The sequence below is a fragment of the Paraburkholderia lycopersici genome (assembly GCF_900096975.1).
In the GTDB taxonomy this organism is placed as follows: domain Bacteria; phylum Pseudomonadota; class Gammaproteobacteria; order Burkholderiales; family Burkholderiaceae; genus Paraburkholderia; species Paraburkholderia lycopersici.
The window spans coordinates 115,344-230,686 of the sequence record NZ_FMYQ01000002.1; the positions used below are offsets into that span (position 1 = coordinate 115,344).

A 115,343-nucleotide genomic window follows, 5' to 3' on the forward strand; every position below is an offset into this window, starting at 1 on the left:
GGTCCTGCGGTGCAAGAAAATGCGCGAGCAACTCTGCGCGCAATGCGCCGTAGCGGGCGTCCTCGCGGCGCCTCGGCCGCTCCAGATCGACAGTCGCGATCTGGGCCACCCGGCCCGGCTGGCTGTCGAGCACGACGACGCGGTCGGCCAGATAGATCGCCTCGTCGATATCGTGCGTGACGATGACAATCGTGGTCCGTTCCTGCTGCCATAGATGCAGCAGTTCCCGCTGCATCTTGAGCCGCGTAAGGGCGTCCAGCGCGCCGAACGGCTCATCGAGCAGCAATACGTCCGGCCGGCCCACCAGCGCGCGGGCGATGGCCGCGCGCTGCGACATACCGCCCGACACCTGCTGCGGATACGCATTCTGATACGCATGCAGGCCGACTCGGTCCAACTGCGAAGTGGCCCGCCGGCGTCGTTCGTCGCGGCTCAAGCCGGTCCGCGTCAACGCCAGTTCTACGTTCTCAAGCAGAGTCAGCCACGGAAACAGCCGGTGGTCCTGAAACACCAGCGAACAGCTCGAACGCGTGCCGCGCACCGGCATGTCATCGTGCAACACCTCGCCGTCGTAGTCGGGATCGAGTCCGGCCAGCAGACGCAGCAAGGTCGACTTGCCGCAACCGCTCGCGCCGACTATAGCGACGAACTCGCCCGCTGCGATATTCAGGCTGACGCCTTCAATCGCAGTAACGGGCCGCCCCTCCAGCGCGAAGCGCTTACCGACACCATGCAGGTCAAGCCGCCCGCTCTGTGGCCCACCGTCCCGCGGGGCGCCGCGAGCGGCGATCAATCCGGGATCTGCAATGCCATTCATTTCACCCGCCATTGGCCGTCAGTACAGAGAGCTTCGATACCCCCGAGCGCTCGATTGCCGCCATAGCTTTCGCGACGGTGCCGTACGGGACCCCCTCGTCGGCCTGCAGGTTGAGCGCAAGGTCCTTGTTCACGGCAACGCGCGCGCGCAGTTCCGCTTCGAGCAGCGCAAGCGGCAACTCTCGTTTATCGACGAACACCTTGCCCTGCGCATCGACGCTCACCGTCACCGCCTTGACCTGCTGCGGCGGCGCCGTGGTCGCGGTTTTAGGCAGGTTAACGTGTACGGCGTTGTTCAGCAGCGGCGCGGTGACGATAAACGCGACGAGCAACACCAGCATGACGTCTACAAGTGGCGTGATGTTGATTTCGCCGAGGACTTCGTCGTTATCGGAAGAGGTCGAGAAGGCCATTATGCGAACACCTTCTCACCAGACTTCGCGCCCGTTGCCGTGTCAGACTGAGCCTTTCCGCCCGGCGTGCGTGCGGACGGCGCGAGTGAGACGAGCCGGAAGTCGCTGCGCTGTGTCAGGTTGATCAAATCGGTTGCATAGTCATCGAGCTCGGCATTCACAACCTTCAGGCGACGCAAGAAGAAGTTGTACGCAAGCACGGCGGGCACCGCTACCGCGATACCGATGCCGGTCGCGACGAGCGCCTCGCCAATCGGACCTGCGACCACGTCGATGCTGGCCGACGCACGGTGTGTAATCGCAGTGAGCGCGTGAATGATCCCGAACACGGTTCCGAACAGTCCAACGAACGGCGCGGTGCTTCCGATCGACGCCAGCACGGCGAGTCCGCTTTCCAGCGAACGCCGTTCTTTCTGTATCTGCTGGCGCAGATGCCGCTCGAGCAGTTCCTGACGGTCCCAACTGTGTTCGAGATCATGTGCGGCGACCTGCGCGCCACCCGGGCCAGCGGCCGAACCCGACAGCGCACCGAATCCCGCCTGCGCCAGACGCGCCTTTGGTCCAGGCTGCGCATCCTGCAGCGCGGCCGCAGCCGCAAGGTCGGGAGCGCTCCAGAACCGACGGCTGAACACGCGATCGCGACGTGCAACATAGATGTGCTGGATCGCCTTGACGACGATGAGTACCCAAGTGACCACGGAAAATGCGACAAGGGTCCAGAGCGCGCCCTGGACGATGTATGTAGTCGAAAAGTCGTTCATTGAAACCTCTGGTACGTAAAGACGTGAATGTGGACGGATATTGATGCTCGACGCTAGCCGAGCCGGAAATCGATGGGCACCTTGACCCAGCCGTCGGTTGCGGTCGCGCCGCGCCTGGCCGGGACAAACGACCAGTTGGAAACCGCCTTGAGCGCGGCTTCATCGAGCATCTTCCGGCCACTGCTGACAGCGACACTGACGCTATCGGGACGGCCGCTTGCGAGCACATGCACTCTCAGCACGACGTGCCCTTCCCAACCTTGGTCCTGCGCAACGGGCGGATAGACGGGAGCAGGGTTGTGCAGATAATCGGCGTCGCCGCTCGGCTCTGTCACCGGCTCGGGTGATGCGGGCGCTACCACAGGGGCCGGGGTTGTCGGCGCGACCGCGACGGCGTTCGGTGCCGGCGCGTTTTGCGCGGGCTGCGCGACGACGGGCGTCGAAGGAGCCGGCGCGGGGCGCGGCGCAACGGTGGGTCTAACCGGCGCTGCGCGTGGCCTCGCCGGCGGCGCTGCCTTCTGTGGCAACGGCTTTTGCGGCAACGGCTTCGGCGGCGTAACGGTCTCCGGAAGCGGCTTGGGCGGCGTTACCTGCAGGATCACCTCGACAGGTCGCAGGACTGCGGGCTGCGCATGCGCCAGAGGAGTGTGCGTCACGCGCCACGCGATAGCAGCGTGCAGCGCGATCGCGAGCAGGGCAACACCGCTCACCACACGCCAGTCAGGGCGCGCGAAGTCAACGCGTGTCGGCTGCCACATCGATATGGATGTCGAAGCAACGGGCGCGATCTGCGACACCTGGCGCAGCGCCAACGCTCGGCGTCTCATGACACGTGCGGCAGCTCTGCCATCGCCCTGCCCGAAGGTCAATGTGCTCATCGGAAAATCCTTTCTGCCCAATCGCATAAGTCGGTAAAGAGAGAGACCCGCCGCCTTGACGACAAGCGGCAGACCGGCCACATTGAGCAGGTTCCATGCCATTCTTTCCGCAGTGCGCCATAACCGCGTTGCCAGCCCCGATTCGCACGACGACCGCGTCACACGGCCCTTGCATGAATGACGCACGACACTGCCGCGCCCTGCTGCAAGCACAACAGTGAATGCTTGGCGCTGTTGCCAATTGACCACCGCCACACGCTACGCAGCCCAGTCGTTCAGCAGGCTGAGTACGCGTCGATGCCCGGAAAGGCCGACGCAATCCACACGCGGTGACGGCACTGCCCACCTGGCGCGGACCTTGCTCAAAATAGATCTGATGACCCTCCGACTGATTCCATGACCGACACACGCCCTTCAGCCGCACCCGCCTCGTCCACTCCGCTGACGTACGCACGTTCACCCGTCCCGACGCCGCTCGGTATCGCCATCCATCTTGGCTGGCTCAACGGCGACTGGTCGGAGAATGGTGTCGCAATCAGATCGGCGCAAAGCGGCGTCGCCCTTGCCGATCGCGTGTCGCAGAACGAGCACATGCTTGCGAACTCTTTCTTCCAGGGCGGCAGCATTCCTGCGATGTGGGCGCGCTCACGCGGTGCCGATACCCGCGTGATAGGCCTGTCCTGGATCGACGAAACGCAGCAGATCGTCACGCTCGCGTCGTCCGGAATTCAGGGTGTGAAGCAACTGCGCAGTCGGCGGCTCGGCTTGCCGCTGCGTCAGCACGACACCATCGATGTGAATCGGGCAACCGCATTGCGCGGCTTTCTGAACGCACTCAGTCTGGAAGGGCTGACGGCACGCGATGTCGAGTTCGTCGATATCGACGCCCACGCAGTGCCGAATGCGACGCCATATCTGCGCGATATCGAAGCCTTGCGCGCCGGCACGGTGGACGCCATTTATGTGAAGGGCGCGCATGGCGAGCTGGCGGTACGCGGCAGCGCGTACCGCTGCGTTATCGATCTCGGTTTCCATCCCGATCCTCTCGTGCGCAACAACAACGGCACACCACGACCGCTCACAGTCAACGGCGCGGTGCTGAAAAACTTTCCCGATCTCGTAGATGGCTTTCTACGCCTCATTGCCGCCGCAGGCGACTGGGCCCGCGTCCACCAGCGCGAGACTCTGGAATTCGTCAGCCGCGAAGCGGGTGCGCCGGTGACCGCAGTCCAATCGGCGTACGGCAACCGGCTGCATTTGCACCTCGGTATCGATCTCGCGCAGGGCTCGATCGAAGCACTCGGTACGTTCGGGCACTTCCTGTTCGAGCACGGCTACCTGCCGACGGCCTTCAGCGTCGCCGACTGGATACATCCCGGACCGCTTGCTCGCGTCGACGCCCTGCGCAACGCGCGCAGCGCCTGATTGCCGCCTTCACACCGACAGGACATCCGTCGCCTTATGAGCTCTATCCATTCGTTGAATCATGTCGTTGTCAAACGCGACGCCGCGATTCATCGCGCCCGCGTCATCTGGCGCCGCCTGTCGGCGCACGCCACGTATGCGATCTCGCCAATGCTGCTGCTCTCGCTGTGGGCATGGGTCGCGCAATCCGGACTATTTCCGCCGCAGATTCTCTCCTCGCCGCTCGACGTGTGGCGCGACTTCCTCATGTTGCTCGAATCCGGCGAACTGCAGGACAACCTGGGTATCAGTATGGTGCGTCTGCTAGCCGGGTTCGTGGTCGGCGCGCTACCCGGCATTGCCTTCGGTATTGCGCTCGCGCTATCGCGATCAGTCGAGGCCTATTGCGGATGGACTTTCGCCACATTGAGACAGATGCCGACGCTGGTGATGATTCCGATGTTCGTCCTTGTCTTCGGGGTCGGTGAAACGCTCAAGATCGTGATCGTCGCAAAGGCCACGTTTTTCCCGGTAGCGCTCGCGACGTGCGAAGCCGTGCGCGCTCTGCCGCGTGCTCAACTCGAAGTCGCGCAGTTGCTGAAACTGCGCGGCTGGGTGCTGTATCGCCGGGTCGTCCTGCCGGCGGTGGCGCCGGGCATTGTCACCGGCATTCGCATCGCTCTCAGCCGCTCATGGCTCGTGCTTATATCAGCGGAACTGCTCGCCGCCGATAGCGGCGTCGGAGAAATGATGCAACTCGCACGCCAGTCGCTACAGACGGATACGGTGATGGTCTGCATCTTCATAGCGGGTGCGGTCGGCTTTTTGTTCGATCGCATCCTGCGCGGCATCGAACGAAGCGTGCTGCGCTGGCAGCGCGCCTGAACGCACAGGCCCTACACGATGAATCCACTCGACCTCGCAAACGACCATCCTTCCGCCGCGCGCGCGACGGCTCCGCACAGATGGCAACGCGGCCGCGCCCTGTTGCTGCCCGCGCTGCTGCTACTCGCCTGGGAATGGGCATCGCACCGCGACGCCGCCATGGCCTACGCGTTCACACCGATCGAAACTGTGCTCGCAACGCTCTGGGGCCTGTTGCGCGGCGCGGACCTCTGGATCAACGTGGAGGCGAGTCTCGCCCGCACGCTCGCGGGGTTCGTCGCCGGAGTGGCGGGCGGCATCGCGTGCGGCGCGCTGATGGCGCGGTCGCGGCTCGCCGCCCGCGCCATCGGTCCGATCTATCACTTGTTACGGCAAGTGCCGTTGCTCGGCCTCATCCCGCTCATCAGCCTGTGGTTCGGCACAGGTGAGTTGGCGAAAACACTGGTGATCGTGCTCGCGAGTTTCTACCCGGTCGTACTCAATACGTTCGAAGGGTTGAGCGGAGTCGATCCGCGTCACCTCGAAGTCGCGGCGCTCCTGGATCTGGGTCCATGGCGCCGTCTGACGCGGGTCCTGCTGCCGGCAGCGCTGCCGTCGATTCTCACCGGCGTGCTGCAGGCGCTGCCTTTCGCATGGGTCAGCGCGGTCGCGAGCGAATTGCTTTTCACTGCGGGTGCGGGGCTCGGCGGCATGATATTGAATGCCCAAGCGGGTGCGCGGATGGACGTGATCGTCGTCGCCGTCCTCGCGGTAACCGCGCTAGCCGCTCTGATGAACGCCCTTTGCATTCGCATCAGCCGCCGCTTCGCGCGCCCTTCGTCGCGCTAGACGCAGGAAAGCGCCCGGTCTTGCGGAAAATTCGCTTGCGCTCGCTGCGCAGCCCGGTACTCCGCGCGCGGGCGTTCAGTTCGCGCCCGCGACGGTGAGCAGTCCAAACTGGACCAGCTTCGCACGGACAACATTGCGGCTCAATCCGATCACCCGCGCCGTGTGGACCTGATTGCCGCGGCAATGCTCGTAGGCAGACCTGTACAGACGTTCCTCGATCTGCTCGAGCAGACCGGTCGTGCCGGCGCGTACCAACGCGTCGATCGCCTCCCCTAGACGGTCGACACACGGCGCCGCCTCCACCTGTGCGGTGACGGGCGGCACCCACACTGCAAGTCGTAGATCCGCTGCCTCAATGCGCGGCTTCGGATTAATCAGCAGCGCGTGGTGGATCACGTTCTCGAGTTCACGGATATTGCCCGGCCACGGATGCGCGCGCAGCCGATGCAGCGCATCGTCGGTCAGGTCCGGTGCCGCGATGCCAAGACGCCGCGACAGCACATCGACAAAATGCCGCGCGAGAGGCGCGATATCGTCGAGCCGCTCGCGCAACGGCGGCAGGTTGAGCGGCGCAACATTCAGACGGTAGTACAGGTCCTCGCGAAACCGGCCGGCACGGACCGCTGCTGGCAGATCGACATTGGATGCAGCGATTACGCGTACATCAACGCGCACGGGATGGCGCGCGCCGACCCGCACGATCTCGCGCTCCTGCAACACGCGCAGAAGCTTGATCTGGATACGCGGCGCGAGATCCCCGATCTCGTCGAGCAGCAGCGTGCCGCCCTGCGCGGCCTCGAACCAACCCGCACGCGCATCGGTGGCGCCGCTGAACGCGCCGCGTTCGTGACCGAAGAGTTCGCTCTCGATCAGCGTTTCAGAAAACGCCCCGCAGTTAACAGCAACAAATGGCTTGTCACGCCTGTCGCTGAATGCGTGGACGAGCCGCGCGACCCGCTCCTTGCCCGTGCCGCTTTCTCCCGAGATCAACGCAGTGGCGTCGCTAGGTGCGATCAGCAGCAAACGATCGAATAGCAGCCGCGAACGTACGTCGACAAACGCAAATTCCTCCGCGAGCGCCGTCGCAGAATCGGGCGCGCAACGATCCCTATCCGAAGAGCGATTGACTGACATGAGCGAAGAAAGACGGCATACGTATGATCGAATCGCGACGCTACCACACCGTTCGCACAACGGGAACGAAAGTAAGCCGCTAACGATATTCCACTCGTGCGTGCATGACGCGCGGTCTTCATCGCGACCACCCGCAAGTGTTCCACTTCCAACACCGCAGTGCGTCGCTGCACAGAATTCACCAGCGCGCGATGCCGCTTCGAAGGCGCTACGCGCGCCGAGTTCGTGTAACACACCCTTCAGCCGCGCATCCGCGCTCAACATACGCAACTGGCATGGAAGCTGCTCTTCAGGGCCGCGCGAAAGACAGGCGAACAACACCGCTTGTATCCGCCGCTCCATTTCTCTCAAACCGACAAAGGACCTTCATGTCGACCGATACCATCCACGCCGCGGAACTCGGCGAGCCCATCACAACCTTCGTTCAGCACGCGCGTCGCGACTTCGACAAGGCCGCGCGCGTGTTGAAGGAAACACGCTCCCTGTCCGCGACCAACACGTTCCAGGCCTATGTACGCGTGCCTGGGGAAGCGCTCGTTGTGAGCCTGCACGCAGCCAGCCCGTGGGCCGACGACCAGCAAGTAAAACCCGTTGTTGCAAGCTTCGACGGGGAAGTGATTTACGGCGACCCGACGTCCGGTGGCCATGGCAAGCGATATGCCGACGTGTTTCGTCAGCAGGCGGACGTCGGCGTCGTGATTCACGTGCACGGACCGTATCTCGGCGCCTGGGCAAGCGCCCATCGCAGCTTGCCGATCCAGTATGCGCCGGCGCAACGCTATACGCGCGCGCGAGAGATTCCCATCTATATCGACCGCCGCCCGGGCGAACCCGCCTTCATCAACGAACAGATCAACCGTGACCCGAACATTCCGGCGATTCTCGAAGCAAACGGAGGCTCCACGTTCTGGGGCAAGGACATCCTCTCGGTGTCGAAATACATCCTGATTCTCGAAGAAGGCGCGTATTTCCAGGCCGTCGCCGAGACACTCGGTGGATCGAAGGAATTCGGCCCGGGCGTCCTCGAACAGCAATGGCGAATGACAGGCCTCGCAGGTTAGGCCGCTTCGTCTGCACGTCCATCGCGGTGCCTCCGCCGTTCGCAGAGCGGTCCAGCTATCTTCGGCGCGCATGCGCCGAACTCCATTCAATGACACCATGTTCCACTCACGCTCAATGCATGCGCTTACCACTGCTCTTCGCGGGTTTGTCCTCACCGCGTTGTTGGCATCCGGCGCGCTTCACGCCACCATTGCCCGCGCCGATGAGGCAAAGGCAGTTCGCATCGCCGTGATCGCCAGCTTCGATTCCGGCAAGCCCACCTTCAATGGCGCGTCGGAAATCGTCCGCCGCGAAGGCTGGCTTGAGAGCGAGCTGAAAAAGCGTGGTGTCGCGCTCGAATACGTCACCGTTTCGAGTTCGGCGGTGGCCACGCAGGTCAACGAAGCACTCGCCAACCACGGCGTCGATTTCGCGGCCTATGGCGACTTGCCCTCGATCGTCGTCAACGCGGGCGGAATCAAGACGCGCATCATCGTGCCGGGCGGCGCCGGCATGAACACGTACCTCATTGTGCCCGCCGGTTCCGGCGCGAAGTCGATTCGCGACCTGGTCGGCAAACGCGTCGCGATCAATCGCGGACGCCCGTGGGAGTATCAGTTTCGAAAGTTGATCGATCAGAACGGATTGAAGTTCTCCGATTTCCGCATCATCAATCTGAACCCGCAGGCGGGTGCTGCCGCGATCGCCGCGGGCAAGGTCGATGCCGAGTTCACGCTCAGCGAATCGTTCCTGCTCGAAGACAGGAAGCTCGCAAAAATCATTTGGTCGAGCCGCAACGAACCGGCGGACTGGCGCATGCGTGCCGAATTGTGGGGTACCGAAGATTTTGTTTCGCGCAACCCGGCACTGACGCAGGTGGTAGCGACCGCTTTCGTCAAAGCGCAGTACTGGATCTCGCAGGCCGCGAATCAGGACGACTTCTACAAGACCGCGGCGCGCGCCGGCACACCGGAAAGCGCACTGCGCCGTCAATACGGCGAAGACAATGTCGCGTGGAAGGACCAGTGGTCCCCGCTCTTCACGCCCGGATTGCGCCAGCATTACATCGCCGAAGCGGATTACGCAAAGCAGGTCGGCATCATTTCGACGCCTGTCGACGCGACGCGCTTCTTCGATTCGACATACGTCGACGCCGCGCTGAAGGAACTGAAGCTCGACGGCTACTGGAACGCGGCGCCGATCGTCTCCGCTGTGTCGGCGAAATGAAACAAGCGTCTTCACGTTTTTCCGAAGCGCCGCTGCTCCGCTGTCTCGCCATCTATGGCCAGATGCCCTGGCGCTTCGGGCTGACCGCGCTCCTGTTTGCGGTCGTCAATGGCAGCGTGGCGTGGCAACAATGGCTGGTCGGGCGCGCGGTCAACGAAGTCAATCACGGACACGTCGTTGTGCGTCTTGCCGACGGCGCGCTCGATTTGCACCGTGCGTGGTACTGGCTGGCCCTGCTGATCGGTGTCGCGTCGATCCGCGCACTGCTGCAATATGCTGCCGGCGTGATGTCGATGATCGTCGGGCAGGAACTGCTGCTCGTCATCCGCGAACGCATCCTGATCCAGATCCAGCGTCTCGATCTCAGCTACCACTGGCGGCACGGCATCGGCGAGCTTGTCACGCGCACCACGCGTGACGCCGACAAGGTGCGCGATGCGCTGATCAACTTCTGGCGCCAGGTGTTCGAAACCGCGATGCTCGTGATTGCATCGATCGGTATGCTGTGCTGGTACGCGCCGTGGCTTGGCATCGTCCCACTGTTGCTGACATTCACCGGACTTGCGCTCCTTGTCATGCAGATGGACCGTCTCGTCACGCTAGACCGCGCGGTCGGCACCGCCTACGACCGTGTCAATCAGGATCTGACAGAAGGGGTCAGCGGCGTACGCGTGATCAAGGCGTTCGGACTGGAATCGGCGCGGATCGCGAGCTTCAATGCGCAGGTTGCGGGGTTCAGCCATGTGTCGCGCGAAGCACTCGCGTATGCGGCACGGCGCATTCCGCTGCCGCAGGTGATCGTTGCATTCAGCCATGTGTGGGTACTCGCGTATGGCGCGCAGCTGATTGGCGCGGGGCGATTGAACGTCGGCGAACTGGTGGCGTCGCTGCTGCTCGCGAATACACTCGTGCTGCGGGTCGAAGGCATCGGCCGGGTCATGCAAATCTTCGCGGACGCGCGCGCCTCCGCGCGCCGGATCTGGGCGTTGCTGGACGCGGACCCGCAGTTTGAATCCGGCGCCGAAGCGCCGCCGTCCGGCGCGCTCGGTATCAAGCTCGACCGCGTGCAGGTATGCACCCCAGGCGGCGGTAACGACGTCCTGAGCGACGTCAGCTTCACGATCGAGCCCGGCGAAGTGGTCGCGCTGGTCGGCACGACGGGTTCAGGGAAGAGCACGCTGATGGGTCTACTGCCCCGTCTCGTCGACGCCCAGACAGGCACCGTATCAGTCGGCTCGACGCTGCAGGGCTGGTCCGGTGTTCAAGCGCTCGACACGCGGGCATTGCGTGAGCGGGTTCATGTCGTGCCGCAGGAAAGCTTCCTGTTCTCCGACACGCTGATAGCGAACCTGCGTCTGGCCGCCCCCGACGCCAGTGACGAACGTATTCGCGCGGCGTTGAGACTGGCATCCGCCGAAGAAGTCGTCGACGGACTACGCGAGGGCTTCGCCACGCGTCTCGGGGATCGCGGCATGACGCTTTCGGGCGGGCAGCGCCAACGCCTGTGCCTCGCGCGCGCGCTGCTGGCGCGCCCCGCAGTCCTGGGACTCGACGACGCGACGAGCGCGCTTGACGCAACGACCGAACGCACAATCCTGAACAACATCCGCGCATTGCGCGAGCGCACGAGCGAAGGCATCACCGTGCTGATCGTATCGAGCAAGCTGTCCACCGTTCTGCTGGCCGACCGCGTGCTCCTGCTCGCCAACGGCCGCATCGCGGCGCAAGGCACTCACGCGGAACTGGCGCAAAGCCATGCCGCCTATCGCGACCTGATGGGGCTCTGAATGACCAGTATGCGCGGCAAGTCGGCCATGTCCGACATCGAACTCGAAGAACATCTCGCCCGGCAAGCGCTAAACCGCAGCATGTTCGCACGGATGCTGCCCTTGCTTGCGCCCGCATGGCGGCTCGTCGTCGCGGTCGTCGGGATCGAACTCCTGCTGGTCGCGACCGTCTTTCTGCGGCCGGTGTTGATCGGTATTGTGATCGACCGCGGTTTCATCCGTGGCGCTTCGCACTGGACAGTCCGCCCAGACGTGATCGTCTGGTGCTGCATCGCGCTAGCGCTTAGCTGGACTATGCGTTTCGCGATGGGCGGCGCATCGCAGTATCTCGCCGGCAACGCCGCGATCCGCGTGCTCAGCGGCCTACGGGCACGCGTATTCGCGCACGTGCAGAGTCTCAGCGTGGGCTACTTCGACCGCACCAAGGCGGGCCGTATCATTTCCCGCGCCGACCGGGACGTCGATACGCTCGAACCGCTGCTGATCCAGGGACCGCCCGAACTGCTGTCGGCAGTATTGCGCTGCGTGGTGGCCGGGGTGATGTTGTGGCATATCGCGCCGAGCCTGCTTTTCAGCCTCGCCACGACAGTACCCGTGCTCTTCGCCGCCACTGCGATATTCAAGCGCGTGTCGCAGGAAAACTGGGCGCGGGTGGCCGAGTATCGCAGTCGTTTCACCGCACACCTGATCGAGACAGTCGCCGGCGTAAGGATGCTTCAGCAGACCGTGCGCGAGTCCGACAACCTCACCCGCTATCGCGGGCTGTTGAATGACTTCAACCAGGCACTCGTGCGTGGGAGCATCCGGGCAAACTGGTTCGCACCGTTCACGACAGTGCTCACGAGCACAGGCATGGCGCTATTGCTGGTGATCGGTGCACGCGGTATCGCTCTGCACGAGATGACGATCGGACAGGTAGCGCAGACTCTCTTCTACGTGTTCCTGTTTCTCGGGCCGCTGCAGGAGTTGACCGACCTGTTCGAACGTTATGCGAACGGAAGCGCGTGCGCACAACGCATCTTCCTGCTGCTAGATACCGAGCCGCAAGTCGTCGACGCGCCCGGCGCAGCGGGATTGCCTGTCGTGCGCGGCGACGTGCGATTTCGGGACGTGAGTTTCAGCTATGACGAACGCAACTACAGGCCAGTGATTGACGGGCTCAATCTGCATATCGCCGCAGGCGAGGTACTTGCCATCGTGGGGCCGACAGGACATGGCAAGAGCACGTTGGTGCAAATCCTGACGCGGTTCTATGACGTGACCCATGGCGCGATAGAACTGGACGGCGTGGATATCCGCACGATCACGCAACAGAGCCTGAGGCGACACGTCGGCGTAGTTTTGCAGGATAACGTACTGTTCGGCGGCACGATTCTCGACAACCTGCGGCTCGCCCGGCCCGACGCGACGGACGAGGTGCTCGTGCAGGCCGTCCGCGCGTTGGGCGCGGACGAAGTGCTCGAAAGCCTGCCGGCCGGCTACCACACCCATGTCGGCCCTTCAGGCTCTCATCTGAGTCATGGCCAGCGTCAGCTTGTCTGTCTCGCGCGCGCGTACCTCGCCGATCCCCAAGTGCTCGTGCTGGACGAGGCAACGTCGGCTGTAGACGTGCATACCGAAAGACGCATCCAGCGAGCGTTGCGGACGCTATGTGAAGGACGCACCGCTATTATCATCGCCCATCGGCTCGCGACCATCCGGGACGCGCACCGCATTGCCGTGATTCGCCACGGACGCGTTGTAGAGCTGGGACCACATGCGGCGTTGATGCACGCCAGAGGAGTTTATGCGGCGTTATATCAGGCCTATGCCGAAAATTCGACAGGCGTTGGGCCCGCAATCGACGCGTACGCACCGTCGTGACGACCGGTTGAGTCCTGATTGAGCCCTGATCGAAGCGCCGGGAAAAGCGTCTTTTCAGGCGCTCACTGAAACGATATATCGCGCGGCATCGCGATCGGGCCATCGCCGATGTCGACGGGCCTGCTTCGCATCACATCGGAGAGCGGCTTCGGATCGATCCATTGATCGATGCCGAAATCATCCGGCAGAAAACCTTCGCCGTGCAGAAACGCCTTGAGTCGCTTGATGCCGTCGATCGATTGCGGATCGAGTTCGAGGCGCAGCGCACGATGCACCTGGTTGCCGTACGCGTAGCGGATCCAGCTGGGCGTCCAACCCGTCTCGCGACCGATCATCTCGATTGCCTGTACGGGATTGCGCGCAGCCCACTCGCCCGCGGCCACTACCCTGTCCAGCAAACGTCCGACGAGTTCGGGATGACGGTCCAGAAGACGCTGATTAACCGTTAGCGGACGCGGCGTTCCATTGCCGATCCGCATCATGGGATCGGGATGAAAGCCGATGTTGACGATGAGTTGAGCGCCGATCAGGTGTGCCGTCTCGGCGCCGCGAACGTCCTTCAGATAAATGACGTCTACCTGCCCCGTGACCAGTGCGCGCGCCTCGTTAGCAAACGTGTGCCGACCGCGTCTGCCTGTGTCGACGGAGCGCACGATATCATCGCTGATCGTCGCCGGCAGCGCGTGGTCCTCAAGATCGACCCATTCGACTTCATTGCGGCCAATGCCCTCCGCGTCAAGCACGGCGGTAATCACGCGCAGTGCGGCAGCACGATTGTGATCGACTTTCAGCGCGTGTTTCGGCAACCCTATCCGACGGCCGCGCAGGTCCTTCGGCGTGCGGATGCCGGCGGTCGGCAATACTGCCAGCGCCTGGAACTCGTCCGTCCAGGTGAGGCCAATCAGGCGGCTCGCCTGGCCTGCCGACCGTCCATAGAGCGCAGGAACGCTACCGCCCTGCCGTAACGAATCGGGTAAATCGCTTTGCACGTGCGGCGAAAACCGCTGTGGATCACGACTGTCTTCCTGCAGCGACCGCAGCGCAACGCCCATGCCACGCATTGCATCCTGCAGCCAGCCGAGATGCCATGCAATCGACAGCGGCGTCGGCACAGGCGGCCGGATACACCAGATTTCTTCGGAATGGTCGGCCATAGGTAACTCGCCAGAATGAAAGATACCGACGCGGCCAAGTAGAAATGACAGAGAGGGTGCCGCATGTGCAGGCACCCCCGTCATTTCTTTCCCGCGTCAGCGGGTGCCGGCACTCCGCAAGCTTACCAGCGGAATGTCCCGTTGACGCCCACATAACGCGGCTCGCCGAGCGCGGTGGGATACGCGCCGTTCGCGGCGACCTGTGACAGGATCACGTACGACTTGTTCAGCACGTTATTCACATAGACCGTCACGTCCCACTTTTTGCTCGGCGCCGAATACGTCAAGCTCACGTTGCCCAACGTATAGCCCCCTTCCTTCTGCACTGGATCGTTCTGTATCACCGCGTTGTAGTAGATTCCGCTGCGATAGCTCCAGTCAGTGCTGAACAGCAGACTGCCTCCGACGGGCTCAGGCACCGGCACGCGGTAGTCGAGACCTGCCGTAATCGTCGTATGCGGCGTACGGTAGAACGAATTGCCACTCGCGTCGACTTGTTGCGTGCCCTGGTAGGTCACGAAATTCGTATAGTGCGCATTGAGGAAACCGAGGCCCGCCCATAACCGGAGGTTGTTTGTCGGAAGCGCCTGCAGTTCGAATTCGAGACCCTGGATCTTGCCGTTTGCGGCGTTCTGCAACGTACTCGTGGTCTGGTTCGGTATGCCTGCCGGGTTCGGCGTCTGCACGTTCAATTGCAGGTTTTTCAACTGGTAGTCGAATATGGCCGCATTCAGGATCAGCCGCTTGTCGAACCATGCGGTCTTGATGCCCAGTTCGTAGTCGGTCAATGTTTCGGGCTGCGCTACCGGAATCGACGCGACGCCGTTGGCCACCACGATCGACGGATTGAAGCCGCCCGAACGGAAGCCCGTTGCAAAGCGCCCATACACCAGCGCGTCCTCGCTGAGCTTGTACTGAGGCGTCAGATCGAACGTGGTCTGACTCCAGCTGTCGGATGCGCCAAGCGACGTGCTGCTGAGCGTAGAAGACCCGACTGCCGATAACGGCCACCATGTTCCAGGATTATTGAACACGACGGAGCCCGCAGCGCCGCTCGCGAGGCGTGACTCCTGCACGGTCTTGGTTTCGCGCGTGTAACGGACGCCGCCTGTCAACGCAGCGCGGTTCGTGAGATTGAACGTTGCGCTACCAAAGAACGCATTGCTCTGGTCCGCCTGGTGCAACGGCTGACTCAAATACGCGGTACGTGTTGAAGGCGCAATCGTCGCTGACACGGACTGGTAATCCAGGCTCGAATCAAAATACATGTAGCCGATAAGCCAGTTCAGGCGGTCCGTCTGCGGCGACGCGAGGCGCAGTTCCTGCGAGAGTTGCCGGAAGTCGGTATGCGAATACGTGCCACTCTGGTTCGGTACGCGTGGCGACGGCGGAGTACCTGGCTGCTGGAGAATATCGTCGTGCGCGGTCTCGATCGCCGAGATCGACGTAAGCTTCAGCCGACCGATCTGATAGTTCAGGGTCACACTGGCGCCAGCCGTGTCATTCGTCACGTTGCTGTAGCCAGCGTAGAACGGATCGCCAATCTGCGGATTCGCTCCGTACGACGGAATGAAGCCATAGTTGTCAGCGCCACCCGCGTTGATCCCGATGGGATAGCTAGGTGATGCCGTGCCGCTGTAGCGCGCGAAGTGCGCATTGACGAGTGCACTGAAGTTGCTCGACACGAGCGCCAGCAACTGTACGCGACCGCCGCAATCGCTATAGTCCGGCTGGTTTTTACCGGTGTAGTTGTTGTGCGCATAACCGCTTGTCTCGTCACAGCGGAACGCGACGCGGCCGGCCAGCGCATCCTCCTTGATCGGGCCGCCGACAGCGGCCTCGATCTGGCGCGTCCCGTAATTGGCGATGCCGAGTTTCGCGTAGCCGTCGTAATCGAAAGTAGGTTTCTGCGAAATGAAGTTGACCGCACCGCCCGTCGTATTCTTGCCCCACAGAGTACCCTGGGGGCCACGTAGCACTTCGACGCGCTGCTGATCGTAGATCGGGAACACCTGGCTCGAAGCGAGCGCAATGAATACATCGTCCTGGTAAATGCCGATCGGACCTTCGAGATTCACCGATGGATCGTTCGAACCGATGCCGCGCAGGAACCACCGGGGTTTCGACGTAAGGCCGCCGCTCGATTGCGCGGAGAAGTTCGGCACCAGGCGAGCGATGTCGTTCGAGTTATGGATGTTCCCCTGCTCCATGTAGTCCCCGCTGATCACGGTAATCGGCACCGGAACATCCTGAATCTTCTGTTCGCGCCGCTGCGCGGTCACGGTGACAGCCCCGAGCTGCTTTGGCGCGGTATCCGCTTTCGCGGTTGCGCGAGCAGCACGTTTGGGCGCGGTCGCCGCGGGTGCGGACTTCACGTCCGCATTCTCGCCGGATGGCACCGTCGCCGCCTGCGCGCCCGTCTGCGCATGACCCACGAGTGAGTACGCGAACAGGAGTGTGACGAGTGCGATATGAGTCAGACGATGTGTCGGCCGAAGCCCAGTCGCCGCGTCCACGGGCCAGTTTTTCAGCCTGCTGCCTGGTTGAAGGTCGTATTTCACTTGCACTAATTTCCCCAAAAAATTGTCGTTGTCGGACTCGTTGCCCATTGGGCGCGGGGTCGTGCAGAGCAGCAAATATGCCAATCAACACATCATCGCGAGCAGGCCCTTCATGGCCGGGTGTTTGCGGGGAGATTCATGCTCTATTCGCCTATCGGTCAGACGCGCGAGCCCATAAGCGTTGTGCGTCGAATGCAACATTCGCTGTCGGATTCGGCACAGGCGCAAGTCGAAAGCGCAGCAGGCGTGCGAGGCACAGGCGCATTGCACGCACGCGCATATCCAACGCACATGAACATGGTTGTCCTGCAATGCGGTAGGTCATAAATTGACTGCTTCAGGCGTTGCGCCCGGTCGCCATCCGTTGCGTCCCGGCAGCGCGAGGTAAAACGTATGGCGTCGAATAACATCCCACCCACTACGCTGCTTGCACTCGACGATTCGCAACCGCTATCGATCCGGGCCAAAGCAATGGTCTTCGCCGACCCGGCATCGCGGGCGCTACTCGACTATCTCGAGCGCATGGCGCCAAGCGATGTGCCCATCCTCATCAATGGCGAAACAGGTACTGGCAAGGAACTCGTCGCGCGGCACGTCCACCGCTTGAGTCATCGCACTGGGCCGTTCCTTGCCGTGAACTGCGGCGCGATAACCGAACAGCTCGCGGAAAGCGAGCTATTCGGCCACGAAGCCGGATCGTTCACCGGCGCTGCGGGCCGCCGCGAGGGATGGTTCGAAGCGGCAGACGGGGGAACGCTGTTTCTCGACGAAATCGGCGATCTGCCACTTCCGCTCCAGGTCAAGCTGCTGCGCGTTCTGCAGGAACGCGAGGTCGTAAGATTAGGTTCACGCAGGCCGATTCCCGTGAACGTGCGCCTCGTTGCGGCTACGAATGTCGACCTGAATCACGCGGTGCAAGCAGGTCGCTTCCGTCTCGATCTGCTGTTCCGGCTGAACATCGCGCAGATCCGTGTTCCTCCGCTGCGCGAGCGGCCCGGCGACATCGAACCGCTGGCTCAGCACTTTCTCTCGCAATATGCACAGCGCCTTGGCCGAACGACCGCCCGGCTTTCCGCAAGTGCACTCGCGATGCTGCTTCGCTATCCGTGGCCGGGTAACATTCGCGAACTCGAGAACGCAATTCACTTCGCATTGCTGGTAGCGGACGGGTCGGACCTGCAGCCCGAGCATCTGAAGATGGCCGGCAACTGGAACGAGCACGCGTGGGACAGCACCTGGAGCGTCGGCGACGAGGCCCTCGGCACCATGCCCGGAGCTGGCCTGGCGGGCGGGCCTTCACCGCTTGCTGTAATCGGCGAGCAGTTGGAGCGGCTCTTCGATGATCCGCCAGCCGACCTCTTCAATCAGCTGGATCTGCTGATCGTGAGCACAGCATTTCGCGCAAGCGGTGAAAACCAGGTACGTGCGGCGGCACTGCTCGGCGTGACGCGTAACGTCGTGAGAACCATGCTGCGACGTCACGGATTTGTCGGCGCGGGCGATTCATCGCCGCCAGCCTCCGACGACGCCGGCTTCACGCAAGGCGCTCCAGCGCGCTATGGATCATCGCCAAGCGTCTGAGGATCGCGCGCGATATGCATCGCACTCACGGCGAAACGCCGCATGTCGTGAATCGCGGCACTTGCTTAACTGGTGATTTTCGCGCAGCAGCAAACGGCGCACTGCATGCGATTTGCTGAACTTGCAGCACGCGATGCACATCGTACGCCGTCTGACAATGACTTTCGCGATGGCACAGACGTTGCGTTAGAGCACTCCCGTCGGGCAGCGCAACGGCTGCCGATATTTCTGACGAGGAGTCTTATGAAAACGGAATTTTTCTGGCGCCTGCCGCTTGGAAGCGATGGCCCTTACCTTGCATCCGATAAGAACACGCGCGGGCCGCAACCCTGGAAACCCGGCAACATCGCGCCCGGTCGCCTGCCTGACGGCGGTGCCGATGGTTTCACCTACATTGACTACATCGCGCAGGTGGCCAAGGCCGCTGAGCTTGCAGGCTTCGAAGGTGCGCTGCTGCCAACGGGCCCTGAGCCATGGATCGCCGCCGCGGCGCTCGCGCGCGAGACTCGGCGCATCAAGTTCCTGATTGCCTTCCAGGCCACATGGACCTTGCCCGCGTATGCGGCGCAACAGGCCGGCATCCTGCAGAATCTGTCGCACGACCGGCTTGAATGGAACATCATCACCGGCGGCGTTCCCGCACAACAACGCGCCAATGGCGACTTCCTCGAACACGACTTGCGCTATAAGCGCACGGGCGAATTTCTCGATGTCGTGCGGGGGCTGTGGGAAAACGAGCGATTCTCCTACAACGGCGAAATCTACAAGATCGAGGACGGCGCCCTTCACCCTGCATTGCGCCGCGAACGTCGGCCTGGCATCTATTTTTCGGGCTTTTCCGAACCGGCGCTCGAAGTGGCATCACGTCACGCCGATGTCTATCTGAACTGGGCCGAACCCATCGACAAATTGAAGCCGCATATTGCCCGCGTGCGCGATCTCGCCGCGCAAAATGGACGTGCCATACGCTTCGGCATCCGAATCGATCTGCTCGCCCGCGAAACGGAGGAGGCCGCGTGGGCGGAAGCACGTCGCCAGTATGGCTTTATCGATGGCAACACCGCCAATGCTCTCAAGCGTGTCAACGGTGGCTCCGATTCTGTCGGCGCCGCGCGCCAGACCGCCTATCACGCGAAAGCGCATCGCTTCGAAGACCTGATTCTCGGGCCGAACCTGTGGGCCGGCTTCGGACTTGCCAAACCAGGCCCCGCCGTTGGTCTCGTGGGCAATTACCAGAATGTCGCCGAGCGCCTTTCGGAGTTTCGTGACGCCGGCATCTCGACATTCATCCTCGCCGGGAATCCGCACCTGGAAGAAGCCTTGCGTATCGGACAGGAGGTGCTACCGCTTATCCGCACGGCCCCCGCGAAACCCACTGGCACGCAGTCCACCAACAGCCCGCAAACAGCTTCCGTGGTCGCCTGAAGACCGCGCAGACACCAAATAGAGATGCATGACGCTGTATCCGAATGACCTTCTGAACTTCATTGGAGCAAGCATGAGCAAGGCGCTCGACACGCTGTGGTACACCCGCTGTCCCGTCCCGACCGGACTCGGAATCGCCTTTCAGCGAGGCTGGCTGGAAGACAGCTTTCGCGACCAACATACTGAGCTGAAGTCGCTACGTGAGTCGAATGAAAGGGCGGTTCGCGAATCGCATTTCGATCACACGCTGCAAAATTCCGTACGTCACGGCGGCAATATCCCGGCCATATGGGCGCGCTCGGCAGGCCGCGCGACACGCGTAATCGGCCTCTCATGGGCGGACGAAATTCAATTGATCTTAACGCTACCGGACTCCGGCATCAAGACGGTGCGGGATTTGAAGGGCCGCCGGTTCGGCCTGCCGAAATGGGAGAAAGTCCAGATCGACTTCACGCGCGCCCAAGCTATTCGCGGCCTGGAAAATGCGCTGAAGCTCGATGGACTCACTGTGTCCGATGTCGAACTCGTCGATTTCACAATCGACGGTGGATACAGTGATGAGCCGGCGCAGCGAATCGCAGGTACACAACTGTTTTCGGGGCGTCGAGCGGGCAGCCGCAGTTCGGAACTTGTGGGGCTGTTGCGGAATGAAGTCGACGCAATCTTTCTAAAGGGCGCGCAGGCCGCGTTGGTAGCCAACCAGTTCGGGCTGCATACGGTGATCGATACTGGATCGCATCCCGACCCGCTAATCCGCTCGAACAACGGCACACCGCGCACGCTGACGGTGGACGTCAATTTGCTTGACCAGCATTTCGACTCGGCTGTGCGCATTGTCGAGCAGGTCCTGCGCGCCGAACAATGGGCGCATCAACATCAGGACGAAACGCGCCGCTTTCTCGCGCGCGAGACCAATAGCAGCGAGTTCTACGTGACCGCGGCGTATAGCGAGAATGCGCATCTACGGTTGCGCACGGACTTTGCGGAACAGTCAGTGCTGGCGTTGCAGGATTTTAGCGACTTCCTGCTGCGCTGGAAATTCATTCCGGAACGCGTTGACGTGCACTCGTGGCTCGATCAACGGCCATTCGAGAAGGCGCTGGAAAGACTGCACACAGATGAGAAGCTCAAGGCAGCGTAACAATGTCGCCCCACTAATGGTTGCCGAGGTGGTCGTTCCTTCTGGATCCGGGTAATCTGGAGAAAAGACCAGTCGACACCTTGAATCGCGCGCAGTGTTCCGCGTGGCGCTCTCGCAAGGCACGTTATCTGTAGCACGGCCGTTGGCGTAAATCCGGAGCACACAAATCAGTTTCACGTTGCGCCTGACTCGAAGATAGGGACATCGACCGGCAGTAAAGTTCGCACATGAAGCAGGTCTGACAAACGTCAGGACGGGCGCACACAATCATAGGCTGCCCGTCCTGCCACTCGCCCATGATGCTAAAGATCCATATCTACGGGCATTTGGACCGAATACCTCCCAGCCAACGTCTTGAGCACGAATACCTGCGCAAAATCGAGAGGCGCAGTTCTACTCGACAGCCCAACCAACCCGTACTACACGGCATACGGTTCGATGCATGGCTTGGGGCGTAAAAAACATACCCCGGTTTCAAATACAAGCCAAATAGCAATCTGTTTGACACTGCCGATGTATCGGTTGAGGACAACCGGCATCAATATATTGATGCCGTTGGAAGCGTTGTGGGAACGGTCGCTGGTGCGCTAGTCGGTGATGGAGTTCCGCCTCACGATAAGACGGCAAAAACCTCAGGTTTCCCAACGAAATCGAAGAACGGCGGTGCCAAGATGGCTGCGACCGGGACGTAACGCCAGCTTACGTGCGGCGCCGCTCGCGGTTTGAATGAAGCAACGAAGCACAGTTGGTACGACACGCCACTCTGGAAACCAGTCGGCTTCATGCAGAACCTGTGCCAGCCGAAGCAAGTCCCACGGGAACTTTTAAGAGTCCAACAAAGGAGAGAGTGCAGCAAATAACGGCGGGAGTTTAAGGGTGCTAACGACCCGAAGCTCTGCTGGCTATCAGAGCCTCATCAATTTGGTGCCGACGGCGAGACTCGAACTCGCACAGCTTTCGCCACTACCCCCTCAAGATAGCGTGTCTACCAATTTCACCACGTCGGCACTACGTGCAATCGGGGACGCACGGGACCCCGTATCGCGGACAACCCTGTCAGCCAAGGCTCAGACAGCACTCTGCGGTGTGCACCAACAGCATGTTTAGATAAGAACCCACATGCCTTTCAGCGCCACCCCTCAGGATAGTGCGTCTACCAATTTCGCCACCTGGGCTTGAAGGGTCGCCATTGTATCGAGTCCCTCCGCATTTTTGAAGGCCCCGCGCGAAGAATTTTCAGGCCCAAGGTCCGCCCCAAGCCGGCGCTTCCTTGCGGGCGCGCACTGCATCGGCGTGCTCGCGTGTCATCTCGATCAACGCGCGCAATCCGGCCGGCACATGCCGTCGAGCGTCGGCGTCCAGTGCTCCAGCACGTGAACGAGCGCCCCAGCCTTCAGGTCCGCACACATTCCACTCAGTCAGGAACGCGAGACCGAGACCAGCACATGCCGCGGCGAGCATCAAGCCAGCTTCATCGAGCGTCACCGCGCCTTCGCCGTTCACGCGCACGGTCCGGCCACGCCGCGCGAACTCCCATGGGAAGATCTGCTCGCCCGGCATGCGGCAGCGGCGCGCGGCGGCTTGCATCCCGCAAAGTATTCCGGACTCCAAATCACTGCCAGGCACTGCCCGCCGCCGAACGGCACCGCGATCATGTCCTGCGACACCAACACCGTGAGGCGGATGCCGGGTGCCGTACCCTTCGATCACGATGCCAATGAGCCCCCGTTCCGTCACGATATCGAATTTCATGCGGCTCGCCACGTATCGGACGCCACAGGTAAGGCACGTTCGGGCTCGCAGTATTCCCGAGCCGAAGTCACGCGCCGGATTAGCGTCGCCTGCCTGGACCGCGCCCTAAATAGTCGCGACCACCGCCCCCACTTTCGCGATCGCCCCGTCGCGCTGCGCCGGACTCGCGCGCGTCGCGCCCGTCAGATAGGTCGCGACGAGGATAGGCGCGCGCCCCACAGGCCAGACGATGGCGATGTCGTTCGCAGTGCCGTGGTCGCCCGTGCCGGTCTTGTCGCCTGTGCGCCAGTCTTTCGGCAAACCCGCGCGCAAGCGCGCATCGCCGGTCTGGTTGGCGACGAGCCACGCAATGAGCTGCTCGCGCGAGGCCGCCGAAAGACGCTCGCCGACCAGCAACTCGCGCATGTCCGCCAGCATCGCGGCGGGCGTGGTCGTATCGCGAGGGTCGCCTGCTATCGCTTCGTTGAGCGTGGTCTCGTTGCGGTCCAGCCGCGTGACCGGATCGCCGATGCTGCGCGCAAAAGCCGTAACCGCCGCCGGCCCGCCTATGCTCTCCAGCAGCAGGTTGGCCGCCGTATTGTCGCTGCGCGTGAGCGCGGCTTCGCAAAGCTCGGCGACGGTCATGCCTTCGCCGCCCGCGCGCGGCCCGCTCACGGGCGAATACGAGACGACCTGGGCATGCGAATACACGATCTTGCGCGCGAGGTCTTCGCCGCCATGATCCTTACGCGTCAGTACCGCCGAAGCCAGCAGCAGCTTGAACGTGCTGCACATGGGAAAGCGCTCGTGCATGCGCCAGCCTTGGGCGCGACCGCTGGCCGTATCGAGCATCGCCACGCCGAGCCGGCCGCCTGTTTGCGCCTCGATTGCGGCGAGCTGCTTCTCGAGCGCGCCGTGACGCGCCGCGTGCTCTCGTGCCGATACGGCCACGCCAAACGCCTGAGATGCAAACCCAGCTATTGCCCCAGCCAATACCGTCATCGAAAACCTGCGTCGCGTAATCATCGCCTCTCCCTGAAGAGCCGACACTATCGCGCGTCCGCTACGAGGTGGCAAACGATGATAAATTGTCCGACACCCAAGAAAAACTAATGGCTCGATCATGCGACCGAATCTGCCCTTCAATGCGTTGCGCGCGTTCGAATCGTCGGCGCGGCACTTGAGCTTCACTCGCGCGGCGACCGAGCTGAACGTCACCCAGGCGGCCGTGAGCCAGCAGGTCAGGATGCTCGAGGAGCGCCTTGGCGCGACGCTGTTCAAGCGCCTGCCGCGCGGGCTCGCGATCACCGACGAAGGTCTCGCGCTGCGCCCGGTCCTCACCGACGCATTCGATCGCATCGAAGCCGTGTTGCGGCAGTTCGAAGGCGGCCATTTTCACGAGGTGCTGACCGTGGGCGCCGTGGGGACATTCGCGGTGGGGTGGCTCATGCCGCGCCTGAAGTCGTTTCACGAAACGCATCCGTTCGTGGAACTGCGCATCATGACGAACAACAATCTGGTCGATCTCGCGGCGGAAGGTCTCGACTTCGCCATCCGTTTTGGCGACGGCACGTGGCCCGGCTCGCGCGCCGTCAGGCTGTTCGACGCGCCGCTCTGCGCGCTCTGCGCGCCCGATATCGCCGATCGTCTGCGCACGCCCCTCGATCTCGCCGGCGAAAAACTGTTGCGCTCGTATCGCACCGACGACTGGACGCTCTGGTTCAAAGCGGCGGGGATCGCGCCGCGCCCGGTGCGCGGGCCCGTGTTCGACTCGTCGCGCCTCATGGTGGAAGCGGCGATGCAAGGCGCGGGAATCGCGCTCGCCCCCGCTTCGATGTTCGAACGCGATCTCACTGCGGGCCGGCTCGTGCGGCCCTTCGATATCGAGGTGCAGGCGGGCAGCTACTGGCTCATTTCGCAAAAGGGCAAGACGGCCACGCCGGCCATGCGCGCGTTCAACCAGTGGATCGTGAAGGAAGCCGGCGGTCGCGAAGCGTCATGATGCTTTCGCAACGACGGCCAAGCGCCTTGCACGTTGCGCGGGTTACGCGCCGCGGGTTCGAGTGCGTGGCTGCACGGATTTCACATCGTCATCGCCAGCCGCGTCGCGTGATCGATGGCGCGCAGCGCGTCCAGTTCGGCGGCGACGTCGGCGCCGCCGGTCAGCAACGGCCTCGCGCCGCGCGCAATCAGTTCGTCGTAGAGCGTACGGTTCGAAAGCTGGCCCGCGCACAGCACGACATGATCGACGGCAAGCACGTGCGGTTTTCCGTCGACGCGATAGTGCAGGCCTTCGTCATCGATCGCCTTGTAGGTCGCGCCCGAAGTCATCGTCACGCCCGCCTTGCGCAGGCTCGCCTTGAGGATCCATCCCGTCGACTTGCCGAGCCCCTTGCCGAGCGGCTCCGCCTTGCGCTGGAACATGTGAACGCGGCGGCGCGGCGCGCCATGACTGTCGAGTCGCGCGAGCCCGCCCTCGCTCGTCTTCGCGAGATCGACGCCCCACGCACGGAAAAACGCGCCACGGTCGAGCGATTCCCGCGCGTCGCCCAGCAGATACACGGCTACATCGAAACCAATGCCGCCCGCCCCGATGATGGCCACGCGCTCGCCCGCTTCGACGTTGCCCGTGAGCACGTCGATGTACGACACCACCTTCGGATGATCGATGCCCGCGATATCGGGCATGCGCGGCGTGACGCCGGTCGCGATGACGATTTCGTCGAATCCCGCGCCGGCGACTTCGTCGGCCGTGGCAGGTCGGCCAAGCCGCAGCGTCACGCCAAGCTTCTTCAGCCGAACCTCGAAGTAGCGCAGCATCTCGTGAAACTCGGCCTTGCCGGGCACGGCCTTCGCGAGGTTCAACTGGCCGCCAAGGCGCGCGCCGGCTTCGAACAGCGTGACGGCGTGGCCGTGTTCGGCCGCGTTGACAGCGCACGCCATGCCGGCCGGGCCGCCGCCCACCACGGCGATCCGCTTGCGTTGCAAGGCCTTGCCCGCGGCGAATTCGATCTCCCGCCCCGCGCGCGGATTGACGAGGCAAGTCGCCGTGCGCTCCGTAAAGATGCGGTCGAGACAGGCCTGATTGCAGCCGATGCAGGTATTGATCTCGTCGGCGATGCCAAGCCGCGTCTTCTTCGCGAAGTCGGGATCGGCCAGCAAAGGACGCGCCATCGAAACGAGATCGGCCACGCCGGAGTCGATCAGCGCCTGCGCCACCTCGGGCGTATTGATGCGGTTCGACGCCATCACGGGAATCGACACCGCCTCTTTGACGTTGCGAATCGCGTCGCGCCACGCCGCGCGCGGCACGCAGGCCGCGATGGTCGGCACCGCCGATTCGTGCCAGCCCACACCCGTGTTGATGAGGTCCGCGCCCGCCGCTTCGATCTCCTTCGCGAACGCCGCAATTTCGGCGCCGCTCATGCCGCCTTCCACAAGGTCGATGGAGGAGACGCGGTAGATCAGCATGGGCTCGCGGCCAATCGTTGCGCGCACCGCGCGCACGATGTCGAGCGCAAAGCGAATGCGGCCTGCGAAGCTGCCGCCGTATTCGTCGTCGCGCTGGTTGGTCGCGGCAGCCGTGAACTCGTTGATGAGGTAGCCCTCCGAGCCCATGATCTCGACGCCGTCGTAGCCGGCCTGAACCGCCAGCGCCGCCGTGTTCGCGAAATCGGCGACGGTCGCGCGCACTTCCTGCGTGCTCAGCGCGCGCGGCGCGTACGCGTTGATTCTCGCCTTGGCGGCCGAAGGCCCCACGCATTCCGGCACCTTCGCATAGCGCCCCGCGTGCAGGATCTGCAGCACGATCTTCCCGCCCGCGTCGTGAACGGCGCGCGTGACGACACGATGCTCGGCGCACTGCTCGGCGCGGTTGAACAGCGGGCCGCCCGCCTCCATCACGCCTTCGGGATTCGGCGCGAACCCGCCGCTCAGGATCAGGCCGATTTCCCCCGCCGCACGCGCCGCATAGAACGCCGCGAGACGCTCATGCGGACGGTCGAGCGTCTCGAGCCGCGTGTGCATCGCGCCCATCACCATGCGGTTGGGAAGCACCGTCGCGCCGACGGTGAGCGGGGTCAGAAGACGGTCGTAGGTCGCCATGGGGATGTCTCTCGATGTTCTCAGCGTCGTTTCCGCACTCTAGGCGAGCCCGGTATTTACGTCAACATCATGATATATATGAGCGACCATCGAAGGAATATTGTCCGTATGGACGGCTCGTTGACTTCGAGCCAATATTTTCGTATCAGCTATTTGTCTCATTGCCCGCCGCGCAAACGCGACGACCGAAGCAGGCGCCCATGACCCAGAACGATCCTTCGTACGACCAGTCCGTCTCCTCCGTCCACAACCGGCTGTTCTTCCGGCTCTTCCAGGCCGGCAACACGCTCGACAGGCAAACGGCCAAGGCGCTCGGCATCACGACCGTGCAGTGGTCGGTGCTCGGTGCGCTCTCGCGCCCGCAGGCTGCGCAGGGCATGTCGTTCTCCGAGCTTGCCGACTATCTCGTGGTGAGCCGCCAGAGCCTGGATGGGGTGCTCAAGCGGCTGGAACGCGACGAGCATGTGCTGCGCGTGGCCGATACCGTCGACCGGCGCGCGAAAAAAGTCGTCCTCACCGACAAGGGAAAAGTGTTCTGGGAGAGCCTTCAGCCCAGGATCTACGAGTTCTATCGCCAGGCGCTCGCGAACTTTCGTTTCGACGACAAGGTGTCGCTCGTTCACTTCCTGAATCAGCTCAACAAGGGCATGGACGAGATCGACATGGGCGCCCCCGCAACGCGGGCCGTGGAGTAAACACAACGCTGGGGCGAGCCGCCGTTCAGCGAAATCCGTTCTTGCCCAAGTTGCGCCCCGCAACTAATATCGATTGCGATGCGCAACTTTCTTTGGGCCGACCATGGATATCATCGACGTTCCCGCCAAGAGTCGTGACGCAACCATCCTCGAGCTTCGCGATTTTTCCCGCAAACTGGTTCGCGAACTGGGTTTCATGCGCGCCACTTTGGCCAATAGCGATCTGGCGCCTTCGGCTGTTCACGCAGTCCTCGAAATCGGAATGGGGCCGGGCATCAGCGCGAAGGATCTGGCCGGCATCCTGCGGCTGGACAAATCGAACACGAGCAGGCAGCTTTCGCGGCTCGAAGCGGGCGGCCTGATCGAGCGACGAATCTCGAGCGACGACGCACGCGCCACTGAGCTGTACCTGACCGACGAAGGGGAAAACCTCCGGAAAAAGATCGACCAGTTCGCGACCGATCAGGTATCGAACGCCTTGCGCCGCATGGTGCCCGCCGATCAGCAAACGTTGCTCCGTTCTCTCGCGCTTTATGCCGATGCGCTCGCGAAAGACAACGATCCCGAAGCGGCCGCAGCGAAAGAGAACATCGCGCCGGTTTGCGAAGGCTACCGGCCGGGCTGCATTGGCGACATCGCGAGCCTCCACGCGCGCTTCTATTCAGAGCACTGGGGGTTCGGCGCTTTTTTCGAAAAGAAGGTCGCGAGCGAACTCGCCGAATTCGCGAACGCATTACCCGCCGACGGCAAGGCGCTTTGGCTCCGTATCGAAAATGGCCGCTCGCTCGCCTCTCTCGCGATCGATGGAGACAAGGCCACGGGAATCGCCCATCTGCGATGGTTCATCGTCGACGATGCATTGCGCGGCTCCGGCATCGGTCGGCAACTCATGACGTGTGCCATGCGCTTCGTCGACGAACAGCAATTCCGTGAAACGTACCTTTGGACCTTCAGCGGGCTCGATTCGGCGCGCCACCTGTACGAATCGTTTGGCTTCGCGCTGGACGAGCAATCGGAGGGAACGCAGTGGGGGACACGTGTCGTCGAGCAGCGCTTTAGCCGGCGGCGGTCAGGCAACCGGAAGCCCGAGCTCGTCGAGCCGTGAAAGAAAGAGCCGCAACGTAGGCGAGGTGTTGGCGCGGTTGTAGCCCACCACGAGATCGACCGTGGGCGCCTCGCCCGCCAGCGGCCGGCTCACGACGGACCACGGCAACAGGTTGTTCGCATACTCGGGCATGAGCGCGAGGCCACGCGTGGACGCCACGAGCGACATGGCCATCGCGAGGTTGTCCACGCCGTGCTCGGCCGTCACCGTCACGCGGTGCGCCTGCAGATAGCCCACGATCACTTCGTGCAGCACGCGCGCCTTGTTGGACGCCATGACGAACGGTTCGCCGGCGATGTCCTCCGGACCAATGGCGCGCTTCGCCGTGAGCCGGTGATCGCTCGGCATCAGCACGACGAGCCGCTCGCGGCTCACCACGCGGTATTCAAGGTCGAAGCCGGGCTCGGCGCGCAGAAAGCCGAGATCGAGCTTGCCGCGCGCGAGCGCGTCCGCCACGTCGGGCGAGTAGTAGCTCGACACCGTCACGTCGATATTGGGCAGTTCGTCGCGCAGCACATTCATCGCGCGTGGTAGCCAGGTCATTTCCTGGCCCGTGAGGAAACCCAGCGCGAATACCTTGCGTTCGGGCAGCGCCGCGCGGCGCGCGGCCTCGCCGGCGGCGTCCACCTGGGCGAGCGCGAGCCGCGCATGGTCGAGAAAAGCCTTGCCCGCCGCGGTCAACTCCACGCCGCGGGCGCTGCGGATAAACAGTTCCACGCCCACCTGGTCCTCCAGGTCGCGGATCTGGCGGCTCAGCGACGGCTGCGACGTGAAAAGCCGCTGCTCCGCCGCCACGGTCAGGCTGCCCGTTTCGGCCACGGCCACGAAATACCGCAGATGCCGCAATTCCATTGCTCTCTCCAGGCCGGCCATGCCTCGCAGGTATGCCGGCAAGCCTACAAAGTCTTTTTCCGCAGCGCAAGCGCCCTCTAGAGTACGGCACATGGCAACGCGAACGGCAAATGGCAGCAACGCCTGCCGCTACCGTCCGAGCCATGCCATCGCTCGCGGGCATGACAAGTCCGCCCGGCACATCGACAGGAGATTCGCATGTCCCAGCTCACCGGCAAGACCGCGCTCGTTACGGGCGCCTCGCGCGGCATCGGCCGTGCCATTGCGCTTTCGCTCGCCCGCGCCGGCGCGCAGGTGCTCGTGCACTACGGCAGCGCCGAAGACGCCGCCGACGCGGTCGTCGCCGAAATTCGCGCAGCGGGCGGCAAGGCCCAGAAAGTGGGCGCGAACCTGCGCGACGCCGAAGGCCCGCGTCAGTTGGCCAAACGCGTGCGGACGATCGTCGGCGACCGGCTCGACGTCCTCGTCGCCAACGCCGGCATCTCGAAGCCGGCACGGCTCGAAGATACAACTGTCGAGGACTTCGACGACCTCGTCGCCGTGAACGTGCGCGCCCCATACTTTCTGGTCCAGCAACTTTTGCCCACGATGTGCAAAGGCAGCAGCATCGTGCTGCTTTCCTCGCTCGCCGTTCGCAACGCCGTTGGCACGATCCCGGCGTACGCGGCCAGCAAGGGCGCGGTCGACACGCTCGTCGCCCACTTCGCCTCGACGCTCGGCCCGCGCGGCATACGCGTAAACGCCGTCGCCCCGGGCGTGGTCGCGACCGACATGTCGAGCTTTACGAAAACCGAAACGGGCCGCGCGACGGCGTTGGGCATGCAGGCATTCAAGCGCATCGCCCAGCCGGAGGACATTGCGGACGCCGTCGCTTTCCTCGCCTCCGACGCGGCCCGCTGGGTAACCGGCGACACGCTGCGCATCGACGGCGGATCGCGACTCTGAAGCCGGAATCGCGCTGAGCATTGCACACCATCCGCCCTATTACTTCGCATTCCATACTGATACACGGAGAATCGTCATGCCTTCCCTCTTTTCACCGGCTCAAGTCGGCCCCTACACTCTCTCGCATCGCATCGCGCTCGCGCCCCTCACGCGCATGCGCGCGCAAGCGGGCGACGTGCCGGGCAGCCTGATGGCCGAGTACTACACGCAGCGTGCAACCGAAGGTGGCTTGCTGATCGCCGAAGCGACGTCCGTCTCGGTGCGCGGCAATGGCTACCTGGGCGCGCCAGGCATTTACGCCGATGACCAGATCGCCGGATGGAAGCGCGTGGTCGATGCGGTGCATGCGAAAGGCGCACGTATCTTTCTGCAGCTTTATCACGCGGGCCGCCAGTCGCATCGCGACCTGCAGCCCGGCGGCGCCGCGCCGCTCGCGCCTTCGGCCGTCGGCTTCGAAGGCATGGCCCACACGAAGGACGGCTGGCAAAGCGCCACGCCGCCGCGCGAAATGACGCTCGAGGACATCGAGGCGGCCATCGAGGAATTCCGCGCTGGCGCTGCGCGCGCGCTGGCGGCGGGTTTCGACGGCGTCGAGATTCATGGCGCGAACGGCTACCTCGTCGACCAGTTCCTGCAGGACGGCTCGAACCGGCGCACCGACGCATACGGCGGCTCGCGCGAAAACCGCGCGCGCTTCCTGCTGGACGTGACCGCGGCTGCGGCCGCGGTGTTCGGCGGCGAGCGCGTGGGCGTGCGCATCGCGCCGGGCGGAACGTTCGGCGGCATGTCGGACAGCGACCCGGCCGCGACCTTTAGTCATGCCGCGCGCGAACTGAATGGATTCGGCCTCGCCTGGCTGCACGTGATCGAGCCGCGCGTGGCAGGCAACCAGGAAGTGGAGGAAGGGGCAAACGCCATCGCGGCACGCGATCTTCGCGCGCACTTCGACGGCCCAATCATCGCGGCCGGCGGCTTTTCGCCGGAAACGGCGGCCGCCATCGTCGAGGCGGGCGACGCCGACCTCGTCGCATTCGGTCGCCACTTCATCGCCAACCCGGACCTGCCGCACCGCATCCGCCACGGTCTGCCGCTCAACGCCTACGACCGCGGCACGTTCTATGGCGGCGACCATCGCGGCTATACCGACTATCCGAGAGCATCGAAAACCATCACCGCGTAATAGCGCTTTTTATTGAGGATTGCAGACATGACAACCGAATCTCCGTTGCTGTATGAATCGAAGGCCTCGCCCAATGCACGGCGCGTACGGATCTTCATCGCCGAAAAGGGCATCGGGATCCCGATGCGCGCCGTGGACCTGGGCGCGAAGGAGCAGTTTTCCGACGCGTACAAGGCGATCAACCCGCGCAGTCAGGTCCCCGCGCTCGTCCTGCCCGACGGCGCGACGATCACGGAAGTGACGGCGATCTGGCGCTACCTCGAAGAGACGTACCCCGAGAGGCCGCTGCTCGGGGGCGACGCCAGAACGAAGGCGCTCGTCGCGATGTGGGAGCGACGCGCGGAGCTCGACGGCTTTGCGCCCGTGATGGAGGGCGTGCGCAACGCGGCGGCGAGCCTGAAGGGCCGCGCGCTGTCCGGCCCGCATGCCTATGAGCAAATCCCCGAAATCGTGGCGCGCAGCCGCAAGCGCGTCGAAAACTTCTACGACGACTTCGAGGCGCGGCTCGCTTCGGAGCGCTTCGTGGCCGGCGAAACGTACTCGGCCGCCGACATCACGACGCTCGCGGCGGTGGACTTCGCTACGAAAGCGTTCAGCATGCCGATTCCCGAACGCCACCTGGCGCTGCGCCGCTGGTATGAGGAGGTCGCGGCGCGGCCCTCGGCCGGCGCGTAAATCACGGCGCTCCGATGCTGCAAAGGCCGCCATGCCCGCACAGGAAAGTGGCTTTTGCATCTCTGGGCGCAATGCCCGGCCCGCGCGGAGGCGGCAACATCGGACCATCGCTGACTCATGCTTCCGAGGCATGGCCACCCGCCTGGAAAGTCTTTTTCCTGCGTGCGCCGGGCCGCTAAATTGGTTTCCAGCAGCACCTCTTTACCGGCCCCTGCGCCACCCCAAACTCTCAGGAGAACGATCATGTCGAAGCTCAACGGAAAGACCGCCCTCGTCACCGGCGCCTCGCGCGGTATCGGACGCGCCAGCGCCCTGGCCCTCGCGCACCAGGGCGCGCATGTCCTGGTTCACTACAACAGCGGCGCAGCGGCCGCCGACGAAGTCGTCGAAGCGATCCGCGCCGCCGGCGGCCGCGCCGACAAGGTACAGGCCGACATGGGCGCCGCCGACGGCCCGCATACGCTCGCCGCCCGCGTGCGCGAGATCGTGGGCGAACGGCTCGACGTCGTGGTCGCCAACGCCGGCATTGCGAAGGAACTGGGCATCCAGGACATCACCGTGGCCGACTTCGACGAGCTCTTCGCCGTCAACGTCCGTGCGCCGTACTTCCTCGTGCAGCAACTGCTGCCCGTGCTCGGCGAAGGCAGCAGCGTCGTGCTGCTCTCGTCGCTGGCTGCCCGCTCCGCCGTCGGACAGCTCAGCGCCTACGCCGCGACCAAGGGCGCCATCGACACGCTCGTGCTGCATTTCGCGGCCGCGCTCGGCGAACGCGGCATCCGCGTGAACGCGGTCGCACCGGGCATCGTCGCCACCGACATGTCCGCGTTCGCCCGCACCGATGCCGGACGCGATTTCACGCTCGGGCTGCAGGCGCTGCAACGCGTGGCCGGAGCCGAGGACATCGCCGACGCCGTTGCCTTCCTCGCCTCCGACGACGCCCGCTGGATCACCGGCGACACGCTGCGCGTGGACGGCGGCTCGAAGCTCTGAATCCGAACCCGGGCACCAGGGCATCGAATCCTTTCCAGATAATAAGGCATCCAAAATGAACGCGAACGAACTCGGGCTACCCTCGCCCGTGCGAGCACGGCTCGCTACAACTCGCACACCGCGTCGTGCCGGCGCCTTCGATCATGCGGGCGCCGAGGCGGTCCTGCGAAGCGGACAACTCGGACCGCCGCCGTCGCCGCGATCAAAGATCATCTCGCTTTCTATCCCGACCGCGCGGACTCTATAGAAGTCCCGAAAGACTGAGCGCACCTCCATTCTGAACATGCGCCGAACCCGTGCAACACTCACCGGAGCAACAACATGAGCACCCAACCTGTCGTTTTGATTACCGGCGCGTTGACCGGCATCGGCCGCGCCACCGCCCTCGCCTACGGACGCGACAATGCACGCGTGGTGGTTTCCGGCCGCCGCGACGAGGCTGGCCGCGCACTGGCGGACGACATCCGCGCACTCGGCGCGCAGGCCGAATACATTCGCGCCGACGTCAGCAAGGAAGACGACGTGCGCGTGCTGGTCGAGCGCACGATCGAGCGTTTCGGCCGCCTCGACATCGCCGTCAACGCGGCCGGCGCCGAAGGCGAGCCCGGTCCCGTCACCGGGCAGACGCCCGAGCGCTACATGGCCGTGTTCGATGCGAACGTGCTCGGCACACTGCTCGCGATGAAGCACGAACTGCGCGCCATGACGGCGCAGGGCAACGGCAGCATCGTTAACATTTCGTCGACGATGGGCTCGCGCGGCGCGCCCAACGTTTCTCTGTACGTGGCGAGCAAACACGCCGTGGAGGGCCTGACGAAATCGGCCGCGCTCGAGGCGGCGCCGTTCGGCGTGCGCGTGAATGCAGTGGCGCCGGGGCCCGTCCAGACCGCCATGCTCGACCGCTTCACGCTCAACCCCGAACGCAAGGCCGCCATGCTCGCGGGCGTGCCGCTCAAGCGCGCAGGCAACCCCGAGGAAATCGCGGACGCGATCCGCTTCGTCGGCTCGGCGGCGGCCAGCTTCATGACGGGCGAAATTCTACGCGTGAACGGCGGGCGCACGGCGGCGTAATGCGACGTTCCCGCGCAAGCCATTCGAACGGACGACGCGGCTCGACGCGCAACGAGCAAACATCAGCCGAAATACGCGGCAATACGATCGCGCAGCAAATCGCACAGCGCGTTGACGGTCGGCGAGAGCATCGTGCGATGGGCGCAGACGAGATGCAGCGGCGCATCCTCGCCCTGGAACGCATCGAGCGCGGTTTCGAGGCGGCCTGCCCTGATGTCCGCGAGCACATCCAGACGCGATTTGTACGCGAGCCCGTGCCCCGCCACCGCCCAGCGGCGCACGAGTTCGCCGTCGTCACTGCTGCGGTCGCCATGCACGCGCACCACGGCCGCATCGCCGCCGCCGAAAAAGGTCCAGCGATCGTGCAGCACGCCGCTCAGCGCGAAGCGCAGGCAGTTGTGGCGAGAGAGATCGGCAGGTGACACAGGCTTGCCATGGCGCGCGAAATACGCCGGCGCGCCGCACAGCACGCGCCGGTTCGCGGGCGCGAGCGGCAGCGCCACGAGCGCGGAATCCTCGGGCACGCCGTAGCGAATCGCCACGGCAACCGGCGAGCGGAACATATCGGTCACATGGTCGCCGATGTGCACCTGAAACGACACTGCCGGATGCTGAGCCTGAAATTCGTCGAGCCAGAGCATGAGCACGCTGCGCCCGAGGTCGGAGGGAATCGACAGCGACACCGTGCCGCCGATCGTCATGCGTCCGCGCACCACGGCGTTCTGGCCGGCTTCCACCTGTTCCATGACGTTGCGCGCATAGTCGAGGTAACGCTCGCCATCCGGCGTGAGCCGCAGGCTACGCGTGGAGCGCGCGAGCAGGCGGGTGCCGAGTTCGGCTTCGAGCCGCTTGAGCCCGACGCTCGCCACGGCGGGCGTGAGATCCAGTTGGCGCGCGGCAGCCGAAAGGCTTCCATTGTCCGCCGCGCTGATGAAGATGACGAGGTCTTCCAGTCTGATCATGTACCGTCGCGTGTCGATGGATGGCGGGGCGCGATGCCGGCGCGCCGCTGTCATGGGGTAGGCGAACTGTACACGAACGCAACGCGATGAGATCGCGGGACCGACGGCGCGAACTCGCCGCAGGCTCGACCCGGGGTCCGGCCGACATCACAGGTGAACTCTGCATTGCTCGCGGCCCGGCGGTTTCTATACTGCTTCGTACGCCCCCGCGAACCCACAGGTCCGTCTCACCCATGTCTAGCCAGGCCGCCCGTGGGCTTCGTTCTGCCGACGATCCGCGCATCGCCGCCACAACGGCGAGCGGAATTTGACAAGGAGTACGATGCAATGCTGAATTATCCCGCCGCTTACCAGTCCACGAAAGGCTCCGCGCTCGAGGTAAACGAGCCCTTCTACCGTCACATCGCCGAGGAGCGCGACCAGCGCGAACTGATCGAATCGATCGTCGTGCCGATACGCTCGGGGCAGGCCTGGAGCGTGCCTGCCGGGCACGTGTTCCGCATCGTGACAATAGAAGGGCCGCAGGTGGCCGACCTCAATCTCTGGAACCGGCACGATCCGCGCGAACGCATGTGGGCCTCACGCACGCGCCAGTTGCAGCAGGCGCACGTGAGCACGCTCGACCGCCTGTGGTCCACGCTGCCCTTCCTGCGCCCGATGGTCACGATCACGGACGACAGCCTGGCCGGCTACGGCGTCGATGAGCACGGCGGGCGTGTCCACGATCTGCTTGGCACGCGCTGCGACCCCTACGTCAACCGCATGCTGACCGGAGAGGACTTCCACTTTCACTGCCACTCGAATCTCACGCGCGCCATCGCGCCCTATGGACTCACCGAATACGACGTGCACGACGTGCTCAACGTGTTTCAGTGCACCGGCCTGAATCTGGAGGACAAGTACTTCATGAAGGCCTGCCCGGCGAAGAAAGGCGACTACCTCGAATTCTTCGCGGAGATCGACCTGTTGTGCGCACTCTCGACCTGCCCCGGCGGAGATCTTTCGCTGCCGATGTGGGGTCCGGATGCGCGCGACCCTCTCGATGTATGCCGCCCGCTCGGCGTCGAAATCTACCGGCTCGCGCCCGCGTTGCTCGCGGGTTGGTCGCCGCCGCCCGTCGCCGAATATCGCGGCTTGCACGGCATGACATTACCGCAGCCCGACTGGAAGTATGGCTGCTGAAGCGCACGCCCGAAACCGCATGATCGCTGCGCCGGCAAGGACCGGGGCCGACTGGTTGCGATGCGCAAAAAGCCGTCGGGCCATGCGCCCACATCATGTGTTCGCATGGCCCGACGGTTTGCTGCACTCGAATGCTTACTGCTGCTTTACGACCTTCTTCGGCTTCGGCGGCGACTCCACTTTTGCGTACTGGAACGCGGGGGTCGCCTTCAGCGCTTCCTTGGTCGCGCCGGGCAAATAGAGATTGCCCTGATGCACGTCGAGCGAAGCGATCGGCACCGCGACGTCGTGCGAGCCGACGCCGAGGAAACCGCCCGCCGCAACGATTGCCGCTGAAACAGAGCCGTCCGGCGCCACGATCAGATCGCGCACCGTGCCGATTTTCACGTTGTCGTCGTTGTAGACGGGCTTGCCGAGCACGCTCTTCTTCACGCTCCAGCCTTCGAGCAGCGCCTGCGACTGCTCGACCGAAACGCTCAAGGGCTGTGCGCCCGCGATCTGGGCATTTGCGCTCGCGCTGGCTACCACGGCGCCGAATGCGGCCACGGCCAACATCGTCTTGCGGAAAGACATTTTGCTTTACTCCTATATTCTGGTGTGGTTTCGCCGCACAAATTACTGCGTGTCTGCAGGCGCAACGCCATGGTAGCGGGTATGGCGACGGCGTGCGTTCAAGGTGCTTGCAAGGTATGCAGCAAAGCCCACCAGCGCGAGAATCCGGCGGATCGCCGTGGCGCAGTGCTATCCGAAATCGACCGAGCCGGTCGGCAAGATCGTCGTGGCGCTCTGATTCTTCGAGCCATGGGCGGCCAGGGTCAACGTCCGCTCGCCCGCAAGCACATCGGCCGCACGTGCACGAACGAAGAAAGAGCGGAAACTCACGCGGCTGGAGCGCATTGGGCGCAAAGCCCGAAAATGACGAGGCTGGAACGCGTATAGCGAAAGTGCTTCGCCGCCGCGATGGCGGCATGCTGCTCCTGCAAAGCGGGCTCGTCGATGTCATGCACACTCTTGCAGTTCTCGCAAACGAGATGCGCATGCGGCACGCCACGGCCCAGTTCGTACACCACGCGCGTTTCGCCTACCCACGTGCTCGCGAGCACGGCCGCTTCCACCAACTGCGCGAGCGCGCGATACACACTCGCAAGGCTGCACTGCTCCGCGTCCTTCGCAATCCGGCGGAACACCTGGTCGGCGGTCATATGCTCATGGGGTGCATCATGAAACACGTTCAGCACGGCCACGCGGCTGGACGTGGGGCGCAGGCGCGCTCTCTTCAGATCGGAGTAGACCGTTCTCATTCGTGGAAAAACACATCGGCAAAGCGGACAGTTTCCCCGACGGTTGCTTAAGGCTTCCTTATGACTACACTATGGACGGCACCGCGGCCGGCCTCGGCACGCAAAACGATGCAAAGCGCCCGAGCGCGGCACAAAAACCGTTGCCGCTCAACGGGCGGCACGTGCGGGACAATCCGGGGATGCTACAGGGCACGCCGCCTTACAGATTGAAAAAAACACACGACTGGCGGATATTGGGCAAAAGTGACTTAGTCCGATCTAGAGATAAGGACTTCTGATGAAGCAGGACGCGTTCTCGTCGCGCGATGTGGTCGTTGCCGAAGGCTCGTCGGCGGCGCGGCTCGTGGCACCGGCGCTCGTCGAACGCTACACCGTCGAGCTGATCCGGCCAAGTCCAGGCGTTCGAACGCCGGCAATCTCCGTCGCGATGCGCAAGGACACCGAGAACCGCCGTGCCTCTCGGGCGGTGCGCGATTTGAGGCTGGCATGACGCACACGCCCACCGTACTCTTCGGCGCGTTCGACCGGCACAATTTCGGCGACCTGTTGATCGCACAGGTGGCCGCGCGCATGTTGCCGCGCCGCGAGCTGCTCTTCGCCGGACTTGCCTCCAGAGATCCGCACGGCGACGGCGGACCGGTCACCGTCGCGCTCGCGCGTATCGTCGCGTTTGCGCGCGGCCGCGCCGTGAACGTGATTCACGCGGGCGGCGAAGTGTTGACCTGCGACGCGTGGGAAGCCGCCGTCATGCTCGCCCCGCCGCGGCGTGCGCAGGCACTCATTGCGGCAGAAAGCGAATGGCTGCGCGACAAGCGCATATGGGCGCGCGAGCAACTCGGCGTTGCCTCGCTCGCGCCCTATGTACTCTCGAAATCCGCGCTGCCCGGCGTACGCGTGAAGCACCTCGCGTTCAACGCCGTGGGCGGCGTCGATCTCGACGCACGCGATCCGCAATTGTGCGCCGACGTGCTGGCTGCCTTGCAATCCGCAGACACGGTAAGCGTGCGCGATCGGCAAACGCAGGCGCGGCTGGCAGAACGAGGCATCGACGCCCGCCTGATACCGGACCCCGCCGCGATGACCGCCGCCTTGTTCGGCGCGAACATACGCCGCCACGCCATGAACGCCGCGCTACGCGAGGTGACGGAAACGTTCCCCCACGGCTACGCAGCAGTGCAGTTCAGCGCCGACTTCGGCGACGATGCGACGCTCGACGTGCTGGCCACCCAGCTTGAACGCGTCACGCAGAGGCACGGCATGGGCCTCGTGCTGTTTCGTGCGGGCGCCGCGCCCTGGCACGACGACCTTGGCGTGTACGAGCGGCTAGCGGCGCGCCTGAGTGCGAAAGCGGTTCGTGTGTTCGTTTCGCTGAACGTATGGGACATCTGCGCACTGATCGCACGGAGCCGCATATTCTGCGGCAGCAGCCTGCACGGACGCATCGTGGCGATGGCTTATGGGCTTCCACGCGTCAACTTCAGGCATCCTGATCATTCCGCTTCCTCGGGAAAACACGCGGCTTACGCGGCAACGTGGGATGCGGAGGGTGTCGCCGGCACGGTGCCTCTGGCGGGCCTTTTCGGTGCCGTTGTCGGCGCGTTGGCCGCCCGGCGCGAGCCGCTGCGCAATATCGCAGCCACACTCGCGCGACAGTATCGCAGCGAATTCGAAACCTTGGCTATGCGTTGAAAAAGCACGACATGCCCCATCTCGCGCCTGCCCGGCTTCGGAGCCCCCGGCCGGATACACGCCTCCGACGCGAGCGCCGTCTGAATGGCTGCCAGGAGCGTCGCCTGAAAAACGTTGCCACAAGCACAACGCATTTGGGTTTCAACCAGGTGTCTCCCCGTCGCGGCATCAATAAAGTGCGTGCTATGACCTGTATCGGCATCGGCATACGTCGCGCGCACTACGCATGCCATTTCATCGATGCACGCGCAACTTGTCCCCTACACGCTTTCAAAATGTAAAGAGGTCGCGATGTCTATTGAAAAGTCGGCGGAAATTGCCGCCCGCCTCGACCGGCTGCCGCCATCACGCACGGTCTGGTCGATGGTAATTCTGCTTTCGCTCGGCGGAGTATTCGAGTTCTACGACCTGTTTTTCACCGGCTATGTCGCGCCCGGCATGGTGCATTCGGGGCTCTTCACGCCGGAGTCGCTCGGCTTCTTTTCGGCGCTCGGGCCGCTCAAGGTAGCCGGCTTCGGCACCTTCGTGTTCTCGACGTTCGCCGGCCTGTGGGTCGGCGCGCTCGCGTTCGGTCAGGTGGCCGACCGCTTCGGGCGGCGCATCATCTTCACCTGGTCGCTGATCTGGTACATCGTCTGCACGGCCATCATGGCATTCCAGACCAGCGGGCAGACTCTCAATATCTGGCGCTTCGTCGCTGGAATCGGCATCGGCATCGAGCTCGTGACCATCGACACATATATCTCCGAGCTGATTCCGGGCTGCGAGCGCGGGCGCGCCTATGCGGTCAACCAGTTCATCACGTTCAGCGTCGTGCCCGTGGTCGCGTTTCTCGCTTATATACTCAAGGATACGCATCCTGTCGGCCTCGACTACTGGCGCGTGGTGATCCTCATCGGCTCGATCGGCGCGATCGTGGTGTGGTTCCTGCGCCGTAGCATTCCGGAGAGCCCGCGCTGGCTCGCGCGCAACGGGCGCGTGGACGAAGCGGAACGAATCGTGGCCGATATCGAGCGCCGCGTAGCCGCTGAAACGGGCACGCCCTTGCCGCCGCTCGGCCCGCTCGCGCTGGAAAAAGGCGGGCGCGGGTCGCTTGGCGAAGTGCTGCGTCCGCCTTATTTGCGGCGCACGGTCATTCTGTCGATTTTCAACATGGCGCAGGTCATCGGCTTTTACGGCTTCGCCGCATGGGTGCCGACGCTGCTGATCGCCCGCGGCGTTCACATCACACAGAGTCTCGCCTACGCCTTCGTGATTGCGATCGCCAATCCGTTCGGGCCGCTGCTCGGCGTCTGGTTCGCGGACAAAGTCGAACGCAAGACGCAGATCGTCGGCGGCCTGCTGATCATGGCCATCGTCATCACGCTATTCGCGCAGGCTTCGCAGCCATGGCTCCTGATCGCGCTGGGCGTGCTCTTCACGCTTGCTTCCAACGTGATGTCGTATGCCTATCACGGCTATCAGGCCGAACTCTATCCCACGCGCGTCCGGGCGCGGGCAGTGGGATTCGTGTATTCGTGGAGCCGCATTGCCGCCGCGTTTGCGGGGCTCGCGATCGGCATCCTGCTACATCATTACGGTGTGCCTGGCGTTGCGGTATTCATCGGCGCCTCGATGCTCGTGGGCATCGTGATGATCCTGCTCGGACCTGTCACGCGCGGGCTGCCGCTCGAGACCATCAGCCATTGAGCGCGGGCGTGCGGCGCGACCGTCAGAACAGCACGTGTGACTTGACAATCATCTGTGCTGCCGCGGCCAGCACGCACACGAGCACGACAACACGAAACGCAAGCGGATGCAGGTTGTCGCGCAGCGGGCGAATGAGCAGCATGCCCACAATCGCGGGTACGCTCGCGGCCCCCGAAATCGCGAGGTCGATGAGGTTGGCGTGCGCGCCGTGGCTGAACGTCGTGATGAGCGTGACGACCGACACGACGAGTATGATCGCGATCTGCTTGGTAAAGGCGCGGCCCGTCGCGCCCGATGCAATCAGATACATGGCGAGCAACGGCCCGGGCACCGCGGCGATGCTTTCCATGAGCGCCGCGCCGAAGCCGAGCGCGAAGCCCACGGGCCTCGCGAGTGCCGGCGAGAGCGTGAAGCGCGGAGAAACGAGCAGCAGCACAGCCGCCACGATCAACGCCACGCCCGAAGCCGCCTGGGCGTGATGCGGCTCCAGCGCGAGCAGCACCGACACTCCGAGCACGTTGCCAATTACCGTGCCGATTAACGGCGCGGCGATATTGCGCAAGGTAGGCAGCATTTCGCCGCCTTCCAGCGCTTGCGGAATATTGCCGAGAATGATCGGCATGGAGAGCAGCAGCACCGCTTCCTTGACCGGCAGGAAATGCGTAACGATAGGCATCGCCACAAGCGGCACGCCGATGCCGGTCACGCCCTTCACCATGCCGCCCAATACGAGCGCAAGCGCAATGCCGAATAGTTGAAGCGCGTCGAGCGACTGTAAATGGGGCGCGAGAAGGCCCGAGGAAAGGGAGAGGCCGGACATCGTAGGGAAATAGGGAAATGGGCGCGAGTATTTTCGCGCCGCGCATGTAAAAGTGGCCGCGGGCGTCTAAGCGCCGGCGCGGCCACCTGTTCGCGAGTAATGCCCGCTTAAACGATTCTTTTAAGCAGGTGCTGCGGCTTGTGGCTGCTTTGCGGCGACGTTTCGACCAGCCGATCTGCGTGCCGCTTTTTTTGCGGGCGCGGCTTTCTTCGCGGGCGCTGCCTTCGCCCGCTTCGTTGCGGCCTTGTTCACCGCTGCCGAATTGGCGCGCGTTTTCCGTGCCGCCTTCGCTGCGACCTTGCGGCCTGCGGTTTTAGCACCTGCCGAACCATTCGCCGCGCTGCCGTCGACCAGGAATTTCGAACGGTCTTTCACGTCGCGAATCCAGGCCGGCGCACGGCCGCGGCCGGTCCACGTCGCGCCCGTTTTCGGGTCGGCGTATTTCGCTACAACCGCGCGCTTCGTTGCGGTCCTGGCACCCGCGCCCGGCTTGCGGCCACGTTTCTTGCCGATAAAGCGCTCGATGTCGGCCAGGCTCAGACCATGCCTTGCCATCAGATCGCGAATTTTCGTGAGTCCGACCGACGTCTGTTTTTCCACGATCGATTCGGCCTGCTTTTGCAGCTTTGCGATCTTCGATTGAATTGCATCCAGAGTGACCATTCAAATCTCCTTATTCACGGTTTTTTACGGACGCCCTTCAAACATCGTTGGGAGATCGAAATGCGATCTCGTCCGTGCGGGCGTCGCGAAAGATAGGGCAATTATGAAGTCAAATCACACACGCTGGCAATTTTAAACGATTGAATTGCGCTGAAAAGTACGTTTGCGGACCAAAAGGTGGATTGCAGTCCAAACATCGCCTTCAAATTTACATTACGCAACATTCGCACCGGACATTTCCGCACTATGCCGGTGCCTGCGCGCGCTGCAATTCGACGACATTGACCTGTGTGCCAAATACCTCGCGAATCAGCGGCAAAAGGTGATCGTGGTGCGTGAGAAACAAGACCTGGGTTTTCACGGAGAGGTCACGTAACGCGAAGAAACCGGCCCTGGCGCGTTCGTCGTCGAAATTGATGAACAGGTCGTCGGCGACGAATGGCAACGCCGCCTTGCTCGCCAGTTGCAATTCGAGCGCCGCGATGCGCAGCGCGAGAAAAAGCTGGTCGCGCGTGCCTTCGCTCAGTCCGCTCACTTCCACCGTTTTTCCGTTGCCGCGACGCGCATGCAACGCGGGCGGATTGCGCTCCGTATCGACCACGAGGCGCGCAAATTCGCCAAGCGTAAGTCCACTGAATATTTCTCCCGCGCGACGCAGCATCGGCCCCTGCTTCTGGTCGCGATAGCGGTCCGTTGCCCATTTGAGCAGGCGGCTTGCGGTCGCGGCTTCGAGATACTGTTCCGCGGCTTCGCCCATTGCGCTCAGCGCTTCCTGGCGCTTCGCCTCCGCAAGCGCCGCGTTGGCCTGGCCGTTAACCGCGTCGAACGACTGGGCGGCGCTGACCTGTTGCTGCAATTTTTCGCTCAGCGCTCGGCCGTGCGCCTCGAGTTGCTGCTTCACGGTTTCGAGCAGTGCCGGCACCTCGGTAATAGGCTGCTCCGCGATTTCCGCCGCGATGGCTTCCTGCGAAAGGCCGTCGCCTTCGCGCACGAGCGTGTCGCGCGCCGCCGAAATCGCGTTCGACAACGCGCGGCGCGCATCGGAGCGCTCGGCAAGCGGCAACGCCGCATCGATGTCATTCACGCCCGCAAGCTTCAGGATGGGTTCGATGCGCGCCTGCGCGCCCGCCACTGCGGCAACCGCATCCGCCACGCGCGTACGCGCGACCTGCAAGTCGGCCTCGGCCTGGGCGAACGATTTCGCCGTTTCGCGTGCGCGAGCAAGCCGCTCCGTGAGTTGGCGTGCCACGTCGATCCCGTCGCTCGACGCGAGGTATTCGGGTGCCAGCGCCTCGGCGAGGCGCCGCGCGTCAGCTTCGAGCGCCTGCAATTGCGCGTGGATCGCACGCATGCGATTGCGCGGCGCTTCGGCGTCCGCGAACGCAGCCGCAATGGAATTGGCCAGTTCCACGGCACCTTCCGCCGCCGCGAGCGTTGCGGCGCGCGCGCCGAGATTCGCTTGCGCGAGCGCATCGCGCCACTGCGTCTGCCACTTTTCGTAGGCCTCCTGCTCAATCGCCAACCTGGATTGAGCGGATTCGTGCGCGCGTTCGGCGTCGCGCAATTGCGACTGCAAACTTTCGCGTTGCACGGCGCTTTTCTGCGCCGACAGCTCGAAGTTTTCGGCCGCGCCGATCAGCGTCATCAATACGTCGCCTTCATTTGCACTGGAAACCGCACGCAATGCTTCGAGCAGCGCCGCGTGCGCGGCGGTGCGTGCGGCACGGCGCTCGTCGAGCTCGCCCGCGCGCCGGTCGCGCTCGCTCTGCGCCGCAAGCACGGCTTCGCGACCCGCGAGCCACGCGCCCATGTCCGCGAAAGGCATGCCTGGCAACTGCGCGGCGTTGGCGGTGTGCGTCCATGCCGCCTGAAAATTTTCGCGCTCCTGCTCACGCTCGTTCAGCGCGGCAAGCTTGCGCCGAGCGTTCGCCCGCGCCGCTTCGAGTTGCTGACGCAGGTTCTGCAATGTGGCCGCGGCCTGCGAGGTGCCGAGTTGCGCGTCGACTAGCTCGTCGGCAAGGCGGATCGCATCGTCGACGAGGGGCGCACCGTCCGCGAGGCTCACGCGCGCCTGCTTGACTTCATCCCACGCGCTATCGCGGCGCGTACGCGCTGCCTGAACCTGTGCGGTAGTGACGACTTTGTTGCCCTGCGTGAAATGCCTTTCCTGCAGTTCGAGGCGCCCGGCTTCCTCTTGCGCCGCGGCGGCCGCTTCGCGCGCCGCGGTCAACGCGCTTGCGCATGCGTTCTCTTCTTTTTGAAGCGCGGCAAGGCGCGTCGCGGAAGGCACGTCGAGCGCGCGCAACACGTGCACCGGCTTGCGCCATTGCCCTAGCTGTTCGAGCTTTTCTTCGAGCGCGCGTTGCGCGTCCGCAAGTTCGCGTTCCAGCGCGCTTTCCTTCGCCGCGCTGTTACGGAACTCGCGCGCATTGTCGAGCGCCCCATGCAGAGCATGCGGCACCTCGATGCCGGGCAAGCGCGTCAACTCGTCCCGCAGTTGGGCGAGCCGGCGCGCCTGTTCGTCGCGCGCTTCGCGTGCGCTCGTCAGCGCCTGCTCGCGCACGCCGTGATCGCGCAGCAGATTCGTCACGGTCTTTAGTGCCAGCGCGCCGGGCAGCGCCGCGCGCAATTCCGTCTCCTCTGTGGGCCAGCCTAGCTGGGCGGCCGCCGCAAACGCCGCGTCGAGATGACTCCGGATCTCCGTTTCCCGCACCAGCAGTTCGCGCGGATGATTGATGCACTCCCCACGCAAATCAGCGAGCACGTCGATTTCGGCGGCGAGCGCGAGCGCCGCGCAATCAGGCTCGATCGCATCGCGTGATGCTTCCCTGGCGGCAAGATCGGCTTGGCGCGCTTCCTGCACCTTGCGCTCGGCGGCGATGTCGGCTTGCGCCTTCAGCAGATCGGCATATGCGGTGGGCGGCAAATCGACGACATCGCCAAGCGCGGCCAGTGCGTTTTGCTTGAACGACAGCTCCTCGAGATACGGCGCCAGCCGACGCACCCGCTCCAGCTTCGAGCGTTGCGATTCGAGACCCCGCTGTTCGGCACGCAGGCGCGCGATCGCCTGCTCGACCGATTCGAGCGCTTCCTTTTTTTCGACCCAGTCGCGCGTGCGCACTTGCGCCGCCTTGAGTTCGGCCGTCGCCTCCGTGAACGCGGTTTCTGCTTGTGCATACGCACTACCGCTGCGCCGGGGCGCCCAGAGTTCGGTCGCGCGATTTTCCAGTTCTTCTCGCACGGGCCCGAGACTGCCTACGCCTGCGGCCGATTCGAACAGCACCTGGCCGAGCTTGTCCGACGCGTCGAGAATGCTGCGGCCGCCTTCGACGAGCCGCGCGTGATCGAGGCCGAACATCTGTTCGAAGAACTCTTTGCTCGCGCCATCGAGGAATGCGGCGAGAAAGTCGTCGGGCAGTTTGCCGTCCTGCGGCGTGCGCAGTGAATTGCGGCCCCGCGCGCGGTGAAACCGCAACTCGTTCACGCCGTTTTCCAGCACGCCGCCAATGCGCAATTCAGGCGTGCCGTGCAGAAAATCGAGCGGCGTTTGCAGGCGCATGCCGAACAACAGCTCCGACACGGCGGTACGCACCGTGGACTTGCCCGCTTCGTTCGGTCCCACGATCACGTGAAAGTCATGCTCCGCACTGGCAAACGGCAAGGTCGCATCCGTGAACTTGCCGTATTTGATCAAATCGAGTTGCTTGAGACGCACGAATCATTCTCCCGTGGAAAGGCGCGCAAGCAGCGCGGGACCGACCTGCTCCACCAGCGTCGCGAGTTTGCCTTCGCGGGCAAGTTCGAGCAGCGGCGCGTCTTCTTTCACTTCGCTGCGTACCTTGCCGACGAAGGCGCGCAAATCGCGTTCGAGCAGCGTGAGGAATTCGGGGTCCTGCGTCGCTGCTTCGAGAATCTGCCTGAGATCGGCAAGCGCTTCGAGCTGTTCGTTTTGCGCGGCGGCCGTATCGGCGGCGGCGGTCTCGAGCTTGACCTTTTCCAGCCAGAGCCTGTCGTTGCCGATGATGCCGATCTGGTTGAGCACCTCCGCGCGCAATTGCGTGGCGCGCCCGAAAAAGAGTCCATGCGCCGGCGACTTGCCGGTCACCGTCACGCGCACTGCGCGCGGCACATGCGGATCGACGGAAAGCAGCGCTTCGAGCGACGCCCCGATCTTGCGCGATAGATCCGCAACGCTCAGGCAGTCGCTCGCATCGACGCGCACCGACTCCCAGCGCAGCACATCGAAGTAGAGACGCTCGACCTCGGTGCGTGCGCCTTCCACCGTCACGAGCACTGCGCCACGGCGGCCGGTTTCCCGTATGTGCCGCCCCTGAAGATTGCCCGGAAACACGATAGTCGACTGTTCCGACCACTGCTGGAATTCGTGCACGTGGCCGAGCGCCCAGTAGTCGTAGCCTTTCGCGTACAACTCGGCGCGCGTACACGGCGCGTAGCTCGCGTGCGCGGCATAGCCTTCGAGCGCGGTGTGCAGCACGCCGACGTTGTAGTAACCGGAAACCGGCGGCGGGTAACCGACGGCGAGATTCTCGACTACGGCCTTGTCCTTGAAGCTCTGTCCGTGCAACGCCACCTTGAGGTGGTCCAGCCTGTGCGTTTCGGGCTTGCGATGGCTGAATACCACCACGTTATCCGGCAACGTGAGCTTCTTCGTCATTTCGCTTTCCGCGTCGTGGTTGCCCCACAGCGCAAAGACCCGAATTCCTGCCTTGCGCAAACGCCCCATCTGCTGACCGAAGAAAATGCCGGTGTTGTGATCCTTCCAGTCGCCATCGTAAAGGTCGCCGGCAATGACGACGAACGCCACGTCTTCTTCGATCGCGCGATCGACGAGCAGACGCAACGCGTCGCGCGTGGCATTGCGCAACTGCACGGCAGGCGCGTCGGGATAGGCGCTCAGGCCATGTAACGGGCTGTCGAGGTGAATGTCTGCCGCGTGGATGAACTTCACGACGTGTCCTTTCTTGTATGGCCAGGCGCTCGGGAGATAGGGCGATAGGGCGATTACCGCATCGCGCAACGCGCCTGCCGGTTGGGGGCCCAATAGTGCGGAACAACAATGCGGCTCAATTTTAATCGACGCACATCGATTCGATGAGATGGGCACGGAAGGCGCAATGCCTTCGCTGCCGGGCACGACGCGAGGCACGGAGCGCCAGCCTGCTTTGACACGGTCGCCTGGCACGCTGTGGAATTAATTTATCGGCTATTGCTATTGATATCCGCCGCAGGATTCTCGGGCGCGGCAACGCGCCCTCAACTCGCAATACGCCCCCTTTCGCGCATCACGCAAGAGACGGCACATTGCCCCCGGAAGCGACAAGCATTGGATGGACAAACCGGGCAGCATGAGAATGTTCGTGAGCGTTGCGCAAGCGGGGGGATTTGCCACGACCGCCACGCGTGCATCGCTGAGCACCGCCGCTGGATCGCGCGCGATCATGGAGCCCGAAGCCAATTTGCAGACGCGGCTGTTCAATCGCACCACGCGCCAGATTTCGTTGACCGACGCAGGCCGGCGCTATCTCGCCCATTGCGAGCCCATTCTCAACCAGGTCGAACTGGCCGACGCCGGGACAATGGGCGCGAGCGCGCAGCCCGCAGGGAGGCTGCGCATTCACGCCACAGCTAGCTTTGGCCAGCATTACCTCACGCCGCTGCTCGCGCAATACACGGCGCAATTCGACGACGTCTGCGTCGACCTCGTACTCTCGCAGCGTACGCCCGACCTGCTCGAAGAAAAGCTCGACGTGGCGATCGTCTGCGTGCAGAACCTGAAGGATTCGTCGCTCGTTTCGCAGCGCGTCGGATTCACGCGCTCTGTGCTGTGCGCGTCGCCAGGCTATCTGATGCGGCACGGCACCCCGCGCGCACTCGCGGATCTCGAGCACCACACCTGCCTCCAGTTCAATCTGCAAGACATGTCCGCGGCACAATGGCTGTTCGATGACACCGCTTCGGAATCGTTTCGGACAACGAAGGCTGCGCCGCTTACGGTCAACATGGCGGAGGCGCTTGCGCAGGCCGCCCGGACGGGCATGGTTATCGGCTTGCTGCCGGTATCGACCGCGTTGCAAGGCATTCCGAAGACAGCCTGGTTCACGTCCTCCCCGACGGGCACACGGTACCGCACAATATTTGCGCGCTCTACGCCTCGCTTCAGTATCTGGACGCGAAAATCAAAGCGCTCTTCGCATTCCTGCGTGAGGCGGTGCCGCAGAAAATCGCCGAACACGAGTCGGCGCTCGACGCGACGCGTGCGCGGCGCGATTGTGCAATGACTTGTGTCGAGTGAGAGCGCGAGTTGCACTCCACCAGCCCTTCTCCGCCTTCCGATCTGTTGACGCGCACAAAAAGCGCTGCCGCTCCGCACACGGCGCCTGCGACGAAGCGCGCGGACGGCCAGCACAAGGCGCCTCGGTGGGTCCCGAAAAGCTGTTGCGCAACGCGCGCAAAATGTTCGCGAAGCGCGGCTATGACGCCACGAGCGTGCGCGAGATCGCTCGATAGTCCGGCGTCGATGCGGCGCTGCTCGCGCATCATTTCGGCTCCAAGGAGACGCTATGGGAAGCGGTGGTTGAGCAGATCACGGAACGCATTGCGCCAATGATCGAGGCGACGGCGGCATCACGTAGGTCACCCCTCGGGGCGCGTGATCGCGTGGAACACGCGCTCGAAATCGACATCGACAGCGTATTCGACGAGCCGGGCGTCGGTCTTTTCTTCGCGACGGCGGCAACGGAGGAAGGCGCACGCTCGAATCTGCTCGTCGAGCGGATGGTCCGGCCGTATCACAAACGTGCAGGTTCCGCTTCTCGCCAATACCGACCGGCGCAACGCACTTGAGGTGGTCGACGCGAACGTGCTGTTCTTCATGCCGCTTAACAGGATCAGCGAGATTCGTTGCGTACAAACATCTCACGCAGGTGTTCCCTGCGCTGCTGGAGCATAAGGCCGGGTACACACGTGCGTGCAGTACTGGCGAAGGCGCTGAACACGTTGGGGTGATGCGAGCGACGCTCCGATTTCATGGCTCGCGCTGGAGTTCGCGTCCGGAAAACAAAAACTACAAAATACGTATCGAAATATACGGATGATATTGGTTGAGGTGCTTTAGCTCGTTGAGGATAGTTCGAGGAGCACTTCGGGGTCGGAGACGGGATAGGTCCGTGAAACAACTACTAGAATTGAGTTTGCTTTCGGCTTCAAGGCACTGTTGGATAAGGCTTTCGTGAGTTTCTCCAAGGTGAGAGAAATGTTTCACGGACAGTCGAGAGTATTCTTAGAGCCGATTTGGGTATGCACGGTAATTTTTTCGATTGCGCAGCCCTTTTACCGGTATGGGAATCGAGCGTTAGGACGAGCACCAACATTCTGTTAGTTGCATTCATACCGATTGCCGCAGATTGATTAAAACACTAAAGCCATGCGCGACGGTCATCGGCAAGCAGGCGGCTAAGCCAGGCCGGTCCGTATAAGAACTGCCGCTGCCTCCTACTCTTCGCAGCCCAAGGGGCAACTCTGATTCCGGACGGTTCATCAATCGTCTTCCAGAAGACTACGTCTTTCGCATATGACATAGCATCAGGCAGCCACGGCCAGCACGCGCTGCACTTGCAATGACGTTCGGACGATGCGGGAGGCAACACGCCAATGACGCTGGCGGAGATACGAGGGGTTTGTACGGAGGCGAGTGTGGGCCGCATATCCAATCGGACTTCGGCACTGCGGAACAGCACGCGAGGTTTAACGGTAAATCGCATGAACGCAGACACTGCCGCATATGACTGGCAGCGCGGAAGACTGCATGACGCGCAGCCATATTTATGCTCCCGGTGGCGTGGGAAATCAAACTCCGCGCTGGTGGCCCTGGATCAGACGAGGCTCGATCGCCGGACCCCGGCTCGGGATCGAGCGCACCCATTGCTGCGGCGGTAGTCCCGGGAATCCGAAGGTCAACAACTTTTCTCGGGTAACCCAAAATGGGCGAGCGAACCAGCAAGTTCGTCGAGAAGCGATACGTTCAACGTGAGTTAGTGATAGCGGAGAGTTCGACGTTGGTGTGTCGACTCGACACACCAACTAGCGATATGAAACAGGACTCAGAGTTCTCCAAGCCGCCCCACTCCAATCTTCGTACCCGTTGCTAGTAGAACCCGCTTACCAAAATCAAGCGCGCTCGGCAAAGGACTACGTAGTCTTCGAACCAGCGGTCGTGGCTAAACGGACTTCGCCTGTGCCGCGACTAGCGGTAGCTGGCTATCGTGTGTCGAATCGACACACAGACAACTTCGCGCAATCGCATCCGCAGCACCCGGTGTGTCGACTCGACACACCGCAAAGGCACGACACATAGAAAGAAAAAGCCCGCCGAAGCGGGCTCTCCTCCCAGTCCAACACCTCACGACAGCCTCAACCGGGCTTCACGTTGAACAGTTGACTTATCAGTTCCCGAATCTGCGTCTCCTGGGCATCCGATAGCACGCCTGTCTTGAGCTTGACGGTGAAACTGTGGGTATCTTTCGTGATACTCCCGGCGTGACTCTTGCCCGAAAAGATTTTCTCAATACTGCGCTCCGAAACGCTCTCGGTCGATTCGCCCCGGCTCGCTTGCGCTCCGATTGCCGCTGCCAGTTTCCCCTGATCCAGCGTTCGGTCCACAACAGCCGGCCACAATTCGCGCGCCGCCGAAAGACCCGTCGAACCGTACTTTTTGATCGCGGAGACCACTTCGTCGGCCGCAGAGCCGCCGAGCAACCGCGGATTCAGATCGAGGTCTCTCCGGATGAAATCGGGAAGATTTTCGAAGGCCAGAAAGCGGTACAGACCTTTGCGCGACATACCGAGCGCCTCCGCCATGCGCTTGCGCGTAGGAAACTCGCGCTCGGCACGACGCAGCGACTGTCCAATCTCGTAATCGGTCAGGTCTTCGCGGCCGACGTTTTCCACCAACGCCAGGACCGCCATGTCTTGATCAGAGCATTCAATGACGGACGCGCGAATTTCCTTGGCCTGAATCAGAGCGTGCGCGCGTAGACGTCGTTCACCCGCGATCAGCTGATAGCCGTTCTCCGCCCGCCGAACGACGATCGGTTCGACAAGTCCGACCTCCCGGATCGATTCAGCCAGAGAGGCAAGACCCTCGTCACTGAAAATCTTGCGCGGTTGCCACGGGTTGGGCTGAATCGCGCTTACTGGCAACATGAGTTTGTCGCTCGTATTCTCCAGTTCTTGAATGCGCTGTTGCGCAACCGCCAACGCACCCAGCATTCCCGGTCCGGTCTTGAACGCACTGCTGCGGCGCGGTTCGGCCGGAGCGACGGCAGCAGGCCGCTCGGGTGCCGGCCGCTCGGACGAGGAGCCTAGCTCGGCAGTCTTCGCCGCCATTTTGTCGCGGAATGAACTCACTTGCCGGCCCTCCATTGCTCCACGTAGAGATCGTCGATCCATCGCACATAGTCGGTCAGCGGCTGCCGTACGCGCGCGACCGTCTTGTCGGCGAGATCGCCTTTGCTGATATCGAATACGGTCGCCATCGCCAGCGCGCCGTTACTCATTGCGGAACTCGCCGGCACTTCGAGAGCATTCACCCAGTCCTTGTAGGTCCGCTGAACCCAGGAGCGAACAACAGGCGCTGACGACGTCTTCCCGTAGTCCACCTTCGACAGCAAAACGGATACGAAGTCGTAGGTCTTTTCGTCACCGCGTTCCATGATCGTGTGCGCGAGATCCGAGAAGAGGCTCCAAAACGAAACCGAACTGATGAAATCCAGGCTCTCGGGCACAAGCGGCATGACCATCGCGTCGGCGGCCATGAGGGCGTTGATGGTGAGATAAGAAAGCGAAGGGGCCGTGTCGAGGATGATGTAATCGTATTGCTTACGCAACGTCTCTACACCCTGGCGCAGCAGATCCCAGAACTTGAATCCCGGGTTTTTTATTACAGTGCCCGGAATATGGAACTCCGCAGAGAACAGCGTGGGGTGCGCCGGAATGACATCGAGCCCGTCCCAGTACGTTTCCTGCACAAAATTCAGCAGACCGCCTTCCATATGAGGGTCATAGATGAACGGCAAGACCGTGCTGTCCTCGGTCACTTCCTTTTCGGCATACAGCCCGCAGAGCTCCGTCAATGACGCCTGCGGATCGAGGTCGATAAGCAGGACCTTGCGACCACGCAAAGTCAGGCCCTGTGCGAGACACATCGTCGTGGTCGTTTTCGTCGAACCACCCTTGAAATTCGCGACAAGAATGACCTTGCCGTCCGCGTCGCGCACGCCCGTGTGGAGGGGCGTCTGATAGATATCGGAAACCTGCTGGACCCACGTTCTCGCTTCCGGCAGCGTGAAAACACGGCTTCGCCCGGATCCCTGTGCCACGCCTTGCGGCAAACCTTCGCGGGTGGCGAGCAGGTTGTTCAATTTGATGCGGTCAATGCCGCAAAGCTCTGCGACCTGCGCAGACGTAAATGTGGGCGCCATCTTTCGCGGCCGCGGCGCCAGCATCATTTCCCGAAGCTCTTCGGACAAACGGCCAGCCTCTTCGGCAAATTGAGTGATCGCGGAAAGATCCACACGTCGATCGATCGACGGCAATTCGATAGTTTTCGCCATTAATACGCTTTTTATCAGAATTTGGATAAAGCGTAGAGTACAGCAAAAGTGTATGAAAACCCACTCGTTGAGGACGTTCTGCGAAAAATTGCTCGCCAAAATGGCCTATATCAGCTTCGTGGATCACTTCCTATGCCGAAATGCCAGTAAAAGCAGCAAGACCGCTGGAGCCGTTGGAGGCACATCCTGTCGGGATACTCATTTTTTTTGCACTTGCTCGTGGCCGCGCAATCCGTCGCACGCTTATACATCGAGTATTTTGTGCAGACCGCATTATCCGGCCGTTAGTACCGACTGCGCGACGTGCGCCAGACTCGCAAGGTCACGGTTTTTGTGCAATCCCGGCGTGAGATATTCCTGCGAAAGCACTCGCAGTGGGTGGAGTAACGATTTTTGTGCTTCTAACCTTTCCGCCTTATCTACGAGCTCGCGCTACCAGCACAAAAACCGTTACCGTGCGCAGGTATAGAAAGCGGTATCGCCCATTCACCACGCGCATTGCACAAAAACCGTTACCTTGAGCGCCACCGACACGCCAGACCCCGCCTTTTCTCCTCCGGCACTGGAGGTGCGCTCCTCTCTATAGCATCCGAACGGCCCAGCGGCACAAATTTCGTTACCTCGTTCTGCACGGCAAAAGTCAGCGTGGCAAGCAGTGCTGCACAATAACCGTTACCTTGAAGCGTCCCACGACGTTGATGCACAAAAAACGTTGCTATTGCGGTAGCGCCGATATCTGCACATAAACCGTTGCCTCGCGCTTCGCCCACTCTGGAGAGCACTGAAAGCGACATCATGGCGCCTACCTTCAATGCAGCGGGCGCAATCGAGGCGATTTCGGGCGCCCTGCACATAAACCACTTCCTTAGACCGCTGGTTCTGCACAGAAATCGTTACCTGTGACGAGCTTTATCCCGCGGCCCGTTCGTTCCGCTCGGGTAGTTCATAGCGCTGAGCCTTTAAATCCGGGGCACTGCGATTCTTTCACTGTCTTGCGAGACACATCACAGTGAAACTCTGGTTCAGCGTATGTTCGTCGAGCGGTTTGTTTGTTTACTTTAAACATAAAAACCTACCGACCAACTAACAAGGCCGCCCATATCCTTTTGATTCAACGACTTGCCGGAAAAAAGCACCGTTATATGTGCTCGATGCACCGTTTTATGTGCTTCGAGGTGCCGGATTATGTGTTGCCGGTGTAGAGATATTTGTGCGACCCGGCACGTTTTATGTGCGCAAGCCAAACCAGGGCGTTGTTTGAGGTAACGTTTATTGTGTTGACTTGTGTTTGCGGAGTGATAGAGTGCCCGCCAATGTCGACGGGGAGAACGGGTGTATGTCGGAGGAGAGCGGGCGGAGGACGACCACACAGCAGATGTCGCTGGGCCTCTTTGAGGAGATGTCCGGTCAGCCGATCAATGAAAGCACGCGCGAGATCGGCTTTCAGCGCAACAACGTCTTCGTCGCCATCAATGGGCTTGGGCTCTCTTCACGCCGTTTTATCGATGCCGCGTATTTCATCGCTGCCCAGGAGCCGGCGCCGCGCGATATTTACGACGTCGACCTGAATTACTTCAAATGGCTCATGCGCTATGAAAGCCGCAACGTGCGCCATTTGCAGAGCGTCATCAAGGAAGCGCAGCGCGTGCTGATCGAAGTGACCGACACGCCGCCCGATCGTGCTCCCAACGAAGACGACCAGTGGATTTCCGAGCAACTGATGGGCAGCGTCAAGATCGGCAAGGGGCGCATTCAGTTCCGTATCCCGCCGCTGATGCTGCGGCACATCACGGGCCCTGACAAGCATCACTGGCTGAATCTGTGTATCACGGCGTCGTTTTCGCAGACCTATGCCCGAGCAATCTACGACTACGTGCAACCCTACGTGGCGGCAGGCCTCACCGACTGGATCGAGCTCGACGTCATGCGGCGCTGGCCCGGCAAGCTAGGTACGAGCGCGTCGGAGTTCAAGCATTTCCGGCCCAAGTACCTTGACCCCGCGGTACGCCAGATCAACGAGCTTTCGGACCTCGATCTCAGCTACGAAACCCGGGCCGACTCGGAAACCTCGCGCAAGATCAACAAGATCCGCTTTCGGATGAAGCGCAAGGATACGGTCGCGGCGCTGTTGACCCGGCAACCCGACGCGCACGACCTGTTGCTTACGCTCAAGCAGGAGTTCGGCCTCAGCAACAAACAGTTCGACGTAATTGCCGAGCACCGCATGAGCTGGACCGACGAGCGCATCCGGCAGGCTATCGAGTACACGCGTTTCCGGCTCAACCAGGGCAAGGTGACCAAGAGCCCCGCGGGCTATCTGATGAAGGCGCTAAGCCACAACTGGCAGGTCTCGGAGGCCGAGCGCAAAATGGTGGCGATCCAGAGCGAGCTGGCCGTGGCGGCGACCGCGCAGGAAACCGCGAAGACGGCGACCACCACGGCGGTGAAGCAGAGCATCGCGGCGCGCGATGAAGAGGCGAGGTCGAAGCGCAACGAGGAGGTCGCACGGGGCCGGGAGCACTTCGAATCGGCCGACGAGAAGACCCGCAAGGAACTGGTGCGGCTCTATATTGCCTCACAGGCTGGCAAACTCATGCTGCGGCGCCTGAAGCTCGAAGCGGGCGCGCTGTCCGACGCGAACATCCTCAACCACTCCGACTTGTCGTGGTATTTCGGACAATTCGTCTACGGGAAAATGAAGCAACTTGCCGCCCAGTGAGCGTCTGCCAATACGCCTGACGGTTGAAGTCATGGCAAGCGTGTTGGGGCTTCGGGCCGCACGTTGCCCGGTACGATCCCGCGAGTGGAAAAATCCATGAGATCAACGGCTTGGGGGCCTCGTCCGGGGCGTTCTCCACAAGCTTGCCCACTGAATCTGTGGGTAACTCGACTACCCCAACCCGCGAAGCAATAAAAAAGGAAGGCCAAAGCCTTCCCTTTTTCCCAAAAACCGACGACGCGTTACTTCTTCTCGTCGTTCAGTTGCGGCAGCGTATAAGCGGCGCCCGGCGCGAGCAGACCGACCTTCGAGTAGACGCGCAGTTTCTCGCGCGTGTCGGTGATGTCGAGGTTGCGCATCGTGAGCTGGCCGATACGGTCTCGCGGCGAGAACGTCGAGGCGACTTTCTCCATCGACAGACGCTCCGGCTGATATGTGAGATTGTCCGACTTCGTGCTGAGAATCGAGTAGTCGTTGCCGCGGCGCAGTTCGATCTTCACCTCACCGGTGACGGCGCGCGCAACCCAGTGCTGGGCCGTTTCGCGCAGCATGATCGCCTGCGGATCGAACCAGCGGCCCTGGTACAGCAGACGGCCGAGGCGGCGCCCGTTCTCGCGGTACTGCTCGATCGTGTCTTCGTTGTGGATGCCCGTCACGAGGCGCTCGTATGCGATATAGAGCAGCGCGAGGCCCGGGGCTTCATAGATGCCGCGGCTCTTCGCCTCGATAATGCGGTTTTCGATCTGGTCGCTCATGCCAAGACCATGACGGCCACCGATGCGGTTCGCTTCCAGCAGCAGTTCGACGGCATTCGGGAAGGCCTGGCCGTTCAGCGCGACCGGCTGGCCTTCCTCGAAGCGGATCGTCACTTCTTCCTTGTCGATCTTGACGTCGTCGCGCCAGAACGCCACGCCCATGATGGGGTTCACGATCTTGATGCCGCTCTCGAGGCTTTCGAGGTCTTTCGCTTCGTGCGTCGCACCGAGCAGGTTCGAGTCGGTCGAATAGGCCTTCTCCGCCGACATCTTGTATTCGAAGCCCGACTGGCGCATGAATTCCGACATTTCCGAGCGGCCGCCCAGCTCGTCGATGAACTGCTGGTCAAGCCACGGCTTGTAGATCTTCAGGTCCGGGTTGACGAGCAGGCCGTAGCGGTAGAAGCGCTCGATGTCGTTGCCCTTGTAGGTCGACCCGTCGCCCCAGATGTTGACGCCGTCTTCCTTCATTGCGGCCACGAGCATCGTGCCGGTCACGGCGCGGCCAATCGGAGTCGTATTGAAGTACGTGACCCCAGCCGTCGAGATGTGGAACGCGCCGCATTGCAGGGCGGCAATGCCTTCGGCCACGAGTTGCGCGCGGCAGTCGATCAGGCGGGCGCCCGCGGCGCCGTATTCGGTCGCGCGGCGCGGGATCGAATCGTAGTCGTCTTCGTCGGGCTGGCCAAGGTTCGCGGTGTAGGCGTAGGGTACGGCGCCCTTCAGCTTCATCCAGTGCAGCGCGGCGCTGGTGTCGAGGCCGCCGGAGAACGCAATGCCGACTTTTTGGCCGGTCGGAAGGCTTTCAAGAATTGTGCTCATGAGAAAGAACCCGGTAGAACGGAGAATGCGGAGGGAATTCGGTCGAATCGTCAAGTATCTGGCATCGCCGGCCTTTCGGCAAGCCTGGCCGGGGAGGGCTTTACGCCTTCTCCGGCGCGACATCCGCGTAAATAAAAGGGTACGGCCTCGATGCTCCGGCCTGGAGCGAGCACGGCTGCGCTGCGCGGCGGCATCGCGCGTTCAGTGCAGGTTTTCCCAAGCCGCTTCGATTGCGCGTAGCGCGCCGATCACAATCGAACGGTTCAGCGCCGCAGCAAGCACGCCGTTGCGCTCGGCATAGGCCTCGCACAGCCGCTCATGATCGGCGCGGGAGCGCTGCAAACGGCCAGGCAACGACGTGCTCAGGTGGCGCAGCCGGTTGGTACGCATGCGCATGGAGTCCAGCACTTCCTTGAAGATGCCGTTGCGGCTCACGCGCAACTCCAGGTCGCGAAACGCGACGTTGGCCCGGAAGTAGCCGTCCACATCGCCTTCGGACGCGATATCGGCGAGTTTGCGACAGGCGCGCCAGAGCGATTCGATGTCCTCGTCCGTGGCGTGCTCGACGATTGCCAGCGAGACCTGCGCGTAGAGCAACGCACGCAGTTCGTAGATTTCGCGCACTTCCTTGAGCTGCATGGCGGCCACACGCGGGCGACGGCGCGGCGACCAGTCGACGAGCCTCTCGCGCGAGAGCGCAAAGAGCGCCTCGCGCACCGGCGTGCGGCTCACACCGAAGCGCTTCGCGAGATCGACCGAATTGAGGTCGTCGCCGGGATGCAGCCGGCCTTCGATAATCCCGCGCGCCACCCACTCGACGATTTCGGCTACCGGCGTCTGCTCGTCCGCTTCCGAGGCGGCCAGCACGCCGACGTCTTCATCCATGCGTTTTCCCCCCGAGGCGCCGCGACCGTGCGCGGCGCCGGAGATTGTAACAAACCCCCCGCCGGGTTTGTCTTTGAAGCCGCAGGCCGATGCTTAAGGTGTGTACATTCGTGTGCTATATACCGGAAAAGATGCGAATAAAAGCGGTATATAAGCTATAAATGTCGACAATGACGCAAATGCAGCCGACCGCCCATCAGGCAAGGAGAACGCCATGTACAGCGGAACGGAGACTGTGATGCGACCGATTTTCGGCTTCGGCGTATTTCTGCGGATTTCGCCGGCCATGCTCGTGATCGCGGTGGCGGTTTGCGCGCGGGGCCAAAAACCAGCGGCATACGGCTCGAAGCGTCTGCTACGGCATGCGCGTTCTCGAAGTATCGACCGGTTGCTCGTCGGGCATGCCCAGTAAGGCAACGGACTCGCCGCGGGAGAGGCGTGCGGCTTTCCAGATCATCAGCAGGTGATAGTAGAACCGCGCGCTGAAGCCGAACCGATAGGCGTAGAGATTGCCGAGCGCGAGCTGCAAACCGGCGCGTGCCTCGTGATTGCGCGCGAGCAGCGACACTACGATCGGCACGAGCCGGCGCAGCGCGAGCTTGCGCGCCGGTTCGAGCTCGGCCGGCAGCGAGAGGCCTTTGAGAAAATGCCAGGCGGAAATCGACGACGCATTGACCGAGCACCGCGTTGCCTGGGATACCGAAACATCGGTAATACGATAACAGGAGACGTGCTCGTTCACGTAGCATACGCGCCGCGCGGCAAGGCAGAGCCGCGTCCCGAACACGTAATCGCAGCAGGTGCCGTAGTGGTCGTCGTAGCCGATCTGCTTGACGAGTGCCGCATTCGCGAGCCAGCCGTTGTTGGGAAACATCTGCACGATGCCGGCCCGGCCCGGCGGCGTTTGCAGCCCGGCTGCGCTGGCCGTCCGGCGATACGCGGCGTTCATGCGCCGGCTCGCGGCGTGATTGATGCGCCCGTGATGGTCGGTTTCGTATTGATCGCCGAACGCCACGTCGAGATCCGGATAACGCTCCCACTGCGCAAGCAATCGCTCAATGCAGTGCACGAGCAGGTAATCGTCGTCGTGGATCAGGAGGATCTTGTCGCCGCTCGCGCGCGCAAAAAGGCTCGCGACGTTGCGTGCCTGGCCGAGCGCGGGCAGGTTGCGCCGGTAGTCGATGCGCGGATCGTCGCGATAACGCGAGGCGATCAGGCGCTCCGTGCGATCGTCGGAGGAGTCGTCGCCAATCACGATCTCGATGTTCGCATGCGTTTGCATGAGGCACGATTCGATGCACCGGACAAGCAGATCTGGCCGGTTGCACGTTGGCAGACAAATGGAGACTTTCGTCGTTTTTATCGTCATGGGCGGACCCCGGTGCTTGAGGGAGGCGAACAGGTTCGCAATGCGAACTTCATTCGTTGCCGATGACGGTAAATGAAAAAAACGCGAAAGAAATTGAAAATAATTCGCAAGGAACGGCGCTTGCGCACGACGGCCTCCCAACTCCCGGCGCCACGGGCGTTCGCGAGTGCGTTCACCTTTCATCTGATGATTCGGAAAGAAAATTCAAGGATGCCAAAATATTCGCGATCACCCAGGACGGGCTTGCTGAGTGCCGGAATATCTTCGCCAATCACGTTAATCTCGCGCGTTCCAGCGCAGCAAAGACGCGATGCCGGCGACGCGTGCGGCGCGGTCGATCAGCGAATACTTGAGCCGCATGTCCGGCGCGACGATTTCGTCGGCGACGCAGATATATCGACCAGTTCGATTCCCTGCGGTATTCGTTTCTTGTCGTGACATTCTCCCGGTATTCACGGGGTATTTGCGCAATCGCGCGCGTCGAATTACACAGCAAGATCCGGATCGGAACGCAAGGCCAGCTAGCGTACTGTGATCATCGGGACGGTGGCGCAGGGCTTGCGCACGTGATCGACGGAATACGCGTTGCGGGAACAACGGAAGGGCATGATGAAAGCCACGGGCATGAGGACAGACAAGCCGGATTCGGTGCCGTACGACTGGGCGGAGATCGAGCGATCGCTCGACGCGCACGGCAACGTCGTGTTGCCCCGCGTGCTCAGACCGGAGCAGTGCGCACACCTCGCCGCATTGTATGCGAGGGACGATTGCTTTCGCTCGCGCATCGTGATGGCGCGCCACAATTTCGGCCGCGGCGAATACAAGTACTTTGCGTATCCGCTGCCGCCGCTGTTACACCGGTTACGGCATGCGCTGTATCCTCACCTCGCGCCGATCGCCAATCGCTGGAACCGGCAACTGGGTATCGACGTGCAGTACCCGGACGAACTCGACGTCTTTCTCGACCACTGCCATCGTGCGGGACAGACGCGCCCGACCCCGCTCATCCTGCAGTACGGTCCGGGCGACTACAACTGCCTGCATCAGGACCTTTACGGCGAACACGTGTTTCCGCTGCAGGTGGCGATGTTGCTCTCCAGACCCGGCGCCGATTTCGAAGGCGGCGAGTTCGTGATGACGGAGAGCGCATCGAACGGTCAGCATGCCGAAGTGATTCCGCTGGAGCAGGGCGATGCCGTGCTGTTTGCCGTCAATCAGCGCCCGGCGACGAGCAAACGTGGCGGCACGCGCAAGGTGGCCATGCGGCATGGCGTGAGCGTGCTGCGCAGTGGAATGCGCCACACCGTTGGCCTGATTTTTCATGATTCACGTTAGCACGCACCGGATGCCTGCTTTCGACGGCCAATGACCATAAGGACCGCATCATGCAATTATTTCTCAGCCATCTCCAGTCACCGCTCGGCGATCTCCTGCTGGTGAGCGACGCCCGGCAGTATCTGCACGCGCTCGAATTCACGGATCATCGAGCCCGCCTGCATCGCGGCGTGCGCGAGCGTTACGGTACTGCCGAATTGATCGAGGCGCTGGCGCCCGCTCCCATCGCCGAGGCTATGGCCGGCTATTTCTCCGGCGAACTGAATGCGCTCGATTCTCTGTCGGTCGCCGTGTCGGGTTCCGATCTGCAACAGAAGGTCTGGGCCGCGCTGCGCCGCATTCCGGCCGGGAGCACGACGAGCTACGGCAAGCTCGCGAGAGAGCTGGGTTTCGAAGATCCGCGCGCGGCAATCGATATTGGCGCCGCAAATGGAGCGAATCCCGTCGCCATCGTCGTGCCGTGTCATCGCGTGATCGCCAGTACCGGCGACCTCAAGGGCTACGCGTGGGGCTTGCATCGCAAACGCTGGCTGCTCGAACATGAGAAGGCGGTTCCGGCTAGACGCGAGGGGCCACGCAGCGCGATGCTTCCCGGTTTTTAGCGCAAGCGGAATTTCGCCCATGACCACCTTGGCCAACCGGATCGGGGAGCTGGATTGGACCGCGATCGCCGCGCAACTGGACAGCGAAGGCTATGCGGTGCTGCCTCGCCTGATCGGCGCAGACCAGGCTTGCCAACTCGCACGCGAGGCCTGCAAGTCGAATGCACGGTGCCGAAAGCCCCTTGAGGCCGTCGATGCCGGGCGGGGCGAACTGCTGTATTTCAGCGCCGGTCTGTCGCAGCCGTGGGCGCAATGGCGAACGGACTTCTATCGCCAGCTGGCGCCTGTCGCCAACCGTTGGAACGAAATGCTCAACGTCGCGTACCGGTATCCGGCGGAACTGTCTGCGTTTCTGGAGCGCAACGGCCAGGCGGGGCAGACGAAGGCGCAATCGCATGTGAACCTTCTGCGTGCCGGCGACTATCTGGCGTTGCATCGGCGCAGCGATGGACAACATGTATTTCCTTTACAGGTCGTCGCTTTGCTCACGCAGCCGCGAAAAGATTTCACGGGCGGCGAACTGGTGATGACGGAGCAGCGCCCGCGCATGCAATCGCGGCCGATGGTCGTGCCGCTCGGTGCCGGCGACGCGGCGATCATCACGACGGCGCAGCGGCCATGCAAAGGCGCGTCCGGCCATTACCGCGCGAATCTCAGGCATGCGATCAGCCGGGTGCGGAGCGGCGAGCGTATCGGCGTGGAATTGTCGTTCCACAATGCCCCCGGAAACGACGAAGAACAACGCGCATTTGATCTGCATATCTAATCAATCGCCGAGAAGTAGCGCGCCGACGACCCGTTATAAGTCGCGCCGCGATGCAACTAACCGCCAATTCCGGCGCTCTCCCACGAGTCCGCCTGCTTTGCGGCGCAGTCGAACCCGCATTGGTCCATTGCACCGAGCCCAGGGACTACCCTTAAAAGTAATCTATCGACTTTTTATCGATAAATTACCGTGATAGATTTCCAGGCTGCATCGAGCGCCACGGGAAGGGTGCGCTCGCGCGCCCGGTTCCGCGGGCCGGCCGGAACACACGCGGTCACAGGACATACCCAAGGCGGAGGAGAGATGCTGGTTTTGATAGGGGTGCCGATCGTCGTGATCGGCTTTGCATTGCGCCTGAACGCGCTGCTCGTCGTGACCGCCGCGGGCATCGCGACAGGGCTCGCGGGCGGTCTGCACACGGTCGAGATCGTCAGTGCCTTTGGCAAGGCGTTCGCCGATAACCGCTACATGGGCCTCGTCTGGCTCACGCTGCCCGTCATCGCGCTGCTGGAACGCAACGGCCTGCGCGAGCAGGCAAAGCAGCTCATTTCGCGCGTGCACGCGGCCACCACCGGCCGCGTGCTGATGCTCTACTTCGTCGTCCGCCAGATCACGGCCGCGCTCGGCCTGACGTCGCTGGGCGGCCACGCGCAGATGGTGCGTCCGCTCATTGCGCCCATGGCCGAGGCGGCCGCGATCCGTCGCCATGGCAATGTGCCCGACACCGTGCGCCAGCAAATCCGCGCCAACGCCTCGGCGGTCGACAATATCGCCGTGTTCTTCGGCGAGGACATTTTCATCGCAATCCAGTCGATCCTGCTCATCAAGGGCTTCCTCGAGCAGAACGGCATCGTCGTGCAACCGCTGCAAGTCTCCGTCTGGGCAATTCCCACTGCCTTTGCCGCGCTCATCATCCATTGCGTGCGCCTCAAGCTGCTCGATCACGATCTCTCGCGCCGCTTGAAAACACCGCGCGCGCAGGGAGCGGCGAGCCGCCAGGGAGCCGCATCGTGATCAAGCTCGAATCGCTGTATGTCGTCGCGGGCCTGATGTTCGCGTCGTTCGCCGTTTTCAATCTGCTCGACCGTGCGAATCCGCGACGCGTCATCAACTTCGTGTTTTGGGGCGTCTATGCCGTGACGTTCGTCTTTGGCGGCGAGCTTCCGCATTTCGTGACGGGGTGTCTCGCCATCGCGCTCGCCTTGATCGCGGGCTCGGGCAAGCTGGGCCGCAGCCCCTCGGGCGGCGACCGCGCCGAGGCCGCGGCGCGCCGCGAGCAGAGCGCGCGCCGCTTCGGCAGCAAGCTCTTCATTCCCGCGCTGCTCATTCCCGTCGTCACGCTGGTCGGCACGCTCACGCTCAAGTACGCGCCCTTCGTCGAGGCGAAGAACGTCACGCTCATCTCGCTTGTGCTCGCCACGCTCGTCGCGTTCGGCGCCGCGCTCGTCATGCTGCGCGATTCGCCCGTGCACGCGCTCAAGGGCGCACGGCACACCATGGACGCCGTCGGCTGGGCCGCCATCCTGCCGCAGATGCTCGCGGCGCTCGGCGCGCTGTTCGCAGCAGCCGGCGTGGGCCAGGTGGTGTCCGGGCTCGTCACGAACTGGATTCCGCAAAACTCGGCATTCGCCGTCGTGGCCGCCTACACTTTCGGCATGGCGTTCTTCACGATGATCATGGGCAACGCATTCGCCGCCTTTCCGGTGATGACCGCGGGCATCGGCCTGCCTTTGATCGTGCATCAGTTCCACGGCAACCCGGCCATTCTGGGCGCAATCGGCATGCTCTCGGGTTTCTGCGGCACGCTCATGACGCCGATGGCCGCCAACTTCAACATCGTTCCGGCCGCGCTGCTCGAACTGAGCGACAAGAACGGTGTGATCAAGGCGCAATGGCCCACGGCCGTGCTGCTTCTTGTCGTCAATACGCTGCTGATGTATTGCTTCGTTTTCCGGTTCTGATGAGCTCACGATGACCACACACCTCACCGCCGCCCACGCCTCGAAGTTCGCCTCGCTCGCGCTCGCGCACCTCACGCGCGAGTACCCGAACAAGCTGACGCACTCGCTCGAAGGCCCGCAGGACGTGCAGGGCCCGCGCGCGCTGCATCCGGTCTTCTATGGCAGCTACGACTGGCATTCGTGCGTGCACGGCTACTGGCTCGTGCTGCATTTGCTGGCGCGCTTTCCCGACCTGCCCGAGGCGCCCCGGATCATCGGCGTGGCGGACGACCATTTCACCGAAGAGAAGATGGCCGGCGAAATGGCCTACCTCACGCTCGCACACAATCGCGGCTTCGAGCGGCCCTATGGCTGGGCATGGCTGCTCGCGCTGGCCGCGCAGGTGGACGCGCTGAAGCTGCCGCAGGCCGCGCGCTGGAAGGCAGCGCTCGCTCCGCTCACGATGTGGTTCGTCGAGCGTTTCGAGGACTTTCTGCCGAAGGCGACCTATCCGCTGCGCGTGGGCACGCACTTCAACACGGCGTTCGCGCTCACGCTCGCCCACGACTTCGCGAAAGCCACGTCGCGCCCGGCGCTGGCCACGCTGATCGCGGATACCGCCACGCGCTGGCATGCGAACGACGCCGACTGCCAGGCGTGGGAGCCCGGCGGCGACGAATTCCTTTCGCCGGCGCTGAGCGTGGCCTTGCTGATGAGCCGCGTGCTGCCGGCGCGCGACTTCGAACCGTGGTTCACGCGCTTCTTGCCCAACCTGGCGGTGCGCGAGCCCGCCACGCTTTTCACGCCGGCCACCGTAACCGACCGCAGCGACGGCAAGATCGCCCACCTCGACGGGCTCAATTTGAGCCGCGCGTGGTGCCAGCGCGCGCTCGCGCGTGCGTTGCCCGAGGGCGACGCGCGCGTGGCGGTGTTGAACGCTGCCGCCGAAACGCATCTGGCCAGCGCCCTCGACCATGTGGCCGGAGACTATATGGGCGAGCACTGGCTCGCCACTTTCGCGACGCTCGCGCTCGAAGCGTAGAAGCACGGGCGCGCATTTGCGTGCTTCCAGACTGAAGATTTGACTGCCCGCGGTCGTTATAACGGGCTTGAAGTCCGCGCCGCGCGACCAGACGCCCCGGTCGCGCGGCGCGGGAGGTCGAGTCAATTCAGGTCTGGAAGGCTATGCAAGTAGAAAAATTCATGACGAGACGTATCGTCATCGTTGGTTTCGACGATACGCTGGAGACGGTTCGCGATATCTTCGCGAAGGCGAACTTTCACCATCTGCTCGTCGTCGAGGACGGCAGGCTGCAGGGCGTCGTCTCCGATCGCGACCTGCTGCGCGCGGTCAGCCCCTTCATCGACAGCGTGGTCGAATCCGCGCGCGATCTCGGCACGCTCAACAAGCGCGTGCACCAGATCATGAGCCGCAAGCCGCTCACGCTGCGGCCCGAGTCGAGCCTTTCCGAGGCCGTGGCTCTCTTTCTCACCAACAAGGTTTCTTGCATTCCCATCGTGGACGCCGATTTCCGCCCGGTCGGCATCGTGAGCTGGCGCGACGTGCTGCGCTATCTCGTGCCGATGGACGAAGCGGGCGCAACCGGTGCCGGCGCGCAGCCGGAAAGCGTGTGACGCCAACGCGGCACGGTGCGACATCCGTCGACCCGTATGACGAAGCTTCACTGACGACCGTACTTCTTTCCTGCGGACCATAAAGTTCGCGGCCTCTCCTGCCGTTGTCATGGACAGGGCGCTTAAACAGCCTGACCGCCTTGGGCTGTACTGGGTGAGCGCACCGGGACAACCGTGAAAACGACTGGGACACGCGCGGCCTCCAGAGCCGCGCGCCCCACGGAGAGAGACCAGGAATGCTTCACAAGCTGTCAATACGCGCGAGCCTGACCCTGATGATCGCGTTCTTCGGGATCGTGCTGATTCTCGGAGCCGCGATGGGCTTGCTGTCCATGCGAGCGGGCAACGAATCGCAGCGCATCATGTACACCGTCGATACGCCGGCCGTGGCGGATCTCGAAGGCAGCGCCGGCCAGTTGCTGCGCCTGCGCCTTGCGCTCGCCACCTACGCATCGCTTTCCGAACTCGGCGATCACGACGCCGCCGACGCCGTGCTCAAGCGCTTCGACCAGTATCTGAAGAACTCGAACGAGCGTCTCGAGCACTATCTGTCGATTGCGAGCGGCGAAGGCGAGGCGCAGGATCTCGTCGCCGACATGCAGGCCAAGCGCAACAGCTTCCTGCACGATGGCGTCGATCCGGCGCTGGCGGCGCTCAAGGCAGGCGACAAGGCGGCGTTCCACGAACTGCAGGGCCACAAGCTGCCGGCGCTCTACGGCAACTTCGAAAAGGCGATGCTCGTGCTCGAGAAGCGCCAGCTCGATCTCGGCGCGAAGCGCTATCAGGAAGGGCAGGACCGCTTCAGCTTGGTAAGCATCGCGGTGGCCGTGGGCATGGTGTTGTCGCTCGTGTGCGCATGGATCGGCCGCACCGCGCTCATGCGCGCGATCGTGCATCCCGTCGATGCGGCCATCGCCCAGTTCCAGCGCATTGCTGCCGGCGACCTGAGCGGCGCGGTCGAGGCGACGAGCGACAATGAAATGGGCCGCCTCCAGGCCGCGCTGCGGCAGATGCAGGACGCGCTCATCAAGACGGTCAGCAGCGTGCGCGAAGGCGCGCAATCGATCGACAAAGGCGTGAGCGAGATCGCCGCGGGTAACACGGATTTGTCGCAACGCACCGAGCAGCAGGCCGCCTCGCTCGAGGAAACGGCTGCGAGCATCGAAGAGCTCACCTCCACCGTCAAGCAGACCGCCGACAACGCGCGCCAGGCCAGCGCGCTCGCGGAAGGCGCCTCGGGTCTCGCCGCGCAGGGCGGCGCACTCTCGCGCGAAGTGGTCGGCACCATGCAGGACATCGTGGGCGACTCGCGGCGCGTGGGCGAGATCGTCGGCGTAATCGAGGCGATCGCGTTCCAGACCAATATCCTGGCGCTCAACGCAGCCGTGGAAGCGGCCCGCGCGGGCGAGGAGGGCCGTGGTTTCGCCGTGGTCGCGAGCGAGGTGCGCTCGCTCGCGCAGCGCAGCGCCGCGGCGGCCAAGGAGATCAAGGAGCTGATCGAGTCGTCGACCTCGCGCGTGGAAACCGGCGCGGGCCTCGTCGAGCGCTCGGGCTCGACCATGGGCGAGATCGTCGAGGCCATCGCGCGCGTGAGCGCGATCATGAACGAGATCGCGTCGGCGGCGGCCGAGCAGAGCACGGGCATCGAACAGGTGAACGTCGCCGTGGGCCAGATGGATCTCGTGACCCAGCAGAATGCGGCGCTCGTGGAGCAGGCTTCGGCCGCGGCTTCGTCGCTCGAAAACGAGGCGCACCAGCTGAACGCCGTGGTTTCGGTGTTCCGCACCGGACGAGGAGCGTAGCGCGCACGCCGCATCGCGCGGTCGGCCCGCTGCCGTTCCCCGGGTATAGTCGTGGATCACGACCATGGACTGGAGACAACGATGCAGCTTGTCGATCATGTGTCGATCGGCGTTCCCGATCTCGACGCGGCGCGACCCTTCTATGACGCGATCATGAGCGCGCTGGGCGCGGCCAAGGTGTATGACCGCCCCGACGCGCTCGGCTATGGCGAGCGTTGCAGCGCCGCCGATACGCAATCATCCTGTCTCGCCGTCTATCTGGACACCAGCCACATCGGCCCGAACAGGCGGCACTGGTGTTTCAAGGCGGCCTCGCGCGCGCAGGTCGATGCGTTCCATGCAGCCGGCCTCGCCGCTGGTGGCCGAACGGACGGCGATCCCGGCTTGCGGCCGCATTATCACGCGAGCTACTACGGCGCATTTCTCGTCGATCCGGCTGGCAATCGCGTCGAGGCGGTGTGCCACTGCGCTGCGGAGTGAGCACCGTCCCGGTTGCCCGCGTGTCGCCGGACCCTTGAAGCGGACCCCTCGGTCCATTCCGGCGGTCCCCGTGCGCCGTGCGCCAGCCGGGCCCATGCCGGCGGCCATCGGCGGCACGCGAGACGCCAGCGTCGTCAGGGCTGCGGCGCTGGCTCCGCTTCTGCCTCGGGTTCGGACTCCGCCATATGCACGTCATGCAGCCAGCGCGTGGCCTTGGCGATGGCGCGCGAGAGCCGCGCCACTTCGTTGAGCTGCTCGATCATGTCGTTGGCGAGGCGGAAAATAAAGGCTTCCTCTTCGTTGCGAAGATGCACGGCCGACATGATGTGCCGTCGCGCGAGGTCGGACTGCGCCTCGATCTGAGCCTTGGCGCCGACGATGTGCGTGACGACGTCGGCATCCGGGTGCGTGATCGTCTTCACCGCAAGCGTGAAGTGGTCGATCACGCCCTTGGCGAATTGCACCGCCGGGGGGCTTCTCAGCAGCGACACGTCCGCGCTTTGCGCGAGGCGCCGCTGGCCGATTGCGAGCATGCTCGTCGTGGCCACTTCGCGAATGGCGTCAAGGCAGGTCGCGATGCGCGCGAGATCCACCAGTTGCCGGCCTTCGTCGTCGTTGTGGACTGCTTCGGATAACGTACCAATATAGGTCAGAATGGCGGTGCTCAGCGAATCGGCGGCCTTGTCTTCGCTCGTCACCGTGGAGAGCGCCTGCGCGGTGCTCGACGCAACGAGCGCGGCGCTATGCCGGAGCAGCGTCTGGACCTGCTCGCCGAGCGCGGTCAGCTCGAGCTGCACGCGGGCAATGGCGAGTGCCGGCATTTCGATCAGCGTGTCGTCGAGGTAGCGTGGCACGCCGGGGTCCTGCCACGCTTCGCGCCCCGCAGGGGCGAGGCGCTCGGCCAGCGTGGCGATGGGACCCGTGAACCAGATCAGCACGAAGGTGCTGAACACGCTGAATACCGTGTGCGCATTGGCGGCCTGTCGCGGCGTTTCGGCGGCAAGGCGTGCCGCGCCGCTCAGTTCGGGCGCGGAAGGCGAGATCATGCGCACGAAATCGGCGAACTGCGGAATGACGAAAGCGAAGAACAGCACGCCAAGCACGTTGAAAAGCAGGTGCACAATGCCTACCTGCGCGGCTTCCGCAGACTTGCCTATCGACGCGAGCAGCGCCGTGCCGCAGGTCCCCACGTTGGCGCCGAGTATCAGCGCGATGCCCGATTCGAGCGGAATGAGCCCCTGGCTGCCGAGCGCGATCACGATAGCCAAGGTGGCCGCCGAGCTTTGCACGATGGCCGTGAACACCGCGCCGATCACGATGCCGATCAGCGGATTGCGCATGTCCTGCATGGCGTCGATGAATGGCTGGTAATCGCGCAGCGGCCGCGTGGCGTTGCCCATCATCTCGATGCCGAGAAACAGCAGGCCGAGGCCGAGCAGCGCCCCGCCCAGCTCGCGCAGCATTTCGCGTTTCGCGAAGCCGTATAGCAGGAAGCCGCCCCCGAGCATGAACGGCGTGAGCGCCGAGATATTGAACGCGATGATCTGCGCGGTGAGCGTCGAGCCGATATTGGCGCCCATGATCATCGGTATGGCCTGCCGCAGCGTCATGAGCCGCGCGGAAACGAAACCCACGAGCAGGACCGTGGTGATGGTCGACGAATTGAGCAGCGCCGTGATGCCTGCGCCGGCAAGCACGCCGCGAAACCGGTTGGCGGTGAGCGAGCCCAGCAGCGATTGCAGGCGCGCCCCGGCGATGGTCTTGAGCGCGCCCGTCATGAGGTCCAGCCCGAACAGAAAGAGGGCGAGGCCGCCGACCAGCAATCCGGTAATCTCGATCAGATTCAGGTTCGCACCGGTCAGCATGACGATCAGCCCTCCCTTTCGAGCCAAGACACCAATGATAATTTAGTTCGACTAAGCGATTTTATGCATCATGGTATGTCCTCGTATCCAGGCGTCGCTGCTGGGGCGTGACCGACGCTCTCAGCGCGGGTATCGAGCGGATGACGAGCTTCTCGATCTCCACGACGAGGAAGAACAGGACCGCCCCGACCACGAGCCAAAGCCAGGCCGACAACGGCAGGGCGTCGGTCTGGAACACGGCGTGAAAGGGCGGGGTATAAGTGAACAGGAGCTGCAGCACCACGACCGCGGCGATGCCATACCAGAGATACGGATTGCCCATGTGCGCGCGCACGGAGAGTGACGAGTTGATCAGCGACCGGCTGTTGAGGAGATAGAACACCTGGCCCAGCGTGATCGCGTTGACGGCGGCCGTGCGCGCCATCGGGTCCGACGCGCCCTGCGCCTTCATCCAGAAGAAGGCCGCGAGCGTATAGAGCACGAGCGCCGCGCCGACGAAGAGAATGCGCCAGATGCCGAAGGGCGTGACGATGGGTCTGTCGATCGAACGGGGAGGTCGGCGCATCACGTCCGCTTCGTGGGGCTCGAAGGAAATGACGAGACCGAGCGCGACCGACGTGACCATGTTCACCCACAGTACCTGTGGCGCCGTGATTGGCAGCGTAAAGGCGAAGAGGATCGCCACGGCGATCACGGTGCCCTGGGCGATGTTCGTGGGCAGCAGGAAGAGCATGGCTTTCTCGATGTTGTTGTAGACCGTGCGTCCCTCCTTCACTGCGGCTGAGATCGAGGCGAAGTTGTCGTCGGCGAGAATCATGCCCGCGGCTTCTTTGGTCACCTCGGTGCCCTTGATGCCCATCGCCACGCCGATGTCGGCTTTCTTGAGCGCAGGTGCGTCGTTTACGCCGTCGCCTGTCATGGCGACGACCTGGCGGTTGGCCTGGATCGCCTTCACGAGCCGCAGCTTGTGCTCGGGGCTCGCGCGCGCGAACACATCCACGTCGCGAACGCATTCCTGCAGCGCCGCGTCGTTCATGGCCTCGATTTCGGTTCCGGCCACGGCCGTCCTGCCGTCGCCTATGCCTAGCATGCCCGCTATCGCGGCGGCCGTGACCTTGTGGTCGCCCGTAATCATCGTGACGCGAATGCCGCCGCCGTGGCATTCGCGCACGGCGTCGATCGCTTCCTTGCGCGGCGGGTCCATGAGGCCGACGAGGCCGAGAAGCACGAGCGTCTTCGGCAAATCCTGCGGGCCGAGATTGCCGGATTCGACGCCGGGGTCCGGCAGCCACGCGAGCGCGAGCACGCGTTCGCCCTGCGAGGCGAGCCGCTCGCCCTCGCGCGCGAAGCGCTCGCCATCGAGCGGGGCGGGGCCGCTCGCCGTTTGCTGGCGGTCGCAGTGCTCGATGATGACTTCCGGCGCGCCTTTCACCAGCAGCATCTCGCCTTGTGCCGAGCGGTTCAGCGTCGCCATGAACTTGTGCTCGGACTCGAACGGAATGGCGTCGATGCGCGGGGCGGCCGCCGTTTCCGCGGCACGGTCCATGCCGAGCTTGCCCGCGAACGGATAGAGGGCACCCTCGGTCGGGTCGCCTTCCACCTTCCACTTGCCTTCTTCCTGGAACAGCCCGGCGTCGTTGCAGAGCAGGCAAACGCGGCCCATGAGCGTGAGGACGTCGGGCGCGGCGTCGAGCGGCTTGCCGCCCGATTTGACCTCGCCCTCGGGGGCGTAGCCGTCGCCGGTCACTTCGTAGGGCGCCTCCGCCGTCACCACGGAGGTCACCATCATCTCCATGAGCGTGAGCGTGCCCGTCTTGTCCGAGCAGATGCGCGACACGGAGCCCAGCGTCTCGACGGCCGGCAGGCGGCGGATGATGGCGTTGCGCTTCGCCATGCGCTGCACGCCGATGGCGAGCGTGATGGTGATGAGCGCAGGCAGGCCCTCGGGGATGACCGACACCGCAATGCCCACGACGGCCTGGAACAGCTGGATGAACGTCATGTGGCCGAGCCAGTGGCCCCAGGCGAAGAGCAGCACGCTGATGATCCCGATGGCCGCCGTGATGACGTATCCAAACTTCTTGATCTGCCGCAGGAGCGGGGTTTCCAGCGCGCTGACCTCGGCGAGCATCTGGTTGATGCGGCCGAGCTCGGTCTGGCTGCCCGTCGCCACGACGATGCCGGTCGCGCGCCCGGAGAGGACCATCGTCCCGGAAAACGCCATGTTTTCGCGGTCTCCGACGGTAGCCTGCGCGGGCATGACGCCCGTGTTCTTCTCCGCCGGCACGGATTCGCCCGTGAGCGCCGCCTCTTCCGTGCGCAGGTTCCGCGCTTCCACGAGACGAATATCCGCCGGGATTCTGTCGCCCGATTCCAGCAGCACGACGTCGCCGGGAACGATCTCTTCGGCGGGAACGAGGCGAACTTCCCCGGAGCGCAGCACGCGCGCTTCCGCGGAGAGCATGTTGCGAATCGAGTCGAGCGCCTTTTCGGCGCGGCCTTCCTGCAGAAAGCCCAGCAGCGAGTTGAGGATGACGACCGCGAAGATGATGGAGGCATCGAGCCACAGGCTCAGCATCAGCTTGATGAAGCCGGCCGCGAGCAGCACATAGATGAGCACGTTGTTGAACTGGGCAAGAAGGCGCGCCAGCGGTCCGCTTTTCTTGCCTTGCGGCAGCAGGTTCGGCCCGTAGGCACCGAGACGTTTTGCGGCGTCCGCCGGCTCGAGCCCTTGCGATGGATCGACGTCGAGCTGACGCTCGATCTCCTCGGCCGGCGTGGCGTGCCACGGCGCCGCGCTCGCACCCGAAGACGTACTCTTGGCTGAATTCATCTTCGCCTCTCATGGTTGCCCGGAGATTCAACGCCAATAGTAGGTTTTTTTTGCCTGCGGCACGTGCAAGCTGGTTGGCCCGCCCGGTTTCGCCTGGGTCGTTGCGCAGGCAGCGCGGGGACGTATGGCAACATCAGCGCGGCACGATCCGCGCCTGTTTCATTCCATGCGCATCGCGCGTTTGCCGGCCCGCGCCGACGAACTGAGGAAAGCTGAACAATCGGGCGCTCTTGCCATGGCCGGTCGCGATGACCGTGGTTCCATCGATCGCGCTGCACGTGGACCTTTTCGCAGAACCACGACATACGGTAACGTATTGCGGATACGGCGCACGTGCCGCGCAACAGGAGTTTGTCACGCATGACAGCAAGACTGAACGAATACCAGCAGCCTGTCGGCGAACCCGTCACCGGCTGGCAACCACGCGAGCGGCCCGCGCGCGTGACGATAGAGGGGCGGTTCTGCCGCATCGAGCCGATCGATCCCGAGCGCCACGCAGCCGATCTTTTCGAGGCCTATGGCGCGGCGGCCGACGGACGCGACTGGACCTACCTGTTCGCCGAGCCATTCGCGGATTTCGCCGCGTTTCGCGCGTACCTCGCGAAAGCCGCCGCGTCGAGCGATCCGTTCCACTTTGCCGTGATCGACCGCGCGAGCGGCAAGGCGGTCGGCACGTTCGCGCTGATGCGCATCGAACCGGTGCACGGCGTGATCGAAGTCGGCAGCGTGACGTTTTCGCCGCGCCTGAAACAAACGCCGCTTTCCACCGAGGCGCAGTACCTGCTGATGCGCCACGTCTTCGACGATCTCGGCTACCGGCGCTACGAATGGAAATGCGACAGCCTCAACGCGCCCTCGCGCAAGACAGCACTGCGCCTGGGTTTCCAGTTCGAAGGAATTTTCCGCCAGGCGATCGTGTACAAGGGGCGTAATCGCGACACCGCGTGGTTCGCGATCATCGACAAGGACTGGCCGCTCGTAAAACGTGCGTTCGAGATGTGGCTCTCGAAAGAGAACTTCGACACCAGCGGCAAGCAGCGCGCGTCGCTCGCAAGCCTCCGGCAAGCGGCGGCATCCTGAATGTCCGGCGCGCTCCTCATTCGCGACGTGACGCCGGCCGACCGCGACGCGTGGTTCCGTCTCTGGGCGGCCTACAACGCGTTCTATGAAGCGAGCGTCGCGCCGCAAGTCAGCGAGCGAACCTGGCAGCGCATGCTCGACGAGAATGCGCCGCTCTTCGGGCGCGTCGCCGAAGTGGAGGGCCGCGTGGTGGGCTTTTGCCTCTGCGTGCTCCACGAAGGCACCTGGGTCGAGACGCCGATCTGCTATCTGGAAGACCTGTTCGTCGATCCGGCGTACAGGGGGCGAGGTATCGGCAGGCGGCTCATCGAAGACCTCATCGCGCTGGCGCGTTCGCGCGGCTGGTCGCGCCTTTACTGGCACACGCGCGAGAGCAACCCGGCGCGCAAGCTCTACGACGAATTCGCCACGGCCGACGACTTCGTGCGCTACCGGCTGCAGTTCTGAGCGGGCAGCCTCGCTTCCCCACCGGACCTGTTGAATCTCCCCCCATGTTGCGCCAGGTCGCGGTGCGCGCCGCGATCCGGCATTCGTTCCGACATCGATTGGAAGACGATAGATAGGATTGTAACGAGTATTGTCACGATCATTTCATCGGTATAGGATGGGTGCGAATAAGCCATCACAGTTTGATGTGCATTGCACAAATTCGCCTCCCAGCCTATGTCAGAAGCTTCAACGAACTCGCTCGTCGTGTTGCGCGGCGCGCCCGCGCGGCCCGCTCATGCTGCACGCAATGCCGGCGTGGCGTTCGATGCGTCGTGGCTCGACGCTTTGCGCGTCAATCACTCCGCGGTCGAGCGGCGCACGGCCACGCTCGGCACGCGCCGTGCCGTCAAGAAGGACGCGCAGGCCGCGTGGCTGTTGAAGGCCATCACCTGCATCGATCTCACGACGCTCAACGGCGACGACACCGAAGGCCGCGTGCGGCGCCTCTGCACGAAGGCGCGCCACCCCGTGCGCGCCGATCTGCTCGCGGCGCTCGGCTTCGCGCCCGAGTCCATCGCGACGGGCGCGGTGTGCGTCTATCACCGTTTCGTCGCCGCCGCCGTCGACGCGCTGGCGGGCAGCGGCATTCCCGTTGCGGCCGTTTCCACGGGCTTTCCGGCGGGCCTCAATCCGCATGCGCTCAAGCTCAGGGAAATCGAAGCTTCGGTCGCGGACGGCGCCGCGGAAATCGATATCGTGGTGACGCGCGAGCACGTGCTCACCGGCAACTGGCGCGCGCTCTACGACGAAGTGCGCGAGTTTCGCGCGGCCTGCGGCGAGGCGCATCTCAAGGCGATTCTCGCGACCGGCGACATACGCGTGCTGTCGAACATCGCCAGGGCGTCGATGGTTTGCATGATGGCGGGCGCGGACTTCATCAAAACGTCCACGGGCAAGGAAGGGACCAACGCCACGCTCGACGTCTCGCTCGTCATGGTGCGCATGATCCGCGAATACCGCGAGCGCACGGGCGCGCTGGTGGGCTTCAAGCCCGCGGGCGGCGTATCGACCGCAAAGTCCGCGCTCGCGTACCAGATCCTGATGAAGGAAGAGCTGGGGCGTTCGTGGCTCGAGCCCGAATTGTTCCGCTTTGGCGCGTCGAGCCTGCTTGCCGACATCGAGCGCCAGCTCGAACACCATGTGAGCGGCCGCTATTCCGCCTTTCACCGTCACCCCGTAGCCTGAGCAGATCATACCGATGAGCGTAGCCGAGTATTTCCGAACGATGGACTACGGTCCCGCCCCCGAGGACGATCAGCCCGTGCGCGCCTGGCTCGCGCAGCACGGGGCGTCGTTCGGGCATTTCATTGACGGCGCGTGGCGCGAGAGCGCGGACGGCGAGCGCTTCGACGTGCGCGCGCCCGCAACGGGCGAGCCGCTCGCGGCCGCGGCTCAGGGCGGCGCGGCCGACGTGGCCGCCGCCGTCGCGGCGGCGCGCGCGGCGCAGCCCGCGTGGTACGCAATAGGCGGCGCGGCGCGCGCGCGCCATCTCTATGCGCTGTCGCGCATGGTGCAGCGCCATAGCCGTCTGTTCGCGGTGCTCGAGGCGCTCGACAACGGCAAGCCGATTCGCGAAGCGCGCGACATCGACGTGCCGCTCGTCGCCAGGCATTTCCTCCATCACGCTGGATGGGCTCAACTTCAGGATGACGAACTATCTGGCTGGTCGCCGCTTGGCGTGATCGGCCAGATCGTGCCGTGGAATTTCCCGTTGCTCATGCTCGCGTGGAAGGTGGCGCCCGCTATCGCGCTGGGCAACTGCGTGGTGCTCAAGCCCGCGGAATATACGCCGCTCACGGCGCTCCTGTTCGCCGAGCTGGCGCATCGCGCGGGCTTGCCGAAGGGCGTGCTCAACGTCGTGACGGGCGATGGCGGCACGGGCGCCGCGCTCGTCGGTCATCCCGACGTCGACAAGATCGCCTTCACGGGCTCGACCGAAGTGGGCCGCCTCATTCGCAGCGCCACGGCGGGCTCGGGCAAGTCGCTCACGCTCGAACTCGGCGGCAAGTCGCCGTTCATCGTGTTCGACGACGCGGATCTCGACGGCGCGGTGGAAGGCGTGGTGGACGCCATCTGGTTCAACCAGGGGCAAGTGTGCTGCGCGGGCTCGCGCCTGCTCGTGCAGGAGGGCGTCGAAACGCGCTTCCTCTCGAAGCTCAAGCGCCGCATGGCTACGCTGCGCGTGGGGCCGTCGCTCGACAAGGGCATCGACATCGGCGCGATCGTCGATCCGGTTCAGCTCGAGCGCATCGAGTCGCTCGTCGAAGCGGGGCGGCGCGAAGGCTGCACCGTGTGGCAGCCGCACGAAGTCGAGCTGCCGCCGGGCGGCTGCTTCTATCCGCCCACGCTCGTCACCGGCATCGGGCCGGCCTCGACGCTCGCCCAGGAGGAGATCTTCGGGCCGGTGCTCGCGGCCATGAGCTTTCGCACGCCCGAGGAGGCCGTGGCGCTCGCGAACAACACGCGCTATGGGCTTGCCGCGAGCGTGTGGAGCGAGACCATCGGCCGCGCGCTCGATATCGCGCCGCGCCTGCAATGCGGCGTGGTGTGGATCAACGCGACGAACCTCTTCGACGCGAGCGTCGGCTTTGGCGGCTACCGCGAGTCGGGCTTCGGCCGCGAAGGCGGGCGCGAGGGCGTGTTCGAGTATCTGAAGCCTTCCGCATGGAGCAAGCTGCCGATGCGCGCGCCGCGCGCGAAGCGAGCGCTCGCACGCGACGTTGCGGCCACGATCGAGGGAATTGACCGGACTGCGAAGCTTTTTGTCGGCGGCAAGCAGGTGCGTCCCGATAGCGGTTATTCGCACGCCGTATTCGCGCCCAACGGCGAATGGGTGGGCGAAGCCGGCGCGGGTAGCCGCAAGGACGTGCGCGACGCTGTCGCCGCCGCGCGCGGCGCGGGCAAGTGGACGCAGATGAGCGCGCATGCCCGTGCGCAAGTGCTGTACTACCTCGCGGAGAACCTGAGCGCGCGCGCGGAGGAATTCTCGCGTCAGCTCACGCGGCGCGCGGGACACGACGCGCACGCGGCCGGACGCGAAGTGGCGGCGGCCATCGACCGGCTGTTCAGCTATGCGGCGTGGGCCGACAAGTTCGAAGGCGCGGTCCATACGCCGCCGCTGCGCGGCGTGGCGCTGGCGATGCACGAGCCGCTTGGCGTGGTCGGCGTGGCGTGCCCGGACGAAGCGCCGCTGCTGGCTTTCGTTTCGCTGATCGCGCCGGCGCTCGCGATGGGCAATCGCGTGGTCGCGCTGGCGAGCGAGGCGAGCCCGCTCGCGGCTACGGATTTTTACCAGGTCGTGGAAACGTCGGACGTCCCGGCGGGCGCGCTGAACATCCTGACCGGCGAGCGCGCCGCGCTGCTGCCGGCGCTCGCGAAGCACGACGACGTGGATGCGCTCTGGTGCTTCGGCGCCGCGAGCGATTCGGCCCTCGTGGAGCGCGAGTCGGTCGGCAATCTCAAGCGAACCTTCGTGGACCATGGCCGCGAGGTTGACTGGTTCGACCGGGCGAGCGCAGGATTGCCGTTCCTGCGCCATGCAGTGCAGGTGAAGAACATCTGGATACCGTACGGCGACTGAGCGCTTCCAAAGAAGAAGGCGCCACGCCCACAAACAGCCAGGAGACAACATGCTGAAAAACCTCGACCCGCTTCTGAACGCCGATGTCCTGCAAGCGCTGCGCGCAATGGGGCATGGCGACGAGCTCGTCGTGTGCGACGCGAACTTCCCCGCCGATTCCGTTGCCCGCGCAACGGTGCTCGGCAAGCTCCTGCGCATCGACGGCGCGGACGCGCCGCGCGCCGTGCGCGCGATCCTCTCCGTGCTGCCGCTCGATACGTTCGTGGAAGCCCCGGCAATGCGCATGGAAGTCGTGGGCGAGCCCCACGCGATTCCGGCCGTGCAGCGCGAGACCCAGGCCGAGGTCGACGCAGCCGAAGGGCGTCCGGTCCCGTTCGCGCCCGTCGAGCGCCACGCCTTCTATGCGCGCGCGCGCAAGGCGTACTGCGTGATCGCCACGGGCGAGGCGCGCGGCTACGGCTGCTTCGTGTTCACCAAAGGCGTATTGCTCGCCCCCGACGCGCCGCGCGCGAAGGAGGCCGGCCAATGAGCGGGCGCGTCGTCATTCTCGGCATCTACGTAACCGATCTCGCGTTTCGCGCGAGCCGCATGCCGATGATCGGCGAGACGCTCGCCGGATCGGCGTTCGCGATGGGTCCGGGCGGCAAGGGCTCGAATCAGGCCGTGGCCGCCGCGCGCGCGGGCGCGCAGGTGGTGTTCTGCACGCGTGTGGGCAACGACGCGTTCGGCGAAATCGCGCGCGCCACCTGGGCCGCCGAAGGCATCACGGCGCGCACGCGGGCCGCGGAAGGCCTTGCCACGGGCGCGGCTCACATCTTCGTGGAAGAGACGACGGGCATGAACGCGATCATCGTCGCGGCGGGCGCGGCGGGCACGATGGAGCCGGCCGACGCCGAAGCGATCGAAGCCGATATTTCGGCTTCCCAGGTATTCGTGACGCAGCTCGAACAGCCGCTGGCGGCGGCGCGCCGGGGTCTCGAAATTGCGCGCCGGCACGGCGTGAAGACGGTGTTCAATCCGGCGCCCGCCATGCCGCTGCCCGACGACATTTTTCCGCTGTGCGACTACGTCACGCCCAACGAAACGGAGGCGACGGCGCTCACGGGCGTCGAAATCCGCAACGCCGCCGACGCCCGCCGCGCCGCCGACGTGCTGCTCGCGAAAGGCGCGGGCGCCGTCATCGTGACGCTGGGCGAGGCGGGCGCGCTGCTGCATACACGTAAGGAGTCGGTCTTGCTGCCCGCGTTCCATTGCGGCCCGGTGGTGGAAACCGCGGGCGCGGGCGACGGCTTCACGGGCGGTTTCGCCGCGGCGCTCGCGCGCGGCGACGATCCGCTCACGGCCACGCGCTTTGGCTGTGCGCTCGCGGGCATCTCCGTGACGCGGGCAGGCACCGCGCCCTCCATGCCGCGGCGCGAGGAAGTCGACGCGATACTCGCGCGCATGGCGAGCGCCGCGGCGCATTGAGCATCGACTGCAAACACACTGCAAAGGACGAAGTCCATGAAGTCTGCTCTCCTGGCCAGATGGTTCGGCGACCGGCAGTTGAACTTCCTGCTGGCCGTGAACCTCATCGTCGTGCTGGTCGCGGTCTGGGTATCGCGCGGACAGTTCGTCGGCATCGACAACCTGCAGTCGATGGGCGCGCAATTACCCGAAGTCGCGCTGCTCGCGCTCGGCATCATGCTTTCGATGCTCTCGGGCAACGGCGGCATCGACCTCTCGGGCGTGGGGCTCGCGAATCTTTCCGGCATGATCGCCGCGCTGGTGGTGCCGCGCTTCGTGAGCGGCGACGATTCGCCGGCGCTCTATACGGCGCTCTTTTGCGTGATCGTCGTGGGCATGGGGCTGCTCGGCGGCCTGCTCAACGGCTTCGTGATCGCGCGGCTCGGGCTCACGCCCATCCTCTGCACGCTCGGTACGCAACTGCTTTTCACGGGCTTCGCGGTGGCGCTCAGCAATGGCGCCTCGGTGCACGTCGATTATGTCGAGCCGCTCGCCGACATCAGCAACGGCACGTTCTTCCAGGTGCCCATTTCGTTTCTGCTGTTTGTCGCCGTGGTCGTGCTGCTGGGGTGGCTTCTCAGGCGCACGCCATTCGGGCTGCGCCTCTATCTCATGGGCACGAATCAGCGCGCGGCGTTTTATGCGGGCATTCCGCGCGCGCGCATGCTCGTCGTCACGTACGCGATGTGCGGCGTGCTCGCGTCGCTCGCCGGGCTCGTGAGCGTTTCGCACACGCTCAGCGCGAAATGGGACTACGGCAATTCGTATCTGCTGATCGCGATTCTCATTGCGGTGATGGGCGGCGTGAATCCCGCTGGCGGTTATGGACGCATCATCTGCGTATTCTTTGCCGCCACCGTGCTGCAATTCCTTTCGAGCCTCTTCAACCTGATGGGCGTTTCGCAGTTCTTCGGCGACTGCGCCTGGGGCTTTCTGCTGTTGCTCTCGCTCGCGTTCGCGGGCGGCGAGCGCGTACGCGCGATTTTCGGTCTCGCGGGGCCGCAGCCCGCCGCGCAGTCGGGCGGCAAGGGGCGTGCCTCGGGCTGACCGGCTGGACTGTGCAGCAGGCGGGCATCGAGCCTCGGAGGTCCGCCGCCATCCATTTCGGGGCGACAGTATAAAAAAGGAGACATCCGACATGAACTTCAAGCGACTCAGTGTGGCACTCACGGCTTGCGCGCTCGCCGCCGGCGCGGCGGCCGTGGCGTATGCAGCGGAAAACCCGACGATCGTGACCGTCGTGAAAGTGACCGGCATCAGCTGGTTCAATCGCATGGACGACGGCGTGAAGGAGTTCGGCAAGGACAATCCGAACATCTCGGTCTACCAGACGGGCCCGGGCCGCGCGGACGCCGCGCAGCAACTGAAGATCATCGACGACCTCATCGCGAAGAAGGTGAGCGCGATCGCCGTCGTGCCGTACGATCCGCCCACGCTCGAACCGGCGCTCAAGAAGGCGATGGACCGCGGCATCAAGGTCGTCACGCACGAGGCCGACAACGAAAAGAACACGATGGTCGACGTCGAAGCATTCGACAATTCGGCCTACGGCGCCGCGCTCAACGACCGGCTCGCGGCGTGCATGCACGACGAGGGCAAATGGGCGACGATGGTCGGCTCGCTCGGCAGCCGCTCGCAGGTGCAGTGGGCCGACGGCGGCATCGACAACGCGAAGAAGAAGTTCCCCAAGATGCAGCTCGTCGAGACGAATCTCGAAACGAACAACGACGGCGAGCACGCGTATGAAGTGGCCAAGGAGGTGCTGCGCAAGCATCCGGACATCAAGGGCTTCCAGGGTTCGTCCTCGCTCGACGTGATCGGCATCGGCCGCGCCGTCGAGGAAGCGGGCCTGCAGGGCAAGATCTGCGTCTACGGCACGGGTCTGCCGACCGAGGCGGGCAAGTACCTCGAAAGCGGCGCGATCAACGGCATTGCGTTCTGGGACCCGAAGCTGGCCGGCGAGGCGATGAACAAGATCGCGAAGATGCTGCTCGATGGCAAGACCGTGGAGAACGGCGCGAATCTCGGCCTGCCGGGCTACGAGAAAGTGACCGTGTCGAAGGGGCCGGGCAAGGGCATCATCGTGCGCGGCCAGGGCTGGGTGAGCGTCGACAAGTCGAACTACAAGCAATACAACTTCTGACCGGAAAACAGCGGCGCGCAACGGCCTTGGAGCCGGCGCGCGCTTCGCTGCGACTTCGCCAGAGCGTAACGAAGAGTCAGGACATGGCATCAGAACCGTTATTGCAGGTGCTCGGCGTGCACAAGCGCTTTACCGGCGTGTACGCCTTGCGCGGCGTGACGCTCACGTTCGAGCGCGGACAGATCTATCACCTGCTCGGCGAGAACGGGTGTGGCAAGAGCACGCTCATCAAGATCATCTCGGGCGCGCAGCCGCCCGACGAAGGCGAGCTCGTGATCGACGGCGCGCGCCACGCGCGGCTCACGCCGCTCGAATCGCTGGCGGCCGGCATCGAAACGGTCTATCAGGATCTTTCGCTGCTGCCGAACATGAGCGTGGCCGAGAACGTGGGCCTCACGACCGAGCTGGCCGAACACGCCGGACGTCTCGCGCGCACCTTCGACCGCCGCGAGCTTGCCCGCACGGCCGAACGCGCGCTGAAGGCCGTGGGCCTGTCCGGCGACGCCGATTTCCAGGCCACGCTGATCGAGCAATTGCCGCTCGCCACGCGCCAGCTCGTCGCGATCGCGCGCGCGATCGCGAGCGAGGCGAAGTTCGTCATCATGGACGAGCCGACCACGTCGCTCACGCAGAAGGAAGTGACGAACCTGATCGCCGTGCTCGGCCAGTTGCGCGCGCAAGGCGTGACCGTGCTGTTCGTGAGCCACAAGCTCGACGAGTGCTATGCGATCGGCGGCGAAGTGATCGTGCTGCGCGACGGCCAGAAGGTCACGCAAGGCCCCATCACCGATTACACGAAGGCGCAGTTGAGTGAGCTGATGACGGGCCGCGAGCTTTCCACCGAGCGTTACCGCAGCGCCGCGCCCGAAGCCGGCGTGCTGCTCGACGTGCGCGGCCTCGGCCGCGCGGGGTTGTTTCGCGACGTGTCGTTCACGCTGCATCGTGGCGAGATTCTCGGCGTGACGGGCCTGCTCGATTCGGGCCGCAACGAGCTCGCGCGCGCGCTCGCGGGCGTCGCGCCCGCCGATGCGGGCGAAATCGTGCTCGAAGGCCGCGCGATCAAACTCGCTACGCCAGGCGACGCGCGGCGCGCGCGCATCGGCTACGTGCCGGAAGACCGCCTGAACGAGGGGCTATTCCTCGACAAGCCGATTCGCGACAACGTCATCACGGCGATGATCGCGAGCTTGCGCGACCGCTTCGGCCAGATCGACCGCGCGCGGGCGCGCGCGCTCGCGGAAGACACCGTGAAGGAATTGCAGATCGCCACCCCGGACGTGGAGAAGGCCGTGCAGTCGCTCTCGGGCGGCAACCAGCAGCGCGTGCTGATCGGCCGCTGGCTCGCCATCGACCCGCACGTGCTGATCCTGCACGGGCCGACCGTGGGTGTGGACGTCGGCTCGAAAGACATCATCTATCGCATCATGCAGCGGCTTTCGCAGCGCGGCATCGGCATTCTGCTCGTGAGCGACGACCTGCCCGAACTGCTGCAGAACTGCGACCGCGTGTTGATGATGCGTAAAGGGCGCCTTGCCGAAGCGCATCGCGCCGAAGGCCTGACCGAGGCCCAGCTATATCGCGCGCTTCTCGCCGAGGCCGCCTGAAACCCGCGTAACGTTTGCCGGACATCGCATGAGCATGAATCAGACAATGAGCACGTCGTCCAACACCGTCGAAGTCGCGCGCCAGACCGTCCCGCTCAACTGGCGCGCGAAGCTCGCGCGCAACCCCGAGTGGTTCACGGCCACGCTGATCGTCGTTACCTGCGTGATCGTCGCGTCGATCAACCCGCGCTTTTTCCAGTGGGCCACGCTGTTCGACCTGCTGCACTCCGCGACGATCACCTCGCTTTTCGCGCTCGGCACGCTCGTCGTGCTCGCTTCGGGAGGGATCGACGTGTCGTTCACGGCGATCGGCGCGCTCACCATGTACTCGATCACGAAAGCCGTGTTCGCCTGGTGGCCCGATGCGCCGTTCGCGCTCATCCTGCTCACGGGCGCGGTGGGCGGCGTCGTGCTCGGCGTAATCAACGGCGTGCTCGTACACCGTTTGCAGGCGCCCTCGCTGATCGTGACGATCGGCACGCAATATCTCTATCGCGGGCTGTTGCTCACGTTCGTGGGCACGACGTTCTTCATGAACATTCCGCACAGCATGGATCATTTCGGCCGTATTCCGCTTATCGCGTACAAGACCGCCGACGGGTTGAACGCCGTGCTGCCCGTTTCCGCGCTCGCGCTCGTGGCGGGCGCGGTTCTCACATGGTGGCTGCTCAACCGCACGATGATGGGGCGCGGCGTCTATGCCATGGGCGGCAGCACGGCGATTGCCGAGCGGCTCGGCTTCAACCTGCGCGCCATCCGGCTCTTCGTGTTCGGCTATACGGGGTTTCTGGCGGGCGTGGCGGGCATTCTGCACGTGTCGAACAACCGGCTCGCCAATCCGTTCGACCTCGTGGGCTCGGAACTCGACGTGATCGCGGCGGTGATTCTGGGCGGCGCGCGCATTACGGGCGGCAGCGGCACCGTGGTCGGCACGCTGCTCGGCGTGGCGCTCGTCACGCTCATCAATAACGTGCTGATACTCGTAGGTGTGCCAAGCACGTGGCAGAAGGTGATTGTCGGCGCATTCATTCTGGTGGCGGGCACGCTGTTCGCGCTGCGCCGGCGCGGCTGAGCCCGCGCTTTTCGTTGCGTGGCCGGTTTGGCTCAGGCACTGCGCTGGCGCAGCGCCTGGCCCTTCTCCGTGATGATCGAATTGAAGTCGTCCATCTGCGAAAAGCGCCACGCCTTCACGACGCCGTACTTGCTGGCATCCACGACGAGGTGGCTTTCCACGGCGCTTGCCATGGCCGCCTGCTTGAGCGCGACTTCGTGAAAGTTCCAGCACGTCACGCCGCGCGTGGCGTCCACGCCGCCCGCGGAAATGAAGGCCTTGTTGATGCCCATGCGCCGCAACGTTTCGAGACTTTCCTCGCCCGAGAACGAATCTGAGGAGGGCACGTACACGCCCCCCAGCAGAATCATGCGCACGTTGGGCATGCGCCGCAGAATCTCCGCGACGTTGAGCGAGTAGCACACGGCCGTGATCTGCAACTGGGACGGGATGATGCGCGCTAGCGCGGCGAGCGTCGTGCCGCAGTCGATGAACACCGTGTCGTTCTGCGCGATCAGCCGGGCAGCGTGAGCGGAGGCCTGCGCCTTGGCTTGCGCGAAGTGGTCCTTTTCGTGTTCGAGCGAGTAACCGGCCGTATTGGGCACGTCCTGAGCGCTCACGATATAGCCGCCGAGATACGTAAAGCGCTCGGGATTCGCGGCGATATCGCGCCGCACGGTCATTTCGGATACGCCGAGCACGCTGGCCGCGTCCCGAAGATGCATGACGTTATGTTTCGCGAGCGCCTCGGCAAGGGCTCGCAGCCGGTCGATTTTGGCCATGGGGTCGATGTTTCGCCAGGACCGCTTAGCGGTCCTGGCGAACGTTAGATTTGTTTCGTCCGCGTGATCGAATTATAACAAGCAAGCCGCGCGGCCGCCACGCGGATCGACTTTTCGAGCTTTGGTTCCTGTGTCTCGAGCATGCGTTTTTCGCATGCTCCGCTCGACAATTAATCGTTTGTGGCGCGTCGAACGCGCACGGATACTGCCCTATCTCCAGACGCGGCGGCGACGCCGAACGGGCAGTATTCCATGCGATCAGATCTCAACTTCATCAACGGGCAGTTCGTCGGCGCGGATGGGCCGCGCATCGCCGTCCACAACCCCGCAACGGGCGACACGATCGGCCACGTGAGCGCGGCGAACGCGGCCGATGCGACACGCGCCGTGGAGGCCGCCGTGGCTGCGCAGCGCGCGTGGCGCAAGCTCCCCGCCGCCGGGCGCGGCGCGATTCTGGGCCGCTTCGCAGACGCCGTCGAGGCGCGCGCACCGCGAATCGGCGCCGCGCTCGCGGCCGAATCGGGCAAGAGCCTCGCGGACGCGACGGCCGAAGCCCGATACGCCGCCGAAATCCTGCGCTACCACGCGCAGTGGGCGCGCCGCATCGAAGGCGAAGTGATTCCGAGCGACAGCGCCAACGAAAACCTCATTCTCATGCGCGAGCCGATTGGCGTCGCCGCGTGCCTGATTCCGTTCAACTTTCCGGTGTACACGCTGTTGCGCAAGATCGCGCCGGCGCTCATCACGGGCAATGCCGTGGTCGCGAGGCCGAGCAACCATACGCCTTGCTCGGCATTCGAGGTGGCGCGCGCGGCGCTGGAAGCCGAACTGCCGCCGGGCGTCTTCAACGTGCTGGCAATGGACCATGACACGGCGGCAACGCTCTGCACGCATCGGGACGTCGGCATGATCGCGCTCACGGGCAGCGTGGCGGCGGGCCGCAAGGTGCTCGACTACTGCAAGGAAAACATTGCGAAGCCCTCGCTCGAACTGGGCGGCAAGACGCCCGCGATCGTCGAGGACGACGCCGATCTCGAAGCGGCGGCCACGGCCATCGTGCGCTCGAAGACCACGCATTGCGGTCAGCTTTGCACGGCGATCGAACGTGTGTATGTGCATGCCCGCGTGCATGACCGCTTCGTCGCGCTGCTGCGCGAAAAGATGAGCGCGGTGCGCTTCGGCGACCGCGCCGAAGACGAAACGCGCATGGGTCCGCTCGTGAGCGCGGGCGCGCGCGGCGCGATTCATGCGATGGTCGGGCGCGCCGTTGCTCAGGGCGCGACGCTCGCGACGGGCGGCTACTTGCCCGAAGGCAAGGGCCACTTTTATCCGCCCACGCTGCTCACGCACTGCCGCCAGGACATGGAGATCGTGCAGGAAGAGGTTTTCGGCCCCGTGCTACCCGTGCTCTCGTACGACTCGCTCGACGACGCGCTGCGCATGGCCAACGATCATCAGTTCGGCCTCTCGTCGGTGCTCTATACGGAGCGCTACCGCACGACGATGCGCGTCGCGAACGAGATCGAAGCCGGCGAACTCTACGTGAACCGCACGCCGGCCGATCCCTACCAGGGCTTCCATGCCGGGTGGAAACGCTCGGGCCTTGGCGGCGACGACGGCAAGCATGGCATGCTCGAATTCACGCAAACGCGCCTTGTCGTCATGCCGTTCTGATTGTTCGGTTTCCTGAATGAAATGAATGTCTGAAGGGCGTGCGCCGCAACGCTCCCTCATCTGAAGAAAAACGCTGACCGCAACCTGAGATCCCCCACGCCGGGCGATCACGCGGACGAGTTGGCGATATGGAGACAATCTTGCAGAAGTCCATCGCAAAGCCAGATGCGTCGTGCGGCTTGCCGCTCGCCGAATCCTCATCTCTCGCACCGGCGGCCTCCGGCTCGGCGCAACGCTACGTCCAGTTGCTGCTGCTCGTGCTCGCCGCGGGCGGAATCTATCCGCTGCTGTATTTGCGTCAGGTCTATCAGACCACGATGCTCGATGTCCTGCATATCGACAACGCGCAGCTAGGCTACCTCTATTCGGTGCTCGGCATCGTGTTCTTCCTTTCCTATCTGCCGAGCGGCTGGCTTGCCGACCGCGTCGCGCCGCGCCTCCTGATCTGCTTCTCGCTGATCGGCACCGGCGCGCTGGGCCTCTGGTATTCGACGGCCCCCGCATTCCATGCGCTGCTCGTGATCTTCTGCTGCTGGGGCCTCACCACGGGCCTCACGTTCTGGGCTTCGGTGCTCAAGCGCGTGCGCATGATCGCGGCGCCCAACGAGCAAGGCCGTTTTTTCGGGCTGCTCGACGGCGGGCGCGGGCTCGTCGAGGCGCTGCTCGCTACCGCGGCGCTCGCGCTCTTCGCCGCCGCCACCGGCTCGGGACGAGGTGAGGCAGCGGGCCTGCGCCACGTGATCTATCTGTATTCGTTCACATGCATCGCGCTCGGCGCGGTCATGAGCTTCTTCAAGGACCCCGCGCCGGCGCGCGCCGCAAGCCAGCCGGATGAAGCGGCGGAGACAAACGCAAACGGTTCCCTATGGCGCGATCTCAGGACGCTGGCCTCGATTCCCCAGCTCTGGCTCATGGCGGCGGTGGTGTTCTGCGGTTACCAGATCTTCTGGGCTACCTATAGTTTTTCCGCCTATCTGCAGCAGGGCGAGTTGCACATGAGCGTGGTGGCCGCAGGCATGGTGACGACGGCGAAGCTATGGATGCGGCCGGTTGGCGGCATTGGCGGCGGCTTTCTCGGCGACCGCTTCTCGAACCTGCGCGTGCTGATCTGGGCGCTGTTCCTTGCCGTCGCGGGCCTCATCGGGCTGATCTTCCTGCCAGCGCTGCGCAACATGGCGCTGCTCGGCGCGGTAGTGCTCTTCATCGGGCTCATGACCTATGCAATTCGCGGCCTGTACTGGACGCTGCTCGACTATTGCTCGATTCCCATGCGCATAACGGGCCTCGCCATCGGCCTCGTTTCGCTGATCGGCTATTCGTCGGACATCTTCCTGCCGCTCATGAACGGTTACATCACCGAGCGTTACGCAGGCATGCTCGGCTACCAGTTCTATTTCGCCTATGTGGCGGCCATCGGCACGCTCGGCGCAATCGCCGCGCTGGTGCTCCACCACATGACCCACACCAAACCTGCCTGATATAGCCCGAACCATGAAAGTCGTTGCAATGGAAACTCACGTCGTCGCGGTGCCTCCACCGCACCTCGGCGGCATGTACTGGATCTTCGTTACGCTGCGGACCGATTGCGGCGTTGAAGGCGTGGGCGAGATCTACGCCGCCACGTTCCACCCGGACGTGATGGTGCCCGCGATCGAAGACGTCTTCACCCGCTATCTGCTCGACCGCGATCCGCATCACGTCGAACGCCTGTTCCGCGAGGCGTACTCGAGCGGCTTCACGCAGCGCCCCGACCTCACGATGATGGGCATCGTGAGCGGCCTCGAAATGGCATGCTGGGACATCATCGGCAAGGCGGCGGGAAAGCCGGTATACGAGCTGCTGGGCGGCATGGTGAACGAGCGTCTTCGTTCGTACACCTATCTCTATCCGAAGAACGCGAACGGCGAATACGATTACGACGACGCCGATCTCGCTGCGGAATGCGCCGCGGAAAACGTCAAGCGCGGTTTCACCGCCGTCAAGTTCGATCCGGCGGGCCCGTATACGGCTTATTCCGGCCATCAGCTTTCGCTCGAAGTGCTGGACCGTTGCGAAACGTTCTGCCGCAAGGTGCGCGAGGCGGTCGGCAACGAGGCCGACCTGCTGTTCGGCACGCATGGGCAGATGGTGCCGTCCTCGGCAATCCGGCTGGCGAGGCGCCTCGAAAAATACGACCCGCTATGGTTCGAAGAACCTGTGCCGCCGGGCCAGGAAGAGGCTATCGCAACCGTCGCGAAGCATACGTCGATTCCCATCGCGACGGGCGAGCGCCTCACCACCAAGTACGAATTCCACAAGCTGCTGCAGGCGGGCGGCGCGTCGATCCTGCAGATGAACGTTGCGCGCGTGGGCGGCCTGCTCGAAGCGAAGAAGATTGCGAGCCTCGCCGAAGTGCACTACGCGCAGATCGCGCCGCATCTCTACAACGGGCCTGTCGGCGCGGCGGCGAGCATCCAGCTCGCGGCCTGCACGCCGAACTTCCTGATTCAGGAAAGCATCGGCACGTGGGACGGCTTCCACGCCCAGGTGCTCAAGCAGCCTATCCGGTGGGAGGACGGCTACATCATTCCTTCGAAGGCGCCGGGTCTCGGCGTCGAACTGGACATGGACGTCGTGCGCGCGCATTCGCCCTATACGGGCAAGCGTCTGCATCTGCAGATGGCGAGCCGGCCCGCCGACGTGCGCGACACCTCGCCCGCACGCGGCTGATCCACCCTCTGCGGGAGCAAGCAAATGAACTACGACTACATCATCGTCGGCGCCGGTTCGGCGGGCTGCATTCTCGCCGGGCGCCTCTCGGCTTCGGGGCGCTACTCGGTGCTGCTGCTCGAAGCGGGCGGACCCGACGATTCGTTCTGGTTCAAGATTCCCATCGGCTTCGCGAAGCTGTACTACCACAAGCAGTACAACTGGATGTACTACAGCGAACCGGAGCCGGAGCTCGCCGGCCGGCAGATTTACGCGCCACGCGGCAAGGTGCAGGGCGGCTCGGGCTCGATCAACGCGATGATCTACGTGCGCGGCGCGGCACGCGACTACGACGACTGGGCCGCGGCCGGCAATGCGGGGTGGTCGTACCGGGAAGTGCTGCCGTATTTCCGCAAGCTCGAATCGCATCCGCTTGGCGACACGCCCTGGCACGGCGCGAGCGGTCCGGTGCGCATCACGCCGATGAAGGACGGCGCGCATCCGGTTTGCCGCACCTTCATCGAAGGCTGCACGCAGCTCGGCTACGAGCGCAACGACGACTTCAACGGCGCGCGGCTCGAAGGCGTGGGCATTTACGACGTGAACACGCGCGAGGGCAAGCGCGATTCGAGCAGCGTGGCGTACCTGCATCGCGCGGGGCAACGCTCGAACCTGAAGATCGAGCATCATGCCCGCGCCACGCGCGTGCTGTTCGACGACGCGAATCGGCGCGCTGTCGGCGTGGAGGTCGTGCAGCAAGGCGCGAAGCGCGCGTTCCGTGCGAACCGCGAAGTGATCGTCGCGGCGGGCGCGGTCGATTCGCCCAAGCTGCTGCAGCTTTCGGGCGTGGGTCCGCGCGCGCTGCTCGCGAAGCACGGCATCGATATCGTGCGCGACCTGCCTGCCGTGGGGCAGAACCTGCAGGATCATCTGTGCGTGAGCTTCTACTATCGCGCGCGCGTGAAGACGCTCAACGATTCGTTCGGTAGCTGGGCCGGCAAGCTCAAGTTCGGCCTGCAGTATCTGTTCAGGCGCACGGGGCCGTTTTCGATGAGCGTGAACCAGTCGGGCGGCTTTTTCCGCACCAGTCCGGACGAGGCGCACCCTGACATGCAGGTGTACTTCAATCCGCTTTCGTATCGGATTCCCAGGTCGAATCGCGCGAAACTCACGCCGGAGCCGTATTCGGGCTTCCTCGTCTGCTTCAATCCGTGCCGTCCCACGAGCCGCGGGTCGGTCGAGATCGCCTCGGCAAACGTGGAAGACGCGCCGCGAATTCGCGGCAATTATCTGTCGACGCAAAAGGATCGCGACGACGCGATCGCGGGCAGCCGTCTCGTGCGCAAGCTGATGACGGCGCGCGCGTTGCAGGAGATCACCGAAGCCGAGGTGACGCCCGCCGGCGACGTGACCGACGACGCGAGCATGCTCAAGTTCTTCCGCGAGCAAAGCGGCTCGATCTATCACCTGTGCGGCACATGCGCGATGGGCCCCGATCCGCGCACGGCCGTGGTGGACGCGCGCCTGCGCGTGCACGGCCTCGAAGGCTTGCGCGTGGTGGATGCCTCGATCTTTCCAAACATCACGTCGGGCAATACCAATGCACCGGCGATGATGGTTGCGGAAAAGGGCGCGGACATGATCCTCGAAGACGCCGGCCCGGCTGCCGCCGCGCAGGCCATTGCCGCAAACGGTCAGCGCACGGCGGCGATCTCGTCCTGAAGCCATTGGCGGAACAGCCGCAGCGGCTTCGAAGCCTTTTGTTCGGGCCGTACCACGAACCAGTATGACTGCCGGCCGTCCACGCGGACGTCGCGCACGGGCGCGAGCTGACCTTGCGCCAGTTCGCGCTCGATCATGTTGCGGTCGGCCATCGTCACGCCGAGTCCCTCCATGGCGGCGCGGATTGCGTGATCGAGCAGGTCGAATTCGTAGCCGCCCGAGGTGTCCACGTCCTCGATGCGCGCCGCGTCGAGCCAGTGCCGCCACGTGAGGTAGCGCTGGTTGTCGCCCGCCAGTACGTGCAGCAAGGTTTGCTGCGCGAGATCGATGGGCCCATGCGCGAGCAGCGCGGGCGCGCACACCGCGATATGCGACTCGTGCATCAGCAGCGAGCTGTCGAGGCCCTCCCATTCGCCGTCGCCGAAGCGGATCGCGCAGTCGAGCGCGGTCGAATCGGCGAGGCTGTCCTGCAGATGTGTCGTGAGACTCAATTCGAGCTCGGGGTGGCGCGCGTGCAGGCGCGTCAGTCGCGGGACGAGCCAGCGGCTTGCGAAGGTGGGCGGCGCGTTCACGCGCAGCCGGTTGAGGTCGCTCTTCTGCTGGATCGTGCGCACCGTCAGCTCGATGCGGTCGAACGACTGCTGCAGCGTGCGCAGCAGCGCACGTCCGGCATCGGTGAGTTCGAGCCGGTGGTGATGGCGCTCGAGCAGCGTCTCGCCAAGCTGCTCCTCGAGCTGGCGCACCTGGCGGCTCACGGCGCTTTGCGTCACGTTCAGCTGCTCGGCGGCGCGGGTGAAACTGCCGCTCGTGCCCGCCGCCTCGAACGCCTTGAGAGCGTTCAGCGCCGGCATCTTTCGCTTCAAGGTCGTCTCCTCGCGGGGGGCGCCATCCCGGCATGACGCCTCTTGCAAACGACGGAGTATACCGGCACGCGCGGCCACCTCAAGCGCCCCGCGACCGCGAGAGCGCGGCGAGCGCGAGCGTGACGAAGCACGCGAACACGTAGAGACCGCCCGCGCCGGCGAGACGCATGAAGAGCGAGGCGAGCATTGGACCGGCCGCGCCGCCGAGCGAGAACACGAGCAGCAGCGTCGCGCTGGTCTGCACGCGCCGTGCTTGATCGACGCGGTCGTTTACATCGGAGACGATCACGCCGTAGAGCGTGAACGTGAGCGCGACGTAGAGGAAGAGCAGCGTATCGACGAGCGCAGCCGTGCGCACGACGACGAGCGCGGCGGCCGCGCCAGCGGCTACGACCGAAATGACGCCCAGCGTGGCGCGCCGGCCGAGCCGGTCGGAGAGCCGCCCCACGGGCCATTGCGAGAGCAGCGCGCCGATCAGCACGACGCCCATGGCCTGCGAGATGCCGCTGGCCGGATAGCCGATGCGCGCGAGATAGACCGGCGTGAGCGCATAGAACGCGCTGGAGAGCAGTCCCGCGCCGACGCAGGCCGGCACGCTGCGCGGCGCGACGCAGTGCAGCTCGCGTAGTCCGTCGAGCAGCAGCGTGGGGCGCTTGGGCGTGGCGAGTGCGGAAGGCGGCGCGGCCTGAACGGACTGCCACTCGCCGATCAGCGCCACGGGTATGAGCGCGCCGACGAACAGACCGTTCACCAGCGCGTGCTCGAACATCCCGCCGGGCGCGCCCGCGCCCAGCAGGAACTGCCCGGCGCTCACGCCGAGGTAGGTCAGCACGAGATAGAGCGCAAACGCGCGCCCGCGCCGCTCGTTCGGCACGGCGCCGTTCACGCCGCTCTCGATCGAGGTGAAGACGCCGACCATGCTGAAGCCGGTGACGAACCTCAGCACGGCCCAGACGTCAGGCGAATCGAACGAGAGATAACCGAGCGCCGCGAGCGCGGCCAGCGCGCCGAAGCCGATGAACGCGCGCTGCGGCCCGATGCGCCCGACCAGCGGCCCGAGCCCGAGCGCGCCCGCGATGAAGCCGACGTAGTAGCACGACTGCACGAAGCCGACGTCGAGCGCGGTGCGCTCGGCGTGCAGCATCCGCAGCGAGATCAGCGTGGTGAGAAGGCTGTTGCCGCAAACGAGGATCGTATAGCCGCCCAGCAGGCCGATGAGCGCCCGCATGTGCGGCGCTTAATGCGTGGTCCCGGCGCGGCGCTCGACGAAGCGCCGCACGTAGTCGTCGGCGGGACGGTGCAGGATGTCGCCGGGGGTGCCGCACTGAATCAGGCGGCCGTCGCGCAGAATCGCGATCTGGTTGCCGATGCGCAGCGCCTCGTCGAGATCGTGCGTGATGAACACGATCGTCTTCTTGAGCGTGGCCTGGAGTTCGAGCAGCTGGTCCTGCATTTCCGTGCGAATGAGCGGGTCGAGCGCCGAGAACGCTTCGTCCATCAGCAGTACGTCGGTGTCGGCGGCGAGCGCGCGGGCGAGGCCCACGCGCTGGCGCATGCCGCCCGAAAGCTCGTCGGGATAGTGGTCGGCGTAGCCCGCGAGGCCCACCTTGCCGAGCCACTCGCGCGCGCTCGCATGCGCGGCCGCCTTTTTCTCGCCGCGCGTGACGAGCGCATACGCGGCGTTGTTGAGCACGGTTTGATGGGGAAGGAGTCCGAAGCTTTGAAATACCATGCTCACGCCGTACCGGCGCAGATCGCGCAGTCCGTTGTCGGAGAGCTTGAGGACGTCCTTGCCGTCGATGAGGATCTCGCCCACCGTCGGCTCGATGAGCCGGTTGAAGTGGCGCACGAGCGTGGACTTGCCCGAGCCCGAAAGGCCCATGATCACGAAGATCTGGCCCGAGCCGATCGACAGGCTCACGTCGTTCAGGCCCACGTTGCAGCGCGTTTTTTCGAGGACCTCCGCCTTGCCCGCGCCGCCGCGCAGCAGGTCCAGCGCGCGCTGGCTCGCGTCGCGCGCGCCGAAGATCTTGTAGACGTGTTTGACTTCTATGCCGCTCATGATCGTTACCTCGTTCGTCGTACAGGAGGCGCCGGCCCGGCTTCATGTCGTGCCGGCGCTTTCGCATGCGCAGTCGTTATTTGGCGGGCTGGCTCGTCAGTTCGCTGGTCCTGGCCGCGTCCGGGCTTTCGCTTTCCCGATCGCGTACGCGGCGAAACGGAATGCGCGAGGGCTGCTTCGACTTGCGTGCTAGGCCGCGCGTGCGGCGCCCCTGGCCGTAGCCCTGGCTGATGCGGTCGATCACGATCGCGAGAATCACGATGGCGACGCCGGCCTGCGTGCCCTTGCCGACGTCGAGCGTCTGAATGCCCGCGAGCACGTCCTCGCCGAGCCCGCGCGAGCCGATCATCGAAGCGATCACGACCATGGAGAGCGCCATCATCGTGGTCTGGTTGATGCCGGCCATGATGCTCGGCCGCGCGAGCGGCAGTTGCACGCCGAACAGCAACTGCATGCGCGTGGTGCCGAAGGCGCGCGCCGCTTCGACGATTTCCGCATCCACGTGGCGAATGCCGAGGTCGGTCAGGCGAATGAGCGGCGGCAGCGCATAGACGACCGTGGCGAGAATGGCGGGCACCTTGCCGAGACCGAACAGCATGAGCACGGGAATCAGGTAGACGAAGCTCGGCAGCGTCTGCATGACGTCGAGCACGGGCAGCAGTACGCGGCGCAGCGCGCTGCTCGACGCCGCGAGTATGCCGAGAGGCACGCCGAGCACGACCGAAATGAGGGTGGCGACCACCATCAGCGCGAAGGTCTGCATGAGCTTGTCCCAAAGCCCGAAGCAACCGATCAGCCAGAGCAGGGCGACGAACAGCAGCGCCACGCCGATGCGCCGCGACGCATGCCAGCCGAGCAGGCCCACCGCAACGAGCACGACGACGGGCGGCGTGGCGCGCAGCAGGCTTTCGAGCGGCACGAGCACGTCGCGCAGCATCAGCACGCTGAAGTTGTGGAATGCGTCGCCGTAGCGCTGGACGAACGCGGCGACCTGATCGTTGACCCAGTCGGCGATCGAGAGGTGAAGGAAGGGGGATCCCATGGTGAGCCTCATTCTGCGTGTGTCATGTGATGCGTTCGGCCTCGTTGCCCGTCGTGCCGGTCAGGTGCGCAGGGCCGCCTGCACGCGCGCCGCGACTTCCGGCGTGACCCATTGCTTCCAGATTTCCGGATGCTGCTCGAAGAAGCCGCGGGCGACGGTGGACGCGTCGAGCTTCTTGTCGTGCATCTGCTGGACGAGCTGTTCGTCCAGCGCGAGCGGCAAGCTCACCTTGCCGAAGAAGGCGACGGCGTCGGGCTCGGCGTCATAAAACGGGGTGGAGAGCGCGATCTTCAGATGCGAAACCTTGAACGCGGAGGCGCACGGCGCGCCCTTCGGATCGGCGATGGTGTTCCAGCAGGCGTCGGAATACGGCGCGCCTTCGAGTTGCACGAAGTGGTACTTCGCCATCAAGCCCGCGGGCTGCCAGTAGTAGAAGAGAATCGGTTTGCCGCGCTCGTAGGCGGACGCGATGGCGGCGTCGAGCGCGCCGCCGGTGCCGGGGCGGAAGTTCGTATAGTCGTCGCCGAGCTTGTAGGCCGACAGCAGCCGGTTGTTGAAGCGCTCGCAATCCCAGCCGGCGGGGCAGTTGTAGAAGCGGCCCTTGCCCGGTTCTTCGTCGTCGGTGAATAGCGACTTGTATTGCGGCAGTTGCGCGATGGAGCGCAATTGCGGCGCGAGGGGCTTGATGCCGCGTTTCGCGTCGCCGTTGATGACGTAGTCGGGTACGTACCAGCCTTCCTTGTCGCCGCCGGGAATCAGCTCGCCCACGAGCTTCACGCTGCCGTCCTGAAGGCCGCGCGCGACGATGGGGCTGCGGCCGGTCCAGTGCTCGGCCCACACCTGAAGGTCGTTTTTCGTGAGCGCGGTCTCGGTGGCGGCCGTAGCGCCCGGCACGACCTCTGTCTTGCAGCCGTAGCCCTTCTCCAGCACCGTGCGCACCATTTCGGTCATCAGCGCGCCGCTTTCCCACGTGATTTGCGCGAGCTTCACGGTCTTGCCTGCCTGGCACCAGCCGGGCGCGGCAAAGCTGCTCGTGGCCGCGCAGGTCAGCGCGAGGGCGGCGGCAACGCGCACGCCCGCCAGCGAAATTCGTCTCATGTCTCCTCCGTTCAGGATTGTATGCGCGGCCTGCACGCCATGTTGCGCGGGCCGTCGCTTTTCGAGTCACTCCGACGAGAGTCTAGCGGCGTCATTTTGGGTTGCGAAGCAACGAATAGTCATCGATGCATTACCTGATCTCATGCCACTGCCGGTGTGCAATCGAGCGATGACTGGGCGTCATGCCCCCATGAGATTTCATAGCTTTTGCGCGTATCGGGCGTGTGCTGGAATTCGTCTCGACGTGCGGCGCTGCCACGCACAATCCAATGGGCAAGCAAGCCAGAACACCACTGGAACAAAGGAGACGGAGTCAACATGAAAGACCTGCAAGTCTATATCGGCGAAGGTTTCGCGGGACCAGGCGTAAACGCTGCCCACATCAACATCCTGATCGGTCCGCGCAATGGTCCTGTGGGACAGGCATTTACGAACAGCTTGTCGTCGCCCTCGCAAGGTCACGTGCCGTTCATGGTGGTCGCGCAGCCCAACGTGCCGGTCAAGCCCGCCACGCTCTACGTGAACAAAGCCGACATTCGCGGCGATCTGCACGGCAACGCCACGTGGGGCGCATCGCAGGCCGCCATCGCGAAGGCCGTGACCGAGGCGATGCTCGACGGCACGCTGCCGCCCGAAGCGGAGAACGAATGGTGCATTGTCACGGCGAACTGGGTGAACTGGTCGTGCGACGACCTCGACGCGGTATACGAGAACAACTACGCGGCCTGCAAGACCGCGATTCGCGCGGCGCTGCACGGCCTTCCGAAGCTCGACGACGTAGCGCGGATCAAGGACCGGATCAGCAATCCGTTCTATACGCCGAAGGTCAAGGCGGCGTGAGCCGCGCCAATCGTTACAGGTGACTACGATGCAATACGTGCAGCTTGGCCGTTCCGGCCTGAAGGTGTCGCGCCTGTGCCTCGGCACGATGAACATGGGCACGCCGGACTGGAAACCCTGGATCTACAACGAAGAGCAGAGCGAGCCGATCGTGCGCCGCGCGCTCGAAGCGGGCGTGAACTTCATCGACCTCGCCGACTTCTACTCGACGGGTGTGGGCGAGGAAGTGGTGGGGCGCATCGTGCGGCGGCTCGCGAAGCGCGACGAACTCGTGCTCACGACGAAGGTCGGTTATCCGATCGGCAACGGCGTGAACAACCAGGGCCATTCGCGCAAGCACATCATGGAAGGCATAGATGGCTCGCTGCGCCGCCTGCAGACCGATTACGTCGACATCTACATGCTCCACTACTTCGACGTGAACACGCCCGTGGAAGAAACCATGGATGCGTTGAACGACATCGTGCGCGAGGGCAAGGCGCGTTATATCGGCGTGTCGACGATGTTCACATGGCAGTTCGCCAAGATCCTGCAGGTGTGCGAGCGCAATCATTTCGCACGACCGATCAATATGCAGTTGCAGTTGAATTGCGCGTATCGCGAGGAAGAGCGCGAGATGATTCCGTTCTGCCGGGATCAGGGCATCGGCGTTTCGGTGTTCAGCCCGCTTGCGCGCGGTCTGCTGTCCGGCGACGCGAAGTCGGTGCGCAACCAGACCGACTTCTTCACCGTGCAGATGTACGACGACGAAGCCTCGCGCAATATCGCGCGTTCGGTGGCCGAAGTGGCGGCTGCGCGCGGCGTGTCCTGCGCGCAGATCGCGCAGGCATGGGTGCTGGGCCGCGCGGGCGTTTCGTCGATGCTCGTGGGCGCCGACACCGTCGCGCAGTTCGAGGGCGCGCTCGCCGCGCTCGAGACGCAACTGGACGCCGACGAGCTTTACGAACTCGAGCGCAACTACACGCCGTGCGACGTAATCAACGACTACGTGACGGCGCGCATTGCGCGTGTGCCACGCGCGGCGCGCCGCCTGGAGATCGCAGCATGACCGGGGGACTCAAGGAAGCGCGCCTGTGGCGTACGTCGAGCTTCATCGACGGCGAATGGGTGGCGAGCGACGCGACCTACGCCGTGCTCGACCCGGCCAGCGGCGCGCCGCTCGCGCAGGTCGCGCGCGCGGGCGCGCGCGAGGCGCTCCAGGCCGTGGCGGCAGCCTCGCACGCATTCCCGGCCTGGCGCGACGCCACGGCGGCGGAGCGCGGCGCCAAGGTGCGCCGCTGGGGCGAGCTGATGCACGCGCATCGCGAGGACCTTGCGCGCATCATGACGGCCGAGCAGGGCAAGCCCTACGCGGAAGCGCTCGGCGAGGTGGCTTACGCGGCGAGCTTTCTCACGTGGTTCGCCGAAGAAGCGCGGCGCGCCTATGGCGACGTGATTCCCGCGCCGAAGAAGGGGGCGCGCATCGTCGTGACGAAGGAGCCCGTGGGCGTGGTGGGTGCGATCACGCCCTGGAACTTCCCGCTCGCGATGGTCACGCGCAAGGCCGGCCCCGCGCTCGCTGCGGGCTGCACGATGGTGCTCAAGCCTTCGGAAGAAACGCCGCTCTCGGCGTTCGCGCTAGCCGAACTGGCCGTCGAAGCGGGCATTCCGCGCGGCGTGTTCAACGTCGTTTCGGGCGACGCGCCCGCGATCGGCGACACGCTCATGGCGTCGAAGGCCGTGCGCAAGATCTCGTTCACGGGCTCCACGCGCGTGGGCAAGCTGCTCATGCGGGCGGCCGCCGACACGGTCAAGAAAGTGTCGCTCGAACTGGGCGGCAACGCGCCCTTCATCGTGTTCGACGACGCCGACCTCGACGCCGCCGTGGAAGGCGCGATGGCCTCCAAATTCCGCAACACGGGGCAGACCTGCGTGTGCGTGAACCGCTTCTACGTCCAGGCCGGGGTACACGACGCGTTCGTCGAAAAGCTCGCGGCGGCCGTGCGCGCGCTGCGCGTGGCGAGCGGCATGGAGCCCGGCGCCACGCAGGGGCCGCTCATCAACGCCGCGGCGCTGCGCAAGGTCGAGGCGCACGTGAGCGACGCGCGCGAGAAGGGCGGCACCGTCGTTTGCGGCGGCCGCGCGCATGCGCTGGGCGGCACGTTCTACGAACCTACGATCATCACCGGCGCGCACGGCGGCATGATGCTCGCGGACGAGGAAACGTTCGGGCCCGTTGCGGCGGTGTTCCGCTTCGAAACCGAGGAAGAAGCGATCCAGGCCGCGAACGATACCGACTTCGGCCTTTCGGCGTACTTCTACGCGCGCGACATCGGCCGCGTGTGGCGCGTGGCGGGCGCGCTGGAGAGCGGCATGGTCGGCATCAACGAGGGCATCCTGTCGACGGAAGTCGCGCCGTTCGGCGGCGTGAAGGAGTCGGGGCTCGGGCGCGAGGGGTCGAAGTACGGGCTCGACGAATACCTCGAAACGAAGTACATGATGATGGGCGGGCTCGGCTGATTCCTCCCACGTTTTTTCCTCGCTTGCCGGATTCTGGCGAAGGCCGTTGCGCGAAGGCGCGGCGGCCTTTTTTTATGCGCCCCGGGGGCTCGGGCTCGACGTGCGTGACTGCCGCGGCGTTCTGTGAAAGCATCGAAAAAACAGGGGTTTACGGACGGCCCCGAACGGAGATTTACAAAATCCGGCACTATTTGCGACAGCGGTGGTTTCCCGTGCCAGTCGAGCAGGACAGTGAACAGGCGTAGCGAAATCGTGTCTACCGACCTATTGATGACCGTTGCCTGTCTCGCCTGCGCGATCGCGATGTTCCTGACCGGCCGGCCGCGCGCCGATGCGGTGGCGCTCATCATGATCGTCGCGCTGCCCGTCTCGGGCGTCGTGACCGTCAACGAGGCGCTGGCGGGCTTCTCGGACGCCAATATCGTCCTCATTGCAGCGCTGTTCGTGCTCGGCGACGGCCTCGTGCGAACGGGCGTCGCCCAGCGCGTCGGCGACGCCCTGATCGCGCGGGGCGGCTCGAACGAGCGCCGGCTCGTGACGCTGATCATGGCCATTGTCGGCATGATGGGCTCGGTGATGAGCTCCACGGCCGTCGTGGCGATCTTCATTCCCATCGTGTTCCGCATCGCGCGGCAGTCGGGCGTATCGCGCGCCCGGCTGCTCATGCCGGCGAGCATGGCCGCGCTCACGAGCGGCATGCTCACGCTCGTCGCCACCACGCCGAATCTCGTCATCAATAGCGCGCTGGTCTATCGCGGCCATGCGGGTTTCGGCTTTTTCGCCATCACGCCCGTCGGCGTGCCGGTTCTGGCCGTATGCATGGCCTGGATGCTGTTCGCGAAGCGCTTTCTGATCGGGGCCGACAGCGGCGAGACCTCGAACCGGCCCTCCGTGAACGACTGGGTCGCGCGCTACTCGCTCGAAGGGCGCGCGTTTCGCCTGAAAGTGGAGGCGGGCTCGCCGCTCGTCGGGCAAACGCTCGGTCGTTGCGGACTGGACGACGATCCCGTGGCGCACGTCGTCGCGATCGAGCGCCGTGCGCGCATGGGTACGACGGTGCTGCCCGCCACGGCCGACAGCAGCATCGCGCCCGGCGACGTGCTGCTGCTCGACGTGGATGCCGCCGGTTTCGATCTGCCCGCGTTCTGCGAACGCTACACGCTGGGGGTGCGCCGCATGTCGGGCGCCTACTTCACGGACCAGACCCACGATGTGGGCATGGCCGAGGTCATCGTGCCGCCGGATTCGGCGCTCGTGGGCGATGTCGCGCGCAGGTCGGCGGCGCTCAGGCGTCATGGCGTGACGGTCGTGGGTCTGCGCCGCGCCGACGCCGCGCTCGCGCACGACCTGCAGACCACGCGCCTCGAAGTCGGCGACACGCTGCTGGTGGTGGGGCCGTGGATCGACATTTTCTCGATGCAGTCGGTGGAGCACGACATCGTGTGCCTTGCCATGCCGGTGGAAAGCGACGCCTACGTGCCCGCGCCGGACAAGGCGGTGCAGGCCATCGGCTGCATGGCGCTCGTCGTCGCGCTGATGCTCGCGCCACGGGTGCCGAACGTGATCGCGGGCCTGACCGGCTGCCTGCTCATGGGCGCGCTGGGCTGCGTGAGCCTCGACAGCGCCTACCGCGCGATACACTGGCGCAGCCTCGTGCTGATCGTGGGCATGCTGCCGTTCTCCATCGCGCTGCAACGCACGGGCGGCATCGACATCGCCGCCGACGCCGTGCTCCGCGTGGCCGCGCCCTGGGGCGCGCATGGCCTGCTGGCCGCCGTGTTCGTGCTGACGCTGGTGGTCGGCATGGTGATCTCGGCCACCGCGACGGCGGTGCTGATGGCGCCCGTGGTGATCGCCATGGCCGCGCATCTGCACGCGTCGCCCTACCCGTTCGCGATGACGACGGCAGTCGCCGCGTCGGCGGCATACATGTCGCCGGTCTCGTCGCCCGTGAACGCGCTGGTCAGCACCGCTGGCGGCTACCGGTTCAAGGAGTTTTTCCTGGTGGGCATGCCGGCGGCGCTCGGGGCGCTCATTATCACCGTGGTGCTCGTGCCGCTGTTTTGGCCGGCCTATGCGCGCTAGCGCGAAGGCGAGGCAGATCACCCGTTCGCGAGGCATTGACCGGACATGGCGACATTCATGACGAGAGCGTGGGCCCTTCGCTGGATCAAGCGGCTTTTTCTTTTCCTCCTGCTGGCTTTCGTGTGCATTGCCGCGGTGCGGCTGTACGACGCGCAGCGCAAGGCGCCCTTGAGCTTGTGGCACACCTATGTGCCGGAGGAAATGCACGCGCACGAAATCGATCACGCGACGTGGGAAGAATACGTCGCGCACGAAGACCGGCTGTTCGACTCGGTCAGGAAGAACGTGACCGACAAGCTGCCGCCCGACGAACGCGTGCCCGCCAATCGCTATTTTTCGGGCAGCCCGATTTATCCCGGCCACTTCCGCACCGACTGGAACCGCTCGTACACGCTCAGGCCGGAGGGCGCCCCGCGCGGCGTGGCGGTGATGCTTCATGGCCTGACCGATTCTCCCTATAGCTTGCGGCACATTGCACAGCGCTATCAGCGCGATGGCTTCGCCGTGGTGGCGATACGCCTGCCGGGGCACGGCACGGTGCCGTCGGGCCTGACCGACGTGACGGCGGAAGACTGGGAGGCGGCCACGCGGCTCGCCGTGCGCGAGGCGCGCCGCCTCGTGCCGGCGCCCGCGCCGCTGCATATCGTGGGCTTTTCCAACGGCGGCGCGCTGGCGCTCCAGTACGCGCTCGAAGCGCTGGAGAATCCGGGCCTGCCGAAGGCCGACCACCTGATCCTGCTTTCGCCGATGATCGGCATTACGCGATTCGCGCGTTTTGCGGGCCTGGCGGCGTTGCCGTCGATCCTGCCTGCGTTCGAGAAAGCTGCGTGGCTCGACATCGTGCCGGAATTCAATCCGTTCAAGTACAACTCGTTTCCCGTGAACGGCGCACGCCAGTCGTGGCGGGTGACGCGGAAGATCCAGCAGGAAGTGGCCGACGCGGCGCGCAACGGCCGGATCGCGGCGCTGCCGCCCACGCTGACGTTTCAGTCCGTGCTCGACTTCACGGTGAGCACGAGCGCGATCGTCAGTTCGTTGTACGCGCAACTGCCTGCCAACGGCAGTGAGCTCGTGCTGTTCGACATCAACCGTACCGCGCAATGGAGCCCGCTGCTGCGCGCTTCGATGCGCGACGCGCTGCGCCGTATCGCGCCCGCGCCGCCGCTGCGTTACCGTCTGACGGTGCTGACCAACGCCTCGGCCACCTCGCCGCAGGTCGTCGAGCAAACCACGGCGCCGAACGGGACGGCGGTGAAAGTCGAACCCACGGGGCTCGACTATCCGCTCGACATCTATTCGCTTTCGCACGTGGCGTTGCCGTTTCCGGTGACCGATTCGCTGTACGGCCGCACGCCCGACCCCGACGACGACCTGGGCATCCATCTCGGTGCGCAGTCCATTCGCGGCGAAACGGGGGCGCTGATCGTAGGCGCCGGGCTCCTCACGCGGCTGTCATGGAACCCGTTCTACCCGTACGTGGTCGAGCGCATCGACTATCTGGCGAGCCACGCGCCGTAGTCGCGCGCCGGACGTGCGGTGAAATCAACCGCGCGCGAGTTCGACCTGCGCGGTCATCTGTTCCCCGCCGCGCTCGACGACGATCGAAACGTTGTCCCTCGCACGCGCGATCATGCTTTGCAACTGCTCGACGTTCTGCACCTCGATGCCGTTGACGGCGACGATCACGTCGCCGGCGCTGATGCCCGCCGCGCGCGCCGGACCGCCCGCGCGCACGACGAGTACGCCGCCGTTCACGCCGATCTGGTCTGACTCGTCGCCCGTGAGCGAGCGCACGGCCACGCCGAGACGCGGATGCGAACCGTGGTCCGTGTCGCCGCCGCCCTGCACGATCTGGTCCTTCATGTGCATGGCTTCGTCGATGGGAATCGCGAACGACAGACCCTGGAAGCCGCCCGTGCGCGAATAGATCATCGAATTGATGCCGATGACTTCGCCGTTCAGGTTGAAGAGCGGACCGCCCGAATTGCCGGGATTGACGGGCACGTCGGTCTGAATGAGGTGCGCGGGACTGTCGTCCGAGAGCTGGCGCGACTTCGCGCTGATGATGCCCGAGGTCACGGTGTTGTCGAGACCATACGGCGAGCCGATGGCGACGACCCAGTCGCCCACCTTGCTGTTCGCCGGATTGCCGATCTTCACGGTGGGAAAACCGGCGCCGGCGATTTTCAGCACGGCCACGTCACCCGCCTTGTCGGTGCCGATCACGCGCGCGGGGAACTTGCGGCCGTCGGTGAGCTTGACGGTCACTTCGTCCGCGCCTTCGACCACGTGATTGTTCGTCAGGATGTAGCCGTCCTGGCTCACGATGAAACCCGAGCCGAGTGCGCCCGAATGGCCGTCTTCGGAATCCGGGTTTTCCTTCACGACCTCGACATGGACCACAGCCGGGCCGTACGTTGCCACGATCGCCGAGAAGTTCGGCGCCTGGCCTTTGCCGTCGTCGGCCTTGGGCGTCGGCGCGGTCAGAGTCGATTTCGTGGCGCTGCTCTCGTTCGCGCTGGCGTGCTCGTGGCTTACGACCCACGCGCCGGCGAGCGCGACCGCCACACCGGCGATCAGGCCCCGGCGCCGATATTTGCTGGTAGTCATTGCTGTGGTCAAAAAGAATGAATGAAAGTGCGCGTAAGGTACTTTTTGCTGCTTAAACGTGACTTAAAGGAACTGCGGGATTTTTCGTTCCCCGAAAGGTCGTCGATCGCAGCGCGCTCGCCAGCCAGCGCGCAAGTCTTCTTCAAAGCGACTAGTCTTCCTGAATGGCAGCCGATCGCGCCCCGAAGTCCGCGCCATTGAGGGCCGGATTCATGCGCCGGGTGGCGCGTCGTTCGGGTTCGCCCCCGATGGCTTGCTAACGTCTCACGCCTGTCTGCCGATATGCGTTTCGATGCGTCATGTGGTTCGTCATCCCAGGCATTTCATGTCACGCGAGGAAAGAGATGGCCGGATCAGTGTTTCGCCGCCAGCCGGTCTCGCCGAGGCGCAGGCGAAGCGTCGCGATGCCGGGGACCTCATGAAGCAGGATCTCATCACGTGCACCTGCGTGGTGGTGGTCGTCGCCATTACGGGGTGGGTGCTCTATATCGGCCGTCCGGTGCTGGTGCCGATTGCGTTCGCGATCATCACGTCGTACGTGATTTACGGGCTCGCCGAAATATTGCGGCGCGTGCCCCACGTCGGCAAGCGCATTCGCGCGGGCGTGCGCTACTGGAGCGCGGCCGCGCTCATCCTCGTCGCGGCGTGGCTGGCGACCGAACTGCTGCTTTCCGATACCGACCGCATGCTGGCCGTCGCGCCGAAATACGAAGCGACACTGCTCGCCTTGCTGGCCAAACTCACGGCCTTGCTGCATCTGGAAACGGAGGCGTCGTGGACGGCGTTTCGCCGCGAGCTGCTCGCCGTAGTCAACGTTCAGGCACTGCTCACTTCGCTCCTTGGGTCGCTGTCTTCGCTCATGGCGACGACGCTCGTCGTCTTTCTGTACACGGCGTTTTTCATGGTCGAGATGGGACGATTCCGCCGCAAGCTATCGGCGGTCATGCGCGGCAAGGCCGACATGGAACCCGTGATCGACGCGATCAATTCGAAGATCGGCACATACCTGGCGTTGAAGGCGCTGCTCGGGGTGGTGCTCGGCATTCTCAGCTGGATCTGCATGCAACTGGTCGGCCTGGAGTTCGCGCCGCTGCTCGCCGTGCTCATCGTGATGCTCAACTTCGTGCCGTATGCGGGCTCGCTCATCTCCGTCGCGTTTCCCGCCTTGCTGGCGGCGCTCCAGTTCGGCCAATGGAACGAGCCGATCGTGCTGCTCATATCGCTTTCGGCGATCAACTTCGTCATGGGCAACGTGCTCGACCCATGGTTGATGGCCGGTTCGCTGAACCTGAGCCCCGCGGTCATTCTGATGAGCCTTGCGGCATGGACGGCGATCTGGGGCATCGCCGGCGCGTTCCTGGCCGTGCCGGGAACGGTGGCCCTCACCATCATCTTTTCGGCGTTCAGCTCCACGCGGCCGCTCGCTTTGCTGTTGACGAAGGATGATGTCGCGAGCCCCGCCGAATGAACGCGATCGTTGCCGTACCGGACATTCACAGGTGACTTATGGACTCCAGAAGAAGTCGTCGCGCCAGTGCGATCGGCCCCGCTTACGCGTGCCAGTGCAAGCAGGCGTTGACGCAGTACGCGAACCGCCGCATCAGTGCCGATCTTGCGCGCCGCGGGTTTCTGATCGGCATGGGCGCATCCATGTTGAGCGCCGTTCTGCCGGAACTGAGCTTCGCGCAGCAACCCGGCGCGGCCGCGCCAGCACCCATGCAGCCCGTGACGTTTACGAACTTTCGCCTGTTCGACGGCAAGTCCGGCGCATTGCAGGACGGTATGTACCTGGTCGTCGATGGCAACCGCATATCGCAGCTTCGCCGGGGCGCGCCGGGCGCAACCGTCGGCCAGCGCGTGATCGACTGCGGCGGCAAGGTGATGATGCCGGGACTCATCGACATGCACTGGCACGCGCTGCTCGCGGCGCTGCCCATCGCGACCATCATGCAGTCCGACTTCAGCTTCGTCTATCTCGCCGCGGGCGCGGAGGCGCAGCGTACGCTTTTGCGCGGGTTCACGACGATTCGCGACGTAGGCGGCCCGGCATTCGCCCTGAAACAGGCCATCGATTCAGGCATGCTGAGCGGTCCGCGCATCTATCCCTCCGGCGCGATGATTACGACGACGGGCGGTCACGGCGACTTTCGTCTGTTGACCGATGTGCCGCGCACGTCAGGTCAGATCAGCGCGGTGGAACGGACAGGCGCCGCCGCCATCGCGGACTCGGCCGACGAGGTTCGTTTGCGCGTGCGCGAACAGTTCATGCAGGGCGCCACGCAGATCAAGATCGTCGGGTGCGGCGGCGTTTCCACGCCGCGCAGCCCGCTCGACATGCTCACGTTCACCGAGCCGCAACTGAAGGCGGCGGTGGAGACGGCATCCGACTGGGGTACCTATGTACTCGTGCACGCGTACACGCCGGAGTCGGTGAAGCGCGCCGTCGCGGCCGGTGCGCAATGTATCGAACATGGCCACCTCATTGACGAGCGCAGTGCCGAAATCATCGCGAAGAACGGCACGTGGTTGAGCACGCAACCGTTTACGAGCGAAGAGGACGTCGCGCCGATGGCGCCGTCGAGCCGGGAGAAGTTTCTCGAGGTTACGGCCGGCACCGACACCATGTACAAGCTCGCCCGCAAGCACGGACTCAAGGTGGCGTTCGGCACCGATCTCCTCTTTTCCCAGGCGCTCACCCAGCGGCAGGGCACGATGCTAGGGCACATGACGCGCTGGTATCCGCCTGCCGAAGTCTTGAAGATGGCGACGGGCATAAACGGGCAGTTGCTGGCGCTGGCGGGAGAGCGCAATCCGTATCCTCACAAGCTCGGCGTCCTGGAAGAGGGCGCTTATGCCGACCTGCTGATCGTGGCCGGCGATCCGCTCGAAGACATGACGCTGCTTGCCAGTCCCGACCAGAACCTGCTGATGGTCATGAAAGACGGACGTATTTTCAAGGACACGATAAAGGCCTGAGCCCGGGTGCCGCGCCGTCATGCGGCGAGCGGGAATCGCGTATCGACGGCGCGAATTCTGTATCAAGATGTCAATGCACGGGGCCGTATCAGCCGGGTGCATTCGGGCGCAGGGCGCAGCCATCATGGAAAGGCCATGGCTCCGTCGGCGAGGGGTCGGGTTCGATCCTGTCCGGAACCGCCAGATGGCGGATTTCGCCGGTTGAACTTCGCGGCGAAGTGTCCCATATTCGAAGTGAATTTTTTCAACCGTCCGGCGAACCGCGAAATCCAGCATCGAATACGGCGAGTACTTCGAATCGTGCCGCTGCGTCGCCTGTTGCGAGGCGCGTCCGGCGAGCGGGTGCGAACCCGAACCCTATCCTGTCAAAGCGTCGATACCTGCAATGTTCAACGAACCTGCCCGAGGTCACGCTGGTCCGTGGGGATGTCCGTACTGCGGGACCGGTTTTAATGCACCGCTGATGATTTGCCCCCAGTGCGGCGCGAAGCAGCTTCCTGCTGGCCCGCGGACGTCGCCGCCGAGCGAATCCGCCGCGCCGGAATGGCACGACGGCTTCGCGCGCCATTCGCACTCGCACTGGAGCCCGGCAGCCTTCGGGTTCGGCGGCGCGCAACAATACAGCGAATACCCGGCGCGGGACGAGGCGCGCGAGGGACATCGCTCATGGCTGCCGTTCTACGCCGTCGGCAGCGTGGTCTCCGTCGTGTTCCTGCTTGGCGCGTATACGATTTCGCATCGCGCCGAGCGCGCACCTTCATCGGGCGGGCAGGTCGTGGAAGGGGCCGTGTTCGTGCCGAAAGGCAACGTGTCCGCGCCGACGGTGAAGCCGCCCGCGTCACGCAGCGCGTCGACGACCGTCGAGGCTCGCGTGGCGCCGCCTCCTGCGGCCGCGGCGCCGCCGTCCGCAGTGGCTCATGTCTCGCCTTCGCCCGCGCACGTGCCGCCTCCCGTGGTGGCTCATGCCTCGCCGCCTTTGCCCGTGCATGTGCCGCCGCCGCCATTGAGCGTTCCGGTGCCGCAGCGGCAATACGCGCCGCCCGTGCCCACCGTCATCGCGCATACGGAAGCCGCTCAACGCGGCATCGCTGCGCGAAAAAGCGCGGGCGAGGAGCGCACGCTCGCTGCAAAGACCGCGGCGAAGGCCAGCGCGAACGCGCGCGCCGACGTCGCGAGAAGTCTCGCGAGCGCGCGCGCAAACCTCGACAAGAGCAGCCTTGCGCCGGCGCGCAGCGCGATCATGACCGCGTTGGCCGAGCAGCCCGGCAACGGCTACGCGCTGCAGATGCAGGCCGAACTGGCCTCGCGCGAGCAGGAACGCGATTCGTTGCTCGGCTATGCGCGACTCTGCGCACGCGAGGGTCAGTGGGTGTGCGCCTGGCATAACGCGGGGCATGCGCTGACGGTCGACTCATCGAGCAGCGAAGCGAAGGACATGCTCGCGCGCTCGATCGCACAGCAGGGGAGAGGTGCCGTGAGGCAAGTGGATTCGGGCCCGCCTGGCCCGCCGATCGATCCCAATTGACGCGCGTGGTACGGCACCGATCGGGCTAATCGGGCGCCGCGTGGTGCTCGACGAGCCAGCTACTGAAGTTGCGCACCCGCAGCGTGTCCTGCACCTCCGGCCGCACGTCGAGCCAGTAGCCGGAAGGTCCCGCGACTTCCACGCGGCTCAGTTGCACGAGCGTGCCGCTGTGCAGTTCGGGCTCGATCATGTGACGGTCGGCAACGGCAATGCCGAGGCCTGCCACGGCCGCGTGTATGACCTGATCGAGCGTGCTGAACTCCAGCTCGCCGCGCGGCGCGATCTTCACGTCGAGCGCCGCGGCTTCGAGCCATGCTTCCCATACGAGCAGGCGGCGGTCGATATCGAGGATATAGAGCCAGGGGTGCTGCGCGAGAATGTCGCGCAGCGCGCTTTCGTCGGCGGGCGGCGCCGCGAACTCGCGCGCCGAGCCGACGAGCACATGGCGTTCGCGCATGAGCAGCGTGCTCTGCCCGCCCGGCAGCGGCTCCATGCCGAAGCGGATCTGGCAATCCTCGTTGCGTTCCGTGCCGTGCAGCGGACCGTATTCGTTGGTGATGGAAATACGCAGATCGGGATGGCGCGCCTGAAAATCGCGCAGACGCGGCGTGAGCCAGCGCGTGGCGAGCGTGGGCGCGGCGTTCACGCTCAGCAGGCTGTTCGAAGGATCGGCGCGGATCGTGTCGAGCGTATGGGCGATGCTGTCGAACGCGGCCTGCAGCGTGGGCAGCAGGCGCTTGCCCGCGGCCGTGATTTCGAGCCGGTGATGATGCCGCATGAAGAGCGGCGTGCCGAGATAGTCTTCGAGCAGACGAATCTGGCGGCTGATCGCCCCCTGCGTGACGTGCAGGTTCTGCGCGGCCCTGGTGAAGCTGAGCGTGCGGCTCGCCTCCTCGAATGAACGCAGGGCCGATAAGGAAGGTAGGCGGCGCATGCAAGCCTCGCGATGCAATCGCGCCGGCTCGCGCCGGCGCCTGTTTGCCTCAATGACGGGTGTGAGAAACGTGCGTGAAAACCATCAGAACGCGTGCGTGATACCCACGCGGCCGACGACCTGGCTGTCGGTGCCCGAGGGATTGAAGCCCGTGATCTGCGCGTTTTGCGCGGCGCCCGCTGCATGCTGGTACACGCCCATTGCGTAGACCGACGTGCGTTTCGAAAGCGCGTACTGGCCGATCAGGTTGACCTGGTGATACTTCGGCGAGGCGTCGGTCGCGTGGTCCTGGCCCATCGTGAACGTGTAACCCGCGCCGACGGTGAAGGCGGGCGTCACGGCATAGGTGCCGGCGACTTCGTAGTTCTGGAAATGCAGATCGCCGCTGCCGTTCGCCGACGAGAAGTCCACGTTCGAATAGTTCGCCATCAGCTTCAGGCTGCCGAGCACGTACGATGCGCCGGCGGACAGGATGCCCTGGTAGCGCGCGTTGGCGAGCGCGTCGCCGTACACCAGGTTGACGAAGCCGCCACCGCTGCCATAACCGGCGACGGCCGCAATCGGATCGTTCACGCGCAGGTAGCCCACGCCGGCGCTGAACGAGCCGAGCGTATACGCCGCCGCCGCGCTATACGAGGCATTGTTCGAGAACTGGCCCGCCTGGCCGCCGAACGAATAATGGCCTTCGAACTGGAAGCCGGAGAACACCGGGCTCACGTATTTCACGGCGTTGTTGACCGGGAACCCGTTGTCGAGGTTGTCCATGTCGTTCGGGTGTGCGAAATACCAGCCGCCGTAGTTGCCGTTGAGCGAATACGGCTCGATCAGGTCGACGGTGGCGTCCCACTGCTTGCCGAAGGTGATCTGGCCATAGCGATCCGACTTGAAGCCGACATACGCGTTGCGCGAGAATGCGAGGCCGCCGCCGAGTCCGCCCGTCGCGGCGTTGAATCCGCTTTCGAGCCGGAAGATCGCGGCGTAGCCGCCGCCAAGGTCTTCGGAGCCGCGCAGGCCCCAGCGGCTGCCTGCGGGCACGCCGCTTTGCATCTGCACGAGCTTGCTGCCGGTGCCCGGCACGAGCTGGCCGTTCGCGCCGCTCGCCACATTGTTGGCGTAGTCCACCCCGAGGTCGATGATGCCGTACAGCGTCACGCTACTTTGCGCGTGCGCGCACGCCGCGGCGAGCGCCAGCGGCAGCGCCGCGAGAATCTTCTTTTTCACCTGCGTCTCCTTGTTATCGAGTCGCGTTGCGCGACTCCGCTTTCTGGTTGGTATGGCTTGTCAAGGCGGTTCAGGCGCCAAGCGACTTCTGCACCTTCGCGGCCACGTCCGCGGGCACCCACGTCTTCCACATCTCGGGGTGCTGCTTGAGGAACTTCTGCGCTTCGGTCTGCGCATCGACCTTATGCTCGGTCATGTCGAGAATCGTCGTGTTCAGGAAGTCGATCGGAAAGCTCACCTTTGCGAAGAAGGCCATTACGTCCGGCTCGTCCTGAAAGAACGGCGTGGACACGCCGATCTTCAGATGCGAGACCAGGTATGACGAGGCGCATTGCTGTGCGCTGTTTTCCTCGCGCAAGGTCTTCCAGCACGCTTCGTTGAACGGCGGCATCTTGAGCTGTACGAACCTGTATTTGGCCATCAGCGCGGCCGGTTCCCAGTAGTAGGTGAGTATCGGCTTGCCGCGCGCGTAGGCCGAGGAGATGGCCGCGTCGAGCGCCGCGCCGGTGCCGGGGCGGAAGTTCGTGTAGCTGTCGTCGAGCTTGAGCAGCTTGAGAAGGCGCGTGTTCACGCGCTCGCAGTCCCAGCCCGAGGGGCAGTTGAGAAAGCGGCCGCGGTCGGGTTCCTCGTCGTCGACGAAAAGGCCCTTGTATCCGGGCAGTTCGCTGACCGACTGGAGGTCGGGCGCGCTCGCCTTGATGCCGCGTTTGGCGTCGCCGTGCACCACATAGTCGGGCACGTACCAGCCTTCTCTCGTGCCGCCCGGCAGCGTGTCGCCCACGAGCTTCACCGAGCCCGCCTTCACCGCGCCCGCGATGATCTCCGAGCGGCCCGTCCATTGTTCGGCCCACACCTGCAGGTCGTTGCGCGAGAGCGCCGTTTCCGTGGCCGCCGTGCTGCCGGGCACGGTGTCGGTCTGGCAGCTATAGCCGTTCTTGAGGATGTAGCGCAGCACTTCGCTCGTGAAGTTGCCGCTCTCCCAGGTGATGCCCGCGAAGCGCACCGGTTTACCGCTGCTGCACCAGGTGCCCGCCGCATGGGCCGGCACCGCGGCGAGGGCGAACGGCGCCGCGAGGCAGGCCGCGCGGAGCAGGGACGTCAAGCGTTTCATTGCGTGTCTCCATTTTATTTAAATGTTTCGGAATGCTTCGTTTATGGGCTGGCGCGCGTTCGCAGCCGGACTGCACGGCGGCCCTCCATGCTTCAGTCGTAACGGCTGTCGTGCGCGAGCGTGGCGGCGAGCGTGGCCTCGTCGAGTTCGACGCCAAGGCCTGGCGCATCGCCGAGTTCGATCCAGCCTTGTGCGTCGATGTCGATCACGTGCTCGAGCGGATAGTCGCGGCGAGCCGGCGTCCATTCGGGCGGGTCGTACGGAAACTCGACGAACGGCGCGTTCCCCGCGCCCGCCACGACGTGCAGATTGGCCGCGAGGCCGATGCCGTTGCCCCACGTATGCGGCGTGAACACCTTGCCGTGCGCATCGATTTGCGCGGCGAGCCGCCGCGCGCCTTCCATGCCGAGCGTGCAGACCACATCGGGCTGATAGACGTCGAGGCAGTCGTGCGCGAGGAGCGCCGCGAATTCGTGCGCGTCGCGCGTCATCTCGCCGCCCGCGATCCGCACGGGCGTTTGCTTGCGCAGTTGCGCATGGCCCGCGTAGTCGCCGCGGTGCAGCGGTTCCTCCACCCAGTACACGCGATGCCGTTCGATTTGACGAATCACGGCGAGCGCCTCCTCCGCGCGCCACGGCGCCTGGGTGTCCCACGGCATGCGCCAGCCCTGGTTGCAATCCACCATCAGCTCGACTTGCTCGCCCGCGGCTTCGCGCACGGCGGCGAGTGCGGCGAGGTCGTCGGCGAGCGTGGGGCGTCCAAAGCGCACCTTGAGCGCCGGAAAGCCGCGCGCGACGGCGTGCTCGGCCCACTGCGCCATTCCTTCGAGCGTGCGATGCACACCCGAGGACGCATACGCCCGCACGCGCTTCGTGCGGCCGCCGGCCATTTGCCAGCACGGCTTGCCGAGGATCTTTCCCGCGAGGTCCCAAAGCGCGACGTCGAGTGGCCAGAGGCGGCCCGCGTGGAAACTGAGGTTCTCCAGCACCGCGGAGTGGCGCGCGAGATCGAGCGGGTCGGCGCCGATGAAAAGGTCGCGGTAGTCGTCGAAGCCGTACATGGCGTCGCCGGAGCCGATGCCGATGCGGCCTTCGTCGTCCTCCACGCGCACGATCGTCGCCGGGAAGGCGCGGCGCGGGCGGCTGTCCCACGAGGCGGGGAACGGTGGATCGAGCGGCAGCCGGTGCTGGCTGACGGTGATGCGGGCGATGCGGTTCGTCATGGCGCGTGGGGCGCCCGCCGGTGCGCCAGATCGCGTGGGGTACGCGGCGGGGCGGTGCGGCGGGCGATTGTCTCCTTGGCCTGTGCAGGCGTTACGGCATCCTAGAGGGTCAATTCCACGCACTCAATGAAGTCAATTGAAGTAAATGACAGCCTTCAATTCTGCGGATTGGGCGCGATAATGACGCAGCCGCCGCGCCGCGCCGCGCCGCGCCACGGCGCGTCTCGCCCCCCTCGGGAAAACACCATGAACGGCTGGATGCCCACGCTCTCACGCAGTAGCGAACCGAAGTATCGGGCGATCGCCCACGCTTACGCACAGGCCATCGACGGCGGTCAGATGCTGCCGGGAGAAAAATTGCCCGCGCATCGCTTGCTGGCGAGGAAACTCGGCGTCACGACCGGCACGGTGAGCCGTGCCTATGCGGAGCTGGAACGTTGCGGGATGGTGGTGGCGCGCGTGGGCGACGGCACCTATGTTGCCGAGCCGGACGCCGACGGCGCGCGCATGCCGGACCGCGCCCGGCCCGTGCCCGAACCGCTGGAGCGGGCTGCCGCGCCGGGTGCGTTCCCCGCGGCGAGCCTGATCGATCTCGGCCAGAACGTGCCGATGCCGACCGACGAAGCGTTCCTGCTCACGCAGACCTTGCGCGAACTGGCCGCCGACGAGCGGCTTGCCGGCGAACTGCTGCTTTATCAGCCCGAAGGCGGCCGCCGCTCGCACCGCGAGGCCGGTGCGCGCTGGCTGGCGCGCATGGGCTGCACGGTGGCGGCCGAGCGCGTGCTGGTCACCCAGGGCGCGCAGCATGGTCTCGCATGTGTCTTGCGCGCGGTGCTGCGCCCGGGCGACACGATCTTCGCGGAGGCGCTGAGTTATCCCGGCATCGTCGCGCTCGCGCGTCAGTTGCGGCTCAATCTCGTTGGCATCGAAATCGACGACGAGGGGATCGTGCCCGCCGCGCTCGAGCGTGCCTGCAGCCTGCTCGCGCCACGCGCGCTCTTTTGCGTGCCGACGCTGCACAATCCGACCACGGCGACGCTCTCCGAAGCGCGCCGCGCGGCGATTGCCGAGATCGCCGCGCGCCATCACCTCGTCGTGATCGAGGACCTCGTCCCGGCGGCGTTGCTCGACGCGCCGCCCACGCCGCTCGCCGCGCGTCTGCCCGAGCATGGCATCGTCATCAGCAGTCTTTCGAAAGCGGTCGCGCCGGGCCTGCGCATCGGCTACGTGCAGGCGCCTCAGGACTGGGTCGGCAAGATCCTCGCGGTGATACGCAGCGATTGCTGGATGACCTCGCCGCTCGCCGCGGAAATCGCGGCGCGCTGGATCGTCGAAGGGGAAGTCGATCGCCTCGTCGCGCAGCAGCGCGCGCAGGTCGACGTGCGCCACGCGATCGCCGCCGAGGTGTTGGCGGGTTCGCCTTATCGCACCGATCCGGCGAGCCCGCACCTCTGGCTGCCGCTCGCCGAGCCGTGGCGCGCCGCGGAATTCTCGGCGGCGCTGCGGCAGGCCGGCGTGCTCGCGAAAACGGCCGACAGCTTCGTGATCGGGCGCGGGTCGGCGCCGCACGCGGTGCGGCTGAGCCTGGGCGGGGCGCGCAGCCATGAGGCGCTGCGCGAAGGGCTGGAACGGCTTGCGCGCACGCTGCGCAACGGACCGGAAGGCCTTTATTCCGCTTGACGTCGCGTAGCGCGCCGTTACGCTGCGACGATGACGTCGACGGTGCGCTCGCGCCGTTCGTCTACCGAAAACGGGAACACGCGGCGCCGGTGCCGGCTCGCCCGCAGGTCCGGGCACGCGGCTTGCTCGCCTGCACAAGTTTTTCTCGTCGCGACCGCATCGACTTGCCAAACAAGGAGACTTTCCGCATGCGCGCAATGCCTTTTCGTGACGGCTGCACGATCGAGTCGCCCGTGCGCGACCTGCGCCGTGTGCCCATTCAC

General features: G+C 64.4%; 95 protein-coding genes, 1 tRNA gene and 1 pseudogene (2 of these 97 cut by a window edge). 59 read left to right on the forward strand and 38 right to left on the reverse strand.

The window, feature by feature from the left end; genetic code table 11:
- The 4 genes in view from BLU17_RS03425 to BLU17_RS03440 are tightly spaced (at most 53 nt apart) and all read right to left on the reverse strand, a layout consistent with a single transcriptional unit that may run on beyond the window.
- On the reverse strand, window positions 1–817 hold the 5' portion of the coding sequence (locus BLU17_RS03425) for an ABC transporter ATP-binding protein (RefSeq protein WP_091994443.1). Its footprint begins 5 nt before the window's first position; the window shows 817 of its 822 coding nt (coding positions 1–817); its start codon is at window positions 815–817; the stop codon falls past the left edge of the window.
- 1 nt (window position 818) lies between these two features.
- Window positions 819–1,229 carry an ExbD/TolR family protein gene (locus BLU17_RS03430; protein ID WP_091994446.1) on the reverse strand — a complete coding sequence of 137 codons (411 nt, stop codon included), beginning with the start codon at window positions 1,227–1,229 and terminating at the stop codon, window positions 819–821.
- Window positions 1,229–1,990 carry a MotA/TolQ/ExbB proton channel family protein gene (locus BLU17_RS03435; RefSeq protein WP_091994448.1) on the reverse strand — a complete coding sequence of 254 codons (762 nt, stop codon included), beginning with the start codon at window positions 1,988–1,990 and terminating at the stop codon, window positions 1,229–1,231. Before BLU17_RS03435 ends, BLU17_RS03430 begins: the two co-directional genes overlap by 1 nt.
- 53 nt (window positions 1,991–2,043) lie before the next feature.
- The gene (locus BLU17_RS03440) at window positions 2,044–2,970 is read right to left on the reverse strand and encodes an energy transducer TonB (protein ID WP_143189168.1); all 927 of its coding nucleotides are present in this window, start codon (window positions 2,968–2,970) and stop codon (window positions 2,044–2,046) included.
- A gap of 294 nt (window positions 2,971–3,264) precedes the next feature.
- Here BLU17_RS03440 and BLU17_RS03445 point away from each other — a divergent pair, with 294 nt between their 5' ends.
- From BLU17_RS03445 to BLU17_RS03455, 3 genes are read left to right on the forward strand one after another with little or no spacing between them, the layout of a single operon-like run.
- Entirely contained in the window at window positions 3,265–4,293 is a 1,029-nt protein-coding gene (locus BLU17_RS03445) for an ABC transporter substrate-binding protein (protein WP_091994453.1), read from the forward strand.
- A gap of 36 nt (window positions 4,294–4,329) precedes the next feature.
- A complete protein-coding gene (locus BLU17_RS03450) occupies window positions 4,330–5,157 on the forward strand; it encodes an ABC transporter permease (RefSeq protein ID WP_091994455.1) in 828 nt (275 codons plus the stop codon).
- An 18-nt stretch (window positions 5,158–5,175) separates the two neighbouring features.
- A complete protein-coding gene (locus BLU17_RS03455; RefSeq protein ID WP_091994458.1) occupies window positions 5,176–5,985 on the forward strand; it encodes an ABC transporter permease in 810 nt (269 codons plus the stop codon).
- 75 nt (window positions 5,986–6,060) lie between these two features.
- Here the strand turns inward: BLU17_RS03455 and BLU17_RS03460 are convergent, their stop codons facing one another.
- Entirely contained in the window at window positions 6,061–7,119 is a 1,059-nt protein-coding gene (locus tag BLU17_RS03460; RefSeq protein ID WP_091994461.1) for a sigma-54 interaction domain-containing protein, read from the reverse strand.
- Between the two features lie 368 nt (window positions 7,120–7,487).
- Here BLU17_RS03460 and BLU17_RS03465 point away from each other — a divergent pair, with 368 nt between their 5' ends.
- The 4 genes from BLU17_RS03465 (at window position 7,488) to BLU17_RS03480 (ending at window position 13,037) form a co-directional block, all read left to right on the forward strand.
- Window positions 7,488–8,180 (forward strand): class II aldolase/adducin family protein, encoded by a 693-nt coding sequence (locus tag BLU17_RS03465; protein WP_091994464.1) that lies wholly within the window; start codon window positions 7,488–7,490, stop codon window positions 8,178–8,180.
- Window positions 8,181–8,409: 229 nt separating this feature from the next.
- Entirely contained in the window at window positions 8,410–9,387 is a 978-nt protein-coding gene (locus tag BLU17_RS03470) for an ABC transporter substrate-binding protein (protein WP_176928904.1), read from the forward strand.
- Window positions 9,384–11,174, forward strand: a complete 1,791-nt coding sequence (locus tag BLU17_RS03475; RefSeq protein ID WP_091994469.1) for an ABC transporter ATP-binding protein — start codon at window positions 9,384–9,386, stop codon at window positions 11,172–11,174. The genes BLU17_RS03470 and BLU17_RS03475 overlap by 4 nt, the downstream gene beginning before the upstream one ends.
- Window positions 11,175–13,037, forward strand: coding sequence for an ABC transporter ATP-binding protein (locus BLU17_RS03480; RefSeq protein WP_091994472.1), 1,863 nt, complete (start codon window positions 11,175–11,177; stop codon window positions 13,035–13,037).
- Window positions 13,038–13,099: 62 nt separating this feature from the next.
- On the opposite strand, the gene BLU17_RS03485 is transcribed toward BLU17_RS03480, so the two are convergent.
- Together BLU17_RS03485 and BLU17_RS03490 are read right to left on the reverse strand one after the other, a co-directional pair.
- Window positions 13,100–14,191, reverse strand: a complete 1,092-nt coding sequence (locus BLU17_RS03485) for an ABC transporter substrate-binding protein (protein WP_091994475.1) — start codon at window positions 14,189–14,191, stop codon at window positions 13,100–13,102.
- Between the two features lie 122 nt (window positions 14,192–14,313).
- Window positions 14,314–16,827 carry a TonB-dependent receptor gene (locus BLU17_RS03490; protein ID WP_143189169.1) on the reverse strand — a complete coding sequence of 838 codons (2,514 nt, stop codon included), beginning with the start codon at window positions 16,825–16,827 and terminating at the stop codon, window positions 14,314–14,316.
- 396 nt (window positions 16,828–17,223) lie between these two features.
- On the opposite strand from BLU17_RS03490, the gene BLU17_RS03495 reads away from it, so the two are divergent.
- From BLU17_RS03495 to BLU17_RS03505, 3 genes are all read left to right on the forward strand, one after another.
- On the forward strand, window positions 17,224–18,333 hold the full coding sequence (locus BLU17_RS03495; protein ID WP_245746716.1) for a sigma-54 interaction domain-containing protein: 1,110 nt from the start codon (window positions 17,224–17,226) through the stop codon (window positions 18,331–18,333).
- 243 nt (window positions 18,334–18,576) lie between these two features.
- Window positions 18,577–19,758, forward strand: a complete 1,182-nt coding sequence (locus BLU17_RS03500) for an LLM class flavin-dependent oxidoreductase (protein WP_091994485.1) — start codon at window positions 18,577–18,579, stop codon at window positions 19,756–19,758.
- A 73-nt stretch (window positions 19,759–19,831) separates the two neighbouring features.
- Window positions 19,832–20,899 (forward strand): ABC transporter substrate-binding protein, encoded by a 1,068-nt coding sequence (locus BLU17_RS03505; protein ID WP_091995060.1) that lies wholly within the window; start codon window positions 19,832–19,834, stop codon window positions 20,897–20,899.
- A 922-nt stretch (window positions 20,900–21,821) separates the two neighbouring features.
- Here BLU17_RS03505 and BLU17_RS03510 read toward each other — a convergent pair.
- The 3 genes from BLU17_RS03510 to bla all read right to left on the reverse strand — a co-directional run bounded on the left by BLU17_RS03510 (window position 21,822) and on the right by bla (window position 23,656).
- Window positions 21,822–21,906, reverse strand: a tRNA-Leu gene (locus BLU17_RS03510).
- A 229-nt stretch (window positions 21,907–22,135) separates the two neighbouring features.
- Window positions 22,136–22,651: a type 2 periplasmic-binding domain-containing protein gene (locus BLU17_RS03515; protein WP_143189170.1), complete on the reverse strand. Its 516-nt coding sequence runs from the start codon at window positions 22,649–22,651 to the stop codon at window positions 22,136–22,138.
- Between the two features lie 105 nt (window positions 22,652–22,756).
- Window positions 22,757–23,656, reverse strand: a complete 900-nt coding sequence (gene bla / locus BLU17_RS03520; protein WP_091994490.1) for a class A beta-lactamase — start codon at window positions 23,654–23,656, stop codon at window positions 22,757–22,759.
- 97 nt (window positions 23,657–23,753) lie between these two features.
- On the opposite strand from bla, the gene BLU17_RS03525 reads away from it, so the two are divergent.
- Entirely contained in the window at window positions 23,754–24,632 is an 879-nt protein-coding gene (locus BLU17_RS03525; RefSeq protein WP_091994493.1) for a LysR family transcriptional regulator, read from the forward strand.
- An 80-nt stretch (window positions 24,633–24,712) separates the two neighbouring features.
- Here the strand turns inward: BLU17_RS03525 and BLU17_RS03530 are convergent, their stop codons facing one another.
- Window positions 24,713–26,734 carry an NADPH-dependent 2,4-dienoyl-CoA reductase gene (locus BLU17_RS03530; RefSeq protein ID WP_091994496.1) on the reverse strand — a complete coding sequence of 674 codons (2,022 nt, stop codon included), beginning with the start codon at window positions 26,732–26,734 and terminating at the stop codon, window positions 24,713–24,715.
- A 200-nt stretch (window positions 26,735–26,934) separates the two neighbouring features.
- Here BLU17_RS03530 and BLU17_RS03535 point away from each other — a divergent pair, with 200 nt between their 5' ends.
- Window positions 26,935–27,429 carry a MarR family winged helix-turn-helix transcriptional regulator gene (locus BLU17_RS03535; protein ID WP_091994498.1) on the forward strand — a complete coding sequence of 165 codons (495 nt, stop codon included), beginning with the start codon at window positions 26,935–26,937 and terminating at the stop codon, window positions 27,427–27,429.
- 103 nt (window positions 27,430–27,532) lie between these two features.
- The gene (locus BLU17_RS03540) at window positions 27,533–28,534 is read left to right on the forward strand and encodes a helix-turn-helix domain-containing GNAT family N-acetyltransferase (RefSeq protein ID WP_091994501.1); all 1,002 of its coding nucleotides are present in this window, start codon (window positions 27,533–27,535) and stop codon (window positions 28,532–28,534) included.
- Here the strand turns inward: BLU17_RS03540 and BLU17_RS03545 are convergent.
- Window positions 28,499–29,386: a LysR family transcriptional regulator gene (locus tag BLU17_RS03545; RefSeq protein WP_091994504.1), complete on the reverse strand. Its 888-nt coding sequence runs from the start codon at window positions 29,384–29,386 to the stop codon at window positions 28,499–28,501. The two genes, BLU17_RS03540 and BLU17_RS03545, sit on opposite strands and share 36 nt — an antisense overlap.
- 198 nt (window positions 29,387–29,584) lie before the next feature.
- Between BLU17_RS03545 and BLU17_RS03550 the strand changes: the two genes are divergently transcribed.
- The 5 genes from BLU17_RS03550 (at window position 29,585) to BLU17_RS03570 (ending at window position 34,247) form a co-directional block, all read left to right on the forward strand.
- Window positions 29,585–30,331, forward strand: coding sequence for an SDR family NAD(P)-dependent oxidoreductase (locus BLU17_RS03550; protein ID WP_091994507.1), 747 nt, complete (start codon window positions 29,585–29,587; stop codon window positions 30,329–30,331).
- 76 nt (window positions 30,332–30,407) lie between these two features.
- Window positions 30,408–31,511, forward strand: a complete 1,104-nt coding sequence (locus BLU17_RS03555; protein ID WP_091994511.1) for an alkene reductase — start codon at window positions 30,408–30,410, stop codon at window positions 31,509–31,511.
- Between the two features lie 27 nt (window positions 31,512–31,538).
- Window positions 31,539–32,186, forward strand: a complete 648-nt coding sequence (locus tag BLU17_RS03560) for a glutathione S-transferase family protein (protein WP_091994513.1) — start codon at window positions 31,539–31,541, stop codon at window positions 32,184–32,186.
- Between the two features lie 243 nt (window positions 32,187–32,429).
- On the forward strand, window positions 32,430–33,176 hold the full coding sequence (locus BLU17_RS03565; protein WP_091994516.1) for an SDR family NAD(P)-dependent oxidoreductase: 747 nt from the start codon (window positions 32,430–32,432) through the stop codon (window positions 33,174–33,176).
- Window positions 33,177–33,497: 321 nt separating this feature from the next.
- Window positions 33,498–34,247, forward strand: coding sequence for an SDR family NAD(P)-dependent oxidoreductase (locus BLU17_RS03570; RefSeq protein ID WP_091994518.1), 750 nt, complete (start codon window positions 33,498–33,500; stop codon window positions 34,245–34,247).
- A gap of 62 nt (window positions 34,248–34,309) precedes the next feature.
- Here the strand turns inward: BLU17_RS03570 and BLU17_RS03575 are convergent, their stop codons facing one another.
- Entirely contained in the window at window positions 34,310–35,209 is a 900-nt protein-coding gene (locus tag BLU17_RS03575; protein ID WP_091994522.1) for a LysR family transcriptional regulator, read from the reverse strand.
- Window positions 35,210–35,536: 327 nt separating this feature from the next.
- Between BLU17_RS03575 and BLU17_RS03580 the strand changes: the two genes are divergently transcribed.
- Window positions 35,537–36,391, forward strand: a complete 855-nt coding sequence (locus BLU17_RS03580) for an urea carboxylase-associated family protein (RefSeq protein ID WP_091994524.1) — start codon at window positions 35,537–35,539, stop codon at window positions 36,389–36,391.
- 135 nt (window positions 36,392–36,526) lie between these two features.
- Here BLU17_RS03580 and BLU17_RS03585 read toward each other — a convergent pair whose 3' ends face one another.
- Entirely contained in the window at window positions 36,527–36,964 is a 438-nt protein-coding gene (locus BLU17_RS03585; RefSeq protein WP_091994526.1) for a PRC-barrel domain-containing protein, read from the reverse strand.
- A gap of 305 nt (window positions 36,965–37,269) precedes the next feature.
- The gene (locus BLU17_RS03590) at window positions 37,270–37,692 is read right to left on the reverse strand and encodes a Fur family transcriptional regulator (RefSeq protein ID WP_091994529.1); all 423 of its coding nucleotides are present in this window, start codon (window positions 37,690–37,692) and stop codon (window positions 37,270–37,272) included.
- Window positions 37,693–37,694: 2 nt separating this feature from the next.
- On the opposite strand from BLU17_RS03590, the gene BLU17_RS32180 reads away from it, so the two are divergent.
- The 4 genes from BLU17_RS32180 to BLU17_RS03605 all read left to right on the forward strand — a co-directional run bounded on the left by BLU17_RS32180 (window position 37,695) and on the right by BLU17_RS03605 (window position 41,070).
- Complete coding sequence (locus tag BLU17_RS32180) at window positions 37,695–37,970, forward strand: hypothetical protein (protein WP_143189171.1); 276 nt, start codon at window positions 37,695–37,697, stop codon at window positions 37,968–37,970.
- Complete coding sequence (locus BLU17_RS03595) at window positions 37,970–38,182, forward strand: hypothetical protein (protein ID WP_091994532.1); 213 nt, start codon at window positions 37,970–37,972, stop codon at window positions 38,180–38,182. Before BLU17_RS32180 ends, BLU17_RS03595 begins: the two co-directional genes overlap by 1 nt.
- Window positions 38,179–39,381: a polysaccharide pyruvyl transferase family protein gene (locus BLU17_RS03600; protein WP_091994535.1), complete on the forward strand. Its 1,203-nt coding sequence runs from the start codon at window positions 38,179–38,181 to the stop codon at window positions 39,379–39,381. The genes BLU17_RS03595 and BLU17_RS03600 overlap by 4 nt, the downstream gene beginning before the upstream one ends.
- A gap of 363 nt (window positions 39,382–39,744) precedes the next feature.
- A complete protein-coding gene (locus tag BLU17_RS03605; protein ID WP_425434061.1) occupies window positions 39,745–41,070 on the forward strand; it encodes an MFS transporter in 1,326 nt (441 codons plus the stop codon).
- A gap of 22 nt (window positions 41,071–41,092) precedes the next feature.
- Here BLU17_RS03605 and BLU17_RS03610 read toward each other — a convergent pair whose 3' ends face one another.
- The 4 genes from BLU17_RS03610 to BLU17_RS03625 form a co-directional block, all read right to left on the reverse strand.
- Window positions 41,093–41,890: a sulfite exporter TauE/SafE family protein gene (locus BLU17_RS03610; RefSeq protein ID WP_091994540.1), complete on the reverse strand. Its 798-nt coding sequence runs from the start codon at window positions 41,888–41,890 to the stop codon at window positions 41,093–41,095.
- Window positions 41,891–42,010: 120 nt separating this feature from the next.
- Complete coding sequence (locus tag BLU17_RS03615; protein ID WP_091994543.1) at window positions 42,011–42,553, reverse strand: H-NS histone family protein; 543 nt, start codon at window positions 42,551–42,553, stop codon at window positions 42,011–42,013.
- 244 nt (window positions 42,554–42,797) lie between these two features.
- Window positions 42,798–46,268, reverse strand: coding sequence for an ATP-binding protein (locus tag BLU17_RS03620; protein WP_091994546.1), 3,471 nt, complete (start codon window positions 46,266–46,268; stop codon window positions 42,798–42,800).
- A 3-nt stretch (window positions 46,269–46,271) separates the two neighbouring features.
- Complete coding sequence (locus BLU17_RS03625) at window positions 46,272–47,522, reverse strand: metallophosphoesterase family protein (RefSeq protein WP_091995064.1); 1,251 nt, start codon at window positions 47,520–47,522, stop codon at window positions 46,272–46,274.
- A 409-nt stretch (window positions 47,523–47,931) separates the two neighbouring features.
- Between BLU17_RS03625 and BLU17_RS03630 the strand changes: the two genes are divergently transcribed.
- Complete coding sequence (locus BLU17_RS03630) at window positions 47,932–48,852, forward strand: LysR family transcriptional regulator (protein ID WP_176928906.1); 921 nt, start codon at window positions 47,932–47,934, stop codon at window positions 48,850–48,852.
- 139 nt (window positions 48,853–48,991) lie between these two features.
- Window positions 48,992–49,539 (forward strand): annotated as a pseudogene (locus tag BLU17_RS03635) (TetR/AcrR family transcriptional regulator); the annotation flags it as partial.
- Window positions 49,540–50,983: 1,444 nt separating this feature from the next.
- Here BLU17_RS03635 and BLU17_RS03640 read toward each other — a convergent pair.
- Together BLU17_RS03640 and BLU17_RS03645 are read right to left on the reverse strand one after the other, a co-directional pair.
- Entirely contained in the window at window positions 50,984–51,979 is a 996-nt protein-coding gene (locus BLU17_RS03640; RefSeq protein WP_091995067.1) for a ParB/RepB/Spo0J family partition protein, read from the reverse strand.
- On the reverse strand, window positions 51,976–53,184 hold the full coding sequence (locus tag BLU17_RS03645) for an AAA family ATPase (RefSeq protein ID WP_091994551.1): 1,209 nt from the start codon (window positions 53,182–53,184) through the stop codon (window positions 51,976–51,978). The genes BLU17_RS03640 and BLU17_RS03645 overlap by 4 nt, the downstream gene beginning before the upstream one ends.
- Window positions 53,185–54,520: 1,336 nt before the next feature.
- Here BLU17_RS03645 and BLU17_RS03650 point away from each other — a divergent pair.
- The gene (locus BLU17_RS03650; protein ID WP_091994554.1) at window positions 54,521–55,903 is read left to right on the forward strand and encodes a replication initiation protein; all 1,383 of its coding nucleotides are present in this window, start codon (window positions 54,521–54,523) and stop codon (window positions 55,901–55,903) included.
- Window positions 55,904–56,145: 242 nt separating this feature from the next.
- Here BLU17_RS03650 and argG read toward each other — a convergent pair whose 3' ends face one another.
- From argG to BLU17_RS32185, 4 genes are all read right to left on the reverse strand, one after another.
- On the reverse strand, window positions 56,146–57,480 hold the full coding sequence (gene argG / locus BLU17_RS03655; RefSeq protein ID WP_091994557.1) for an argininosuccinate synthase: 1,335 nt from the start codon (window positions 57,478–57,480) through the stop codon (window positions 56,146–56,148).
- Window positions 57,481–57,681: 201 nt separating this feature from the next.
- Window positions 57,682–58,365 (reverse strand): GntR family transcriptional regulator, encoded by a 684-nt coding sequence (locus tag BLU17_RS03660; protein ID WP_091994560.1) that lies wholly within the window; start codon window positions 58,363–58,365, stop codon window positions 57,682–57,684.
- Between the two features lie 355 nt (window positions 58,366–58,720).
- A complete protein-coding gene (locus BLU17_RS03665; protein WP_091994563.1) occupies window positions 58,721–59,734 on the reverse strand; it encodes a glycosyltransferase family 2 protein in 1,014 nt (337 codons plus the stop codon).
- Window positions 59,735–60,010: 276 nt separating this feature from the next.
- Entirely contained in the window at window positions 60,011–60,190 is a 180-nt protein-coding gene (locus tag BLU17_RS32185; protein WP_143189172.1) for a hypothetical protein, read from the reverse strand.
- Between the two features lie 153 nt (window positions 60,191–60,343).
- On the opposite strand from BLU17_RS32185, the gene BLU17_RS03670 reads away from it, so the two are divergent.
- The 9 genes from BLU17_RS03670 (at window position 60,344) to BLU17_RS03710 (ending at window position 68,294) form a co-directional block, all read left to right on the forward strand.
- On the forward strand, window positions 60,344–61,069 hold the full coding sequence (locus BLU17_RS03670; protein WP_091995069.1) for a 2OG-Fe(II) oxygenase: 726 nt from the start codon (window positions 60,344–60,346) through the stop codon (window positions 61,067–61,069).
- A 50-nt stretch (window positions 61,070–61,119) separates the two neighbouring features.
- The gene (locus tag BLU17_RS03675; RefSeq protein WP_091994566.1) at window positions 61,120–61,671 is read left to right on the forward strand and encodes a methylated-DNA--[protein]-cysteine S-methyltransferase; all 552 of its coding nucleotides are present in this window, start codon (window positions 61,120–61,122) and stop codon (window positions 61,669–61,671) included.
- A gap of 19 nt (window positions 61,672–61,690) precedes the next feature.
- Window positions 61,691–62,437, forward strand: a complete 747-nt coding sequence (locus BLU17_RS03680; RefSeq protein ID WP_091994569.1) for a 2OG-Fe(II) oxygenase — start codon at window positions 61,691–61,693, stop codon at window positions 62,435–62,437.
- A 303-nt stretch (window positions 62,438–62,740) separates the two neighbouring features.
- Window positions 62,741–63,451, forward strand: coding sequence for a DUF969 domain-containing protein (locus BLU17_RS03685; RefSeq protein WP_091994573.1), 711 nt, complete (start codon window positions 62,741–62,743; stop codon window positions 63,449–63,451).
- Window positions 63,448–64,398: a DUF979 domain-containing protein gene (locus tag BLU17_RS03690; RefSeq protein ID WP_091994575.1), complete on the forward strand. Its 951-nt coding sequence runs from the start codon at window positions 63,448–63,450 to the stop codon at window positions 64,396–64,398. Before BLU17_RS03685 ends, BLU17_RS03690 begins: the two co-directional genes overlap by 4 nt.
- Before the next feature lie 10 nt (window positions 64,399–64,408).
- Window positions 64,409–65,419, forward strand: a complete 1,011-nt coding sequence (locus BLU17_RS03695) for a DUF2891 domain-containing protein (protein WP_091994578.1) — start codon at window positions 64,409–64,411, stop codon at window positions 65,417–65,419.
- Between the two features lie 143 nt (window positions 65,420–65,562).
- Window positions 65,563–66,012 carry a CBS domain-containing protein gene (locus tag BLU17_RS03700; RefSeq protein WP_091994581.1) on the forward strand — a complete coding sequence of 150 codons (450 nt, stop codon included), beginning with the start codon at window positions 65,563–65,565 and terminating at the stop codon, window positions 66,010–66,012.
- 236 nt (window positions 66,013–66,248) lie between these two features.
- Window positions 66,249–67,814, forward strand: a complete 1,566-nt coding sequence (locus BLU17_RS03705; RefSeq protein WP_091994586.1) for a methyl-accepting chemotaxis protein — start codon at window positions 66,249–66,251, stop codon at window positions 67,812–67,814.
- Between the two features lie 81 nt (window positions 67,815–67,895).
- On the forward strand, window positions 67,896–68,294 hold the full coding sequence (locus tag BLU17_RS03710; protein WP_091994589.1) for a VOC family protein: 399 nt from the start codon (window positions 67,896–67,898) through the stop codon (window positions 68,292–68,294).
- A 134-nt stretch (window positions 68,295–68,428) separates the two neighbouring features.
- Here the strand turns inward: BLU17_RS03710 and BLU17_RS03715 are convergent, their stop codons facing one another.
- Together BLU17_RS03715 and BLU17_RS03720 are read right to left on the reverse strand one after the other, a co-directional pair.
- A complete protein-coding gene (locus tag BLU17_RS03715; protein WP_091994592.1) occupies window positions 68,429–70,159 on the reverse strand; it encodes a Na/Pi cotransporter family protein in 1,731 nt (576 codons plus the stop codon).
- Between the two features lie 61 nt (window positions 70,160–70,220).
- On the reverse strand, window positions 70,221–72,992 hold the full coding sequence (locus BLU17_RS03720; protein WP_091994595.1) for an HAD-IC family P-type ATPase: 2,772 nt from the start codon (window positions 72,990–72,992) through the stop codon (window positions 70,221–70,223).
- A gap of 360 nt (window positions 72,993–73,352) precedes the next feature.
- Here BLU17_RS03720 and BLU17_RS03725 point away from each other — a divergent pair, with 360 nt between their 5' ends.
- The 10 genes from BLU17_RS03725 to BLU17_RS03770 all read left to right on the forward strand — a co-directional run bounded on the left by BLU17_RS03725 (window position 73,353) and on the right by BLU17_RS03770 (window position 84,466).
- Entirely contained in the window at window positions 73,353–74,072 is a 720-nt protein-coding gene (locus BLU17_RS03725) for a GNAT family N-acetyltransferase (RefSeq protein ID WP_091994598.1), read from the forward strand.
- The gene (locus tag BLU17_RS03730; RefSeq protein WP_091994601.1) at window positions 74,073–74,519 is read left to right on the forward strand and encodes a GNAT family N-acetyltransferase; all 447 of its coding nucleotides are present in this window, start codon (window positions 74,073–74,075) and stop codon (window positions 74,517–74,519) included.
- Window positions 74,520–74,735: 216 nt separating this feature from the next.
- Window positions 74,736–75,746 carry a deoxyribose-phosphate aldolase gene (gene deoC, locus BLU17_RS03735; protein ID WP_091994604.1) on the forward strand — a complete coding sequence of 337 codons (1,011 nt, stop codon included), beginning with the start codon at window positions 74,736–74,738 and terminating at the stop codon, window positions 75,744–75,746.
- A 13-nt stretch (window positions 75,747–75,759) separates the two neighbouring features.
- Window positions 75,760–78,141, forward strand: coding sequence for an aldehyde dehydrogenase family protein (locus tag BLU17_RS03740; RefSeq protein WP_091994606.1), 2,382 nt, complete (start codon window positions 75,760–75,762; stop codon window positions 78,139–78,141).
- 49 nt (window positions 78,142–78,190) lie between these two features.
- Window positions 78,191–78,670 carry an RbsD/FucU family protein gene (locus BLU17_RS03745; RefSeq protein ID WP_091994609.1) on the forward strand — a complete coding sequence of 160 codons (480 nt, stop codon included), beginning with the start codon at window positions 78,191–78,193 and terminating at the stop codon, window positions 78,668–78,670.
- Entirely contained in the window at window positions 78,667–79,608 is a 942-nt protein-coding gene (rbsK, locus tag BLU17_RS03750) for a ribokinase (protein WP_091994612.1), read from the forward strand. The genes BLU17_RS03745 and rbsK overlap by 4 nt, the downstream gene beginning before the upstream one ends.
- A 36-nt stretch (window positions 79,609–79,644) precedes the next feature.
- A complete protein-coding gene (locus BLU17_RS03755) occupies window positions 79,645–80,694 on the forward strand; it encodes an ABC transporter permease (RefSeq protein WP_091994615.1) in 1,050 nt (349 codons plus the stop codon).
- Window positions 80,695–80,785: 91 nt separating this feature from the next.
- Entirely contained in the window at window positions 80,786–81,790 is a 1,005-nt protein-coding gene (locus BLU17_RS03760) for an autoinducer 2 ABC transporter substrate-binding protein (protein WP_091994618.1), read from the forward strand.
- Between the two features lie 83 nt (window positions 81,791–81,873).
- The gene (locus tag BLU17_RS03765) at window positions 81,874–83,394 is read left to right on the forward strand and encodes a sugar ABC transporter ATP-binding protein (protein ID WP_091994620.1); all 1,521 of its coding nucleotides are present in this window, start codon (window positions 81,874–81,876) and stop codon (window positions 83,392–83,394) included.
- Window positions 83,395–83,428: 34 nt separating this feature from the next.
- Window positions 83,429–84,466, forward strand: coding sequence for an ABC transporter permease (locus BLU17_RS03770; protein ID WP_425434057.1), 1,038 nt, complete (start codon window positions 83,429–83,431; stop codon window positions 84,464–84,466).
- 32 nt (window positions 84,467–84,498) lie between these two features.
- Here the strand turns inward: BLU17_RS03770 and BLU17_RS03775 are convergent, their stop codons facing one another.
- A complete protein-coding gene (locus BLU17_RS03775) occupies window positions 84,499–85,227 on the reverse strand; it encodes a DeoR/GlpR family DNA-binding transcription regulator (protein ID WP_091994625.1) in 729 nt (242 codons plus the stop codon).
- 252 nt (window positions 85,228–85,479) lie between these two features.
- Between BLU17_RS03775 and aldA the strand changes: the two genes are divergently transcribed.
- From aldA to BLU17_RS03795, 4 genes are all read left to right on the forward strand, one after another.
- Window positions 85,480–86,901 carry an aldehyde dehydrogenase gene (aldA, locus tag BLU17_RS03780; RefSeq protein WP_091994627.1) on the forward strand — a complete coding sequence of 474 codons (1,422 nt, stop codon included), beginning with the start codon at window positions 85,480–85,482 and terminating at the stop codon, window positions 86,899–86,901.
- Window positions 86,902–87,041: 140 nt separating this feature from the next.
- Entirely contained in the window at window positions 87,042–88,379 is a 1,338-nt protein-coding gene (locus BLU17_RS03785; RefSeq protein WP_425434058.1) for an MFS transporter, read from the forward strand.
- Between the two features lie 13 nt (window positions 88,380–88,392).
- A complete protein-coding gene (locus BLU17_RS03790) occupies window positions 88,393–89,610 on the forward strand; it encodes a mandelate racemase/muconate lactonizing enzyme family protein (protein WP_091994635.1) in 1,218 nt (405 codons plus the stop codon).
- 24 nt (window positions 89,611–89,634) lie between these two features.
- On the forward strand, window positions 89,635–91,311 hold the full coding sequence (locus BLU17_RS03795; protein ID WP_091994638.1) for a GMC family oxidoreductase: 1,677 nt from the start codon (window positions 89,635–89,637) through the stop codon (window positions 91,309–91,311).
- Here the strand turns inward: BLU17_RS03795 and BLU17_RS03800 are convergent.
- From BLU17_RS03800 to BLU17_RS03820, 5 genes are all read right to left on the reverse strand, one after another.
- Window positions 91,284–92,162, reverse strand: coding sequence for a LysR substrate-binding domain-containing protein (locus BLU17_RS03800; RefSeq protein ID WP_091994642.1), 879 nt, complete (start codon window positions 92,160–92,162; stop codon window positions 91,284–91,286). The genes BLU17_RS03795 and BLU17_RS03800 overlap by 28 nt on opposite strands.
- A 91-nt stretch (window positions 92,163–92,253) precedes the next feature.
- Entirely contained in the window at window positions 92,254–93,402 is a 1,149-nt protein-coding gene (locus BLU17_RS03805) for an MFS transporter (protein WP_091994645.1), read from the reverse strand.
- Window positions 93,403–93,411: 9 nt separating this feature from the next.
- Window positions 93,412–94,236: a quaternary amine ABC transporter ATP-binding protein gene (locus BLU17_RS03810; protein ID WP_091994648.1), complete on the reverse strand. Its 825-nt coding sequence runs from the start codon at window positions 94,234–94,236 to the stop codon at window positions 93,412–93,414.
- 76 nt (window positions 94,237–94,312) lie between these two features.
- A complete protein-coding gene (locus BLU17_RS03815) occupies window positions 94,313–95,278 on the reverse strand; it encodes an ABC transporter permease (RefSeq protein ID WP_091994651.1) in 966 nt (321 codons plus the stop codon).
- A 60-nt stretch (window positions 95,279–95,338) separates the two neighbouring features.
- Complete coding sequence (locus BLU17_RS03820) at window positions 95,339–96,376, reverse strand: ABC transporter substrate-binding protein (protein ID WP_091994655.1); 1,038 nt, start codon at window positions 96,374–96,376, stop codon at window positions 95,339–95,341.
- Between the two features lie 318 nt (window positions 96,377–96,694).
- Between BLU17_RS03820 and fae the strand changes: the two genes are divergently transcribed.
- From fae to BLU17_RS03845, 5 genes are all read left to right on the forward strand, one after another.
- Window positions 96,695–97,216: a formaldehyde-activating enzyme gene (gene fae / locus BLU17_RS03825; protein ID WP_091994659.1), complete on the forward strand. Its 522-nt coding sequence runs from the start codon at window positions 96,695–96,697 to the stop codon at window positions 97,214–97,216.
- 28 nt (window positions 97,217–97,244) lie between these two features.
- A complete protein-coding gene (locus BLU17_RS03830) occupies window positions 97,245–98,264 on the forward strand; it encodes an aldo/keto reductase (RefSeq protein WP_091994664.1) in 1,020 nt (339 codons plus the stop codon).
- The gene (locus tag BLU17_RS03835) at window positions 98,261–99,715 is read left to right on the forward strand and encodes an NAD-dependent succinate-semialdehyde dehydrogenase (protein ID WP_091994669.1); all 1,455 of its coding nucleotides are present in this window, start codon (window positions 98,261–98,263) and stop codon (window positions 99,713–99,715) included. The genes BLU17_RS03830 and BLU17_RS03835 overlap by 4 nt, the downstream gene beginning before the upstream one ends.
- A 252-nt stretch (window positions 99,716–99,967) precedes the next feature.
- Window positions 99,968–101,800: an SLC13 family permease gene (locus BLU17_RS03840; protein WP_091995072.1), complete on the forward strand. Its 1,833-nt coding sequence runs from the start codon at window positions 99,968–99,970 to the stop codon at window positions 101,798–101,800.
- 57 nt (window positions 101,801–101,857) lie between these two features.
- On the forward strand, window positions 101,858–103,318 hold the full coding sequence (locus BLU17_RS03845; RefSeq protein WP_091995075.1) for an alpha/beta hydrolase: 1,461 nt from the start codon (window positions 101,858–101,860) through the stop codon (window positions 103,316–103,318).
- Between the two features lie 24 nt (window positions 103,319–103,342).
- Here the strand turns inward: BLU17_RS03845 and BLU17_RS03850 are convergent, their stop codons facing one another.
- The gene (locus tag BLU17_RS03850; RefSeq protein ID WP_091994672.1) at window positions 103,343–104,410 is read right to left on the reverse strand and encodes a S1C family serine protease; all 1,068 of its coding nucleotides are present in this window, start codon (window positions 104,408–104,410) and stop codon (window positions 103,343–103,345) included.
- A 418-nt stretch (window positions 104,411–104,828) separates the two neighbouring features.
- Between BLU17_RS03850 and BLU17_RS03855 the strand changes: the two genes are divergently transcribed.
- The 3 genes from BLU17_RS03855 to BLU17_RS03865 all read left to right on the forward strand — a co-directional run bounded on the left by BLU17_RS03855 (window position 104,829) and on the right by BLU17_RS03865 (window position 108,911).
- Window positions 104,829–105,878 (forward strand): AI-2E family transporter, encoded by a 1,050-nt coding sequence (locus tag BLU17_RS03855; protein WP_091994675.1) that lies wholly within the window; start codon window positions 104,829–104,831, stop codon window positions 105,876–105,878.
- 38 nt (window positions 105,879–105,916) lie between these two features.
- Entirely contained in the window at window positions 105,917–107,386 is a 1,470-nt protein-coding gene (locus BLU17_RS03860; RefSeq protein ID WP_245746717.1) for a metal-dependent hydrolase family protein, read from the forward strand.
- Window positions 107,387–107,849: 463 nt separating this feature from the next.
- Complete coding sequence (locus BLU17_RS03865; protein ID WP_091994678.1) at window positions 107,850–108,911, forward strand: hypothetical protein; 1,062 nt, start codon at window positions 107,850–107,852, stop codon at window positions 108,909–108,911.
- 25 nt (window positions 108,912–108,936) lie between these two features.
- Here the strand turns inward: BLU17_RS03865 and BLU17_RS03870 are convergent, their stop codons facing one another.
- The 4 genes from BLU17_RS03870 to BLU17_RS03885 form a co-directional block, all read right to left on the reverse strand.
- A complete protein-coding gene (locus BLU17_RS03870; protein WP_091994682.1) occupies window positions 108,937–109,845 on the reverse strand; it encodes a LysR substrate-binding domain-containing protein in 909 nt (302 codons plus the stop codon).
- An 84-nt stretch (window positions 109,846–109,929) separates the two neighbouring features.
- Window positions 109,930–111,066 carry a porin gene (locus tag BLU17_RS03875; RefSeq protein WP_091994685.1) on the reverse strand — a complete coding sequence of 379 codons (1,137 nt, stop codon included), beginning with the start codon at window positions 111,064–111,066 and terminating at the stop codon, window positions 109,930–109,932.
- A 70-nt stretch (window positions 111,067–111,136) separates the two neighbouring features.
- The gene (locus BLU17_RS03880; RefSeq protein WP_091994690.1) at window positions 111,137–112,177 is read right to left on the reverse strand and encodes an ABC transporter substrate-binding protein; all 1,041 of its coding nucleotides are present in this window, start codon (window positions 112,175–112,177) and stop codon (window positions 111,137–111,139) included.
- A gap of 92 nt (window positions 112,178–112,269) precedes the next feature.
- Entirely contained in the window at window positions 112,270–113,400 is a 1,131-nt protein-coding gene (locus BLU17_RS03885) for a mandelate racemase/muconate lactonizing enzyme family protein (RefSeq protein WP_091994695.1), read from the reverse strand.
- Between the two features lie 246 nt (window positions 113,401–113,646).
- Between BLU17_RS03885 and ehuR the strand changes: the two genes are divergently transcribed.
- Together ehuR and BLU17_RS03895 are read left to right on the forward strand one after the other, a co-directional pair.
- On the forward strand, window positions 113,647–115,080 hold the full coding sequence (gene ehuR / locus BLU17_RS03890; protein WP_091994699.1) for a MocR-like ectoine utilization transcription factor EhuR: 1,434 nt from the start codon (window positions 113,647–113,649) through the stop codon (window positions 115,078–115,080).
- Between the two features lie 188 nt (window positions 115,081–115,268).
- Window positions 115,269–115,343: the beginning of an aromatic ring-hydroxylating oxygenase subunit alpha gene (locus BLU17_RS03895; RefSeq protein ID WP_091994703.1), read on the forward strand. The gene runs 1,023 nt beyond the window's last position; only the first 75 of its 1,098 coding nucleotides appear in the window; the start codon lies at window positions 115,269–115,271; the stop codon falls past the right edge of the window.

What these genes read in the sequence shown, in the direction of transcription:
- BLU17_RS03865 (WP_091994678.1), top strand. Translation starts at nt 107,850, where the DNA reads ATGATTTGCCCCCAGTGCGGCGCGAAGCAGCTTCCTGCTGGCCCGCGG.
- BLU17_RS03700 (WP_091994581.1), top strand. Translation starts at nt 65,563, where the DNA reads ATGCAAGTAGAAAAATTCATGACGAGACGTATCGTCATCGTTGGTTTC.
- BLU17_RS03525 (WP_091994493.1), top strand. Translation starts at nt 23,754, where the DNA reads ATGCGACCGAATCTGCCCTTCAATGCGTTGCGCGCGTTCGAATCGTCG.
- BLU17_RS03530 (WP_091994496.1), bottom strand. Translation starts at nt 26,734, where the DNA reads ATGGCGACCTACGACCGTCTTCTGACCCCGCTCACCGTCGGCGCGACG.
- argG (WP_091994557.1), bottom strand. Translation starts at nt 57,480, where the DNA reads ATGAGCACAATTCTTGAAAGCCTTCCGACCGGCCAAAAAGTCGGCATT.
- BLU17_RS03435 (WP_091994448.1), bottom strand. Translation starts at nt 1,990, where the DNA reads ATGAACGACTTTTCGACTACATACATCGTCCAGGGCGCGCTCTGGACC.
- BLU17_RS03670 (WP_091995069.1), top strand. Translation starts at nt 60,344, where the DNA reads ATGAAAGCCACGGGCATGAGGACAGACAAGCCGGATTCGGTGCCGTAC.
- BLU17_RS03480 (WP_091994472.1), top strand. Translation starts at nt 11,175, where the DNA reads ATGACCAGTATGCGCGGCAAGTCGGCCATGTCCGACATCGAACTCGAA.
- BLU17_RS03820 (WP_091994655.1), bottom strand. Translation starts at nt 96,376, where the DNA reads ATGAGACGAATTTCGCTGGCGGGCGTGCGCGTTGCCGCCGCCCTCGCG.
- BLU17_RS03465 (WP_091994464.1), top strand. Translation starts at nt 7,488, where the DNA reads ATGTCGACCGATACCATCCACGCCGCGGAACTCGGCGAGCCCATCACA.
- BLU17_RS03740 (WP_091994606.1), top strand. Translation starts at nt 75,760, where the DNA reads ATGAGCGTAGCCGAGTATTTCCGAACGATGGACTACGGTCCCGCCCCC.
- BLU17_RS03605 (WP_425434061.1), top strand. Translation starts at nt 39,745, where the DNA reads ATGGTAATTCTGCTTTCGCTCGGCGGAGTATTCGAGTTCTACGACCTG.
- BLU17_RS03850 (WP_091994672.1), bottom strand. Translation starts at nt 104,410, where the DNA reads ATGACTACCAGCAAATATCGGCGCCGGGGCCTGATCGCCGGTGTGGCG.
- BLU17_RS03535 (WP_091994498.1), top strand. Translation starts at nt 26,935, where the DNA reads ATGACCCAGAACGATCCTTCGTACGACCAGTCCGTCTCCTCCGTCCAC.
- BLU17_RS03600 (WP_091994535.1), top strand. Translation starts at nt 38,179, where the DNA reads ATGACGCACACGCCCACCGTACTCTTCGGCGCGTTCGACCGGCACAAT.
- BLU17_RS03705 (WP_091994586.1), top strand. Translation starts at nt 66,249, where the DNA reads ATGCTTCACAAGCTGTCAATACGCGCGAGCCTGACCCTGATGATCGCG.
- BLU17_RS03680 (WP_091994569.1), top strand. Translation starts at nt 61,691, where the DNA reads ATGACCACCTTGGCCAACCGGATCGGGGAGCTGGATTGGACCGCGATC.
- BLU17_RS03595 (WP_091994532.1), top strand. Translation starts at nt 37,970, where the DNA reads ATGAAGCAGGACGCGTTCTCGTCGCGCGATGTGGTCGTTGCCGAAGGC.
- BLU17_RS03795 (WP_091994638.1), top strand. Translation starts at nt 89,635, where the DNA reads ATGAACTACGACTACATCATCGTCGGCGCCGGTTCGGCGGGCTGCATT.
- BLU17_RS03450 (WP_091994455.1), top strand. Translation starts at nt 4,330, where the DNA reads ATGAGCTCTATCCATTCGTTGAATCATGTCGTTGTCAAACGCGACGCC.
- BLU17_RS03815 (WP_091994651.1), bottom strand. Translation starts at nt 95,278, where the DNA reads ATGGGATCCCCCTTCCTTCACCTCTCGATCGCCGACTGGGTCAACGAT.
- BLU17_RS03775 (WP_091994625.1), bottom strand. Translation starts at nt 85,227, where the DNA reads ATGGCCAAAATCGACCGGCTGCGAGCCCTTGCCGAGGCGCTCGCGAAA.
- BLU17_RS03880 (WP_091994690.1), bottom strand. Translation starts at nt 112,177, where the DNA reads ATGAAACGCTTGACGTCCCTGCTCCGCGCGGCCTGCCTCGCGGCGCCG.
- BLU17_RS03585 (WP_091994526.1), bottom strand. Translation starts at nt 36,964, where the DNA reads ATGTCTTTCCGCAAGACGATGTTGGCCGTGGCCGCATTCGGCGCCGTG.
- BLU17_RS03500 (WP_091994485.1), top strand. Translation starts at nt 18,577, where the DNA reads ATGAAAACGGAATTTTTCTGGCGCCTGCCGCTTGGAAGCGATGGCCCT.
- BLU17_RS03540 (WP_091994501.1), top strand. Translation starts at nt 27,533, where the DNA reads ATGGATATCATCGACGTTCCCGCCAAGAGTCGTGACGCAACCATCCTC.
- BLU17_RS03460 (WP_091994461.1), bottom strand. Translation starts at nt 7,119, where the DNA reads ATGTCAGTCAATCGCTCTTCGGATAGGGATCGTTGCGCGCCCGATTCT.
- BLU17_RS03565 (WP_091994516.1), top strand. Translation starts at nt 32,430, where the DNA reads ATGTCGAAGCTCAACGGAAAGACCGCCCTCGTCACCGGCGCCTCGCGC.
- BLU17_RS03660 (WP_091994560.1), bottom strand. Translation starts at nt 58,365, where the DNA reads ATGGATGAAGACGTCGGCGTGCTGGCCGCCTCGGAAGCGGACGAGCAG.
- BLU17_RS03675 (WP_091994566.1), top strand. Translation starts at nt 61,120, where the DNA reads ATGCAATTATTTCTCAGCCATCTCCAGTCACCGCTCGGCGATCTCCTG.
- BLU17_RS03720 (WP_091994595.1), bottom strand. Translation starts at nt 72,992, where the DNA reads ATGAATTCAGCCAAGAGTACGTCTTCGGGTGCGAGCGCGGCGCCGTGG.
- BLU17_RS03665 (WP_091994563.1), bottom strand. Translation starts at nt 59,734, where the DNA reads ATGACGATAAAAACGACGAAAGTCTCCATTTGTCTGCCAACGTGCAAC.
- BLU17_RS03805 (WP_091994645.1), bottom strand. Translation starts at nt 93,402, where the DNA reads ATGCGGGCGCTCATCGGCCTGCTGGGCGGCTATACGATCCTCGTTTGC.
- BLU17_RS03555 (WP_091994511.1), top strand. Translation starts at nt 30,408, where the DNA reads ATGCCTTCCCTCTTTTCACCGGCTCAAGTCGGCCCCTACACTCTCTCG.
- BLU17_RS03505 (WP_091995060.1), top strand. Translation starts at nt 19,832, where the DNA reads ATGAGCAAGGCGCTCGACACGCTGTGGTACACCCGCTGTCCCGTCCCG.
- BLU17_RS03495 (WP_245746716.1), top strand. Translation starts at nt 17,224, where the DNA reads ATGGTCTTCGCCGACCCGGCATCGCGGGCGCTACTCGACTATCTCGAG.
- rbsK (WP_091994612.1), top strand. Translation starts at nt 78,667, where the DNA reads ATGAGCGGGCGCGTCGTCATTCTCGGCATCTACGTAACCGATCTCGCG.
- BLU17_RS03575 (WP_091994522.1), bottom strand. Translation starts at nt 35,209, where the DNA reads ATGATCAGACTGGAAGACCTCGTCATCTTCATCAGCGCGGCGGACAAT.
- BLU17_RS03560 (WP_091994513.1), top strand. Translation starts at nt 31,539, where the DNA reads ATGACAACCGAATCTCCGTTGCTGTATGAATCGAAGGCCTCGCCCAAT.
- BLU17_RS03475 (WP_091994469.1), top strand. Translation starts at nt 9,384, where the DNA reads ATGAAACAAGCGTCTTCACGTTTTTCCGAAGCGCCGCTGCTCCGCTGT.
- fae (WP_091994659.1), top strand. Translation starts at nt 96,695, where the DNA reads ATGAAAGACCTGCAAGTCTATATCGGCGAAGGTTTCGCGGGACCAGGC.
- BLU17_RS03745 (WP_091994609.1), top strand. Translation starts at nt 78,191, where the DNA reads ATGCTGAAAAACCTCGACCCGCTTCTGAACGCCGATGTCCTGCAAGCG.
- BLU17_RS03550 (WP_091994507.1), top strand. Translation starts at nt 29,585, where the DNA reads ATGTCCCAGCTCACCGGCAAGACCGCGCTCGTTACGGGCGCCTCGCGC.
- BLU17_RS03715 (WP_091994592.1), bottom strand. Translation starts at nt 70,159, where the DNA reads ATGCTGACCGGTGCGAACCTGAATCTGATCGAGATTACCGGATTGCTG.
- BLU17_RS03765 (WP_091994620.1), top strand. Translation starts at nt 81,874, where the DNA reads ATGGCATCAGAACCGTTATTGCAGGTGCTCGGCGTGCACAAGCGCTTT.
- BLU17_RS03545 (WP_091994504.1), bottom strand. Translation starts at nt 29,386, where the DNA reads ATGGAATTGCGGCATCTGCGGTATTTCGTGGCCGTGGCCGAAACGGGC.
- BLU17_RS03730 (WP_091994601.1), top strand. Translation starts at nt 74,073, where the DNA reads ATGTCCGGCGCGCTCCTCATTCGCGACGTGACGCCGGCCGACCGCGAC.
- BLU17_RS03710 (WP_091994589.1), top strand. Translation starts at nt 67,896, where the DNA reads ATGCAGCTTGTCGATCATGTGTCGATCGGCGTTCCCGATCTCGACGCG.
- BLU17_RS03695 (WP_091994578.1), top strand. Translation starts at nt 64,409, where the DNA reads ATGACCACACACCTCACCGCCGCCCACGCCTCGAAGTTCGCCTCGCTC.
- BLU17_RS03790 (WP_091994635.1), top strand. Translation starts at nt 88,393, where the DNA reads ATGAAAGTCGTTGCAATGGAAACTCACGTCGTCGCGGTGCCTCCACCG.
- deoC (WP_091994604.1), top strand. Translation starts at nt 74,736, where the DNA reads ATGTCAGAAGCTTCAACGAACTCGCTCGTCGTGTTGCGCGGCGCGCCC.
- bla (WP_091994490.1), bottom strand. Translation starts at nt 23,656, where the DNA reads ATGATTACGCGACGCAGGTTTTCGATGACGGTATTGGCTGGGGCAATA.
- BLU17_RS03685 (WP_091994573.1), top strand. Translation starts at nt 62,741, where the DNA reads ATGCTGGTTTTGATAGGGGTGCCGATCGTCGTGATCGGCTTTGCATTG.
- BLU17_RS03430 (WP_091994446.1), bottom strand. Translation starts at nt 1,229, where the DNA reads ATGGCCTTCTCGACCTCTTCCGATAACGACGAAGTCCTCGGCGAAATC.
- BLU17_RS03650 (WP_091994554.1), top strand. Translation starts at nt 54,521, where the DNA reads ATGTCGGAGGAGAGCGGGCGGAGGACGACCACACAGCAGATGTCGCTG.
- BLU17_RS03570 (WP_091994518.1), top strand. Translation starts at nt 33,498, where the DNA reads ATGAGCACCCAACCTGTCGTTTTGATTACCGGCGCGTTGACCGGCATC.
- BLU17_RS03855 (WP_091994675.1), top strand. Translation starts at nt 104,829, where the DNA reads ATGAAGCAGGATCTCATCACGTGCACCTGCGTGGTGGTGGTCGTCGCC.
- BLU17_RS03835 (WP_091994669.1), top strand. Translation starts at nt 98,261, where the DNA reads ATGACCGGGGGACTCAAGGAAGCGCGCCTGTGGCGTACGTCGAGCTTC.
- BLU17_RS03515 (WP_143189170.1), bottom strand. Translation starts at nt 22,651, where the DNA reads ATGAAATTCGATATCGTGACGGAACGGGGGCTCATTGGCATCGTGATC.
- BLU17_RS03445 (WP_091994453.1), top strand. Translation starts at nt 3,265, where the DNA reads ATGACCGACACACGCCCTTCAGCCGCACCCGCCTCGTCCACTCCGCTG.
- BLU17_RS03645 (WP_091994551.1), bottom strand. Translation starts at nt 53,184, where the DNA reads ATGGCGAAAACTATCGAATTGCCGTCGATCGATCGACGTGTGGATCTT.
- BLU17_RS03760 (WP_091994618.1), top strand. Translation starts at nt 80,786, where the DNA reads ATGAACTTCAAGCGACTCAGTGTGGCACTCACGGCTTGCGCGCTCGCC.
- ehuR (WP_091994699.1), top strand. Translation starts at nt 113,647, where the DNA reads ATGAACGGCTGGATGCCCACGCTCTCACGCAGTAGCGAACCGAAGTAT.
- BLU17_RS03615 (WP_091994543.1), bottom strand. Translation starts at nt 42,553, where the DNA reads ATGGTCACTCTGGATGCAATTCAATCGAAGATCGCAAAGCTGCAAAAG.
- BLU17_RS03860 (WP_245746717.1), top strand. Translation starts at nt 105,917, where the DNA reads ATGGACTCCAGAAGAAGTCGTCGCGCCAGTGCGATCGGCCCCGCTTAC.
- BLU17_RS03810 (WP_091994648.1), bottom strand. Translation starts at nt 94,236, where the DNA reads ATGAGCGGCATAGAAGTCAAACACGTCTACAAGATCTTCGGCGCGCGC.
- BLU17_RS03610 (WP_091994540.1), bottom strand. Translation starts at nt 41,890, where the DNA reads ATGTCCGGCCTCTCCCTTTCCTCGGGCCTTCTCGCGCCCCATTTACAG.
- BLU17_RS03485 (WP_091994475.1), bottom strand. Translation starts at nt 14,191, where the DNA reads ATGGCCGACCATTCCGAAGAAATCTGGTGTATCCGGCCGCCTGTGCCG.
- BLU17_RS03830 (WP_091994664.1), top strand. Translation starts at nt 97,245, where the DNA reads ATGCAATACGTGCAGCTTGGCCGTTCCGGCCTGAAGGTGTCGCGCCTG.
- BLU17_RS03800 (WP_091994642.1), bottom strand. Translation starts at nt 92,162, where the DNA reads ATGCCGGCGCTGAACGCTCTCAAGGCGTTCGAGGCGGCGGGCACGAGC.
- BLU17_RS03590 (WP_091994529.1), bottom strand. Translation starts at nt 37,692, where the DNA reads ATGAGAACGGTCTACTCCGATCTGAAGAGAGCGCGCCTGCGCCCCACG.
- BLU17_RS03845 (WP_091995075.1), top strand. Translation starts at nt 101,858, where the DNA reads ATGACGAGAGCGTGGGCCCTTCGCTGGATCAAGCGGCTTTTTCTTTTC.
- BLU17_RS03885 (WP_091994695.1), bottom strand. Translation starts at nt 113,400, where the DNA reads ATGACGAACCGCATCGCCCGCATCACCGTCAGCCAGCACCGGCTGCCG.
- BLU17_RS03725 (WP_091994598.1), top strand. Translation starts at nt 73,353, where the DNA reads ATGACAGCAAGACTGAACGAATACCAGCAGCCTGTCGGCGAACCCGTC.
- BLU17_RS03755 (WP_091994615.1), top strand. Translation starts at nt 79,645, where the DNA reads ATGAAGTCTGCTCTCCTGGCCAGATGGTTCGGCGACCGGCAGTTGAAC.
- BLU17_RS03580 (WP_091994524.1), top strand. Translation starts at nt 35,537, where the DNA reads ATGCTGAATTATCCCGCCGCTTACCAGTCCACGAAAGGCTCCGCGCTC.
- BLU17_RS03440 (WP_143189168.1), bottom strand. Translation starts at nt 2,970, where the DNA reads ATGGCATGGAACCTGCTCAATGTGGCCGGTCTGCCGCTTGTCGTCAAG.
- BLU17_RS03455 (WP_091994458.1), top strand. Translation starts at nt 5,176, where the DNA reads ATGAATCCACTCGACCTCGCAAACGACCATCCTTCCGCCGCGCGCGCG.
- BLU17_RS03870 (WP_091994682.1), bottom strand. Translation starts at nt 109,845, where the DNA reads ATGCGCCGCCTACCTTCCTTATCGGCCCTGCGTTCATTCGAGGAGGCG.
- BLU17_RS03770 (WP_425434057.1), top strand. Translation starts at nt 83,429, where the DNA reads ATGAATCAGACAATGAGCACGTCGTCCAACACCGTCGAAGTCGCGCGC.
- aldA (WP_091994627.1), top strand. Translation starts at nt 85,480, where the DNA reads ATGCGATCAGATCTCAACTTCATCAACGGGCAGTTCGTCGGCGCGGAT.